Consider the following 113,690-nt stretch of genomic DNA (forward strand, 5'->3'; position numbering starts at 1 on the left):
ACTCGACGAGGCCCGCCCGTACCCCAGGGTGCGCGGGCGGACACCAGAAGGGACCAGCATGACCACGCAGATCGTGATCCTCGCAGCGGGGATGGGCAGCCGTCTCGGCCGCAGCCTGCCGAAGCCGCTCACGGAGCTCAGTGACGGCCGCACCATCATGCAGCAGCAGTTCGACAACATCCGCGCCGCGTTCGGTTCGAGCGCCCGCGTGACGATCGTCGTCGGCTACAAGTCGGAGCACATCGTCGAGGCGTTCCCCGACGCGAACTTCGTCTACAACGAGTCGTACGACTCCACCAACACCTCGAAGAGCCTGCTGCGTGCCCTCAAGGCCACCGGTAAGAGCGGTGTCCTCTGGATGAACGGCGACGTGGTCTTCGACCCGATGGCGCTCGTCCGTGCGGCCGACATGATCGACGAGGGCCGTTCCTTCGTCAGCGTCAACACCGACAAGGTCTCCGACGAAGAGGTCAAGTACACCGTCGACGCCGAGGGCTTCATCCACAAGCTCTCCAAGCAGGTCGTCGGGGGTCTCGGCGAAGCCGTCGGGATCAACTACGTCTCCGCCGCCGACAAGCAGGCCCTCATCCGGCAGCTCGGTCGCGTCGACGACCAGGAGTACTTCGAGGGCGGCATCGAGGCTGCCATCGCCGAGGACGGGCTACGCTGGACGCCGATCGACATCTCCGACCTGTACGCGGTCGAGATCGACTTCGCCGAGGACCTCGAGCGCGCGAACAACCTGTTCGCCTGAACCACCGTCAGGACCCCTCGGCGGTTCCGCCCGAAGGGAAACCGTGACCACAGCGAGTGCGCCGACCGCGCCCGTGGCTCCCGCACCCGCGAAGGCCCGGAGCGCCGGTCGGCGCTATCGTCAGGCCCTCTGGTTGCTGACCGTCCGCGACCTCCGGGTCCGCTACTCGACGTCGGCGCTCGGTTACGTGTGGTCGATCCTCGACCCGCTCGTGATGTCGGGGATCTACTGGTTCGTCTTCACGCAGGTCTTCCACCGCGGCTCGGTCGGTGAAGATCCGTACATCGTGTTCCTGCTGTCCGCGCTGCTGCCGTGGATGTGGTTCACCGGTGGCGTCTCGGACTCCACCCGGGCGTTCATCAAGGAATCGAAGCTCATCCGCTCGACCACCATCCCCCGCACGATCTGGGTGGCACGGATCGACGCGTCGAAGGGCATCGAGTTCCTGCTGAGCCTGCCGGTCCTGGCCGTCTTCGCGATCGCAACGGGTGCCCACCTGCACTGGCAGGTCGTGTTCTTCCCGCTGGCGATCGTGCTGCAGTGCGCGCTGGTCTACGGCCTGGGGCTCATCGTCGCCCCGCTCGTGGTCTTCTTCCGTGACCTCGAGCGCGCCACCAAGCTCGTGCTGCGGTTCCTGTTCTACGCGTCCCCGATCATCTACGGCACGCATGCGCTGCCGCCCGCCCTGCGGGACATCGCCGCGATCAACCCGCTCACCGGCATCTTCGGCATGTACCGTGCGGCGTTCTTCCCCGGCCAGCTCGACTGGCTCGAGGTCGGAGCCTCGGTGGTCGTGACCGGCATCGTCCTGGTGATCGGCTTCGCGGTGTTCCGCCGCAGCGAGCACCGCGTGCTGAAGGAGCTGTGATGACCGCGACCGACCAGACCCGACGCATCGAGACCGTCACCCCGGTCATCTCGGTGCGCGACGCCGGCATCTGCTTCAAACGGAACCGTCGCGCGAGCCGGAACTTCAAGGACCTGTTCGCCGGACGCGGGCGCCGCAAGCGTGCCGATGAGTTCTGGGCGCTCCGCAACGTGTCGTTCGACGTCCGCCCGGGCGAGGCGATCGGGGTCGTGGGGCGGAACGGACAGGGCAAGTCGACCCTGCTGAAGCTCGTGGCCCAGGTCATGCTGCCCGACGAGGGCCGCGTCGACGTGGGTGCCGGCGTCGCCCCGCTCATCGAGATCACGGGAGGTTTCGTCGGTGACCTCACCGTGCGCGACAACGTGTACCTGACGGCGGGCCTGCACGGCATGTCCCGGGCCGAGATCCGCGACGCCTTCGACGAGATCATCGACTTCGCCGAGATCGCCGACTTCGTGGACACCCCCTACAAGCACCTGTCGAGCGGCATGAAGGTCCGCATCGCGTTCGCGGTGATCTCGCGGCTCGACGAGCCGGTCATCCTGGTCGACGAGGTGCTGGCGGTGGGCGACAAGGCCTTCCGCGAGAAGTGCTACAAGCGGATCGAGCAGCTCCTGGCCGGCGGCCGGACGCTGTTCTTCGTCTCCCACAGCGACAAGGACCTGCGCCGCTTCTGCGACCGGGGGCTCTACCTCGACAAGGGTCGTCTGCAGCTCGACGGCACCATCGAGGCCGCGCTGGCCCGGTACGCGGCCGACTACGGCTCCTGACCGGCCGGGGTACTCCCCCTGCACCAACACGGGCGTCAGTGGCTCCCTCCACAGCCCGGGCCCTCGTGGCCGCCCCCGTGGTCCCGCCGTCGGACCCTCCCCCTAGCGTTCCCACCATGCACCACCCACCAACCGCGTACGCCGTCCCGTTCGCCGTCGACCGATCGCACGCACCGCGTCGGTACGACCTCGTCAACACCGGCCCCGAGCCGGTCGACGGGCTCACGCTCACCCACCTGGGCAACGGGTACTGCCCGCCGCTCGCAGTGCGCCGCCTCGACCCCGGCCGATCGCTGTCCCTGGCGGTCTTCGGCGCCGACCCCGAGGACACGGGGGTCGTCATCGTCCGGTGGCGTCGGCCCGACCGGTCCGAGTACCTCTGGCGGATGTCGCTCGTCGGGCCGGGGATGCAGCCGTGACGCGGCACCGGCCTCCGGCACGGAGCCCGCGGGGTGACGATCGCCCGTCAGCGCCCGTCGCGTTCGGCGGCGACGGTCCGCCACCGCTCGAGCAACCACTCCACTGCCGCGTGGAACCGCGCCGTGGCCGCACCCGGGGTCGTGTCGCCGAAGTACCGGGCGACCCAGTGCTGCAGGCGCGCGAGCTCCTCGGCGTCGCTCGCGGCCGCGTCGACCCGGGCGAGCACCGTCGGGGCGTCCGCCGCGGTCAGCCAGTTCGCGTCGCTCAGGTAGCCCCGCTCGTCGACGTCGGCCTCGGGCGACACCGGCCGCGTGACGATGAGCGGCTTGCCCACCGCCAGTCGGTCGTAGATCATCGCGCTGATGTCGGTGATCGCCACGTCCGCGTCCGCCAGCTGCCAGCCGAGGTCACCGCCGTCGTCGTACAGGTGGTGCGCGGCCGGGTCGGCGGCGTTGGCCGCGCTGATCGCCGCGACGATCCGCTCGTGCGCCGCGCGGTAGGCGGGGTCGAGCACACCGCTGCGTGGGTGCGGGCGGTACACCAGACGGTGGCGGGGCGATGCGAGCACCTGCTCGGCGATGACCGTGCCGTGCGACGCGATCGACCCGTACGCCGCGGCACCGCGGTCGCCCTCCCACGTCGGGGCGTAGAGCACGACGGTCCGGTCGTCGTCGGGGTACGGGGCCGCTCCGGCGAAGTGGTCGGCCTGCGGGCGTCCGATCGCGATGGTCCGGGCGTCCAGGTCGTAGTCCCACAGCGCCTCGGCCAGACGGTCGCGTGCCGCGTCCCCCGCGATCAGGGCGTAGTCGTACGCCTTGAACTGGTTCGTCGTCATGTACATCTTGTCGCTCTCGCCGTGGTTGACGAAGACGTGCCACATCCGCCCGTACCGCATCATCTGGAAGTTGCGGGCGTTCTGGTTGACGTACAGCACCACCTTCGGCGCCTGCGTGTCGACGAAGTGTTCGAGGTCGACCACCTGCCGGGCGTAGACCGCGGGCACGGGCGACTCCTCGAGCAGCGTCAGCATGGTGCCCGGGCTCCGCGAGATGATCGCCACCGGGTGCGTCTTCGCGAGTTCGGCCAGCGGCGCGTACCACTGGCGCACCTGGTACATGTTGACCGGACCGTCGGCGAAGTACACGGCGATCTCGACCGAACCGGGCGCCGGCTTCGGCGCGGACGGCAGTCGCCGTGCGAGCTGCTGCCGGCTGCGGCGGGACGTCAGGAGTCGCTCGACGAGCCGCAGCGCGGTCCGCAGGTCGCTGATGATCGACATGGTCCTTCTCCGGGTCTGCTCTGGTGGGACGAGGCGTGCGGGTCAGACGACCGGCGGCCGCCCTGCGATGGTCATCCGTGCGACTGTGATCCAGCCCATCGGGCGGACCGGACCGCAGTCGGTCGTCCATCCTTCACGGATCCCACCGAACCAGGTGGCCAGTCGGCGGGGGTGACGCCACCAGCGCGTGATCTGGATCGCGGCCCACGACCCCACGTACACCGGGCGCAGCACCGCGGGCAGGTTGCGCCGAGCCAGCCACACCCGGTTCCGGGCGTTCAACCGGTAGTACTCGGTGTGCCGCGCCGGGTCGATCGCGGGGTGGTGCGCCACGAGGTCGCCGGCGTACCAGGTCCGACGGCCGGCATCCCACACGCGCCAGGCGAGCTCGATGCCCTCGTGGGCGTAGAAGTACTCGGCCCCCCAGCCGCCGACGGCACGGTAGACGTCCATCGGCAGCACGACGGCGCCTTCCCAGACCGAGAACACCGGCGACGAGTGGTCCGGCTCGCCCTTCCGGATCCGCGGCACCCATCGGCGGGGGTTCGCGGCACCCGTGGGGTCGACGACCCGGGGCTGCACGAGGCCGAGAGACGGATCGTGCTCGAACATCGCGATCACGTCGCGCAGGAACGTCGGCGACGGCACCGACGCATCGTCGTCGAGGAAGAACACGTAGTCACCGTCGACGACCTCGGCCCCGGCGTTCCGACCGGCCGGGATCCCGACGTTCTCGGGCAGGGCCAGGGCTCGCACACCGTCCGGCAGGCCCGTGGGTACCCAGCCGTTGCCGACGCAGACGACGTCGAGCTCCACGTCCTGCTGGGCGAGCACGCTGTCGAGGCCGCGGCGCAGGTCCTCCGGCCGGGTGCCCTGCGACAGGCTCACCACGGCGACGCGCGGTCGTCCGCGGTGCACCACCGCGTGCCGGCGCAGGGTTCCGGGCACGGTCGTGTCCTCGGTCACGCCTTGACCCGCTTCGAGGCGATGATCGCCAGGAAGTGCCCGATCGTCGCGAGCACGGCGAGCGGCAACAGCGCGCCGACCAGGATCCGGCTGGCGAGCGGGTCACCGATCACCAGGGCGAGCAGGGCGAAGACGAACGCGAGCATGCTCAGCTCGACCGAGTGGTACAGGCGGTGGAACGGCAGGAACCGTGCCACGCGGCGGAGCGAGGCGAGCCTGCGGCCGGACGGGGCGGTGGACGCATCCCGTCGGTCGACCAGCTTGTCGAGCCCGGCGTTCGCGCGGGCCACGTGCACCATGTCGTTCAGGGCCTTGTTGAGCACGATGACCAGGCCGAGTGCGCACCCGATCGTGGTCCACATCCAGTCGGCGCCGTGGATGGGCCAGGTTGCCGCGCGGATGCCGAGCGCGACCGGGATCAGTCCCTCGGTCGTGTAGTGCCCCACCTTGTCCAGGAACACCCCGGCGGGCGACTTGGTGCCGCGCCACCGTGCGACCTCGCCGTCGGAGCAGTCGACGAGCATCTGCAGCTGGCCGAGGACCAGTGCCAGGGCGGCGCCCCAGATGCCGGGGATGAGCAGGGCGGCGGCGACGCTCCAGCCGACCAGGATCATCAGGCCGGTGACCTGGTTCGCGCTGACGCGGGTCTTCAGGAGCACCCAGGTCAGGTACGGCGAGACGTCGCGCAGGTACAGCGAGGCCGTCCAGTGCTCGGCGTTGGCGCGCGCACGGACCTCGTCCGGCTGGGCGACGGCCCGGAGTTCGGCGATCGAGGTCGGCCGTGCGGATCCGCGGCCGGTCGTGGGGTGGTCGGTCATTCGGTCACCGTCCCGTGTGGGTGGTCAGCTCGGACGTGCGGGTCAGGAACCCGATGATGAACCCGAGCCCCCAGCCCACGTGGATGCAGGGCAGCACGACGAGCAACCAGAGGAGCGTCGGCAGCCCGGAGCGGCGCGCCACCGCGATCGACCCCAGGACGACGAAGAGCAGGTAGACGACGGGCACGACGAACCCGAGAAGCGCCCAGGCGAGCGGGGTGCCGAGCGCCGCGCCGACGATGCCGACGAGTCCGGCGACGACGCCCAGCGCCATCGCCGCGACCATCGCCGGCGGCACGAAGTAGCGCAGGCCGTTGTTCGCCGGGAACCGACGCGCGAGCTCGCCGCGCCAGAGCCCGGTGGCGACGAACTGCCGCACCAGGCGCTTCAGGCTCGGCCGCGGGCGGTAGGTGACGACGAGTTCCGGCGTGAACCAGACGGTCCCGCCGGTCTGGCGCAGCCGCCGGTTGAGTTCCCAGTCCTGGCCGCGCTTGATGCCCTCGTCGAAGAGGCCGACGTCGAACAGCCGCTCACGTCGGAACACGCCGAGGTAGGCGGTCTCGGCCGGGCCGGCTGTGCCGCCCACGTGGTGCGGCGTGCCGCCGAGGCCGACACGGCTGCCGTAGGCCAGGGCGACGGCCCGCTCGAAGGGGGTCCGGCCCTCGGCGCGCATGATGCCGCCGACGTTGTCCGCTCCGGATTCCAGGAGCGTGCGCACCGCGATGCGCGTGTAGTCGGTGGGCAGGACCGAGTGCGCGTCGACGCGGATGACGACGGGGTGCACGGACGCACGGATCGCGACGTTCAGCCCGGCGGGCGTCGAGCCGACGGGGTTGTCGATCGCGCGGATCCGCGGGTCGGCAGCGCTCATCTCGGCGACGAGTTCGTTCGTGCCGTCGATCGACGGCCCGAGCGCGAGGATGACCTCGAACGGGCCCGCGTAGTCCTGGTCGAGCAGACTGCCGACGGCGGCCCGGACCTCGGTGACCTCGTTCAGCACGGGCATCACGTACGAGACGCCCGGCAGGGGCTGTCCGTCTGACTGCATGCGTACCTCGGGGTGCTGGCTTGGCGGCACGGGACGCACCGGGGCGGTGCCGCCCCGCAGAGCGACCATGAGCCTATCAAGAGGCCGAACCGCCCACCTGCGTCGGCGCGGGACGCGCCCCCGTGACGGACTGGAGGCCCGGCGCACGTCGTGCCCCGGGCCTCCTGTCCGTCGTGTGGTGGCGTCAGCCCTTGCTGTCGTACGTTCCGAGCTTCACGTCGGTCTGGCGGGTCTGGCCGTCGCGCAGGTAGCTGATCGTCGTGGACGCACCACCCGCGAAGAAGCGCACCTGCGCGGTCAGGTCGGTGGCGTCGGAGACCGACGCCGAGCCGATCTTCGTGACGACGTCGCCCTTCTGCAGACCGGCCTTCGCCGCGGCACCGCCGTTGGACACCGACTTGATGAGGGCGCCGACCTGGGTGGCGCTGGCGTCCTCGGTGGCGTCGCCGACCGTTGCGCCGAGGAGCCCGTGGGTCGCCGAGCCGTTGTCCTTGATCTCGTTCGCGACCCGCTTGACCAGGTTGGCCGGGATCGAGAAGCCGACGCCGATGCTACCGGCGGCCGACTCCGACGACGACGAGCTGCCAGCCGAGGCGATGGCCACGTTGATGCCGATCAGTCGGCCCTTCGAGTCGAGCAGCGCACCGCCGGAGTTGCCCGGGTTGATCGAGGCGTCGGTCTGGATGACCGGGAGCGAGACGGTGGTGTTCGCGGACGAGCTGCTGCCGTTGTCCCCGTTGCCCCAGAAGTCGAAGGGACCCGAGCCGCCGTTGCCGCCCTCGTTCGAGTCGCCACCCTCGCTGGGGGCGCTCGAGGTGACCTGGATGCTGCGGTTCAGGGTCGAGACGATGCCGTCGGTGACGGTGTTCGACAGGCCCAGCGGCGCACCGATCGCGACCGCGGTGTCCCCGACGTTGAGCTTGGACGAGTCCGCGAACTCCATCGGCTTGAGGTCGGTCGCATCGATCTTGATGACCGCGAGGTCGACCGTCGGGTCGGTGCCGATGAGCTTGCCCGCGTAGATCTTGCCGTTCGAGGTCGTCACCGTGATCCGGCCGTTCGAACTGTCGCCGTCGAGGGTGACCACGTGGGTGTTCGTGACGATGTAGCCGTCCTTGCTCATCACGACACCGGAACCGGTGCCGGCCTCGTTGCTCGCCGACACGTTGATCGTGACCACGGACGGGGTCGCCTGTGCCGCGACGGCCGTGACGACGGTGGCGGAGTCGTAGTCGTTGACGGTCAGGTTGCCGCCCTGCGACGAACCGGAGGACACCACGCTGCCACCGTCGTTCGCCGCCGACGATGCGAGCCACCCAGCACCGCCACCCACGAGCCCGGCCACGACGAGACCGGCGATGACCGGCAGGAGCAGCTTGTTGCGGCCCGAGCGCTCCTTGGTCGTCGTGGTCGCCGCGGCACCCGAGGCGTCGTCGCTGAAGTAGTGCCCGTTGCGCTGGTTCGCGCCGTCGACGTCGCCGAAGGCGCTCGTGGCGGACTGCGGGGCCTGCGCGGATGCGTTCGCGTACTCGGAGGACGAGCTCGGAGCGGACGAGGACGTCGGCTGGGCGTACTCGCCGTAGCGGGGGCGTTCGGTGCCCGGCTGGCCGTACTGGGACTGCTGGCCGTACGGGTTCTGGGTCTGCTGGCCGTACGGGTTCTGGGCCTGCTGGCCGTACTGCGACTGCTGGCCGTACGGGTTCTGGGCCTGCGGCGCCTGCTGGCCGTACTGCGACTGCTGGCCGTACGGGTTCTGGCTCTGCTGCGGCTGCTGGCCGTACGGGTTCTGGGCCTGCGGCGCCTGCTGGCCGTACGGCGACGTCTGCTGGCCGTAGCCGCCCTGCTGCGCGCGCGGGGAGTCACCGGAGACGGCCGGGTACGGCGCGGTGTAGCGGTCGGTCGGGTGGTCCGTCGACGACGGGATCACGTCCGTGTGGTCCGGGGTCGTCTCGTCGTTCTGGTTCGGGCGAGGAGTCTCGTCCGGCTGGTCGGAGTCGTTCGGCATCGACGTGTTCCCTCTCGTGGCCGCTGCTGCGGCGTCCTCACTGGCGGCAGGCGGAGCCGCATCGTCCGGACGGCGGTCGTCGCCCTGCCCGTCGGGCGTGGTGTCGGTCATGCTGGACGTGCTCCTTTCAAGCTCGTGCAGTCTGTCGCAAGCACCTGAGCGGTCCTTCTGGCGAGGCTGCGAGCCACCCCTGGCGATCTTATGCGTGCGCTGTACACGGTGCCCCCGGTCCGCCGCGGGACGGACAGCTAGGTTGGGGTCCGTTCAGCGCGACACGTCGTCGCCCGCACGGGAGGGAACCACATGCGCCAGGCAGGACCGTGGCTGCGAGCCGCCGACGGAGCGATGCTGCTCGGACCGGACGGAGTCCCCGCACCGACGGTGTTCGCCGAGATGAGCGCCCTCGCCGCCAGCACCGGCGCGGTCAACCTGGGGCAGGGGTTCCCCGACGAGGACGGGCCGGCCGAGGTGCTCGAGGCCGCGGTGCAGGCGATCCGCGACGGCGCGAACCAGTACCCGCCGGGCCGGGGCACCCCCGACCTGCGGGCGGCGATCGCCGAGCACCAGCAGCGGTGGTACGGACTCGACGTCGACCCCGACCGCGAGGTCCTCGTCACCGCCGGTGCCACCGAGGGGCTGGCCGCGACGATCCTCGCGCTGGTCGAACCCGGCGACGAGGTGATCACCTTCGAGCCGTTCTACGACGCCTACGGGGCGCTCATCCGGCTGGCCGGCGGCGTGCACGTCACGGTCCCGCTCACCGCGCCCGACTTCCTGCCCGACGAGCGCACGCTGCGTGCGGCCTTCACCGACCGCACCCGCGCGGTTCTCGTGAACACCCCGCACAACCCGACGGGCCGGGTCCTGCCCACCGAGGTGCTGCAGACGATCGTCGGCCTGGCCACCGAGCGCGATGCGGTGATCATCACGGACGAGGTCTACGAGCACCTGACCTTCGACGTCCCGCACACGCCCATCGCGACCCTCCCGGGTGCCGCGGAGCGGACGGTGTCGGTGTCGAGCGCCGGCAAGACCTTCAACACCACCGGGTGGAAGGTCGGCTGGCTCACCGCTCCCCCGGCGCTCGTCGACGCGATCACGACGGTCAAGCAGTACCTGACGTTCGTGAACGGTGCACCCTTCCAACCGGCCGTCGCCGTGGGACTCCGCCTGCCCGACGCGGTGTTCACCGGCATCGCCGCCGACCTGCGCGCGAAGCACGAACTGCTCGCGAACGGACTGACGGCTGCGGGTTTCGACGTGATGCGCCCCGACGGCGGCTACTTCGTGCTCGCCGACGCCGCGCCGCTCGGGTACGACGACGCCCGCGCGTTCTGCCTCGAACTGCCGGCTCTGGCCGGGGTCGCCGGGGTCCCGGTGTCGGCGTTCGTCCGCCCGGACCGTGTCTCCGGCTACCGGTCCCTGGTGCGCTTCGCGTTCTGCAAGCGCCGGAGCGTCCTGGAGGACGCCGCCGCACGCCTGGCGACCCTCGGAACGCGCCCCCGCGCCTGAGACGCGACCGCGTCGGGGACGCGACGGACGCGTCAGCGCTGCCCCGGGCCTCCAGGCGGGGTGCGCAGTGCGACGTCGTACCGCCGCAGCGACAACGACGGGTTCACCCGACGGACTGCGTCCGTGACGGTGGTGTCGATCGTGGCGGTGAGGGTGCTCGGCGAGGCACCGGCCGAGGCCACAGCGACGCCGGACGGGTCGAGGACGACCGAGCCGCCGATCCCGATGGGCGGCGTCTGGCCGACCCCGACGACCCAGACGGTGTTCTCGATCGCGCGCGCCGTGAGGAGCGTGCGCCAGTGGTGCTCCTTGCCGGGCCCGCGCACCCACTCCGCCGGGAGGACGACGACGTCGACCGCGCCGGTCTCGGGAGCGGCGAGCCGTCGGGTGACCTCGGGGAAGCGCAGGTCGTAGCAGGTCTCGAGCCCGACGCGGACTCCGCCGAACTCGAAGACCGGCAGCTGCTCCGGGTCGCCGGACTCGATGCGGTCCGACTCCCGCGAGCCGAAGGCGTCGTAGAGGTGGACCTTCCGGTACGTCGCCGCCACGTCCCCCGACGGGAGCACCGCGACCAGCGTGTTCCGGAAGCGCTCCGGCGTGTCCGCTGACTCGGCGACCCCGACGACCAGGGCGATGCCGGTCTCGCGAGCGACGTCGCGGAGGCCCGAGACGAACGGACCGTCCAGGGGCTGCGCCGCGGCGACGAACCGATCGTCGATGTCGGCGGTGAAGTACGAGGTGTACTCCGGCGTGACGAGGAGGTCCGCGCCCCGGGCGGCCGCGTCGACGGCGGCGGTGCGCACGGTGTCGAGGTTGGCGACGGGGTCGTCCACGGGGGCGAACTGCGCCGCCGCGATCGTGAGGGTGGCCATGCGGTGAGCGTACCCGGGGGTGTGCGGCGGGCGGGCCTGCGTTCGGTCGTGCTGCGGGCGGTCGTCCTGCGGCCGCGCCTGCGGCCGGTCTTCCTGCGGGCGGGGACACGAAGAAGGCCCCGGTCCTGTTGGACCGGGGCCTTCATGTGACGCTTGGTTGCGGGGGCAGGATTTGAACCTACGACCTCTGGGTTATGAGCCCAGCGAGCTACCGAACTGCTCCACCCCGCGGCACGTTTAGAAGCCTACACGGGGCCGTGGCGGGACACAAATCGAGTGCCCCGCCACGGTGTGTCACTTGCCGTTCTCGGCTGCCGTGGCGGCCTCGATCGCGTCCTGGAGGCGCTGGTCGGCTTCCGCCGCAGCGACCAGGTCGTTGTCGGCGTAGGCCTCCTGGCGGTCCTGCAGGGCTGCCTTGGCGTCGGCCAGGGCCTTCTGCAGGGCGTCGTTGTCAGCCGAGCCGGAACCCGTCGAGCCGGTCGAGCCGGAGCCCGTGTCGGAGCCGGAACCCGTGTCCGAGCCAGAGCCGCTGTCGGAACCGGAACCGGTACCGCTGCCGCTGTCGCCGCCGCTCGCGCCGGAGTCGCCGGCGGCCGCACCGGAGTCCCCGCCGAACAGCGAGTTCAGAGCCTCGTCGAGCGTGTCCTCGAACGCGATCTTGTCGCCGAAGGCCACGAGGACCTTCTGCAGCAGCGGGTACGAACCACTCGAGGTCGACTGGACGTAGACGGGCTGCACGTAGAGGAACCCGCCGCCGACCGGGAGCGTGAGCAGGTTGCCCTGCTTCACGGTCGAGTTGCCCCGCTTCAGGATGTTCAGCTCCTGCGACACGGTCGAGTCACCGTTGAAGAGGCTCTGCACCTGTCCGGGGCCCGGGATGTTGTCGGTCTTCGGCATCGTCAACAGCGTGAGTTTGCCGTAGCCCGACGCCTTCTCGCCCTTACCGGCACCACCCGCGTCGGAGTTCACCGCCAGGTAGCCGGTCAGCACGTTGCGGTTATTCGCCCCGGCCGACTGCTGCGGGATGTAGGTCGTGTACAGCGAGTACGCGGTCCCCTGACCCGGCACCTTCATCGTCAGGTAGTACGGGTCCTGCAGGTTCGCCCTGTTGGCCGTCGTCGTCGTCTGCGCGCCGAGCGCGTTCGTCGACGTCGCCGCGGTGTCGGCGTCACTGTCCGACGTCGCCGTGCTCGTCGGTTCCTGCGGGGTGTTCCACGCGTCGTCACCCGAGTAGAACGAGTTGGCGTTGGTCACGTGGTAGGTGCCCAGGATCGAGCGCTGCACCTTGAACAAGTCCGTCGGGTACCGCACGTGGTCGAGGAGTTCCGCGCTCATGCTCGACACCGGCTTCATCGACGTCGGGAAGATCTTCTGCCACGTCTTCAGGACCGGGTCCTTCGTGTCCCACGTGTACAGCGTCACCTTGCCCGTGTACGCGTCCACCGTGGCCTTCACCGAGTTCCGGATGTAGTTCACCTGGTCGGTGCGGTACGTCGAGGACTCGGCGCCGGCGATGCTGTCCGACAGGCTCTGGCTCTGCGAGTACGGGTACGCGTCGCTCGTGGTGTAGCCGTCCACCACCCACTGGATGCGGTGGTCGACGATCGCCGGGTACGCGTCGCTGTCGACGGTCAGGTACGGCGCGGCCTTCTGCACGCGGGTGATCGGGTCGCGGTCGTAGAGGATCTGCGAGTCCTTGTTCACCGCGTTCGAGAGCAGGATCTGCTCCGACTGGAACTTCGCGGCGTAGACGAGCCGGTTGAAGAAGTTGCCGAGGCTCGGACCGCCGTCGCCGGCGTACGTGGTGGTCGCGTTGCCACCGTTGTCGTCGTCGGAGCCGGACGGGTAGTCGAGCTCGACGTCCTTCGTGCCCTTCGGGGCACCCACGATCGAGTAGGGCGGCGAGGTCTCACCGAAGTACACGCGCTGCTGGAAGTCACCCAGGGCACCGTTCGACGGGATCCCGGACTCGAGGAACACCGGCTTGCCGTCGCTCGCGCGCTGGTTACCGTAGGCCGCGGTGACGCCGTAGCCGTGGGTGTAGACGAACGCCCGGTTGTACTGCGTGTTCGCGGCCGAGCTGAGGCCGGCGAGGTCGATGTCGCGGACCGCGATCACGGTGTCCTCGGTCTCGCCCTTGACGTCGTAGCGGTCGACGTCCAGCTCCTTCGGGAACTGGTAGTACTGCCGGTACTGCTGCAGCTGGCTGAACGTGTCGGAGACGATCTTCGGGTCGATGAGACGGATGTTGGCCGTGGTCTGCGCGTCCTTCGCGAGCGCACCCGAGCTCGTCTCGGTCGTGGCGTCGTAGTTCTGCTCTTCGACGCCGGCGACACCGTAGGCGTCACGCGTGGCCTTGATGTTCCGCTCGATGTAGGCGGACTCGAACGTGCGCTCCGAGGGCTTCACCTGCAGACGCTGGACGACCCACGGGTAGATGCCCCCGACGACGATCGCGGCGACGAGCAGCAGTCCTGTCCCGACGATCGAGATGCGCCAGCGGCCGATGACCGCCGTGACGATGAAGAGCAACGCGACGATCGCCGCGATGCCGGCCATGATCTCGCGGCCCGGGATCACCGCGTTGACGTCGGTGTACTGGGCACCGGTGATGAGCGAGTTCGACTTCGTCAGGGCCGCGTACTGGTCGAGCCAGAGGCTGACGGCCTGCAGCGCGATGTAGAGCGCCGCCGTGACCGCGAGCTGGATGCGCGCGGCGCGGGAGATCCGGACCTCACGACCACCGAAGCGGAGCGCGCCGTAGAGGTAGCTCGCCGCGAGTGCGGCGAGACCGGCGATGAGGACGACGGCCGACGAGTAGGCCACGATCGAGCGCCAGAACGGCAGCTCGAACACGTAGAACCCGATGTCCAGTCCGAACTGCGGGTCGGTCTTGCCGAACGGCGTGCGGTTGAAGTACTCGAGGACCATGCTCCAGCGCCCCGCCGTCGAGAGCCCGGCGAAGATACCGAGGACCACGGGGATGCCGATCATCACGGCGCGCCGCAGGGGCTCGATGACCTGCTGGTAGCGGTCGAGCTGCGAGTTGAGCTTCGCGTAGACGGGCCGGAACCGGAACGCGAGCGCGATGCTCACGAAGACCGGGACCGCCATGCCGAGGAAGCCCGCCAGGAACATCAGCGTCCCGGCGATCCACCGGGTCGTGAGGACCTGCTGGAACCCGAGCTGCGCGAACCACGCGTAGTCGGTGTACAGGCTGGCGAAGATGAAGAAGGCGATCACCAGTGCGGCCAGCACGATGATCGTGACCACGATGGGGACCCGCGGCGAACGCCGCCCCGAGGTGGACGAGGTTGTCGTCACTTGATGTGCTCCAGACGTGTCGGACCGGCGGGCCCGGCTCGCGGCGGGCCGTCAGTGACACTGATCCTATGGGACCAGACCGGACGTGAACCTGTACGGGGACTCAGGACCGGGTCAGGAACCGCAGCGGGCGAGCTTCGCGGTGCTCCCGCCGTCGGCGATCGTCTGCAGGTCGGTGACGGCCTGATCGAGCGTGGAGACGCTGTAGACGTCGAGTCCGTCCGGCACGTGCCCGACGACCTCGTCGCAGTTGTCCGCGGGGGCGAGGAAGACCGTGGCACCCGCGTCCGCCGCTCCGTAGAGCTTCTGCCGGATCCCGCCGATCGGGCCGACCTCGCCGTCTGCCGTGATCGTGCCGGTGCCCGCGACGTGCTTGCCGCCGTTGAGCTTGCCCGGGGTGATCTCGTCGATGATCCCGAGCGCGAACATCATGCCGGCGGACGGACCGCCGACGTCCTGCAGGCGGATCGACACCTTGAAGGGGAACTCGTAGCGCTCGGTGACACCGACCCCGAGCAGCGCCGTGCCCTGCTCGCTGCGCGGCGTCACCCTGACGTCCTTGGTCGCGCCGTCCCGTTCGACGGTGACGGTCGCGGGGCGCGAGGTGCCGTGCTGCGCGACGGCTTCGCGCAGGCTCACTGCATCGGCGTTGGTCGTGAGCGACTTGCCGTCGAACGCCGTGATGACGTCGCCCTTCTCGATCGCGCCGTCGGCCGCCGAGCCCTCCTGCACGGCGCTGACCTCGAGTTCCGTCGGCAGGTCGTTCCCCTGTTGGATGAGCGCGGCGGCGACGGCCGACTGCTGCGATGCCTGCATGTCGGCGGAGTCCCGCTCGTTCACCTGCTCGGTCGTGGTGCCGCTCGGGTAGATCGCCTCGACCGGGATGACCGCCTGTGACCTGGTGAAGATCGCGCGGATGACGCTGGTCCAGGACGGACGGTTCGTGGCGTCGCCCTGGATCCCGACGGTGAGCATGTCGAGGGCACCGGCCGTCGGGTACGTCTCGTGGCCGGACACCTGGATGAGCTTGACGTCCTTCGCGTCCTTGCCCGTCCCCTGCTTCTGCGTGCCGATGGTGTTGTAGACCGGCCCGGGGACCTCGATGAGGTACGGGCTGGGCAGCAGGCTCGCCAACAGGCCCAGGACGACCGCGCCGATCAGGAACGCCCACCCGACGGTCCGGGCACGCGAGCGACGACGGGGCGCGGGGGCGAAGAGGGTCACGCGGGGTCCTTCCGGGGTGGGCACCCGCGCCTGGCGGCAGGGTGGTCGCCCACGTCTCGCGACGGGGCTGTTCGCCCTGGGCGCAGCGCTTCGGGCGTTCCCACGGGGGCATCCCAGGTGCGGCCCCGTGAGCAGCGATTAGCGTAGTCGGCATGCCTGATGAACCGCAGCCGGGGCCGGACGACGACTTCCAGGAGATGCTGCGCAAGCTGCTCTCGGGCGAGGGGCAGATCGACCCGTCGCAGCTCGCCGGTGCCGCCGGTCTGCCGAACGACCCGGCCTCCGTGGCGAACCTGATGAGCCAGCTCCAGCGCGCCGCCCAGTCCGGCGGTGACGGCATCGACTTCTCGGCCACCGCCGAACGCGCCGCCGCGATCGCTCGGGACGGCGGCCACCCCGTCGACCCGGCCACATCGCAGGCGGCCGACCAGGCGTTCCAGGTCGCCGCACTGTGGCTCGACGAGGTGACGACGGTCGCCGAACTGACCGCGACCCCGAGTCTCTACACGCGCGAGCAGTGGGCCAAGGCGACCGTCCCGGTGTGGACGCAGATCGCCGAGCCGGTGGCCTTCAGCATCGCCGATGCCCTGACCGAGGCGATCGACCAGCGTGCTCCCGAGCAGCTCAAGGCGATGCTCGGTGACGTCTCGAAGGCGATGCGCGGCATCGGCGGGGCGTTGTTCGCGATCCAGCTCGGTCAGGTCGTCGGGCAGCTCTCGAAGGAGGTCGTGTCCGGCGGCGACGTCGGCGTGCCGCTCCTCGACGAGCAGGTCGCAGCGCTCCTGCCCCAGAACGTCGCCGAGTTCGCCGAGGGCCTCGACGTCTCCGAGGACGAGGTCCGCATCTACCTCGCGGTCCGCGAACTCGCGCACGCCCGGCTCTTCCGGTCTGCACGGTGGCTGCGGCTGCACATCATCTCGTCGATCACGGACTACGCACGGGGCATCCACATCCCCTTCGACCGCGTCGAGGAACTCGCGGCCGACATCGACCCGACCAACCAGGAGCAGCTGCGCGACGCACTCGCCTCGGGTGCCCTCATCCCGCCGCGCACCGCCGAGCAGGACGCAGCACTCGCCCGGCTCGAGACGATGCTCGCGCTGGTCGAGGGCTGGGTGGACACGGTCACGGCTGCTGCCACCGTCCGTCTCCCCAAAGCCGGGGCGATCGCCGAGATGGTGCGCCGTCGCCGTGCCGCGGGTGGCCCCGCCGAGTCGGCGTTCGCCACACTCGTCGGCCTCGAGCTGCGGCCGCGCCGCCTGCGTGAGGCCGCGGCGATGTGGCAGCGGGTGACTGACGAGCTCGGTGCCGAGCAGCGCGACGCCCTCTGGTCGCACTTCGACCTCGTGCCGACCTCGGACGACGTCGACGCACCCGACGCCCTCGTCGCACGGCTGCGGAACCCGTCCCAGACCGACGAGGACGACGCGTTCGACAAGGCCCTCGAGGACCTGCTGAACGACTCGACCGGCGCGCGCCCGCACGAGGACGAGTCCGGCCGCGTGGCCGACGACCCCGAGGGTGGAGCGGGCGACGAGCCCGGGAACGACACGGGCGACCAGCCCCGCTGAGTTCTCCACAGATCCCTCTTGTGACCCCACGCGTGCCACGCACTCCGGCACCGTGGGGTCATGGGCATCCGCATCGATCCGACGCTCGAGTTCGTCTGGCGTGACCCCGCCACGGTCCAGCTCGGGGTCGACCCCCCGCGCGCGGTCGTCGCGGTGCCCACCACGGGGGAAGAACGGTTCCTCAACGGCCTCCGACGAGAGACCGGGCACGACGTGCTGTCCGGCCTCGCCGCCGCGTCGGGGTGTTCCCCGGAGCGTGCTGCCGGGGTGCTCGGTGCCGCGTCGCCCGCGGTGGTCGAGGTCCTGCCCGAGCCGCTCGAACGTATCGAGGTGCACGGCGCCGGAGTCCTCGCCGACACCGTGGCGACGTTCCTGTCCGGCGAGGGCGTGACGGTGAGCCGCACCGCCGCGCCCGCCGGGGGGCCGATCGTGCTGCCCGAGCCCGAACCGCGCCTCGCCGTGGTGGTGACCGACCACGTCGTCGACCCGGCGCTCCGCGCCGCGTGGACCCGCCGGGGTGTGCCGCACCTGGCCGTCGTCGTCGGGGACGGACGCGTCCGTCTCGGTCCGTTCGTCGTGCCGGGAGCCGGGCCGTGCCTCCAGTGCGCTGAGTACGCACGCGTCGACGACGACCCGGCCTGGCCGGCCATCGCCGCTCAGGTGTGGGGCCGGCACCCGGCACCGCTCTCACCGTGGCGGGTGGCGGCGGTGGCCGCCGCCACGACGCGGATGCTGCTGGAACGGCTCCCGCTCCGGACGCAACGGGCCGAGCCCGACCAGCTCGTCTTCGAGCGCGACGACCTGTCGGTCAGCCGCTCGCCGGTCCGACCCCATCCGCGGTGCGCGTGCCGAGCGCTGCCAGGAACCGACTCGGAGCCCGGGCTCCCCCACGCGTGGAGCCCTGTTGCGACCACGTGATCGTGACGGATCGGCGGGCTCGGGTCAGCCCGACGTAGAACAGGCGTCGTTCCTCGTCCACCTCGGTGTCGGTCGACGCGTGCGAGATCGGCAGGAGCCCCTCGGCGGCGCCGGCGATGACCACGTGGGGCCACTCCAGACCCTTCGACGAGTGCAGCGTCGCGAGCGTGACGGCGTCGACCTCGGGCTCGTGGTGCGTCGCCGCACGGTCCACCAGGTCCTGGGTGAACTGCTGCATCGTCGTGCCGGCGGGGGCGTCCTCGGCCAGGCCCATGATCGCCTGCAGCGCTTCCCACTGCTCGCGCACTGCGCCGGTGCCCTCCGGCGGCGTCTCCGTCCAGCCGCTGACCTGCAGCACCAGCCGGACCCGTCGGGTCAGCTCGTCGTCGGTCTGCCGGATCGCCTCGCCGCGCATGTGGTGGACGGCGAGCTTGACCTCCGGGCGGTTGAAGAAGCGGGTGCCTCCCTGCACGCGGTACGGGATGCCGTTCCGGCCGAGCGCGGACTCGAGCGCTGCGGACTGCGCCCCGACGCGGAAGAGCACGGCGCATTCCCCGTAGGACGCTCCGGCCCCGACGAGCTCGGCGATGCGGCGGGCGATGGTCTGCGCCTCGTCGCCGTCGTGGACACAGGCCAGCACGACCGGTTCCGGGCCCGGCTCCTGGCTCTGGGCCACCAGGTCGAGTGCCCCGGGCTGGCCGCGCATCAGCGTGTTGGCAGCGGACACGACCTCGCGGGTGGAGCGGTAGTTCCGCTCGAGGCGCAGGACCGACCCGCGGGGGAACTCCGACCCGAACCCGAGCAGGTAGTCGCTCGAGGCACCGGCGAACGAGTAGATGGTCTGGCTGGCGTCGCCGACGACGCACAGGTCGTCACGGCCACCCAGCCAAGCACGCAGCAGATCGTGCTGCACCGGCGAGACGTCCTGGTACTCGTCGACCACGAAGAACCGGTACTGCTGCCGCACGTACGACGCCACGCGGGGCTCGGACTCGACCATGCCGAGGGTCGCCAGCAGGACGTCCTCGAAGTCGAGTTGCCGTCGGTCGTCCTTCAGCCGCTCGTACGCCTTCATCAGGTCGATGACCCGGCGCGGTGTGGTGTCCCGCGGCATCACCCGGTCCGCGGCGGCGGCCTCGTACTCGTCGAGCGAGAGCATCTGCACCTTGCGCCACTCGACCTCGGCGGCCAGGTCACGGAGCACCGGGGTGTCGACGTGCATGCCGACGGTGTCCGCGGCGTGGGCGATCATCCGCCCCTTGGACTCGACGATCTTGGGGGCGTGCCCGCCGACGGTGTCCGGCCAGAAGTAGCTGAGCTGCGCCATCGCGGCGGCGTGGAAGGTGCGCGCCTGGACCGTCCCGGCCCCGAGGGCCCGCAGGCGCGACCGCAGTTCGCCGGCGGCACGGGTCGTGAAGGTCAGCGCGAGGACGTGGTTCGGGGCGTAGGTCCCGGTGGCGACCCCGTAGGCGATCCGGTGCGTGATCGCGCGGGTCTTGCCCGTCCCGGCACCGGCCAGCACCGCGACGGGACCGAGCAGGGTGCGGGCGACCGTCCGCTGCTCGGCGTCGAGCGCGGCGAGCAGTTCGTCGGGCGACGGCGGCCGGGGCTCGACTGCCCCTGCGCCCGTTGCGCCGCGCGGACCGGTGACGCTCACGGCAGGTCCAGCGGCCCGCCGTACCACTCCTCGATGATGGCGCGGGCGATCGAGGTGCGTCCCGGCAGCAGCAGGGTGTCGCCGGCGCGCTCGCGGATCTCGTCGCGCGAGAACCACCGGACGTCCAGGATCTCCACGCCGTCGGGGCGTGCGGTCGTCGGGTCACCGCCGGCTGCACGAGCACGGAAGCCCACCATCAGCGACGCGGGGAACGGCCACGGCTGCGAACCGAGGTACTCGGGCTCCTCGACGCGGACGCCGGACTCCTCCCAGACCTCGCGGCGGACAGCGTCCTCCAGCGACTCCCCCGGCTCGACGAACCCGGCCAGCAGCGAGTACCGGTCGGCGTCCCACGCGGCGTTGGAACCGAGCAGGATCCGGTCGTCGGCGTCGACGACCCCGACGATGATCGCCGCGTCTGTGCGCGGGAAGAGGTCGTGTCCCTCGGGGTCGCGGCGGACCCATCCGCCGCTCACGACGGCCGTGGGCGACCCGGTGCGCGGCGAGAAGCCGTGCACGGCGTGCCAGTTGGCCATCGCCACGGCTTCGACCGCCAGTCCCTGGTCGCGCGGCGAGAGCTCGGTGCCGAACATCCGGAGGCTCTGCCAGGCGTCGTCGTCGGGTTCGATGGCGGTGGCCGTCGCGCTGTCGATCAGGGCGGCGACGAAGCGGGTACCCGCCGGCGCGTCCGCGGCGTCCGACACCGCGCGGCCCAGGTACAGGGTCACGGTGTCGACCGGGATCTCCGACGCGGCCACGAAGCGCAGGGTGCCGTCGGCGTTCCGGAGCATCTCAGCACCACGCACCGGTAGGTACCGGGTGTGCTCGTCCTCGCGCAGGACACGCTCGACGTCGTCGGTCGTGCGGAACTCGGCGTCGCGGTCGAGTTCGTTGCGGGAGAGCGGGAGCCGGGCGGCGAACTCGACGGTCACGGCGGGAGAGCTCCTCGGATCGGGTGCGGACGTGCAGGAGACGTGCGGTGGGCGTGCGGGCCGCCGAACAGCGTGGCGTGCAGCCGTGCACGCGTCACGCGCCTACCCTGAGGGGCATGGCGGGATCCCAGTTCACTCTAGCCGCGTTGGCGACGACGGCCGTTCCAGGTCTCCTCGTCACGGGCACGCGCACGCTCGGTTCGGCCGCGGCCGGCGACTACGAGTCGGCGCTCCTCCGCGACGCCGACGGCACCGAGATCGTCATCCGCCGCCCCCGGAACCAGCGCGCCGAGGCCCGGCAGTCAGCCGACCTGGTCGCCATCCGTGCGCTGAGCGCCGGCATCCGCACACGGCTGCCGTTCGGCGTCGCCGAGTACCGCGGCCAGGCCCCGATCGGGTCGACGCGCGCCATCGTCACGACCCGACTGGCCGGGACCCACCCGACCCTCACGTCGCTCGTCGAGCGCCCCGACCTCGCGACCAGCGTCGGCCGTGCCGTCGCCTCGATCCACCAGCTGCCGACGAGCTTCGTCTCCGACGCCGGGCTGCCCTCGCTCACGCCGTTCGAGGTGCTCCGGTCCGCAGTCTCGGTGATGGACCGCGCCGTGGCGACCAAGCTCGTCCCCGCCGCGCTCGTCGAACGCTGGGAGGGTGCCGCTCGCGACCAGCAGCTCTGGCAGTTCACACCGACCGTCGTGCACGGCTCGCTCGGCACCGGCGCCCTGCTCGCCGACGGCGATGCGGTGACGGGGGTCCTCGACTGGGGCGAACTGCGGCTCGGCGACCCGGCGAAGGACCTCGCCTGGGTGCTCGCCGGCCGCCGCGACGCCTTCGACACCGTCCTCAGCGCCTACGAGGCGAACGGCGGCGGACGCGACCGCCAGCTCGCTCAGCGTGCGCGCGTGCACCACGAGCTCGAGACGGCGCACTGGCTGCTGCACGGCGTGCAGGCGAAGAGCACCGAGGTCGTCGACGATGCCGTCTCGATGATGCACCGCCTGGTCGACGCGGTGCACGCCCCGAGTGCGGAACCGCTGCAGTCCGTGTCACCCGAGACGATGGAGATCGGCGAGGTGGAGCAGCTGTTGTCCTCCACCGAACGCCGCCACGGCTGACGCCGCCTCGTTCCGCACCGTCTCGTTCCACACTTCTCGTCAACACCGTCTCGTTCCACACCGCCCCACGGTGGTCACGACTCCCCGCTCAGTTCCGCCGAGCGGTCACGACCTGTCGGTCGCAGCGCGGCCACCCGACGGTCCGTGACCACTCGCTGTGCGTCCTGCGGGGTGTCGTGACCGGTCCCGGCCCGCGTCCAGGCACCTGACGCGACCGCTTGGAGGCCCGGCGCCGGCCCGGCGGACCGGCACCGGGCCTCCAGGGCGGAGCTCCACACGGGCGGAGCCCGACACGGGCTCAGCGCGACAGGGCGCAGCGCGCGACGAGCGCGACGCGCCTTCCGCGGGACGTCAGCTGCCGATGGCCTCGGACCACGCACGCTCGAGTCCGGCGCGGTCGAGCAGCTCGGTCGGACGGACCTCGAGGTCGTCGGCGACGAAGTAGAACACCGCGTCGACCTGGTCGAGCGGCCGCCCGGTGAACTCGGCGTAGGCGACGCGGTACAGCGCGAGCTGCAGCGTGCGTCGGGCCAGGTCGTCCGCGCCGGACGGTGCCTTGCCCGTCTTCCAGTCCACCACCTCGGCACGCCCGCCGATCTCGTACACGGCGTCGAGCTTGCAGACGACGCTGTGCCCGAGGAACGGGATGTGGATCTCGCGCTCGACCTCGATCGGCGTCAGCCCGGCCCAGCGGGAGCGGGCGAACGTCGCCTGGAAGTCCGCCAGTCGACGGGCGTCGTCGTCGGTGACCACGGCGTCCGGCGACGCATCGGCGAGGTCGTCGGTATCGAGGTCGAGCTCCCCGTCCCACACGTCGAGGGTCTCGAGCGCGCCACCGCTCCGCGCACGCTGCTCCACCCACTGGTGGAACAGCGTGCCGAGCCGGGTGGCGCGGTACGGTCGCTCCGGCATCGGCCGGCGGAGCCGCTCGGCGACGGAGTCGGGTTCGGTCAGGTAGTCCTTGAAGCCCGACGCCGGCACCCGGTGCGGGACGGCGACCGCGTGCTTCGCGTTCCGGGTGGCGTGCCGCTCGGCGAGCAGCAGGTCGATGTCGGCGGCGAAGCGCCCCGCCGCTCCGGGGTTCGCGTTCCGCACCCGCTCCGCGGCGGCCAGGACCCTCGGCGCACGCTGCCCGAACGGCACGTGCGGCCAGGTCTGGGTCGCGCCGCTCTCCCCCATCGGGTTCTCGTCGTGCACCGTCGTCTCCGGGATCGCCGCACCGTCGATGACGCCGGCGTCCACCAGGTCGCGCAGGTAGCGGCTCGGCTCGGTGGGTCGGACCCCGCCGGCCCAGAACGAGCCGGACACCAGCAGGTCGTGCTTGGCACGGGTCAGGGCGACGTAGGTGAGCCGGCGTTCCTCGTCCTCGTTGCGGGCCTTCACCTGTTCCTTGAAGGCGTCGATCGCCGTCGTGACGTCCTTCTGGGTCTCCTGCCCGCGCCAGGCGAGTCGTGGCAGCTCGGCGGCGTCCCCCCGGAACTCGTACGGCAGCCGGCCGAACCCCAGCCAGCCGGACGAGCCCTCCTGCGGGCGTGCCGGCAGGCCGCCCTCGACCATCCGGGGCACCGCGACGGCATCCCACTCCAGTCCCTTGGACCCGTGGATCGTCAGGATCTGCACGGTACCGGCCTCGGGCTCCTCGGAACGCGGGCCCATGTCGTCACGCCGGGCTGCGGCGTCGATCCACCCGAGGAACGAACCGAGGTCGGCGCGGTCGTCGGTCGAGACGAAGCCGGCGAGTTCGTCGATGAAGGCGTCGAGGTAGGCGCCGCTCCCCTGTTCGTGGGCGGCGACCTCGATGTCGAGCCGCATCTCCTGCACGACGAGCGTCACGAAGTCGACCAGGTCGCCCCCCGCGCGTGACCGGAGCGTCGCGAGCTGGCCGCCGAGCGCACGCATCCGGCTGCGCCCCGCGGCGGTGATGCCCTCGAGCGCGCCGTGCTCGTCGGGCGCGGTGGCGACGAAGTCGAGCGCATCGACGATCGATCCGTGCTCCCCGGCGGCAACGGAGGCCCGGAACGCCGAGGTCAGGTCGTCATCGAGCCGCTGCTGGGTGTGGTCGCGCTGGAACAGCCACCGGGCGAGCTGGTGCAGGGCGACGATGTCCGCCGCACCGACCCGCCACCGTGCACCCGCGAGCAGCCGGATCAGGTCGTTGCCGGCCGCCGGGTCGTGCAGCACCCGCAGGCACGCCACCAGGTCGACGATCTCCGGGCGCTGGAGCAGTCCGCCGGTGCCGAGCACGTGGTACGGCACCCCGCGGGCACCGAGCGCCGCCGTGAACGCCGCGAGGTCCTTCCGCGCGCGCAGCAGCAGCGCCATCGAGCCCGTCGGGTCCTGACGGCGGTGGTCCTGGAACCACGCCGCGACCTCGTCGGCCTCTTCCGGCAGGGTCTCGGGGAACACCACCCGTACGGTGCCGGCGTCCGCGCCCGGCCGGGGCGAGAGCCGTTCGACGTCGACCTCGGACGCCTCGGACAGCGGTGCCACGATCGCGTTCGCCCCCGCGAGCACGTCCACCGGGTTCCGCCAGCTGGTCGACAGCGCGAAGGTCACGGGTTCGGCCACGCCGGGTTCGTCGCCGCCGAAGTCGTGCGGGAACCGGGCGAGGTTCGCGGCACTCGCACCGCGGAACCCGTAGATCGACTGGTGCGGGTCGCCGACCGCCATCACCGAGTGCCCGCGGAACAGCCGGGCGAGGAACCGGGTCTGCACCACCGAGGTGTCCTGGTACTCGTCGAGGAGCACCACCCCGTACCGGCTCCGCAGGTCCGTGACGACGCGTGGGGCCGACTCGGCCGCGGCGAGCGCGAGGGCGATCTGGTCGGAGAACTCCACGAACCCGCGGTCGACCTTCTGCCGCCGGAACTCGGCGACCAGGTCGGCCAGGGGTTCGAGGGCGCCGATCGCGGCGACCGCGTCGGTGATCGCCTTGTACGGCTTGCCACGGTTGCCGGGGAGTTCGAGCAGCTCGGAGAACTCGATCGCGAACCGGCGGAGGTCCTCCGGCTCGACGAGGTGTTCGGAGGTGGCACCGGCGAGCGCCACCACGGCTGCGGTCAGGGTGTCGACGTCGCGGTCGAGTCCCGCGAGCCGGTCGTCGCGGGCGGCCACCACGACCCGACGGGCGAGCTGCCAGGCCGAGGGTTCGGTCAGCACCTGGGACTCGCCGTCACGCCCGACGAGCAGGGCGTTCTCGCGGAAGACCGCGTTGGCGAAGGCGTTGTACGTCGAGACTGTGGGCGCTTCGAAGGCGTCCCCGGGAGTGATCAGTCCGACGTCCTCGAGCGCGCGGATGCGGTCGTTGATGCGGACCGAGAGTTCACCGGCGGCCTTGCGGGTGAAGGTCAGTCCGAGGACCTCGTCGGGTCGGACGAGTCCGTTGGCCAGCAGCCAGACGACGCGTGAGGCCATCGTCTCGGTCTTCCCGCTGCCGGCACCGGCGACGACCAGCGCCGGCACGAGCGGCGACTCGATGACGGCACGCTGCTGGGCGGTGGGACGGGGGCGACCGAGGGCGTCGGCGATGGCGTCGGCGCCGTGCCGGATGACGGGCGGAGCAGCAGCCGTGTCGGCCGCAGTAGCCGTGTCGGTCGTGTCGGTCGTGTCGGTCGTGTCGGTCGTGTCCGCGGTGTCGCTCACCAGGTCACCTCCGCCACCACGTGGATCCGGCACTCGACCCCGGTCCGGGCCTTCTCGCAGTGGTCGTCCACGTTCGCTACGAACGTCCGGCCGGCCATGCCCCGCGCCACCCCGTGCAGCCGCTCGCGGTAGGCCTCCCGTGCCTCGGCGTCGAACGCGTGCTGCGTCCGCTCGGAGTACGCCTGTCCGCCGCGGGGGTTCTGGACGAACACCAGCCGGGCGTCGGTCATCGGAGACCCCGCCGGCACGCCCTCGACCGCGCCGTCCTCGACCGCGAGTTGGTAGGCGCCGAGCTGCGGGTGTTCCGGCATGTCGTTCTTCTCGCTGGGCATCGAACGGCCCGTCTTCAGGTCGACGACGCTGACACGGCCCTCGGGGTCGACCTCGATGCGGTCGATGCTCCCCCGGATCCGGGCGGGTCCGGTCACGAGCGCGAACGAGGTCTCGGCACCGAGCAGTCGACGGCCGGCGCTGGCGAAGGTGCGGAGGTAGTCGCTCAGCCCCTCGATCATCCGCCGGGTCCGGGCGCGCTCGCGGTCGGCGACCCAGGGCGACTCGAAGGTGAGCTCGTCCCACCGCGCCTCGACCCGCTCCCACAGCGACTCGACGTCGATCTCGGTGGCGTGCTCCATCGCTTCGTGCACGATCGTGCCGATGCCCATCGCCGGGCTCGGGGCACCGCCGCCGAAGGTCTGCGCGAACCAGTGCACCGGGCACTCCTCGAAGGTGCCGATGCGCGACGGCGACACCGACACGGCCGGAGCGACGGGCTCGCCGCCCTCGACCTCGGGCGCGGGCTCGGCGTCGAGGTCGACCAGGGGGTCGTCCGTGGTCGGTTCGGCGAGCCCGTACCACTCGTCCGGAGCCGCCCCGGGTACCTCGGCCTCGGCCAGGCGGGCCAGCGCGGACGCGGCCTCGTGGTCGCCCGAGCCCACCACCCGGCGGCGCAGCGACCCGGCGAGCCCACGCAGGGACAGCGGGTGGACGGTCGGCTGACGGTCCGGCGGCACCGGGACGAGTCGGACGAAGGGTGACGGCGACTCGTCGTCGTTCGCGACCGTGCCGATGACGACCTGGGTGGTGGCGCGCGAGACGGCCCGGGCGAACAGCCGGAGTTCGTCGGCGACCACGGCGGCACGGTCGTCGATGGGCGAACGCTCGACCCCGGCAGCAGCGCGGACCAGTCCGTCCGGGTCGAGCAGACTGCCGCGCACCCGGGTGTTGGGCCAGACGCCGTCCTGCAGACCGAGCACCACGACCACGTCGCACTCGAGTCCGATCGTCGCCGACGGCGTCAGCACCCGCACCCGACCGGCGGTCCGGTCGGGGCCGATCGAGTCCTCTGGCAGGTCGGCGCCGAGCAGGTCGTCGACGAAGACCCGAGCGGGGGCGTCCGGCGTGCGCTCGACGAAGCGCTTGGCGGCGGTGAACAGGCCGACGACGGCGTCCAGGTGCCGGTCGGCCTCCCCGGCGCCGACCCCACCGGCGGCGGACTGGGCACCCCACGACTTCGCGAGACCGCTGCGTTCCCAGAGGCCCCAGAGGATCTCCTCGATGCTCGATCCCGCCTGGGCGTCGGCACGCGCCTGCACCAGGCTCCGGGCCAGCCGGGTCGCTCGTCGCGCGAACCCGGCGTCCACCGTCGCCAGGCGCTCCGGTGCGCCCAGGGCTTCGACCAGCAGTTCGTCGGCGGTGCGGCTGCCGTCGCCCGCGAGCTCCTCGCGCCGCAGGGCGAGCCGGAGCCGACGCATCGCCAGGGTGTCCAGGCCGCCGAGGGGCCCCGTGGCGAACGCGGTGGCCAGGGCGGCGTCGAGCGGCAGGACGTCGAGCGCCACTGCGGCCGCGTCGAGCAGCGCCCGCGCCGCGGAGTCGTCGCGCGGACGGACGGGCGCGGCACCGGCGGTCGCCGGGACCTCGGCCACGGAGAGTGCCCGGACGAGTTCGGGGATGGCAGCACCGCTGCGGGTGACCACGGCCATCCGGTGCCACGGCACACCGTCGAGCAGGCGGTGTTCGCGCAGTCGACGGGCGATCGCCACGACGAGCGCGGACCGGCTGGCGGCCTCGAGGTGCACGACGGCGTCGGACCGAGCATCCTGGTCGCCCGCCGACGCGCTGCGCTGCCGGCCGGCCGCCGCGGTGCCGATGCGACCCGTGACGCCGGTGACCAGGGCGCGGATCGGGGCGGGGTGCCGGTGCACCGCGCCGAGGAACAGTTCGTCGACACGGTCCACCCCGAGTCGCACGGCCAGTCGACCGAGCACGTCCGGTTCGGCGCCGCGGAACGCCGAGGCGGCGATGTCCGGGTCGCCGAAGGCCACCACCTGCACGCCGGAGCGCGCGAGCGCCCCGAGCAGGGCGATCTCGCCCTCCACCAGTTCCTGGGTGTCGTCGACCACGACCAGGCGCAGGGCGGCGATGCCGGCGGGGAGCTCGTGCCGCAGCACCGCGGCGGTGGCGTACGCCACGAGTTCACCGGAGTCGAGCCCGGTCGGCCGGAACGCGGTGACCGATGCCCGGTAGTCGTCCACGAAGTCGCCGACGGCCCGCCACTCGGGCCGTCCGAGCTCGTCGCCGAGTTCCCGCATGTCGTCGGGCTCGACGCCGGCGGCCACCGCACGCATCATGACGTCGCGCAGGGCGGTGCGGAACCCGGCTCGCTCCCGGACCACGGAGGTGATCGGGCCGGGCCAGGCCGGTCCGGCTCCGTCGAGTTCGTGCCCGGCGAGCAGGTCGGCGATGATCCGGTCCTGCTCCCCACCGGTCAGCAGCGTCGGGGGTTCCTGCCCCTGCACCGACGCCGCGTGGGTGACGATCTGGAACGCCAGTGAGTTCACGGTGCGTGCGAGGGCACCCGGCACGACCCGGTCGACCGCCCGCGCGAGCCGGTCACGCAGCGCCGTTGCAGCCGTCCGCGCCGAGGTCAGGGCGAGGACCGTCGCGTGGCCGTCGGGCGTGATCGCGCCGGGTCGGGCCAGCCGGTCGGCGACGAGCCGCGCGAGCGTGGTCGTCTTGCCGCTGCCCGGCGCACCGATCACCGCGGCGTGACGGCCCTCCGGCAGCGCGAGCACCGCAGCCTGCGAGGGGTCGTCGACCAGTGCGCGCGCGAACCCGGTGTCCTCGGGAGCGGGCATCAGCGTGGTCTGCGGCACGCTCGTACGGTACCCAGGACCGCCGACAGCACCGCTGCGGACGCGCGGGGCACCGGTCGTCGCGCCGTCGAGTGCGCCCGCGGCGAACGCCCGATACCGCACGGGACCGCTCGGATACGCTGTGCTCGTGGACATCAAGATCGGCATCATCAACAGCCCCCGCGAGATCGCCTTCGAGACCGCCCAGACCGCGGACCAGGTCGAGAAGGCCGTGTCCGAGGCGCTCACCGCGCAGTCGACGCACCTGTCGCTGCAGGACGACAAGGGCCGTCGCTTCATCGTCCCCGTCTCGGCCCTGGCGTACGTCGAGGTCGGCGCGGAAGAGGCACGGCGCATCGGCTTCGTCGCCTGACGACGTGGAACTGCTCTTCGCCGTCCTCGGCGGCGTCATCATCGGTGCGGTCGCGCACGTGATCGTGCCGTGGCGGTCGAACCGCGGCGTGCTCGTCGGCCCTGCGGTCGGCGGCATCGCCGCAGCCGTCCTCTGGGAGGCGCTGACCTGGGCCGGGTGGCGGTACGACGGCACCTGGATCTGGGTCGTGGCCCTCGTGGGGTCCGGCGTGGTCGTCCTCGTCGTCGAGTGGCTCCTCGGCACGCAGCGCGACAAGCGCGACGCCGAGTACTACGAGCAGCTCAAGACGCGCGGCGCCTGACCCTCGAGCAATCCTGACGCTCGAGCAGCCTGACCGCTCAGGCCGTCAGACCGAGCGCGTCCATCCGTCGGGTGTGCGCGGCGATGAGTTCGGTCCAGACCGGCTCGAGCCGCTCCTGGTCCTCGCGGGCGTGCGACGCCAGCGCCGACCGGGCGACCAGCAGGGTGTCGCCCACCAGGCGCCGTCCCCACATCGCCAGGCGTGAACCGATCCGCGGGTCGTTCTCGATGTGGGCTGTCAGTTCTTCGACGACCGCCGCTTCCTCGCGCGCGTCGAACACCGAACGCAGCCGCTGCCGCACGTCCGTCGGCAGGGAGCGGAGCAGGTTGCCGAACAGGTCGTTCAGGATGCCGGCCGTCACGTAGCCGGTCAGCATCGACTCGTACCAGTCGGCACCGCTGGTCCGTTCGAGGAACAGGTCGATCGCCTCGCGGTGCGGGGCCATCAGCGCCGCCGGGTCTCCGCCGCTGCGTTCGATCTCGGCCACGATCGTGCGGTGCCGCTCGAGCGCCGTGGTCGCGAGGACCCCGGTGACCAGACGGCCGGAGAGCGTCGGTGCCGAAGCACCGGCTCGTCCCATCGTCTCGTAGACGGAGAGCTGCAGGTACGCGGCCTGCCCCAGGTAGACGTCGAGCTCCGGGGTGACGTCGTCGAGCGCGAGCCGCTTGACCTGCGCGGCTCCGCGCGGGTTCCGCGACGCGAGCCATGCTGCAGCGAGCTGCGCCGCGCGCTTCCGGTTCCACCACGAGACCACCCGACAAGCATAGAGGGCGAGTCCCGTGGCACCCGCCGGTCGCCCGCCCGGACGCCCCGACGCACCCCGGAGCGCCCCGGACCACGCGCCCGTCGGTAGACTGGCCGGGACTTCCACCAGAACTAAGGTGATTCTTTGACTTTCTCAGACCTCAACATCGACCAGGACATCGTCGATGCACTGGCCGGCAAGGGCATCATCGAGCCCTTCCCGATCCAGGAACAGACCATCCCGCTCGGCCTGACCGGCCAGGACATCATCGGCCAGGCCAAGACGGGTACCGGCAAGACGCTCGGCTTCGGCCTGCCGCTGATCCAGCGACTCGGTGCCGACCCGGCGCACGGCGTGAAGGCGCTCGTCGTCGTCCCGACCCGTGAACTCGCGGTCCAGGTCACCGAGGACCTCGAGCTCGCGGCCTCGAACCGCCCGACCACGGTCGTCTCGATCTACGGCGGCAAGGCCTACGAGGGCCAGGTCGAGCAGCTCAAGGCCGGTGCCCAGATCGTCGTCGGCACGCCCGGGCGGCTCATCGACCTGCAGCGGCAGCGTCTGCTCGACCTCTCCCACGTGCAAGAGGTGGTGCTCGACGAGGCCGACCGGATGCTCGACCTCGGGTTCCTGTCGGACATCGAGCGCATCTTCCAGGCCGTCCCCGAGGTGCGTCACACGATGCTGTTCTCGGCGACGATGCCCGCGCCGATCGTCGCCCTCGCCCGCCGGTTCATGAGCCGTCCGGTGCACATCCGGGCGACCGACCCGGACGAGGGCCTCATGCAGGCCAACATCAAGCACCTCATCTACCGCGCGCACTCTCTGGACAAGGACGAGGTCATCGCCCGCATCCTCCAGGCCGAGGGTCGCGGCAAGACCGTGATCTTCACCCGCACCAAGCGTGCCGCGGCGAAGCTCGTCGAGGAGCTGAAGGACCGCGGGTTCAACGCCGCAGCGGTGCACGGCGACCTCAACCAGGAGCAGCGCGAGCGCGCGATGGCGGCGTTCAAGGCCGGCAAGCGTGACGTGCTCATCGCCACCGACGTCGCTGCCCGCGGCATCGACGTGGACGACGTCACGCACGTGATCAACCACACGATCCCGGACGACCCGGACACGTACTTGCACCGTGCCGGCCGCACGGGCCGCGCCGGCAAGACCGGCATCGCGGTCACGTTCGTCGACTGGGACGACCTGCACAAGTGGACGCTGATCGACAAGGCCCTCGAGTTCGGCATCCCCGAGCCCGTCGAGACCTACTCGTCGTCGCCCCACCTGTTCGAGGAACTCGACATCCCCAAGGGCACCAAGGGCCGCCTGCCCGGCTCGTCGTCGCACGCCGCCTCGGCCGGCGCTCCCGTCGAGAAGCGCAGCAGCGACCGCCCGGCCTCGGGTTCGCGTGACGCGTCGCGTTCGCGGTCGCGCAGCCGCACCCGGTCAGGAGGCTCGGAGCAGTCCGCCCCGCAGGCTCCGGCCACCGAGTCGGTCGCCCCCACCGCCGCGGCGGGCACCGAGGACGGCTCGGCCGTCGAAGGTGGTTCCACCACCGACGGCGCCGCGAAGCGTCGCCGTCGTCGCCGCCGTCGCGGAGCCGGCACCGGCGATGCCTCGGCGACCGCCTCGGCACCGCAGGGTACGTCGGACGGCGAGTAGCGCCTCCAGACCGAAGGGCCCGTCGCTGACGCGACGGGCCCTTCGTCGTCTCCACCCGGGGACCGGCGTCACGCGCGCAGCGACAGTTCACGCGGACGCCGACGCGTGGACTGTCGGCCAGGCCGAAGACTCAGTGGCCAGCCGTTCGGTCGGCCGTCAGGCCAGACGCGAACCGGGGCCGACGACCGGGGCGCTGCCGGTGGCCTCGGACACGATCGCGTCGAACGAGACGCGTGCGGTGCGGTGCTCCCCCAGCCGGTTCGGCTTGCCGGTGCCGTGGTAGTCGCTCGAACCGGTGACGAACAGGCCGTAGCGCGTCGCCCAGTCGAGCAGGGTGCGCTTGCCGTGTGCCAGGTTCTCGCGGTGGTCGACCTCGAGCCCGCCGAGCCCGGCGTCGACCAGGTCGCGGAGCATCGGCTCGTCGATGACGATCCCGCGCGAGGACGCCGCGGGGTGCGCGATGACGGGCACGCCACCCGCCTGCCGGATGAGTTCAACGCCGCGCAGGGGCGACGGCGCCTCGTGGGGTTCGTAGTAGCCGGATGCCGGGTGCAGGATGCCGCGGAACGCCGCGGACCGGTCGGACTCGAGCCCGCGGGCGACCAGGGCGTCGGCGATGTGCGGACGGCCGATCGTGGCACCGGGGCTGGACTGGGCCAGGACGTCCGCCCAGGTGATCGGGTGGTCCTCGGCGATGCGATCGACCATGCGGTGCGCGCGGGAGAGCCGGCCGTCGCGGATCCGGGTCGTCTCCTCGACCAGTCCGGGGTGCTCGGGGTCCACCAGGTAGCCGAGCACGTGCACGCTGCGGTAGCCGATCCGGGTGCTCAGCTCGAGGCCCGGCAGCAGGGTCAGGGGCAGCTCGTGCGCCGCGGCCGTGGCGTCCGCCCACCCCGCGGTCGTGTCGTGGTCGGTCAGCGCGACGGCGTCGAGTCCGGCGGCCGCGGCCGCTCGGACGAGCTCCGCGGGACGCTCGGTGCCGTCGGAGACACTGGAGTGCGCGTGCAGGTCGATGAACGGGTCTGGCACGTGGCCAATGCTATCCACAGGTGAGCGGCCGCACAGGCCGGGTGTCCCCGGGCGGTGCGATGATGGACGCATGGCCGACACGACTCCCCGCGCGACGAGCAACCGATCCACGACCCCCGGGTCCTCGACCTTCAAGGACTTCATCGGGTCGCAGTGGGCCGAGCGCTCGGAGGCGCAGCCCGAGCCCCGCGAGCAGGCCGCGTTCGCCGCCGAGCGTCGCGCACGCATCTCCGAGCTGCACCCGGGCCGCACGATCGTGGTGCCGGCCGGGCAGGCCAAGGTCCGCTCGAACGACTGCGACTACCCGTTCCGCCCGCACTCCACCTTCGCGCACCTGACCGGTTGGGGCACGGACACCGTCGTCGGCTCCGTGCTCGTGATGACGCCGAACGGCTCCGGGCACGAGGCCACGCTGTACTTCCGTGCCACCGCAGGCCGCGACTCGGAAGAGTTCTACGCCAACCCCGAGATCGGGGAGTTCTGGGTCGGTCCGCGCCCCTCGCTCGACGCCGTCGCAGCCGACCTCGGGCTGGCCACCGCCGACCTCGGGGCGTTCACGGCCGTCGCCGATGCACTCGACGCGTCGGCGCTGCTCGTGCGCGAAGCCGACGACGACCTGACCCGTTCCCTCGACGCCCGCATCGGCGCGGCGATCGGTGGCGCGGACGAGACCGAGGGGTCGCCGGCCACCGACGACCTGCTCTCCCGCGACCTGTCCGAGCTGCGACTCGTCAAGGACGCGTACGAGGTCCGTGAGCTCCGCAAGGCCGTCGACGCCACGAAGCATGGGTTCGACGACGTCATCGGCGACTTCGACGCCGTGCTCGCGCACCCGCGCGGTGAGCGCATCGTCGAGGGCACGTTCAACCGCCGGGCGCGCGCGGACGGCAACACCGTGGGCTACGACACCATCGCCGCCTCGGGCCACCACGCCTGCATCCTGCACTGGACCCGCAACGACGGCGCCGTGCAGCCGGGCGACCTCATCCTCATCGACGCCGGGGTCGAGGTCGACTCGTTCTACACCGCCGACATCACCCGCACGCTCCCGGTGAGCGGCACGTTCTCGCCCGTGCAGCGCATGGTCTACGAAGCCGTGCTCGAAGCCGCCGACGCCGCGTTCGCGATCGTCAAGCCGGGCATCACGTTCCGCCAGGTGCACGCCACCGCGATGGAGGTCATCGCGCGGAAGACCGCCGAGTGGGGCTTCCTGCCGGTCTCGGCCGCCGAGTCGCTCGAGCCGGACAACCAGTTCCACCGCCGCTACATGGTGCACGGCACGAGCCACCACCTCGGGCTCGACGTGCACGACTGCGCGAAGGCCCGCCGCGAGATGTACCTCGACGGCACCGTGCAGGCCGGCATGGTCTTCACGATCGAGCCCGGGCTGTACTTCCAGCAGGACGACCTGACCGTGCCGGAGGAATTCCGCGGCATCGGTGTCCGCATCGAGGACGACATCCTGGTGACCGAGGACGGCGCCGAGAACCTGTCCGTCGGCATCCCCCGGACCCCCTCGGAAGTGGAGGGGTGGATCGCCCGCTCGGGCAGCTAGCCTGATCGGGTGACCATGCCCGAGGCCTCCCCGAACACCTTCGCGATCGAGGTCGAGCACTTCGACTCCCCCGACGCCCAGCGACTCCGCGCCGCCCAGCGGCTGGAGATCGACCGGGCGCACGGCGGCGACACCGAGCCGGGTGAGAAGCCGACCGCCGAGTCGATCGCGGTGTTCTTCGTCGCGCGGGACGAGTCCGGTACTCCCCTGGGCTGCGGGGGCCTGCGCATCGTCGACGACGGCATCGCCGAGATCAAGCGGATGTACGTCCGACCCGAATCCCGCGGGTCCGGCGTCGCGGCCGCGTTGCTGCGACGGCTGGAAGAGGCCGCGCTCGACCTCGGGTCCCCGGCGCTCGTCCTCGAGACGGGCACCGAGCAGCAGCGCGCCGTCGGGTTCTACCAGCGCGAGGGGTTCCGGCGGATCGCGAACTTCGGGCCCTACGTCGGGGCGCCCCTGTCGGTCTGCTACTCGAAGGTCCTCTAGCCGGACCGAGCCTGGCCGGCGATGCCGTCCGGTGCCGCGCGGCGCCGTCCGGTGCGGTGCCGTGCGATGCGGTCCGGTGCGGTGCCGTCCGGTGCGCTACCGGGCGATGCGGTGCCGTGCGATGCCGTCAGGTGCTGTGCCGCGCGATGCCGTCCGCCGCGGTGCCATGCGCTGCCGAGCGATGCCGCGTGGCCCCGGCCGTGCCGTGGCGCCGCGCCCGGGGCCCGCACGGCGCCCGGTCACGACGTGCCGTCTGCCCGAGGCCGAGCGGTCACGAACCGTCGTCTGGGCCAGCGCCGAACGACGATCTCTGACCGCTCGACGCCGTGCGCGCGGGGTGTCGCGACCGCCCGCACCGCCCGCACCGCCCGCACCGCCCGCACTCTGCCGCTGCGGTCGCACGAAGTGCCGCGCGCGGTGATCGGCAGCGACACTTCGTGCGATCTCCACGGACGTGAGCGGCGTGTCGAACGACCCGACGCCCGACCGCATCACCGGCCACCGATCACGCCCGTCGGAGCCCGAGCGCCGCAGCCGGAGCGCGGCTAGCGGCGGTCGCTGTCCCCGTCGCCGTCGCGCTGGGCGTCCGGCGAGGACGAGGGCTCCGGAGGCGTGGCACCGGCGACCCGCTCGCCGTAGCGCGGCGGCTCCTCGGGTCGACGCTCCGGCACCGGCGGGGCCGCTGGGGCGGCGGCCGTTTCGGGGGTCTCCCCGTACCGGGGTCCGTCGTTCGTGCCGTAGCGCGGCGGGCCCGAAGGCGCACCCGTCTGCGTGCCGGGGGCCGACGTGCCGGGGTGTTGCGGGCCTCCCGGCTGCTGGTGCGGCGTGGCGTGCCCGCCGTACGGCGACTGCTGCTGCGGCGGGACCCCACCGGGGCCCGGACGCCACTGCTGCTGCTGCTGCTGCTGCTGCTGGGGAGCGTCGTTCCAGTGCGTGGACGGGGTCGCCCCGTGCTCGCCGAGGATCCGCTGCGCCTGCCCGGTCAGCTGCGGGTTGACGACGATCTGGTAGTTCGTGGCGAGCACCTGGTGCACGCTCGTGAAGTCACGCTGCCGCTTCGTGATCGCGAACGAGACGATGCCGTAGAGCATGCCGAACGCGGCACCGATGATCGCGGCCGCCAGGATCAGGCCGCCGGCGCTCGGTGAGAACAGCGTGAGCACGATGCCGAAGAAGATGCCGAGCCACAGACCGGACAGGGCTCCGGCGATGGCGGCACGGCCGTAGGTCATCTTGCCGGTGACCCGTTCGACCGTCTTCAGGTCGTTGCCGACGATCGAGAGCTGGTTGACGGGGAAGTCGGCCTCGGCCAGCTTCGCCACCACGCGCTGCGCGTCGGGGTAGCTGTCGTACGTTCCCAGGACGTCGCCCTTGGGCAGCGTCGGGAACGCCTGGGCGGTCCTGCCGGCGAAGGGGCTCTGATTGCTCACACAGCCATCATTCACCGCACACCTTGCAATCGCACGTGCACTCTCAGGGAAGCAGCCGATCGGAAGCAGCCGACCGGCGCGCGCGAACGCCCACACCCGAGCGACTACGCTGGGTCGGGTGAGCGCCACGAAGGTCTTCGTCGCCCGCCTCGCCGGGTGCTCCGTCTTCGACCCCGCGGGCGACCGCGTCGGCAGGGTCCGGGACGTCCTGGTCGTCTACCGCCGGGCCGACCCCCCGCACGTCGTCGGGCTCATCGTCGAGGTGCCCGGCAAGCGCCGCATCTTCGTGAGCATCGGCCGCATCACCTCCATCGGTGCCGGGCAGGTCATCACGACCGGCCTGGTGAACATGCGCCGCTTCGAGCAGCGCGGCGGCGAGGTCCGCGTCATCGCCGAGATGCTCGGCCGCAAGGTGCTCATCAAGAACCAGCGGATCCGCGCCACCATCGAGGACGTCGCGATCGAGGACCGCGGGCAGGGCGACTGGGAGGTCGCGCAGCTCTTCCTCCGCAAGCCGAAGACCACGCCGTCGCCGTTCGGCAAGGGTCCGACGACGTTCGCGACGTGGAACGAGGTCACCGAGGACGAGCTCCCCGGCGAGGCCCAGTCCGCCGAGCACGTCATCGCCGCCTACTCCGACCTACTGCCCGCCGACCTCGCGTCGACGCTGCTCGACCTGCCCGCCGAGCGCCGGTTCGAGGTCGCCGAGGAACTTCCGGACGACCGCCTCGCCGACGTGCTCGAGGAGATGCCCGACCAGGAGCGCATCGAGATCCTCACCCGGCTGGTCGACGCCCGCGCCGCCGACGTCCTCGACCAGATGCAGCCGGACGACGCGGCCGACGTCCTCGCCCAGTTCTCCGACGAGCGGAGCGAAGCCCTCCTGCAGCTCATGGAGCCGGAGGAGGCGCAGGACGTCCGCATGCTCCTGGAGTACGAGCCGGACACCGCCGGTGGTCTGATGACCACCGAACCGGTGATCGTCTCGGCAGACGCCACCGTGGCCGAGGGCCTCGCGCTGGTCCGCCGCCACGAGCTCGCGCCGGTGCTCGGCGCCGCCGTCTGCGTCACCCTGCCGCCGTACGAGCCGCCGACCGGTCGGTTCCTCGGGCTCGTGCACTTCCAGCGGATGCTCCGCTACCCGCCGAACGAGCGGCTCGGCACGCTCATCGACCAGCAGACCGAACCGGTCCGGGTCGACGCGAGCGCCGCCGAGGTCACCCGCATCATGGCGACCTACAACCTGCTGTCCGTCCCCGTGGTCGACGACGCCCACCGTCTCGTCGGGGTGGTGACGATCGACGATGTCCTCGACCACGTCCTGCCGGACGACTGGCGAAGTCAGGGCGAGGGGGAACCCTCACCGCTTCCACGCCAACGCCCGCGCAGGACACCCGTGACGACGGGAAGGAGGACCACCCGTGGCCCGAACGGATGACAACCGTCGCGACCGTGACCGGCAAGAGGTCCGGCTCGACTCCCCGAAGGGCATGCGCACGCGTGTGCTCCCCAGCCGCCGCCGTGGTCGCGGGGACACCTTCGGTCGCGCGACCGAGGGCATCGCCCGCGGCATGGGCACGCCCTGGTTCCTCATCGGGCTCACGCTGTTCTGCGTGGTCTGGATGGGCTACAACACCCTCGCGCCGAAGCCGTGGCAGTTCGACTCGGCGGCCATCGGCTTCACGGCTCTGACGCTCGTGCTCTCGCTGCAGGCCTCGTACGCCGCCCCGCTGATCCTGCTCGCGCAGAACCGGCAGGACGACCGCGACCGCGTGCAGTTCGAGCAGGACCGCCAGCGCGCCGAACGCAACCTGGCCGACACCGAGTACCTGGCCCGCGAGGTCGTGGCCCTGCGCCTGGCGATGCGGGACATGGCGTCGAAGGACTTCATCCGCGCCGAGCTCCGTTCCCTGCTCGAGGAGCTCGACCGCCGCGACGCGGACGAGGCCGGCTACGCGGACGAACACGACAGCTCCACCCGTGGCTGACGCCGTCCCCACCGACGAACAGCTCGGCACGGCGGTCCTCGCCGCGCTCGGCCGCGTCATCGACCCCGAGATCCGCCGCCCCGTCACGGAGCTCGACATGATCCGCGGCGTGGACGTGCAGCCAGGAGGCGCGGTGCGCGTCGACCTGCAGCTCACGATCGTGGGGTGCCCCGCCGCCGACACCATCGAGCGCGACGTCCGCGTCGCCGCCGGGTCCGTCCCGGGGGTCGCCGCGGTCGACGTCGACGTGTCCGTGATGGACCCGGCCACGCGCTCCGCGCTGACCGAACGGCTGCGAGCCGGCCGCCCCAAGGGCGTCCAGTTCACCGCGGACTCGCTCACGCGCGTCATCGCCGTCACGAGCGGCAAGGGTGGCGTCGGCAAGTCCACCGTCACCGTGAACCTCGCCGTCGCGCTCGCCCGCCGGGGCTTGCGGGTCGGGGTCGTCGACGTCGACGTGCACGGCTTCAGCGTCCCCGGCTTGATGGGCCTGACCGACGAGCACGGGGTTGCACCCCGCCCGACCCGGGTGGACAGCATGATCCTGCCGCCGGTGGCGCACGACGTGAAGGTCGTCTCGATCGGCATGTTCGTCGACGACGTCTCGACCGCGGTGTCGTGGCGCGGACCGATGCTGCACCGCACCGTGAACCAGTTCCTGACCGACGTGTTCTTCGGCGACCTCGACGTCCTGCTGCTCGACCTGCCCCCGGGCACCGGCGACGTCGCGATCTCGGTGGGGCAGCTGCTGCCGCACGCCGAGGTCCTGGTCGTCACGACCCCGCAGGCCGCCGCGGCCGACGTCGCCGAGCGCAGCGGGATCGTCGCCCGGCAGACCGGGCAGCGGGTCATCGGCGTGGTCGAGAACATGGCCGGGCTCGTGCAGCCCGACGGCTCGGTGCTGCACCTGTTCGGCGAGGGTGGCGGCGCCGAGACCGCCGCACGGCTCTCCCGCGGGCAGGACGCCCCCGTCCCGGTGCTCGGCAGCGTGCCGCTGTCCGTGCCGCTGCGCGAGGGCGGCGACGCAGGTGTCCCGGTGGTGCTCGGCACCCCGGAGGACCCGTCCGCCGTCGCCCTGACGGCGATCGCCGACCGGATCACCACGATGGGACGCGGGCTCGCCGGCCGGAAGCTCGGGTTGTCGCTGTCCTAGGCTCGGGGTCATGAGCACCGATCACGTCGATGTCGACTGGGACCACGCACGCGCCACCAACCGCGCGAACTGGGACGACCGGGTGCCGATCCACGAGGGCGCGTACGCGATCGACGCCCTCGCCGACCCCGGCCACCGCTCCGACGTCGTCCGCGACGACCTGCCGGCCCTGACGCCCTGGTTGCCGAACGGCTCGCTCGCGGGCCTCGACGTCTGCCACCTGCAGTGCCACATCGGCACCGACACGGTGTCGCTCGCCCGCGAGGGTGCCCGGCTGACCGGCGTCGACTTCTCCCCGGCCGCCCTCGCCTCGGCCGCCGGGCTCGCGTCGCGCCTCGGCCTCGACGTCACCTGGGTCGAGACGGACGTCCTCGATGCCCGGGCCGCCGTCACCGGCGACTTCGACGTCGTGTACACGAGCATCGGCACGATCTGCTGGCTCCCCGACCTCGACCGCTGGGCTGCCCAGGTCGCCGGCCTGCTGCGCCCCGGCGGGGTGTTCTTCATCCGCGACGGCCACCCGGCGCTGTACGCCCTCGACGAGGACGCCGACGAGCTCGTCACCCGGTACCGGTACTTCCCGGACGGCACCGCGCAGCAGTGGGACGATGCCGGCACCTACGCCGGTGACGGCACGGTGGCGAACACCCGCACCTTCGAGTGGCCGCACCCGCTGTCCGAGATCGTGAACGCCCTGCTCGGTGCCGGGCTGCGACTCCGACGGCTCGACGAGGGCCGGACCCTGCCCTGGCGCTTCAGCTCCCGCATGGTCGAGACCGACACGGGTTCGTGGGCCTGGCCGGATCACGACCGCGACCGGATGCCGACCACCTACACGATCGTCGCCACCCGCGACTGACCTGACTCCCCTGGTCCGTTCGGCGCATCCTGTGCGTTCGTTCATGGACAGGGCGTTCTACCCCGGCGCATTATGCAAGGGCATTACACAATGCCCTTGCGGAATGTGACGTGAGGGCTCCACCCGCCGGACGACGACGTCCGACCGAGGACAGGAGAACCGTGTGAACCAGAACACCCGCGTGCGATCGGGCCTCGTGGCCACCATCGCCGCCGTCATCGTCGCAGGGGGCTCGCTCACAGCGGCGCCAGCCCTCGCTGCGACGACCTGCGCGACCGCCTGGAGCGCCGGCACCGCCTACAACGGCGGAGCCACCGTCAGCGAGAACGGCTCGAACTACACCGCGAACTGGTGGACCAAGGGCGACGAACCGGCGACCCACTCCGGTGCGACCGGCAGCGGCCAGCCGTGGACGTCGTCCGGCACCTGCACCGGCGGCGGCACCGGCGGCGGGACCACCACCCCTGGCGGCGGTGGGACCACCACGCCCGGCAACGGCAGCACCGGCACCGCGAGCGGTCTGGTCTTCAGCCCGTACAAGGACATCACCGTGAACCTCGACTGGAACACGAACGTCATGAACACCGCGGTCACCGGCACGCGGATCCCGGTCGTCGGGTCGAGCAACAGCCTCGTGTCGACGCGGGAGCCCGGCCTCAAGGCCATCACGCTCGCCTTCGCCACCGGTACCTGCGGCAGCGAGAACTGGGGCGGGGTGGCCGCCGACGCGTTCGCCAGCGCCAACATCGCGAAGCTCGACGCGGCCGGGGTGAACTACATCGTCAGCACCGGTGGCGCCGCAGGCTCGTTCAAGTGCTCCGGCACCGCGCTGCAGTCCTTCATCGCCCGCTACGCCTCGCCGCACATGATCGGCGTCGACTTCGACATCGAGAGCGGGCAGTCCGCCGCGGACGTGCAGAACCTGGTGAGCGCAGCGGCCCTGGCGCAGGCGAAGTACCCCGGCCTGCGCTTCTCGTTCACGCTCGCCACGCTGGCGGCGTCCGACGGTTCGTTCGGCGGGCTGAACAGCACCGGAGACGCCACCGTCAAGGCGATCAAGGCCTCGGCGCTGACGAACTACACGATCAACCTCATGACGATGGACTTCGGACGCGCGACCACGGCCAACTGCGTGATCGTCGGGTCGACGTGTCAGATGGGGCAGTCCACGATCCAGGCGGTCACGAACCTGCAGCACACCTACGGGATCGCCTCGTCGAAGATCGAGGTCACCCCGATGATCGGCGTCAACGACACCGCCGACGAGGTCTTCACCCTCGCGGACGCCGACACCGTCGCCGCCTACGCCAAGTCCCACGGGCTCGCGGGCATGCACACCTGGTCGCTCGACCGCGACACCCCCTGCCCGACGGCGCAGAGCACCGCGTCACCCACCTGCAGTTCGGTGGCCGGCACCGCGGCCCTCGCCTGGACCGACCGCTTCCTGGCGGCCCTGAAGTAGGGAAGGACCGGGCGTCGCGACGCGACCCCGTGACGGACGGGAGGCCCGGTGCCAGCTGGCACCGGGCCTCCAGTCCGTCAGGTGGGGACGTGACGGACGTCAGGTCGCCTCGGCGTCGAAGGGTGCCGGTTCACCGGCGGCCAGGGGCACGACGGGAGGCGTCGCGCGCACCTTCGAGGCCGTGACCTGCGCGGTCTGGACGGCTGCGGCACTCGTGCCGGAGTCGAGCAGGGCGTCGCGGATGATGCGGCGCGGGTCGTACTGACGTGGGTCGAGCTTCTGCCACTCGATGTCGTCGAACTCGGGGCCCATCTCGTCGCGCATCCGCTCCTTGGCGGTGTCGGCGAACCGACGGACGGCCTTGACGAACTCGGCCAGCTTCTGGGCGTACATCGGCAGGCGCTGCGGCCCGAGCAAGAGGACGCCGATGACCCCGATGATCAGGATCTTGTCGAGCGGGATGTCCACGCGAGCGAGCCTAACGCCTGCTGCTGCGTTGCACCTCTAGAGTTGTCTCCCGAACGGAGTGTGCGTGTCAGAGAAAGAGTCGAACTGGAAGTTCGCCGAGGACATCGTCTCGGAGACCGAGGCGATCGCCCGTGCTCGTGAGCACTCCCTGGAGCTCGGGGTCGAAGCGATCACGCCCGCGATCGGTGCGCAGATCGCCGTCATCGCCGCAGCCTCGCGTGCGACGAGCATCATCGAGATCGGCACCGGCCTCGGGGTCTCCGGCCTGTACCTGCTCGCCGGCGCTCCGAACGCGACCCTGACCACGATCGACGTCGAGGTTGACCACCAGCAGTTCGCCCGCGACGCCTACATCAGCGCCGGCACCGCTCCCGCACGGATCCGGCTCATCCCCGGTCGGGCGAACCAGGTACTCCCCCGCATGAACGAGGCCTCGTACGACGTCGTGCTCGTCGATGCCGACCCCGAGCACGTGATCGAGTACGTCGAGCACGGGCTGCGGCTCGCCCGCCTGGGTGGCACCGTCCTGGTGCCGCACGCCCTCTGGCGCGGACGCGTGGCCGACCCGGTGAAGCGCGACCGCGCCACCACGGACTTCCGGCTGCTCCTGACCGAGGTGTCGACCTCGGGTGCAGTGCGCAGCGCGCTGTCGCCCGCCGGCGACGGCCTGCTGCAGCTGACGAAGGTCACCAACTAGCGCTCGACCCGCCGGCGTTCTCGCAGGTCAGTCCAGGTGCCGCAGGTACCGCTCGGGCGACTCGAGGAACGCACGCTCGTTCCGCACCAGGTCGAGGTCGCGCCATCCGGTGCGCCGCAGGCCCCACTCGCCGACCTCGTGGATCTCGGCCCCGGGGAACGCGGCGAGCACGGGTGAGTGGGTCGAGAGCACGACCTGGCCGACACCCGTCTCGATGATGGACTGCAGGAGTCCGATCAGCGCCAGGCACCCCGAGAACGACAGGGCGGACTCCGGCTCGTCCAGGATCCAGAGCCCTGGCCACTGCGACCGGTGGATGACGAAGTCGAGGAACGACTCACCGTGGCTCCGCTCGTGGAACAGCGGCTCGGCTCCCCCGGGGTGCTGTTCGAGGTAGGTGAACACCCCGTGCATGGTCTCCGCGCGCAGGAAGAAGCCGGACCGCACCGCGCCGGGCTCCCGGTGCAGGGCGATGTGCTCCCAGAGCTGCGATTCGCTCGGGCGGGTGCTGTGCCCGGACTTCGTCGAACCGCCCTCGGGCCCCATGCCGAAGGCGAGCGCCATCGCCTCCACCAGGGTGGACTTGCCGGCACCGTTCTCACCGACCAGCACCGTCACCGGAGCGAGGTCGAGCCCGTCGTCGAGCAGCTGCCGCACGGGCGCGAGCGTCGCGGGCCAGACGTCGCGCGGCATCGGGTCGGGCGCGTACTCCTCGACGCGGCGGATCGGCAGTCTCGTCCTCGGCACGGCCCCATCCTGCCGGAGCCGACCGACAGCGCCGCGGATCCCCCAGCCGCGGGATCGGCAGCGCACAGACGGAAGGCCCGGAGCGTACACGCTCCGGGCCTTCCGTTCTGGTGCTTCGACGTACTAGGCCGAGACGACCTCAGCGAGTGCGTCGTGGAGTTCCTTGGCCTCGGCATCGTTGACCGAGACGACCAGGCGGCCTCCACCTTCGAGCGGAACCCGCACGATGATGAGTCGACCCTCCTTAACAGCCTCCATCGGCCCGTCACCGGTCCTCGGCTTCATGGCTGCCATCAGATGTCCCCTTTCGTGCAGTAAATGCAGCCCCATTATCCCGTATGGAGGGGGCAACTGCGAAACCGCCCAGGTTGGGGGTGTCGGATGTGCCGTCCGGATGCTCCGCAGAACGCGGAACCACGGGCCTCCGGAGCCCCGCATCGATCACGGCGGGGTCCAGTCGTAGCCGTCGATCCACCACGTGTAGTACAGCCAGACCCACTGCAGCCCGACGAACGCGACGACGACGGCCACGCGGTACACCCGCGACCGCGGCAGCGCGACGATCCCGAGCAACGGCGCGATCGGCACGAGGATGCGCCAGGTGCTCGACTGCGGGAAGAACACCGCGAGCAGGTACACGAGGTACGCCACGCCCCAGAGTCGGAGCTCGATGCCGATCCGGCGTGCGGCGGGCATGCACACGAACGCCGCGAACCCGACGAGCACGACGACGAGCAGGACCGTGCCGGCCGGCTGCCCGAACCACCACCCGAACCCCTGCACCCACGGCGCGAACGGCACGAGTTCCTTCCACCCGATGTACGACGACCGCCAGGCGAGCTCGGTGTCGGTGTAGGCCTTCGGCACCCCCGTGACCGCCCACGCGATCGCCGGCCACGCCAGACCGACCAGACCCGACACCGTGGCGACCACCGCGGGGGGCACGAGTCGGCGGAGGGTGAGCGGCTCCGACGAGCGCACCCACGCCGGCCGGATCGCCCACGCGGCCACGAAGAGCACCACCAGGAACGCGAAGGCGAGGCCCGTCGGCCGCGTCATGCCGAGCAGCAGCACGACGGGCAGCATCGCCCACCACCGTCGATCAACCATGAGCAGCAGCGCGACGAGCAACAGGAACAGGCCCATCGACTCCGCGTAGGCCACCTGGAACATCGCGGACACCGGTGCGACGCAGAACAGCACCGTGGCGAACGTCGCCCGTGCGGGGTCGAGGAACCGCCCCATGAGCCGGCGGAACACCAGCGCGGCCCCGAGTCCGGCGAGCAACGACACCGAGACCGCGACGAACTCGAACGACGCTCCGGTGAGCAGCATGAGCCCGCGCACCAGGAACGGGTACGCGGGCATGAACGCCCACGCGTTCTCGGTCACGTGCCCGGCGGCGTCGACCGGCAGCGTCGACGGGTACCCGCCCGTGGCGATCACGCGGTACCAGGCGCCGTCCCAGATCGACGCGAACGACAGGTAGCCCGGGCTCTGCACGGTGAACGAGTTCGCCGCTTGCACACCCGCGAACGCGAGCATCATGGCACCGGTGACGAGCCGCGCCAGCACGTAGACGACCGTGATGCGCACCCACCACGGGACGACCCGGTACCGGGCCCGCCAACGGTTCCGAGCAGGGGTCCTCCGGGTGGCCCCCGCCGTCGTCAGGCCGTCAGCCACCGACGCAGCCCGGCCTCGACCGCGGTGATCTGCGCGACCGGGACCTGCTCGTCGTCGTGGTGGGCGAAGACCGGCTCGCCGGGGCCGTAGTTGACCGCGGGGACCCCGAGCGCCGAGAACCGTGCGACGTCGGTCCAGCCGTACTTCGGACGGGGCTCCGGTCCGCCGACGGCCGCGACGAAGTCCTGCGCGAGCGGGGCGTCGAGACCGGGGCGGGCACCGGCGGCGAGGTCGACGATCGTGACCTCGTACCCGTCGAACAGCTCGCGGATGTGGGCGACGGCCTCGTCGGCCGAGCGCGAGGGGGCGAACCGGTAGTTCACGTGCACCATCGCCTCGTCCGGGATGATGTTGCCCGCGATGCCACCGCTGATGCCGACCGCGTTCAGGCCCTCGCGGTACTCGAGCCCGTCGACCGTGACCGTGCGGGGCTCGTACGCGGCCAGGGTGGCCAGGATCGGCGCCGTCTTGTGGATGGCGTTGTCGCCGATCCAGCTCCGGGCGCTGTGCGAGCGCTTGCCGAACGTCCGGATCTCGGCGCGGAGGTTGCCGTTGCACCCGCCCTCGATCTGCGCCCCGGACGGCTCGCCCAGGATCGCGAAGTCGGCGGCGAGGAGTTCGGGTCGTGTCCGGGCCAGGCGGCCGAGGCCGTTGAGGGCGTCGCTCACCTCTTCGTGGTCGTACCAGACCCACGTGACGTCGACCGAGGGGTCGACCAGGTCGTACGCGAGCTTGAGCTGCACCGCGCAGCCCGCCTTCATGTCGACGGTGCCGCGGCCCCAGAGGATCTCGGTGCCGTCCTCGGCGGTCCGGAACTCGGTCGGCAGGTTGTCGTTGAGCGGCACCGTGTCGATGTGACCGGCGATGACGACCCGGCGGTCGCGGCCCAGGTTCGTCCGCGCCACGATCGCGTCGCCGTCACGGATCACCTCGAGGTGCGGCAGCGGTGCGAGCACGGCCTCGATCGCGTCGGCGAGGGCCTGCTCGTTGCCGGACACCGACTCGATGTCGCAGATGGCACGGGTGATGTCGATGGACGAGGCGGTGAGGTCGAGGTGCTCCGGCATGCGGGCAGCCTACCGGCCGCCCCTCGCACCGCCCCGGCAGTCCGGACGGTCGGCGACCCCACCGCCCCGGCAGTCCGGACGGACGGTGCCCGCCGACCGGCGCTCGGTACCCTGGAGCCGTGACCGACACGACTGCCACCGACCGCCCGACCCACGCCTGGGGCCACGGCCTCGCGACGATCGCCGCCGACGGCACGACGCTCGACACCTGGTACCCAGAGACGCACCTCGGCGCGCTGCCCGCCGACGCCGTGTTCCCCGCCGAGCTGCAGGCACACGTCGGTGACGACCCCCGCCGCGAGGTCCGGATCGAGGCCGTCACCACCGAGATCACGATCGACGCCGGCCCGACGAGCACCCCGGACGCGTACCTCCGCCTGCACCTGCTGAGCCACCTGCACGTCCGCCCGAACGAGGTCTCCCTCGACGGCGTCTTCGGCCACCTGCCGATCGTCGCGTGGACGAACGCCGGCCCGGTGCACCCCGAGTCCCTGACGCGCCTGCGCCCGTCCCTGCAGCGCGCCGGCATCGCCGTGCACGCGATCGACAAGTTCCCGCGCCTGGTCGACTACGTCGTGCCGGACCGCGTTCGGATCGGCGACGCGAGCCGGGTCCGCCTCGGCGCACACCTGGCACCGGGCACGACCGTCATGCACGAGGGCTTCGTGAACTTCAACGCCGGCACCCTGGGCGACGCCATGATCGAGGGCCGCGTCTCGCAGGGCGTCGTCGTCGGCAACGGCACCGACATCGGCGGCGGCGCCTCGATCATGGGCACCCTGTCCGGCGGAGGCACGCACCGTGTCTCGCTCGGCGAACGCGCGCTGCTCGGCGCGAACGCGGGCCTCGGCATCTCGCTCGGCGACGACTCCGTCATCGAGGCCGGTCTCTACGTCACGGCCGGCACCAAGGTCGTGCTGGTCGGCGCGGCCCCGAACCCCGACGGCACCCCGAAGACCGTCAAGGCCGCCGAGCTCTCCGGCACCCCGAACATCCTGTTCCGCCGCAACAGCGTCAGCGGCGCCGTCGAGGCGCTGCAGCGCAAGGGCGAGGGCATCCAGCTGAACACCGCGCTGCACGCGTAGCGCACCACGCCGGGCGCGCCGGCCCGGAGGCCCGCCCCGCGAGCGGTCACAACACACCGTCCGCGGGCGCCGAGGGTGCACGAACCGTCGGTTCGACACCCGCCGGACGACAGTTCACGACCACTGGGCGAAGGCGAGCGGCGCGTCCCGCCGCCCCGCGCCCGACGCGCCCGCCTGGAGGCCCGGAGCCAGTCCACGAGACCGGCACCGGGCCTCCAGGCCGTTGCGTCCAGCGCCCCGCCCCGCGAGCGGTCACGACACGTCGTCCGCGGGCGCCGGGGGTGCACGAACCGTCGGTTGGACACCCACCCAACGACAGTTAGCGACCACTCGGCGAAGGCGAGCGGCGCGCCCTGCCGCCCGCGCCCGACACGCCCGCACGGGAGGCCCGTAGCCGGTCCACGAGACCGCCACCGGGCCTCCAGACCGTCGCGTCCAGTGCCCCACCCCGCGAGCGGTCACGACACGTCGTCCGCGGGCGCCGAGGGCACACGAACCGTCGGTTCGACACCCGCCCAACGACAGTTCACGACCACTCGGCGAAGGCGAGCGGCGCGCCCCGCCGCCCCGCGCCCGAAACGCCCGCCTGGAGGCCCGGAGCCGGTCCGCGGGACCGCCACCGGGCCTCCAGGCCGTCGCGTCCAAAGCCCCACCCGCGAGCGGTCACGACACACCGTCCGCGGGCGCCGAGGACGCACGAACCGTCGGTTCGACACCCGCCCGACGACAGTTCACGACCACTCGGCGGAGGCGAGCGGCGCGTCCCGCCGCCCCACCGCCCCGCGAGCGGGCGGAATGCCACGCGGCGCACACGCACGAGCGCCCCGCGCCACGGAACCGTGGGGCGGGGCGCTCGGAGTCGGTCAGCGCGAGGGGACGTCCCGCTCGGGCGCACCCACGTAGAGCTGCTGCGGGCGACCGATCTTGTTCAGTGGGTCGTTGTTCAGCTCGCGCCACTGGGCGATCCAGCCCGGCAGACGACCGATCGCGAACAGGACGGTGAACATCCGCGGCGGGAAGCCCATCGCCTTGTAGATGATGCCGGTGTAGAAGTCGACGTTCGGGTAGAGCTTGCGGCTGACGAAGTACTCGTCCTCGAGCGCGATCTGCTCGAGTTCCATCGCGATGTCGAGCAGGTCGTCCTGCACACCGAGGGACTCGAGGACCTCGTGCGCGGACTCCTTGACGAGCTTCGCGCGCGGGTCGTAGTTCTTGTAGACGCGGTGTCCGAAGCCCATGAGCTTGACGCCCTGCTCCTTGTTCTTCACCCGCTCGACGAAGCGCGTCACGGGCTCGCCGGAGTCCTTGATCTGCTGGAGCATCTCGAGCACGGCCTCGTTCGCGCCGCCGTGCAGCGGGCCGTACAGGGCGTTGATGCCGGCCGAGATCGAGGCGAACATGTTCGCCTTCGTCGAGCCGACCATGCGCACTGTCGAGGTCGAGGCATTCTGCTCGTGGTCCTCGTGCAGGATGAGGAGCCGCTCGAGCGCCTTCGAGAGCACCGGGTTGGGCTTGTAGGTCTCGGCCATGGTGCCGAAGTTCAGCCGCAGGAAGTTGTCGACGAACGACAGCGAGTTGTCCGGGTACAGGAACGCCTGCCCGATGGCCTTCTTGTGGGCGTAGGCCGCGATCACCGGGAGCTTGGCGAGGAGCCGGACGGTCTGCAGCTCGACCTTCTCGGGGTCGTCGACGTCCATGTCGTCCTCGTAGTACGTGGACAGGGCGCTCACGGCGCTCGAGAGCACGGACATCGGGTGCGCCGAGTGCGGCAGGGCGTCGAACAGGCGGCGGAGGTCTTCGTGCAGCAGCGTGTGCCGACGGATGCGGGCGTCGAACTGCTCGAGCTCGGTGGGGGTCGGCAGCTCGCCGTAGATCAGGAGCCACGCGACCTCGAGGAAGGTGCAGTTGCCGGCGATCTGGTCGATCGGGTACCCGCGGTAGCGCAGGATGCCCTGGTCGCCGTCGATGTAGGTGATCGCGCTCTTCGTCGCACCGGTGTTCACGAACCCGTAGTCGAGCGTGTTCATCCCGGTCTGCTTCTTGAACGTCGAGATGTCGATCGCGGACGCGCCGTCGACGCTCTGCAGGATCGGGAACTCCGCCGTGCCGCCCGGGAACGTCAGCGTCGCGGTCGCGCCCTGCTGTTCGGCGGCGGGACTCACGGGGACGGGCGTGGTGGGCGGTGTGGCCGTCTTCTGAGCGTCATTGGCAGTGTCAGTCACGAGGACAGCCTAATCGCGGCACCTGTCGGTCGTGCACACATCCCAGGTGACGATTTGGTGGTCCTCACGGATTGCGGGGCCCGCCCGGAGTACTCGTGTCCGTGCTACGCGGTACCGAGGCGACGGCTGCTCGCCAGTCGCTGCGCCGCCGCGGCGATGCGTTCGTCGGTCGCCGTCAGGGCCACGCGGACGTGCTCGCCCCCTGCTGCGCCGTAGAACGTTCCCGGTGCGACGAGGATCCCGCGGTCGGCGAGCCAGGCCACGGTGTCGAGTGCGGGTTCGCCACGGGTGGCCCAGAGGTAGAGCCCGGCCTCGCTGTGGTCGATCCGGAACCCGGCGTCCTCGAGTGCTCGCCGGAGCATGTTCCGGCGAGCTCGGTAGCGGGCTTTCTGCTGCTGCACGTGGGTCTCGTCCTGCAGCGCGACGACCATGGCCTGCTGGACGGGCAGCGGCGGCATGAGCCCGGCGTGCTTCCGGACGGCCAGGACGTCGGCCAGGATCGCGGCGTCACCGGCGACGAAGGCCGCACGGTAGCCGGCGAGGTTCGACTGCTTCGACAACGAGTACACGCTCAGCACGCCGTCGAGCGAGTCGCCGACGACCCGCGGGTCGAGGATCGTGGGCGTCGGGGTGGTGGCGTAGTCCGGGTCCCACCCGAGCTCGGCGTAGCACTCGTCGCCGACGATGACGGCTCCGAGCTCGCGGGCGCGGACCACGGCGGCACGGAGTTCGTCGAGGGTCAGCACGTGGCCGTCGGGGTTGCCCGGGGAGTTCAGCCACACGAGCTTCGTGGTGGACGGCCACGCCGCGGGGTCGTCCGAGGCCAGGGCATCGGCGCGGACCAGTGCGGCGCCGAGCTCGTACGTCGGGTACGCGGCGGCCGGGAACACCACGGTGTCACCGGGGCCGATGCCGAGCCAGAGCGCGAGGCCCGCGATGAACTCCTTCGAGCCGATCGTCGGCAGCGCGTTCGCCTCGGTCAGGGCGACGCCGTGCCGACGGCCGTACCAGTCGGCGATGGCCTGCCGCAGCGCCGGGGTGCCGGCGACCTGCGGGTAGGCGTGCGCGTCGGTCGCGGTGGCCAGGGCGGTGCGGACGACCTCGGGCGTGGGGTCGACGGGCGATCCGACGCTGAGGTCGACGATGCCGCCCTCGTACGCCGCGGCGCGCTGCTTGAACGGGACGAGCTGGTCCCAGGGGAAGTCGGGGAGGTCGAGCGCCACGAGAGGGCCGGTCAGCCGCGGACGGGCTCGGCTGCGACGACGGGGTGGTCCTTGTGGATCACACCGACCTTCGCGGCACCACCGGGCGACCCGACCTCGTCGAAGAACTCGACGTTGGCCTTGTAGTAGTCGGCCCACTGGTCGGGCAGGTCGTCCTCGTAGTAGATGGCCTCGACGGGGCAGACCGGCTCACACGCACCACAGTCGACGCACTCGTCGGGGTGGATGTAGAGCGAGCGGTCACCCTCGTAGATGCAGTCGACCGGGCATTCGTCGATGCAGGCGCGGTCCTTGACGTCGACACAGGGCTGGGCGATCACGTAGGTCACGGTTCGGGTGCTCCCTTCGACGAGCGGGTTCGAGTCTACTCGCGGCCCGGGGCCGTCCGGGACCGCAGCCCCGACAGGTCCGGCCACGCGAGGACCAGGGCGGCGATGACCGCGGGGGCGAACGTCCACACGTACCCGGCCGCGTTGGCGAGGACGAGCGGCGAGCTCTCCCCGCCGACCGACACGAGCACCTGCGTCGCGACGAGGATCCCGATGCCGATCGCGGCGACCATCGCACGCGAGCGGTAGACGAGCCGCACGCCCACGGTCAGGCCGAGCACGATGAGGGTGGTGACGACGAGTCCGACGGGGAACGCGCCGATCGTCTGCTGGTGCGTGACCGTCCCGAGGCCGCCGGCGAGCAGCCCGAGCAGCAGCGAGACCACGACCGCCGCGGCCTTGCCCTGGCCGGACATCTCGGCGTAGGTCTGCGGAGCCGCCGGCTGCGGGGCCGCGTCGTGCCGGAACGCCTCGACCGCCGGGGCGTACTGCCGGACGCCGTGCGGCATCACCCACGACAGGGCCGCTGGGTCGGCGGGGTCCACGGGGTCGACGGCGACCTGGGAGCGGTACTGCTCGACCGCCGCACGCACCTTGGCCCGGACCGGCAGGACGTCGACCGTGACGTCGGCCTGACCGCTGTCGGGGTCGACGATCATCGAGAACGGGACTTCCTCGGCTCGGGCCGCGTACTGCGCCGCGTGGTGCATCCGCACGTGGTCGGGGTGCCCGTAGCCGCCGTCGTCGGCGTAGCTGATCACGGCGTCGGCACCGGTGGAGCGGATCGCGGCGCGGACGTCGTCCACGACCTCGCCCAGGTCGGCCGCGGTCAGTGAGTCGGCCGGGGCGTCGTCCGCGGCGGTGGCCCGCCCGTCCGGGCCCCACTGCATGCCGGAGTCGACGTAGCGACGCTCCGGCAGGTCGGTCGGCCGGGCACCGCGCCCGCCGAGCCACAGGTGCTGCGGCCCGCCGAGGGCGGCGAGGGCCGCGGCGATCTCGGTCTCCCGGTGCCGTGCCACCCGCGCGGGGTCGCCCGCCAGCGGGGCCAACCGCTCCGTGAGCATCTCGCCGCGCTCGCCCCGGGTCGCGGTGAGCACGGTCACCTCGGCGCCGCGCTCGAGCAGGGTCGCGATGGTCCCGCCCGACGAGAGCGTCTCGTCGTCGGGGTGGGCGTGCACGATCAGGACGCGCTCGGGGCGCGTGGCAGGGGCCTTCGACATCGTCCCCAAGGGTACGGGACTAGCGGGGCGTGACGATGTAGGTCGCGGTGACGCCGCCGCTGTCCTTGGTCTCCGAGAAGGTCAGGACGACGCGGTAGGCGTCGCTCCGGAACATGCCGAACGCGCTCGACGAGTCCGCACGCTTCGCCGACTCTGTGTACCCGGCGTCGGTGAGCTGCTGCACGGCGGCCTGGAAGTCGTCGACCGAGGCCGCCCGGACCTGCGCGACCCACCCCGAGCCGTTCGGTCCGGCTCCCCCGCCGAGCACGGTGCCGTCGACGAGCGGGACGTCGGCCGACGGGAACCCGTCCGGCACCTTGCCGTCGGAGGTGACGTCCGCGCCCTTGAGCGCTGTGTCGAGCGCACCGTCGATGCCCCCGGCGACCGAGGACATGCCGTCCTGGATCGCCTTGCCGTCGATGCCCGCGACCCCGTCGGCGACGTTCGACGCGACGGAGGACCCGAGGTCGGTGGCCTGCTGCACGGCCTGGGTCGAGCAGCCGGTGAGTCCGGCCAGGGCGATGCCGGCAGCGACGGCGGCGATCAGCGGGGTACGGAGGGAGCGCATGGCGCGACCGTAACGGACGAGCCGGGAGGCCCGGCGCGAGTTGGCTGTGAACGTGCCGTCCCCGGGGCGGTCACGTGCGCGGCGGGGCCGCCCCGGGCCTCCTTCCCGAAGAACGCGTCAGGCGACGTAGGCGCGCGTCGCCGCGACCAGGGCGTCGACGCCGACCGGGATCGCGGTCTCGGCCTGCGGCGCGTAGAACGGCGAGTGGTTGCTCGGGATCTCCTCGCCGCGGCGGAAGCGCTCCGGGTCGGTGATGCCGGTGAACCAGTACACGAGCGGCGCTCCGGCTGCGGTGGCGAGCTGGCCGACGTCCTCCGACGCCATGGCGAGCCCGATCTCCAGGTCGCGGGCTCCCGGCACCTCGGCGCGGATGGCCTCGAGCACGGTGGCGGCGGCCTCGGCGTCGTTCACGGTGACCTCGGCGCCCGGTGCACGCACGATCGTCGGCTCGGACAGGCCACCGGCCGTGCTCTCGGCACGGACGATGCGCTCGATCGACGCGATGATGCGCTGGCGGGTCTCCTCGTTGCGGGCCCGGGTCGAGATCTCGATGACGGCCTCGTCGGGGATGATGTTCGCCCGCGTGCCGGCGTGGAAGCTGCCGACGGTGACGACCCCCGCGTCGCTCGGCGAGACCTCGCGGGCGACGACGGTCTGCAGCCGCACGACGGCCGAGGCCGCGGTGACGACCGGGTCGAGCGAGGCCTGCGGCGCCGAACCGTGCGCCCCACGACCGTTGAAGGTCACCGTCAGCCGGTCGCTCGACGCCATCACGGGGCCGGTGCCGACGGCGACGATGCCGACCGGTGCGGGCGCGGAGTGCTGCCCGAGCACGACGTCCGGCTTCGGGAACCGCTCGACCAGGCCGTCCTCGACCATCGCGCGGGCGCCGGAGATGACCTCTTCAGCAGGCTGGAAGACGGCGACGACCGTGCCGCGCCAGTCCCCCGTGGTCGCGACCAGGCGCTCGAGCGTGCCGAGCAGCCACGTGACGTGGATGTCGTGGCCGCAGGCGTGCATGGTCGGGACCTCGCGGCCCTCGTCGTCGGTGCCGACGTGCTCGCTGGCGTAGGACAGCCCGGTCCGCTCCTGCACGGGCAGGCCGTCCATGTCGGCGCGGAGCCAGACCACGGGGCCCTCGCCGTTCGACACGACACCGACGACGCCGGTGCCGCCGACGCCCGTCGTCACCTCGATCCCACCGATCTCGGCGAGCTTCGCAGTGATGACACCGGCGGTGCGGTGTTCCTGGAAGCCGAGCTCCGGGTGGGCGTGCAGGTCCTGGTAGATCGAGAGCAGGTCGAGAGTCACGCTGACCACGGTACAACCGCGAACGGCCCGGCCACCTGTTGCAGGTGACCGGGCCGTCGGACGGAGGACGGGCCTCCGCGGGTGTTGCTGCTGGTGCTTACGCGTCCTGGCGCTTGAGACGCGCGTAGGAGCGCTGGCGAGCCGACGCGTCCAGCTCGACCTTGCGGATGCGCACGGCGGCGGGGGTGACCTCGACGCACTCGTCCTCACGGGCGAACTCGAGGCACTCCTCCAACGAGAGCTGACGCGACGGCGTCATCGACTCGAACGTGTCGGCGTTCGCCGACCGCATGTTGGTGAGCTTCTTCTCCTTGGTGATGTTCACGTCCATGTCGTCGGCGCGCGAGTTCTCGCCGATGACCATGCCCTCGTAGACCTCTTCGGTCGGGTTGACGAAGAACGACATCCGCTCCTGGAGGTTCGTGATGGCGAACGGCGTCACCACACCGGAGCGGTCGGAGACGATCGAGCCGTTGATGCGGGTCTGGATCGCGCCGGCCCACTCGTCGTAGCCGTGGAAGATCGCGTTGGCGATGCCGGTACCGCGGGTCTCGGTCAGGAACGACGTGCGGAAGCCGATCAGACCGCGCGACGGGACGATGAACTCCATGCGCACCCAGCCGGTGCCGTGGTTCGTCATGTTCTCCATGCGGCCCTTGCGAGCGGCCATGAGCTGCGTGATCGCGCCGAGGTACTCCTCCGGCGTGTCGATCGTCATGTGCTCGTACGGCTCCTGCAGCTTGCCGTTCTCGTCACGCTTCGTGACCACCTGCGGCTTGCCGACGGTGAGCTCGAAGCCCTCGCGACGCATCTGCTCGACCAGGATGGCGAGTGCGAGCTCACCACGACCCTGGACCTCCCACGCGTCGGGGCGGCCGATGTCGAGGACCTTGAGCGAGACGTTGCCGACGAGCTCGCGGTCGAGGCGCTCCTTGACCATGCGGGCGGTCAGCTTGTGGCCCTTGACCTTGCCGACGAGCGGGCTGGTGTTCGTGCCGATCGTCATCGAGATCGCCGGGTCGTCGACCGTGATGGTCGGCAGCGGGCGGACGTCCTCGGGGTCGGTCAGGGTCTCGCCGATGGTGATCGTGTCGAATCCGGCGACGGCGACGATGTCACCGGGGCCAGCCGACTCGGCCGGGTAGCGGTCGAGCGCCTTCGTGATGAGGAGCTCGGTGATGCGGGCGTTGACGACGGTTCCGTCGTGCTTGACCCACGCGACCGTCTGGCCCTTCTTCATGGTGCCGTGGAAGATGCGCAGGAGCGCGAGGCGACCGAGGAACGGGGAGGCGTCGAGGTTCGTGACGTGCGCCTGCAGCGGGTGCTCGTCGTCGTACTTCGGGGCCGGGACGTGCTGGAGGATCGCTTCGAACAGCGGCTCGAGGTCGTCGTTGTCGGGCAGCTCGCCGTCGTTCGGCTTGTTGCGCGACGCGGCGCCGTTGCGACCCGAGGCGTAGACCACCGGGACGTCGAGGATCGCGTCAAGGTCGAGGTCGTCGACCTCGTCCGACAGGTCCGAGGCCAGGCCGAGGAGCAGGTCCTGCGACTCGGAGACGACCTCGTCGATGCGGGAGTCGGGCCGGTCCGTCTTGTTGACGAGCAGGATCACCGGGAGCTTCGCGGCGAGCGCCTTGCGCAGCACGAAGCGGGTCTGGGGCAGGGGACCCTCGGAGGCGTCGACGAGCAGCACGACACCGTCGACCATGGAGAGGCCGCGCTCGACCTCACCACCGAAGTCGGCGTGGCCGGGCGTGTCGATCACGTTGATGGTGATGGGGCCGTCCGCGCCGAACTCGGTCGCGTGCTTGCCGTTGTAGAGCACCGACGTGTTCTTCGCGAGGATCGTGATGCCCTTCTCGCGCTCGAGGTCGTTCGAGTCCATCATGCGGTCTTCGCCCTCGAAGTGGGCGTCGAACGAGTTGGTCTGCGTGAGCATCGCGTCGACGAGGGTGGTCTTGCCGTGGTCGACGTGTGCCACGATGGCGACGTTGCGCAGGTCGGACCGGGTGGCGAGCGCCATACAGGACATCCTTCAATTTCTGGGAGAGTGTCGGGCCAGTGTTTTCACAGCACCGCACCCGTGGGCAGAACGCCCGACACGCCAGTCTACCGGTAGTTCGCAAGCGACAGGAGTACAGCGCATGAGCCGTCGGCGAACGTGGGTCGAGATCACCATCGTCCTGCTGCTCTCGCTCGGTGCCAGCGCCCTCTACTCGATCCTGCAGATCATCGACGACCTGTCGCAGACGACCCCGCTCGGCGAGCAGTCGACGGCCCTGAACACCTCGTCGACGACGGTGCAGTACGTCGACCTCGCCCGGCAGCTCCTCGGCATCGCGGTGGACCTGGCCCCGGTCGCGCTCGTCTGCTATCTGCTGTGGAGCACGTCGCGGCCGCACCTCGGCCGACTCGGGATCGACCGGTTCCGGGCGAAGCCGGACCTGGGTGGCCCGGCGCTCATCGCCCTGTGCATCGGGATCCCGGGGCTCGCGCTGTACTTCGCGGGGCGGGCGCTCGGCATCACGGTCGCGGTCGACCCCGCCGCGCTCAACTCGTACTGGTGGACGGTCCCGGTCCTGCTGCTGTCCGCGATCCGCTCGGGTCTGCAGGAAGAGGTGATCGTGATCGGGTACCTGTACGCCCGACTCGGCGACCTGGGCTGGGGCCGCTGGCAGATGATCCTGTCGACCGCCCTGCTGCGCGGCAGCTACCACCTGTACCAGGGGTTCGGGGCGTTCGTCGGCAACGCGGTGATGGGCGTCGTGTTCGGCTGGATCTACACGAGGTGGGGCCGGCTCCTGCCGCTCGTCATCACGCACGCGCTGCTCGACGCGGTGGTCTTCGTCGGGTACCCCTGGGTGGCGCACGCGTTCCCGCAGTTGTTCTCGTAGGCCGCGGAGCGCATCCACAGCCCCCGCACAGCGCGCCGAGGGCCAACCCCCGCCGGGTCGCCCTACCGTGAGACCCATGAGCATCCCCGCGATCGGCGAGTCCGCCCCGTCGTTCACCCTGCCGGGGATGGTCGTGCGCGGCGGCGTCCGCACCGACGACGAGTACGACCTGTCCGCCGAGATCGGCCGCACCGTGGTGCTGGCCTTCTACCCGGGCGACGCGACGGCGGTCTGCACGGCCCAGCTCTGCAGCTACCAGGCCGAGCTCGACGAGTTCACCGACCTCGGCGCCACCGTGTGGGGCATCAGCCCGCAGGCACTCGACTCGCACGAGGGGTTCGCCCGCGGCTCCTCGCTCGCGTTCCCGCTGCTCAGTGACACCGCCGGCTCGGTGATCCGCGCCTACGGGGTGCAGGCCCCGGGCATCGGCCTGCGTCGGTCGGTCTTCGTGATCGGCCCCGACGGTGTGGTCCGGTGGCGGCACATCGGCCTGGTCGGCCTGCGGTTCCCGAAGGCCGAGACCATCCGCGAACAGATCGAACTGCTCGTTTCGTAGCCCCCGGCGTGGGAGTCCGCTGAGTGCGCCGAGATGGGGTATTGACACCCCAACTGGGGGCGACGACCATGGACGGCACGAGGGTCCGTCCAGGATCTGCCTCCCCGGGGAATCGGGTCGTCCGGAGATACGCGCCGGTGTGTCACACCCGCTCCCCGGGCGTCTCCGGGGAGGCATCTCGTACCCTCGTCCGGTGCCCACCACCATCGTCGCCCCCGGCCTGCGCGCCCTCGCCGTCGTCCTCTGGGTCGTGGCCGTCGCGCTCGTCCCACTGGCCCTGCTCGGCGGCGGCGCCCCCTGGCTCGTGCCGATCCCGAGCATCGCCGTCGCGTTCGTCGCGTGGGCGGCGCTGTGGCGGCCCCGGATCGAGCTGACGCCGGAGCACCTGCGCATCGTGGACGTCCGGCGGACCAGCACCTACACCTGGTCACGCATCGGCGAGGTGCGCACGAAGTACGGCATCGAGGTGGTCACCAGCGAGGGCGTCCGTCGCGTCTGGATCGCGACCCGCCCGACGGCGCGTCTCGCAGCGCACACCGGTGACCGGCCGGGAGGCCCGGATCGCCTGGACGTCGACGCTGCGGCCGCGCGGATGCTGGCTCACGTGCCCGCCCCGGCCGTGCAGGACGGGCCGCCCCCGTCGAGCGTGACGGCTGCGCCGATCACGCACCGCACCCACGGCTGGACGATCCTGGCGATGGTCGTCCTCGGGGTCGCGGCGTCGCTGGCGGCGGCTCGGTTCTAGCGGTCGCGCAGTCGTCGCGGCCGGTCCGGTCGGCCGTCAGCCCGACGCAGAACGACACCCCCGACGTCGTGCGACGTCGGGGGTGTCGTTCGTGAACGCGGGCCGACTACTTCGTGTAGCCGACGTCCTGCCACTTGACCGAGGACTGCTGGAACTGCGCCGGACCGTAGTTCACCAGGTCCTTGCGCACGCCCCAGGCGTACGGCTCGGCGAACAGCGGGATGGTGCCGGCGACCGCGACGATCTTCTTGTCGATGGCCTGCGCGTCCTTGATGCGGGCCTCCGGGTCGAGTTCGCCGTTCGCCTTGTCCCAGGCGGCACCGAGCGAGTCGTCCGTCACGCCGGTGTAGTTCTGGCCGGCGTCGGCGGGGTAGTAGATCGACTTCAGCGACGAGATCGGGAACGGGGTGCCCTGCCACGCGAAGTACGTGGCGTCGAAGTCACGGGTCGTCGTGGTGATGTACTTCGTGAAGAAGTCGTCGGTGGGCACGGTGTCGATGGTCACCTTGAAGCCGGCGAGCTTGGTCTGCTGCTGCACGAGCTGCGCGACGTTCGCCGAGTTCGGGTTGTCCGACGGGATCACGAAGCGGACGTCGAGTTCCTTGCCGCCCTTGGTCGCGTAGCCGTCCGAGCCGATCTTCCAGCCCGCGTCCTCGAGCTTCGACTTCGCCTTGTCGGTGCTGTAGCCGTAGACGCTCGACACGTCGTCCTTGTAGCCCTCCTGGCCGGGCAGGTACGTGAGGTTGTTGAGCACGTCACCCGGGCTCTTCACCGGCGACAGGATCGCCTGGGCGAGCACCTTGCGGTTGATCGCCTGCGCGAACGCCTGGCGCACGTCCTGGTCCTTGAAGACGTCCGAGGTGCCGTTCAGCGTGATCTGGCGCTGCGTGGTGCCGAGCGACCGCTCGATCTTCGAGTCGGAGCGCGAGTTCGCCGTCTTGAGGTTGTCGGCGCTGCCGTTCAGGTTGAAGGCGTCGAGCTCCTTGTTGCCGTACGCCTGGGCGACACCGTCACGGGACACCGTCTTGAAGACGATCGTGTCGAGCTTGCCCTCGTCGCCCCACCACTTGGGGTTCTTCTCGAAGGTCACGACGCCACCGTTGGCGTCGAAGGACTTCAGGATGTACGGGCCACCGGAGACGTAGGTCTTGCCGTCGGCCGCGTACGGACCCTTGGCCCAGGCCTTGTTGAAGTGGTCCGGGGTGTCGACGGCCCAGTACGGGTAGATCGCGCCGAGGACGCTCGCCCAGTCGGCGTTGGTCTTCGAGAACGTCATGATGACGTCACGCTCGTCGGAGCCCTGCTTGACCGAGTCCACGTCCTCCCACACGTTGGTGGCGAGGGGCGCGAAGGCCTTGTTCGTGCCGTTCAGCGCCTTCCAGTTCGCGATGACGTCCTTCGCGCTGATCGGGGTGCCGTCCGACCACACGGCCTTCGGGTTGATCTTGATCTCGACGGTCTGGGGCGAGTCCTTGGTCAGCTCGACGGAGGTCGCGTAGTCCTTGTTCGCCTCCCACTCGCCGTTCTCCTTGAACTGGATGAAGCCCGGCAGGTAGGTCTGCGAGATCGTCGTGTCGTCGACGGTCCCCGAGTCCAGGTTGGCCAGCTGCCAGTTCGCCGGAGCCGTGTCGATCGGCAGGGTGATCGACCCGCCGTCCTTGACGTCGGCGCGGTCCGCGACGGTCCAGCCGGTCGACTTCAGCGACGACTCGGCGACCGCGGAGTTGTCGCCGCCCGCTTCTCCGCCGCCGGAGCAGCCGGCCAGCACGACGGCAGCTGCCGCAGCGGTGGCCAGGACGGCGATGCCCTTGATCCTCTTTCGCATGGCGAGGATTCCCTTTCGTTGTGGTTCGCGCAGATCGCGCTGGACCGCGGCGGCCCCCGCCGTCGCGCCTGTTGGTTGAGAACCCTAGCCACATCCGAAGGCGGCACAAGGGTCTGTGCGATGAATCGAAACACGCTCGTAACGAATGTTGCATAGCGTCACTTCCGTTGTCCCACCCAGTCGCTCGAACGGCTAGCCTGTCGCCACCGACAACGCCGTCCGGTCGGACGGCCGCACCCAGAGGTCACGAACCACATGCTCGCCTTCATCGCAAAGCGGATCGTCAACTACATCGTCCTGACGATCGTGGCGACCACGCTCGGGTACATCCTCGCCAGCACGACGCTCAACCCGGCCGCCCGGTTCCTGGGGCGCAACCCGGCCGTGCCGCCGGGCACCATCCAGGCGTCGCTCCGCAAGCTCGGCGCCGATCCGGACACCCCGCTCCTCGTCCGCACCTGGGACTGGTGGGTCGGTCTGGTGACGCACGGCTCGCTCGGCATGAGCACCCGCGGCACCGAGGTGACGGCCGACATCATCGCCCGCTCCGGCACGAGCCTGCGGCTGCTCGTGATCGGCACACTGCTCGGCGCGATCCTCGGGGTGCTGCTCGGCGTCTGGAACGCGGTCCGGCAGTACCGCACGTCCGACCAGGTGTCGACCTACCTGTCGTTCGCGGTGCTCGCCACCCCGACCTTCGTCATCGCGGTCGTGCTGATGATCCTCGCGACCACGCTCAACCAGGGCGTCGGGACGCAGGTGATCCGGTTCACCGGCGAGTACACACCGGGGGTGACCGGGTTCTTCCCGGTGCTCGGCGACCGGCTCGGGCACCTGCTGTTACCGACGATCTCGCTCACCATCGGCGCCGTCGCCACGTACTCGCGCTACCAGCGCTCGGCGATGCTCGACGTGCTGTCGAACGACTTCATCCGCACCGCACGGTCGAAGGGCCGCACCCGCGGGTCGGCGATCATGCGCCACGGTGTGCGGGTCGCCCTCATCCCGATGTCGACCTTCTTCGCGTACTCGTTCGGACTCATCCTGACCGGCGCGAGCATCACCGAGCTGGTCTTCAGCTGGCACGGCATGGGCGAGTACTTCGTCCAGAGCATCAGCAACAACGACATCAACGCGGCGTCGGGCACGATCCTCTTCACGGCGATCCTCGTGCTCATCGCAGGGACCCTCGCGGACCTGCTGTACGCCGCGCTCGACCCGCGAGTGAGGGTGTGACCCGTGTCTGTTCTCGACCCCACGACCACGACCACCGCCGGTGACCCCGGCGACGGCAACGCCGGTACGCCGGCGCACGTCATCGAGGTGAAGGGCGGCCGCACCCCGCTCTGGCGCAAGGTGTTCGGCACCTGGCGCGCGCGCATCGGCGGCAGCGCCCTGCTCCTCATCATCCTCTGGGCGTTCCTCGGCCCGTACCTGTACCACTGGAACGCCGTCGACTCGGACGGACTGGCGTTCGGCATGCCGCCGAGCGCCGCGCACTGGTTCGGCACGAACGACATCGGCCAGGACATCTACGCGCAGACCCTGGTCGGCCTGCAGAAGTCGCTGCTCATCGGCCTGATCGCCGGTCCGGCAGCGACCCTGATCGCCGGCATCGTCGGCGCGATCGCCGGGTACTTCGGCGGCGTCACCGACCGGCTGCTCGTGTGGGTCATCGACCTGCTGCTCGTGATCCCGTCGTTCTACGCGCTCGTGCTGCTCAGCCCGGTGTTCAAGAACCTGACGTGGGTGGCCCTCATCGTCGGCCTCGCGGTGTTCAGCTGGATGGTGATGGCCCGGGTGATCCGCGGTCAGACGATGTCCCTGCGCGAACGCGACTACGTCAAGGCCGCCCGGTTCATGGGTGTCCCGGCGTTCACGATCATCCGGCGGCACATCCTGCCGAACGTGGCGTCGCTGCTCATCATCGACGCCACGCTCGGCGTCGGTGCCGCGATCCTGGCGGAGAGCTCGCTGAGCTTCTTCGGTTTCGGCATCCAGATCCCCGACGTCTCGCTCGGTACCCTGCTCGCCGCCGGCAGCCAGTCCGCCGTCACCCGCCCGTGGCTCTTCGTCCTGCCCGCCGCGACGCTCGTCGCGACCGTGCTCTCGACCAGCCTGCTCGGCGACGCCCTGCGCGACGCCATCGACCCCACCTCCGGAGCCAACCGTGACTGAGCCGCTGCTCACCGTGTCCGACCTGTCGGTCACGTTCAACCCGAAGACCAAGCCCGTCTACGCGGTCCGGGGTGTCGACTACTCGGTGGCTCCCGGCGAGTTCCTCGGCATCGTCGGCGAGTCGGGTTCCGGCAAGTCGGTGTCCTCGATGGCCGTGATGGGGCTGTTGCCGTCGTCCGCCCAGGTGCAGGGCAGCATCCGGTTCGACGGACAGGAGCTCGTCGGCAGGAACGACCGCGAGATGTCGGCGCTGCGCGGTCGTGACATCGCGATGGTGTTCCAGGACCCGCTGTCCGCCCTGACGCCGGTGTACACGATCGGCCAGCAGATCATCGAGGGCCTGCGCCTGCACGACCGCTCCCTCACCCAGCACGCCGCACGCACCCGCGCCGAGGAACTCCTGCGCATCGTCGGCATCCCGAACCCGGCTCGACGACTCGACGCGTTCCCGCACGAGTTCTCCGGCGGCATGCGCCAGCGCGCGATGATCGCCATCGCCATCGCGAACGACCCGAAGCTGATCATCGCGGACGAGCCCACCACGGCGCTCGACGTGACGATCCAGGCGCAGATCCTCGACGTGCTGCAGACCGCCAAGGACATGACCGGTGCGGCCGTCGTGCTCATCACCCACGACCTCGGCGTCGTCGCCGGCAACGCCGACCGCGTCGCCGTGATGTACGCCGGCCGGATCGTCGAGACGGCGCCGGTGCTCCCCCTGTTCCGCGAGCCGGTGATGCCGTACACGATCGGGCTGCTCCGCTCGATGCCGAACATGACGTCCGCCCGCACCGAGCGACTCGTCCCGCTCGACGGCCGCCCGCCCCTGCTCACGCAGAAGCCGACAGGCTGCCCGTTCGCCGACCGCTGCCCCGCCGTCATCGACGCCTGCCGCGACGGCGAACCCGCCCTCGTCGCACCGTCGGTGCCGCAGAGCGCCGACAACCCGGTCCTGACCGGTGCCGTCACGACGATCGGCAACGGAACCCTGCTCGACGACCACACCGCCGCGTGCATCCGTCGCGACGAGATCGCCGCGGGCACCCTCGAGCGCTCGGAGATCTTCCCCCGCCCCGAGGACGTCCCCGAGGCGGCCGTCGACCACGGCGACGACGTCGTGCTCGAGCTGCAGGACGTGGTCAAGACGTTCCCGCTCACCAAGGGTGCGCTGTTCCGCAGGCAGATCGGCGAGGTGCACGCCGTCGACGGCATCTCCCTGACGCTCAAGCGCGGGCAGGTGCTCGGTCTGGTCGGCGAGTCCGGCTGCGGCAAGACGACCACCATCATGGAGATCCTCGAGCTCGCCGGGGCCCAGCACGGCACCATCCGGGTGAACGGCGTCGACACCGCCTCGCTGTCCAAGAAGGACCGTCTGGCACTGCGCCGTGACATCCAGGTCGTGTTCCAGGACCCGATGGCGTCGATCGACCCCCGGCTCGACATCGGCTCGGTGATCGGTGAACCCCTCACCGTGCACGGCGTCGCGAAGGACGAGATCCGCCGGCGGGTGCGCGAGGTGCTCGAGCTGGTCGGGCTCGAGCCGAGCTACATCGACCGGTACCCGCACGAGTTCTCGGGCGGCCAGCGGCAGCGCATCGGCATCGCTCGTGCGCTCATCGTCGAGCCGAAGATCCTGGTGCTCGACGAGCCGGTCTCCGCGCTCGACGTGTCGGTGCAGGCCGGTGTGATCAACCTGCTCGAGGACCTCAAGCACCGCCTCGGGCTGTCGTACCTGTTCGTGGCGCACGACCTGTCCGTGGTCCGGCACATCGCCGACGACGTCGCGGTCATGTACCTCGGCCGAATCGTCGAGTACGGCGATGGCGACGCGGTGTTCTCGGACCCCCAGCACCCGTACACCCGGGCCCTGCTGTCGGCCGTGCCGGTGCCGGACCCCATGGCCGAGGCCGCCCGCGGGCGCATCCTGCTCGACGGCGACCTGCCCTCCCCCACGGAACGCATCGACGGGTGCCGGTTCCGCACGCGCTGCCCGCTCTACCAGCTCCTCGACGAGGGCCGCCAGGAGCAGTGCCGCACGATCGACCCGGGTCTCGAGCCCGTGCACGGCCGCGGTGTCGCCTGCATCCAGACCGACCAGGAGCACCTGCTCACCGAGCGGGTCGGCGCGGTCGTCTGACGACGCTGGTCACGTCGTGGACGTGACCAGCAGACGGACGGGAGGCCCGGAGCACGTCGTGCGCCGGGCCTCCCGTCCGTCCTGTGGTCGCGATCGCGAGCCGCGTCAGGCTCCCAGCCACAGGCTGAGCAGCGAAGCGGCGAGCAGCACCAGCGCGGCTGCGCCGACCGTCAGGGCCGGCACGTCCCAGCCGCGCACGGCGTCGCCGGCACCGGCGCGCTCGCGGTGCTCGGACCAGCGGTCGAGCAGCACGGTCATCTCGTCGGGCTGTCGCAGGACCGCCCGCTCACCCCGCCGGGCCGGCTTCGGCCGTGGCAGCGACGGGCCGCCCCAGCACTGGACCTTCCGGCCGGCGACCGTCTCGATCACGATCTGCCAGCGGAGCCGGACGTCGGCGACGGCCTGCCACGGCACCACGGTGCGGCGGAGCGGGTTCACCACGGTGACCGCGCGCTCGTCGATGACGATGCACGGGCGGTAGGTCAGGACCCAGAGCGCCCAGACGAGCACGGCGATCGGGCCGGCGGCGCGGAGGACGACGTCCCAGCTCCCCCGGAACGCCGCATCGCCGAGCAGGAACAGGCCCAGGACGGCGACGAGGCCGGACGCCACCGCGCCCCCGCGACCAGCGCGGAGGACGACGGGGCGTCCGGCCTCGTTCGTGTCCAGGTGGATCAGCGTCCGAACTCGAACCCGGCGCCGGGGATGGCGGCCAGGAGGTCCTTCGTGTACTGCTCCTTCGGGGCGGCGAAGACCTCGTCGGTCGTCGCCTTCTCGACGATCTGCCCACGGCGCATGACGCAGACGTTGTCCGCGACGAGGCGGACGACCGCGAGGTCGTGCGTGATGAACAGGTACGTCAGGCCGAGCTCGGTCTGCAGCTCGGTGAGCAGGTCGAGGATCTGGCCCTGCACGAGCACGTCGAGCGCGGAGACGGCCTCGTCGAGGACGATGACCTCCGGCTTGAGCGCCAGCGCACGAGCGACGGCGATGCGCTGTCGCTGGCCGCCGGACAGCTCGTTCGGGTAGCGGTTCACCATCGACTTCGGCAGCGCGACCTGGTCGAGCAGCTCGAGCACCCGGGCGCGACGCGAGGCCTTGTCGCCCACCTTGTGCGTGGCGAGCGGCTCGGCGATCGTGTTCCCGACGTTGTACATCGGGTCCAGGGAGCCGTACGGGTCCTGGAACACCGGCTGCACGCGGCGGCGGAAGTCGAAGAGGTCCTTGCCCTTCAGCGCGCCGATGTCGGTGCCGTCGAACTGCACGGTGCCGCTCGTGATGCTCTCGAGCTGCAGGACGAGCTTCGCGACGGTCGACTTGCCCGAACCGGACTCGCCGACGAGCGCCGTGGTGGTGCCCTTCTGGATCGAGAACGACACGTCGTCGACGGCCTTGAGCTCGCGGGTGGCGAGGCTCTTGCCGCGCAGCTTGTAGACCTTCTCGAGGTTCTTCACCACGATGAGGTCCTCGGCCGGACGGTGCTCGCGTTCCTGGGCCCGGGCGATCAGCTCGGCGTCGTCGTTGCCGGCGTCGGAGATGTCGACCCGCTGGTGCTGCACCTTCGACTGGATGCGACGGCTGGCCAGCGACGGGGCCGCCGCGACGAGACGCTGCGTGTACGGGTGCTGCGGGTTGGCCAGGATCTCCTTCGAGGGACCGGCCTCGACGACCTGGCCCTTGTACATCACGACGAGCTTCTCGGCGCGCTCGGCGGCGAGCCCGAGGTCGTGCGTGATGAACAGCACCGAGGTGCCGAAGTCGCGGGTCAGGCTCTCGAGGTGGTCGAGGATGACGCGCTGGACGGTGACGTCGAGCGCACTCGTCGGCTCGTCGGCGATGAGCAGCTGCGGGCGGCTCGACAGACCGATGCCGATGAGCACGCGCTGGCGCATGCCGCCGGAGAACTCGTGCGGGTACTGCTTCAGGCGGGTCGACGCGTCGCCGAGACCGGCTTCCTGCAGGACCTCGACGGCACGGTCACGGACGGCCTTCTTGCCGGTCGCCATGCCGTTCGCGCGGATCGCCTCTTCGACCTGGAAGCCGATCGACCACAGCGGGTTGAGGTTCGACATCGGGTCCTGGGGGACGTAGCCGATCTCCTTCCCGCGGATCTCCGACATCTCCTTGTCGCTCAGCCCGACGAGCTCACGCCCGTTGAACTTGATCGAACCGCCGGTGACCTCACCGGTACCGGGGAGCAGCTTGATGATCGCCTGGGCGCTCGTCGACTTGCCCGAACCGGACTCGCCGACGATGGCCAGGCGCTCGCCCTGCTCGAGGGTGAGGTTGACGCCGCGGACGGCCTGCACGAGGCCGCTCTGCGTCTTGAAGCCGACCTGCAGGTCGGTGATCTCGAGCAGCGGCGCGCCGGAGCCCCCGGTGCGGCTGCTGTTCGTCTGGGTCAGCGTCTCGCTCATCGGCGGGCCCTCGCCTTCGGGTCGAGCGCGTCGCGCACCACGTCACCGAGGAGCAGGAACGCGAGCACGGTGATGGACAGGGCAGCCGACGGCCAGAAGATCGTCGACGGGTTCGTGCGGATCGACGTCTGGGCGGTGCCGATGTCGAGGCCCCAGCTCAGGGCCGACGGCGGCAGACCGATGCCGAGGAACGACAGCGTGGCTTCGGCGACGATGAACGTGCCGAGCGACACGGTCGCGACCACGATGACCGGAGCCAGCGAGTTCGGGATGACGTGGCGCAGGAGCGTCCGGAACCGGCTGACGCCCAGGGCCGCCGACGCCATGACGTAGTCGGCCTGCTTGGCGCTCAGCACGGCGCCACGCATGATGCGGGCGATCTGCGGCCACGCGAACGCCGCGAGGACGAGCGCGACGGTGATCGCGTTCCGCGCCGGGATCACCGACATGATCACGATCGCACCGAGGACGGTGGGGATCGAGAAGAAGATGTCACCGATGCGGGACACGATCGTGTCGAGCCAGCCGCCGTAGAAGCCGGCCAGGGAACCGATCACGATGCCGACGATCGACACCAGGATCGTCGCGACGATGCCGACGATGAGCGAGTTCTGGGCACCCCAGATCACGCGGGCGTAGACGTCCGAGCCCTGACGGGTGAAGCCGAGGATGTGCCCGGCCTCGGGTCCGCCGTCGCTGTTGTCCAGGTTCGACGCCCTCGGGTCGACGTGGGCGAAGAGCCCCGGGAAGACCGCGACGACGATGATCAGCAGGATCAGGACCGAGGAGATCCAGAACGTCGGGCGGGTCCGCATCGACTCCCAGGCGTCGGTCCACAGGGAACGGGTCTTCTCGTCCTCGTTGACCTGGTCGACCGCCTGCAGGGGGGTTTCTTCGAGCGGGGCGACGTAGTGCGTCGCCGAGCGGGGTGCGGCGTTACTTGGCATAGCGGATCCTCGGGTCCAGGACGGCGTAGAGCAGGTCCACCAGGAGGTTGGCGAGCATGAAGATGATGACCATCACGGCGACGAAGGAGACCACCGTCGGGCCCTCGCCGAGCTTGACGGCACGGAACACCGTGCCGCCGACACCGTTGATGTTGAAGATGCCCTCGGTGACGATCGCGCCGACCATCAGGTTGCCGATGTCGACGCCCAGGTAGGTCACCACGGGGATGAGCGAGTTCCGGAAGATGTGCACGCCGACGACACGACGACGGGGCAGGCCCTTGGCCGTGGCGGTGCGCACGAAGTCGGCGCTCATGTTCTCGGCGACGCTGGCCCGGGTCAGACGCACGATGTACGCGAACGACACCGACGCGAGCACGATCGCCGGCAGGACGAGTTCGCTCCAAGGGGCCTCGCCCGAGACGGTGACCCGGAACAGTCCGAGCTTGATGCCGAAGACGTACTGCAGCACGAACCCGACGACGAAGGTCGGCACCGAGATGAGCAGGAGCGACACGACGAGCGCCGTGGCGTCGAACAGCTTGCCCTTGCGCAGACCCGCGATGACGCCGACGACGATGCCGGCGACGGCCTCGAACACGAGCGCGAGGATCGCCAGGCGCGCGGTGATCGGGAAGGCCGACGCGAGCTGCTGGCTGACCGGCAGACCGGAGTAGGTCACGCCGAGGTCGCCGCGGAACACGCCGCCGATCCAGAGCAGGTACTGCACGATGAACGGCTTGTCGAGGTTGTACTGCTGACGCAGCGTCTCGATGACCTGCGGCGACGGCTGCCGGTCGCCGAACAGCGCGGCGATCGGGTCGCCGGGCAGCGAGAAGACCAGGAAGTAGATGAGGAACGTGGCCCCGAAGAACACGGGGATGAGTTGCAGGAGGCGCTTGCCGAGGTACCAGAGCATCAGATCACTGCCCGGTCCGGAGCGATGTCGATCAGGTTCATTGTGGTGAGGGGTGGACGGTCCGAGGGTCGGCACGGATGTCCGGTGCGGGAGGGCGCCCGCTGTGTGGGGGTGTTGTCACCGTGGTACGGGGGTCGCGAGGCAGGATACCTGCTCGCGCCTTGGTCTCGAGGAGACCGGTGTTACTTCTTGACCTCGATGTCGTAGTACAGCGGCACCGAGTTCCAGCCGAACTTGACGTTCGACACGTTGTCCGCGTTCCAGACACCGGTCACGTTGGAGTACCAGAGCGGGATCTCGGGCAGGTCCTGGAACAGGAGTTCCTGTGCCTGGTCGAAGGACTTGTTGCCCTCTTCGACCGTCGCAGCCGAACGGCCCTTGGCGAGCAGCTCGTTGTACTCCTTGGAGTCGTACCGCGAGTAGTTGTTCGACGAGCCCTCACCCATGGTCGGGCCGAGGAAGTTGTACAGCGACGGGTAGTCGGCCTGCCAACCGGTGCGGCTGCCGCCCGTGAGCTTGTCGTTCGTCTGGAGGTCCAGGGCTTCCTGGAACGTCGGGATCGCGTTGCCCTCGGCCTTGATGCCGAGCGTGTTCGAGATCGAGTTCGTGACCGCGGTCACCCAGGCCTCGTGTCCACCATCGGCGTTGTACGTGATGGTGAGCGTGTCGTCGTACTTCGAGATCTTGTCGGCCTCGGCCCAGAGCTTCTTGGCCTCGGACTCGTTGTAGTCCAGGACGTCCGAACCCTCGAGGTCGTCGTTCCAGCCGGCGATCACCGGGGAGGTGAAGTCCTTGGCCGGGGTGCGGGTGCCGTCGAAGATCTTGTCGGTGATCTGCTTGCGGTTGATCGCCATCGAGACGGCCTCGCGACGCAGCTTGCCCTCTTCACCCTTCCAGTGGTCGAGGTAGTAGGGCAGGTAGATCGCCTGGAAGATCGCGGCGGCCTGGTTGACGTTCGAGTCCGGGAAGTCGGACTTGTAGGTCTTGAACGCGCTGTCCGGCACGGCGTCGAGGACGTCGAGGTTGCCACCCTGGGCGTCGGAGTACGCGGTGTCCTGCGAGGCGTAGATCGTGATCGTGAGACCACCGTTCTTCGGCTTGCGCTTGCCCTCGTAGTCCTTGTTGGCGACGAGCTTGATGGACTGGTTGTGCGTCCAGGCCTTCTTGCCGTCGAGCTTGTACGGACCGTTGCCGATCGGGTTCTCACCGAACGCCTTGGTGTCGTCGTAGAACGCCGACGGGAGCGGCACGAACGCCGAGTAGCCGAGCGACAGCGGGAAGTCGGACTGCGCCGACTTCAGCGTGACGGTGAACTCGTCGTCGTCCACGACCTTGAGGCCGGTGAGCTCGGAGTCCTTGTCGGCGTCGTAGCCCTCGATGTTCTCGAAGAAGTAGCTGGCGCCCTGGGCGTTCGACTTCTGGGCTGCCCAGTTCCACGCCTTGGTGAACGACTCGGCCGTGACCTTCTCGCCGTTGGTGAAGGTGTAGTTCGTGTTGAGCGTGATGTCGAAGGTCTTCGAGTCATCGGTCTTGATGCTCTTCGCGACCTCGTTGACCGGCTTGCCGTCGGCGTCGTACGAGACGAGGCCTTCGAAGAGCGAGTCGATGATCTTGCCGCCACCGGTCTCGGTGGTGTTCGACGGGATCAGCGGGTTCTGCGGCTCGCTGCCGTTCGTGGTGACGATCCCGGACGCGTTCGCCGAGCCCGAGTCACCGCCGTTCGACGAGCTGTTGCTGGAGCAGGCGGTCAGGGCGAGTGCTGTGGCCCCGAGCACGGCGAGGGCTGAGAGCCCGGCGCGCTTCTTGATCAAGGTTCCTCCTGGTGCATGGGACGCGCAAGGGCACAGCGGTGTCACCCGGGCGCGTTTGACCTTTGCAGCGTAGGCAAGGTGAACAGCGGCGTCCAAACCCAGGGGCGAACGGTTACACGCCGGTAACCAAGTTGCACGATCCTTGCGAGAAGATGCAACATTCGCGCGCGTGCCGGTGAAGGGTGCGTTTTTGTTGCATCCGCATGAAATCCATTGCACTCCGTCACACTTCTGTGCAAGTCGGGCGACGGGCGAGCATCGCTCAGGGGTACGGCTGAGGGGGCGCGTCGAGCGGTCAGGACCCGCCGTGGGTGGCGCGCCGAGTGGTCACGAACTGTCGGTGGGAGCGGGTCCGGACGACGGTTCGTGACCGCTCGGCGGAACTGAGCGGGGTGTCGTGACCGCCCGGCCGGACGCCCGGACGCCCGGACCCGAGGACGCCCGGACGCGACCGTGCCCCGCCCGGCGGACCGGACGGGGCACGAGGCGCTCGGCGACCGAGCGGGCAGCGACGACGGGACGTCGGCGCCGGTCGGATCAGGCGAACGCCTCGATCGGCGGGCAGGCGCACACCAGGTTGCGGTCCCCGTACGCCTGGTCGATGCGACGCACCGGCGGCCAGTACTTCCGGCCGCTGATGCCCGGCAGCGGGTAGACGGCCTGCTCGCGGGTGTAGGCGTGCGCCCACTCCCCCGAGATCACCGACGAAGCGGTGTGCGGCGCGTGCACCAGCGGGTTGTCGTCCGCCGGCCACTCCCCGCGCTCCACCGCTGCGGCCTCGGCCCGGATCGCGAGCATGGCGTCGACGAAGCGGTCGAGCTCGGCGAGGTCCTCGCTCTCGGTCGGCTCGACCATGAGCGTGCCCGCCACCGGGAACGACATCGTCGGCGCGTGGAACCCGTAGTCGACCAGGCGCTTCGCGACGTCGTCGACCGTGATGCCGGTGGTGTCGCGCAGCGGGCGGAGGTCGAGGATGCACTCGTGCGCGACCAGTCCGTCGTCGCCCGTGTAGAGCACGGGGAAGGCGTCACGCAGACGAGCCGCGATGTAGTTCGCCCCGAGGACCGCGGCCTCGGTCGCACGGGTGAGGCCCTCGAGCCCCATCATCCGGACGTACGTCCACGTGATGGGCAGGATGCTCGGGCTGCCGTACGGAGCAGCACTGACCGGGCCGCCGGCGTGCGCCAGGCGGTCGTCCGCCTCGGCGACGGTCGCACCGGAGCGTCGGTCGGCCTGCTGCGCGAACGGGTGCCCGGGCAGGAACGGTGCCAGGTGCGCCTTCGCGGCGACGGGTCCCACGCCGGGGCCGCCACCTCCGTGGGGGATGCAGAAGGTCTTGTGCAGGTTGAGGTGCGACACGTCGCCGCCGAAGTCACCGAAGCGGGCGTGGCCGAGCAGCGCGTTGAGGTTCGCACCGTCGACGTAGACCTGGCCGCCGGCGTCGTGCACGGCGTCGCAGATCTCGCGGATGTCGTGCTCGTAGACGCCGTGCGTGGACGGGTACGTGATCATCAGGGCCGCGAGGGTGTCGGCGTGGGCGACGACGCGGGCGCGGAGGTCCTCGAGGTCGACGTTGCCGTTCTCGTCGCAGGCCACGACGACGACCTTCATGCCGGCGAGCACCGCGGACGCCGCGTTCGTGCCGTGGGCGCTCGACGGGATCAGGCAGACCGTGCGCTCGCTGTCGCCGTTGGCCTGGTGGTACCCGCGGATGGCCAGCAGGCCGGCGAGTTCGCCCTGGCTGCCGGCGTTCGGCTGCAGGGAGACGGTGTCGTAGCCGGTGACCTCGGCGAGCCACGACTCGAGGTCGCCGATCATGTCGACGTACCCCTCGACGTCCTCGCGCGGTGCGAACGGGTGGATGTTCGCGAACTCCGGCCAGGTCACGGCGGCCATCTCGGTCGCCGCGTTGAGCTTCATCGTGCAGCTGCCGAGCGGGATCATGCCGCGGTCGAGCGCGTAGTCCTTGTCGGACAGGTGCTTGAGGTACCGCATCATGCGGGTCTCGCTGCGGTGTGCGCTGAACACGGGGTGCGTCAGGTAGTCGCTCTCACGCTGCAGGGCGGCCGGGAGGCCCGTGGCCGCGTCGCGCACGGCGGTCTCGGTCGCGGGGACGGTGACGTCCACCGCCCCGAGCACGCCCGCCAGCGCCACGACGTCGTCGGGCGTGGTCGTCTCGTCGACGGACAGCTGGAACGTGTCGGCGTCCACGACGTGCAGCAGGTAGCCGGCGTCCTGCGCTGCCGCGACGATCGCCCCGGCGCGACCGACGGCCCGCAGGGTGAGCGTGTCGAAGAAGGCGTCGTGCACGACCTCGACCCCGGCGTCACGCGCCACGGCGGCGAGTGCACCGGTGGTCCGGGCGACCCGTCCGGCGATGAACCGCAGGCCCTCGGGCCCGTGGTAGACCGCGTACATCGAGGCCATCACGGCGAGCAGGACCTGCGCGGTGCAGATGTTGCTCGTCGCCTTCTCGCGGCGGATGTGCTGCTCGCGGGTCTGCAGGCTGAGGCGGTAGGCCATCTGGCCGTCGGCGTCGAAGGACACCCCGACCAGGCGACCGGGGAGCTGGCGCTCGAGGCCGGCGCGCACCGCGAGGTAGCCGGCGTGCGGGCCACCGAAGCCGAGCGGGACGCCGAAGCGCTGGCTCGTCCCGACGGCCACGTCGGCACCCAGGTCGCCGGGGCTGGCGAGCAGGGTCATCGCGAGCAGGTCGGCCGCGACGACGGCGATGCCGCCACCGGCGTGGACCCGCTCGATGACGTACGACGGGTCGACGATGCGGCCCGAGGCGCCCGGGTACTGCAGGATGACGCCGAACGCACCGTCGAGCTGGTCGTCGCTCGGGCCGTCGGCAGCGTCGAACGCGCGCAGCGTGATGCCCACGGCGTCGGCACGGTGGTCGAGCAGCGCACGGGTCTGCGGCAGCAGGTCGGCGTCGACGAGGAACGCGTCACCCTTGACCTTGGACGCGCGGCGGGCGAGGAGCATGCCCTCGACCACGGCGGTGCCCTCGTCGAGCATCGAGGCGCCGGCGGTGGCCATGCCGGTCAGGTCGGACACCATCGTCTGGAAGTTGATGAGTGCTTCGAGGCGGCCCTGCGAGATCTCCGGCTGGTAGGGCGTGTACGCCGTGTACCAGCTCGGGTTCTCGAGCACGTTCCGCTGGATCACCGCGGGCGTGTGGGTGCCGTGGTAGCCCAGGCCGATCATGGCGCGGCGGACGGTGTTGCGGCCGGCCTTGGCGCGGAGCTCGGCGAGCGCCTCGGTCTCGCCGACGGCAGCCGGGATCACCGAGTCGGCGACGGGGCCGACGTGGATGGACTCCGGGATCGCCGCACGGACCAGGGCGTCGAGCGACGGCTGCCCGACGACGTCGAGCATGGCCTGCTGGTCGGCCGGGGTGGTGCCGATGTGGCGGTCGGCGAAGGACGTCTGGAGGTTCTCGAACGCGGTCATGCGATGGAGGCCCGGTACGCGTCGTGGTCCATCAGGTCCTCGGGGAACGAGGTGCCGTCGACCTTGATCTTCACGAGCCAGCCGGCACCGAACGGGTCCTGGTTGACGGTGTCGGGGGTGTCGACGACGGCGTCGTTGACCTCGACGACCTCGCCCTCGATCGGGGCGAAGAGCTCGCCGACGCTCTTGGTCGACTCGATCTCGCCGATCTGCGCACCGGCGGTGGTGGCGGTGCCGACGGCGGGGAGCTCGACGTAGACGACGTCACCGAGCTGCTCGGCGGCGTGGTCGGTGATGCCGACGGTGACGGTGTCGCCCTCGACGAGCAGCCACTCGTGGTCGGCCGTGTACTGGAGTGCGGTCTGGTCGGTCATGGGGTCAGCCTTTCGAGGCGCGGCGGTAGAAGGGGAACGCGGAGACCGTGCTGGGGACGGCAGTCCCGCGGACGTCGATGTGGAGGACCTGTGCCCCGTCCGACACGGCGGCGAGCGCGGCCGGGTCGACGAAGGCCATCGCGACCGGGTGGCCGAGCGTCGGCGAGAGCGCGCCCGAGGTCACGGTGCCGACGACCGTACCGTCGAGCACGACGTCGTAGCCGGCTCGGGGAGCACGGCGGCCCTCGGTCACCAGGCCGACGAGCACGCGGGCGTCCGCGGACGGGGTGACGCCGGCCACACCGACGAAGTCGCCGTCCTTGGCGACGACACGGCCGAGGCCCGCCTGGGCCGGGCGGACGTCGGTGCCGAGCTCGTGCCCGTACAGGGGCATACCGGCCTCGAGCCGCAGGGTGTCGCGTGCGGCGAGGCCTGCGGGGACGACCCCGCGGTCGGCGCCGGCCTCGAGCAGGGCGTCCCAGAGCACCGGGGCGGTGTCCGGGTCGGTGTAGACCTCGAAGCCGTCCTCGCCGGTGTACCCGGTGCGCGCGACGAGCACGTCGGCACCGTCGAACAGCGCGTGCAGCACCCGGTAGTAGCCGAGTTCGTCGAGCGGGGTCTCCGGCTGCAGGCGGTCGGCGACCACGAGGGCGTCGAGCGTGCCGGCCGCCGCAGGGCCCTGCACGGCGACGAGGGCCGTGGTGTCGGAGTCGTCGGAGACCTCGATGTCGAACCCGTCGGCCCGTGCGGTGAGCGCGCTGACGGCGACATCGCGGTTGGAGGCGTTCGCGACGACGAGGAAGACGTCGTCGTCGGTCCGGTACACGACGAGGTCGTCGAGGATCCCGCCGTCCTCGGCGAGCAGCAGCGAGTACTTGGCGCGGCCGATCGGCATCGCGCCGAAGGACCCGGCGAGCGCGTGGTCGAGGAAGGCGACGGCGTCGGTGCCGGTCACCCCGATCTCGGCCATGTGCGACAGGTCGAAGACCCCGGCGGCCTCGCGCACGGCGTGGTGCTCGGCGAGGTCCGACGAGTAGCGCACGGGCATGCGGTACCCGGCGAAGTCGGTGAAGGTCGCACCGGCGGCTTCGTGCACGGCTTCGAGCGGCGACGAACGCTGACCCGGCGTGGGCAGTGGGGACGGACTCATGGCGGAGTTCTCCTGGCATCGGCAGGGCCCGGCGACGATCGCCGGGTGGAACTCCCCCTCTGTCATGGGCCTGAGAGTTTCACCGCGGCCCGTGAGGTCCGGCGGCTTTCACCGTGGGCGAGACGACCGAGCGTCTGCTTTTCAGAGTGGCCTGTCCGCTGCGGTGTGGGACCTGAGAGATTGACGGGGGGATTGCTCCTTCGGTGCCGTGCGTGCGCCCGAGGGCACGACGTACCCGGAGGTACGTGCACGGCGTCTCCCGCGACGGATGAGCGGCCGGTGTGTTCAGTTGTCCGCCCAGAGCATACCGAGACCGCGTTACGAGCGTGTGTCGTGGCCCGGCCTTCGACATCTCGTAGAATGCGGGGATGGCCGGACAACGATCGCGCCCCCGCGGGCAGCTGGAGCAGGCGGTGCTCGACGCACTCCGCTCCGCCGACGCAGGTCTCACCGCACGCCAGGTGCTCGACGCGTTCCCGGAGCCCCGCCCCGCGCTGACGACCGTCCTCACCGTACTCGACCGGCTCGGCCGCAAGGGCCAGGTGGAACGGGAACAACACGACGACGCTCCCCTGACGTTCCGCGCCGTGCACAGTCGCGACGAGCAGACCGCGTCGCTGATGTCGAGCGCGCTCGCCGCGTCCTCCGACCGCGAGGCCGCACTGCTGCAGTTCACCGGCTCGCTCGCCTCGGACGACCTCGAGGCCCTGCGCCGCGCCCTCGACGCCCGCGCCCGCTCCTGACCGGCTGCGCACCGTGGTCGTCGCCGGCATCGCGCTCATCGTCCTCGCACTCGCGGTGGTGGTGTTCGCACCCCGGGTCCTGACCCGCTCAGCCTGGACGATCGACCTGCCCCGCACCGCGCTGGTCTGCTGGTCGGTCGCGGTCCTGCTCGGCGTCGTCGGCTTCGTGGTCGGCATCACCCTCGTGGTGCTCGCGGACCGTCCGGTCACCGAGCTGTTCGGCGGGGACGACTCCCCCACACACGGCTTCAACGTCGGCGTCGCGCTGCTCGGGGTCGTCGCGTTCGTCGTCGCGGTCCGGGTGCGCCCCGGCCCGGAACACGAGGCCGTCCGGCAGGCGATGCGTTCCGGCGTCGCCCCGCACCGCGAGATCGACGGCACCCCCGTCGCCGTCGTCGAGGCCGACCACGCACTGGCGTGCGCCGTCCCGGGGCGCAGCGGTGGCGTCCTCGTCAGCACCGGCTTGGCAGACCGGTTGCGCACCGACGAACTGGAGGCCGTGGTCGCCCACGAACGCGCCCACCTGACCCAGCACCACGCGGCTGCGGTCGCGGTCGCCGAATCGATCGAACGTGCGGTCCCGTGGGTGCCCGGTGCGCGCGCCATGGCGCGGTCGACGCGTGTGCTCGTGGAGTTCGCCGCGGACGACGCGGCGGCCCGTCGCGTCGGACGCGACGCCCTGCGCCGGGCGGTGCTGGTGGCGGACGGGAGCAGCGCGCTCGGCGCGATCCGTGCCTCCAGGCTGTCCTGAACGGGACGATCCGAGACTGCGCCGTCGCCCACACGGCTGTCGTGACGCACCACGTGTCGGGGGCGAGGCATATGGTGATCGGACCGTGAAGCCTTTGACCGAAGCCGACATCCGATCGTCGTTCGTGAACGCCACCCCCGACGAACTCGCACAGCTGCCCATCCCGGGCCTGCACGAGACACTCTGGGACGAACGCGAGTTCCTGGGCTGGCGCGACCCGCAGGCCGCCCGCCGCGGGTACATCGTGTCCTGGATCGACGAGCGCCCCGTGGGCATCGTCGTCCGGTCCGCCGGTGGCTCGCTGCGCCCCGGCATCGCCGCGATGTGCTCGTTCTGCCACTCGCCGCAGCCCGCGACCCAGGTCCGGCTGTTCTCCGCCGCGCGCGCCGGCGAGTCCGGGCGCAACGGCAACACGATCGGCACCTACATCTGCGAAGACCTCGGGTGCCCGATGCTGATCCGCACCGCGCCCCCGCACCTGAACCCGCCGGCGACCATCGCGATGCGTGGTGCCTCCCTGCTGCAGCGCGTGCAGAACTTCACCGCGGACATCACCAAGACGGCGTGAGCCGGTTCGGCACCGCCCGCTGGGCCGTGGTCGAGGAACTCGGCGACGGCCGGTGGCGGCTGACCCTGCGGGACGAGGCCGACGACGAACTCGGCGCGTTCGGCCTGGGCGTCGAGGGGCCGTGGGACCCCGACGTCGAGCCGCACGTCGGGTTCGTGCTGGTCCAGCTCGGCTTGACGCTGCGCGGCGCTCGGCCGTGGCGCATCGACGAACTCGGTGACCACCGGGCGCCCGTCCTGTCGCTCGGCTGAGCGAGGATGCCCGATGGGCGTCCGCTCGCGCAGCCGGTCCGCTCGGTCAGTCCGGGGCGACGAAGTTGCGCAGGATCTCGCGGTCGTCGTCGGCGCGCATCGCCCAGGCGAGCTCGCTGCGGTGGTCGCTGCCCTCGAGGGGCAGGAGCGCCACGGTGTCGGGTGCGGCGAGCGCGGCACTCTCCGGCACCACCGTGACACCGAGGCCCACCCCGACCAGGTGGAGCACGGTCGCCCAGGTCGTGGCCTCCTGCACGACGACGGGACGGCGGCCACCGGCGGTGACCGGTGCGAGGTTGCGCTCGGTCGCCAGGGCCCCCGCGACCGCCGGGAAGAAGACGAACGGCTCGTCGACCAGTTCGGTGCCGCGGATGCGACCCCGATCCGCCAACCGGTGGCCGCGCGGGACAGCGGCGACGAAGGCCTCGGAACGGAACGGCAGCAGCCGCACGGCGGGGTCCGGGTCGGCATCGCGGACGACGGCGAGGTCGAGTTCGCCGCGGACGATCCGGGCGAGCAGGGTCGACGAGTACCCCTCGGTCAGTTCCACCCGGACCAGCGGGTAGCGCTTCCGGAACGCCTGCACGCGTTCGATCGGACCGAGGGGCAGCGCGGAGACGACGAACCCGACGTCGAGCCGACCGACCTCGCCCCGACCGACCCGCTCCGTCTCGTCGAGGTCCCGTCGCACCTGCCCGAGCAGCGATCGCGCACGCCCCTGCAGCACCCGGCCGGCTGCGGTCAGGGCCACACTGCGGCTGGTCCGGACGAACAGGTCGACCCCGAGCGCGCGTTCGGTCCGCCGGATCTGCTGGGACAGCGCGGGCTGGGCGATCCGCAGCTGCTCGGCAGCACGGCCGAAGTGCAGCTCGTCGGCGACGGCCAGGAACGCCCGCAGCTGCCGGAGGTCGACGTCCGGTTCGCGATCCATGCACACAGCGTATCGATCAGCGCGAACGAGTATTGGACGTGACTGCATCGCCGCCAGAGGATGGTTGCATGCCCGAAGCGACCTCCACCGTCACCATCGCCGACCTCGCCACCGCCGCGGACGCCGAGGCGTTCCGCACGCTCAACGAGGCGTGGATCACCCGGTACTTCACCCTCGAGGACGAGGACCGCGTGTTCCTCTCCGATCCCGTCGGCCGCGTCGTGGAGCGGGGCGGGTCCGTCCTGGTCGCCCGTCTCGACGACCAGGTCGTCGGGTGCATCGGGGTCGTCCCCACCACCTCCGGAGTGTTCGAGCTCGTGAAGATGGCCGTCTCCCCCGACCACCAGGGGCACGGCACCGGGCGGAAGCTCATCACCGCGGCGCTCGACCGGGCACGCGAACTCGGTGCACACCGCATCGACCTGGAGAGCAACGCGCGGCTCGCCAGCGCCGTGCACCTGTACGAGGCGTTCGGCTTCCGGCACCTGCGCGAGGACGAGGTCGCCCCGAGCCCGTACGTCCGGGCCGACGTGCACATGACCCTCGACCTGCAGTGACGTTCGACCTGCGCTGACGGCGGCCCGGTCCCGGTACGCTCGCGGCATGGCGACGTACGAGGTGCAGGCGGTCCGCGAGGCCGGCGCGTGGCAGGTCTTCATCGACGGCTTCATGGTGACCGAGGTGTCCCGGTGGCCGTCCGTCGGGTTCGTGGCCCGCGAGCTCCTCGCGATGGACCGTGACGACGACCTGCGCATCCGCGTCGTCGGCCGCAACCAGTACGTGGCCTGATCCCGGCGGAGCTCGATGACCCGGGCGGTCAGCGAGCAGCGGCGACCAGCTGTTGTGCTCGCTGGTGCGAGACGTGCAGCAGCGGTCCGATCTCACGCACCGTGAGCCCGCACTCGTGCAGGACCAGCGCCGCGGCGGCCGTCTCCTTCGCTGCCTCGACGCGTGCGCGCTCGGACTCCTCGCGGAGCGCGACCGCCCGGTCCAGGTGCGCCTGCGCCGCTTCGGGCATCGCCACCTCGACGACGAGTTCGAAGGACTTCGGATCGCGGTCGTCGTTCATCAGCAAGAGCCAGTCGCGAGCCATCAGCTCGATCTCTCGTTCGCGCTTCGCCTGCGTCCGGATGACGCCGTCGATCCAGATCACCCAGTACTTCTTGCCGCGCTCCGCGCGCACCGTGTGTCGGCTCATCGTCGCCCATCTCCTCGTCGGTCGCAGTCACGGAGGATGCCGCGCGCCGTCATCTCCTCCACCTCTCGGTGCCTCGGAACGACGACCGTGTTCCGACCGAAGCGGAACAGGTCGTGTCTCCCGCCGTGGCGGTGGAACACGAACTCGACGTCGTTCTCGTCAGCCTTCCGAGCGAGCCGGCGGAGCAACTCCGTGCGCTTCACCGTAGCTGGCCAACTGTGACTAGGCAATCCTGCCTATCTCGATTGGACACTGTCGGATCGGATCTCTGCATGCACCGACCGTGGCGGTCCGCGGAGCGCGATCCAGGAGACTCAACGCGATCTGTGAACAGATTTCAGCCAGGGCGAGTTGTGGAGGACGAGCCTTCCAGCCGCGTCGCCGGCACGCGCCGGTCAGGCGCGGGTCAGGAGCAGGTCAGGCGACGTGCCAGACCAGCCCCTCCTGCGCGCTCGACGGGTACGCCGCGGCGATCCGGAACACTGCCTCGCGCAGGGTTTCCGGTGAGCACGCCAGGTTGAGCCGGACGAACCCGCGCCCCTCGGACCCGAACCCCAGCCCGGAGTTGAGCGCGACGTACGCGTGCTCCCGCAGCGGCACCGCGGGGTCGTCGCCGAGGCCGATGCCGCGGAAGTCGAGCCACGCCAGGTACCCGGCGCGCGGCCGCGTGTAGACGACCCCGGGCAGGTGCTCGGCGAGCAGCTTGGCGAGCAGTTGGTCGTTCGCCACGATGCGCGCCACGACGTCGTCGAGCCAGTCCGTCGCCAGGGTGAACGCCGCCAGGTTCGCGTGCAGCCCGAGGATGCTTGTGCGGCAGGCGACCTCCTCCCACAGGGTGTCGAGGAGCGCGGCGGTCCGGGGATCGCCGGCGACGATGACCGAGCACTTCACACCGGCGAGGTTCCACCCCTTGCTCGCCGAGGTCACGCACACGCTGCGGGCTCCGAGCGGCTCGGCGACGGCGGCGAACGGGGTGAACTGCACGCCGGGGTGGGTCAGGGGCGCGTGGATCTCGTCGCTGATGACGAGGACGTCGTACTTCGCGGCCAGTTCGGCGATCGCCACGAGGTCGGCCCGGTCGTGCACGAGTCCGACGGGGTTGTGCGGGTTGCAGAGCAGGAAGACGCCGACCCCGTCGGCGAACGCCCGCTCGAGGCCCTCGAGGTCGAGCCGGTACTGCCCCCACTGCTCGAGCAGCGGGACCTCCTCGACCTGACATCGGGCCTCTTCGACGAGCTCGAAGAACGGCGGGTACACCGGCGGCGTGATCGCGACGCGCCCGCCGTCGGGCAGCGCGAGCCGCAGCGACTCGACGATCCCGACGCTGACGTCGGTGGCCAGGTGGATCCGCGACGGGTCGATCTCCCAGCCCCAGCGGTCCAGCGCGAACTGCGCGAAGGCGGGAGCGAGCGGCCCGGGGCCGTCGAGGTACCCGAGGTCGGACTGCGAGACCCGCTCGATCAGGGCCTGCCGGATCGCCGGCGCGACGTCGTGGTCCATCTCGGCGACGAACAGGGGCAGCACGTCGGGCGCGTACCGCGTCCACTTGATGCTCGTCCGGACCCCGCGGAGCGTGCCGACCGGGTCCTGCTCGTCGCTCGCCATGCGTCCCAGCATGCCCCTGCCAGGAGGCCCGGCGCGACTCCCGACGTCATCCCACGTCGTCTTCGGGTGGGCTCGCGGCCGGGGGCCGCCCCGTCGGCCTACTGTCGGCAGCATGAGCACGAGCACCGCCGACAAGGCCGTCACCCTCAAGCAGCTGCACGAAGCCCCCGAGATCCTGCGCGTCGTGAACGTGTGGGACGCGATCACCGCCAAGGTCGTCAGCGACCTGCCCGGCACGAAGGCGATCGCCACCGCCGGGCACTCGATCGCCGCGTCGTACGGGTACGAGGACGGCGGCATGCCCCTCGAACTCGCCCTGTCCGGGGCGGCGATCGTCGCGGCCGCCACGGACCTGCCGGTCACCGCGGACCTGGACGACGGCTACGAGGACCCCGCCGAGACGATCCGCCGCGCCATCGGCTCGGGCATCGTGGGCGCCAACGTCGAGGACCGGCTGCGTCCCTTCGACGAGGCGGTCGCCCGCGTCGCCGCGATCACCGCTGCGGCACAGGCCGAGGGCGTCGACTTCCAGCTGAACGCCCGCACCGACGCGATCGCCCGCGGCGGCGACCGTCCGATCGACGAGAGCATCGCAGACGCCATCGCACGCGGCAAGGCGTTCCTCGACAACGGCGCCGCGCTCGTCTTCGTGCCCGGCGCGATCGAGCGTTCCGTGGTCGAGCGACTCGTCGCCGGTCTGGGCCGCGGCAAGCTCTCGGTCATCGGCCTGCCCGGTGCCCTGCCCGCCGCGGAGTACGAGGCGCTCGGCGTCGCCCGCATCTCCTACGGCCCGCTCACGCAGCGGGTCGCGCTGCGCGCGCTCCGTGACCTGGCGACCGACCTGTACGCCGACGGCGTCGTGCCGGAGGACACCCCGACCCTGAACTGACGGAGCGGACGGACGGGAGGCCCGGTGCCAGCTGGCACCGGGCCTCCCGTCCATCCCGTGGTCGCGTCACGCGACCCGCTCAGCTCAACCGAGCGCCGGGTACAGCGCGGGCGCGGTGCGCGCGTGCGTCTCCTGCTCGAAGGCGTAACCGAGGCCGATGACCGTGCTCTCGTCGAACGAGCGGCCGAGGAACTCCAGGTTCACGCCGGCACCGGTGATCGTGTTGTCGGCAGCGGTCGCCTGGCCCATCGGGACGGTGATCGCCGGCATGCCGGTGTTCGGGCTGAGGCGCATGTTCGTCGACTGCGTGCCGTACGGCGTGCCCGACGGGTAGACGAGCGCGTCGAGGTCCTGGTCGTCGAGCATCTGCGTCACGAGCTGCTTGCCGGTGGCGAGCTGCGTCGTGTGCGACCCCGTCGGACCGGCCCACGCCTGGTACTGCGTGTCGGTGATCAGGTCGCGCGACTGGTAGGTGCTCTTGCGGCTCGGCACGTACTCACCCGAGGCCAGGATGCCCTGCAGCGAGCGAGCGGCGACGTCGGGGTCGAGGTGCTTCGCCACGTACTCGTCCAGGTCGTGCTTGAACTCGTTCGTGCTGCCGCTGCCCTCGGACAGGACCCGGTTGAAGGCCGTCGTCGCCGTGATCGGGACGACGGTGGCACCAGCGGCCTCGAGCTTCGCGACGGAGGCGTCGAACAGGCGCTTCGTCGTGGCGTTCGTGCCGACCATGCTCGTCACGTAGCCGATGCGGGCGCCCTGCAGGGAGTCGGCGTCGAGCGACGACGTGTACGACGTGGGCACCTTGCCGGCCTGTGCACTCGTCGCCGGGTCCGCCGCGTCCACGCCGGTGACGGCGTCGAGCGCGACCGCGGCGTCGGTCACCGAGCGCGTGATCGGGCCGCCAGTGTCCTGGGACAGGGCGAGCGGGATGATCCCGTCGCGGCTGGTCAGGCCGACCGTGGGCCGGATGCCGACGAGCTGGTTGTACGTCGACGGCACACGGATCGACCCGCCCGTGTCCGTGCCGAAGCCGATCCCGGCGAGGTTCGCGGAGATCGCCGCGCCGGTGCCGCCACTCGAGCCACCGGCCGTCTGCGCCGTGTTGTACGGGCTGGCGACCAGGAGCGACGAGCCGGCGGGCTGGTTCGACGAGAACTCGGAGACGAAGCCGAAGGCGAACTCGTCGAGGCTGGCCTTCGCCAGGATCACGGCGCCGGCGTCGCGGAGGCCGGTGACCATGGCGGCGTCGGTGTCGGTCTGGTTGTCGTCCCAGCAGCCGCAGCCACCGGTGGTGGGCATGTCCTTCGTGTCGTAGTTGTCCTTCACCGCGATCGGCACGCCGAGCAGCATGCTCGTCATCCCGTGCTCGGCGCGCTCGGCGTCCGCGGTCTTCGCGGCGGCCAGGGCGTCGGCGTTTGTGGTGACGATCGAGTTGAGCGGGCGCCCGGTCGACGCGGTGTCGACCTTCGCGCGGTCGTAGGCGGCGATGCGGTCGAGGTAGTCCTCGGTGATCGCGACCGACGTGGTGACCCCGGCGTTCATCGCGGCCTGCATGTCGATGGTCGACGCCTCGACGAGCTGGAAGGGGCCGTCGTCGTAGATCATCCGCTGGGACAACCCGGCCAGGTCGGCGACGCTGATGGTGCCGTCGGCGTCGGTGTCCGCGGCGCTGACCGTCGCCCAGTCGGTGCTCGCGGTCGTCGCACCGAGGTGGTCGGTGAGCACGGCGAGGTCGGCCCGGGTGACCTGGTCGTCGCCGGTCAGGTCGAGGTCCGTGTAGTACGGCGCGAGCATGGCGGCGGGGCTGGCGTCGACGGCCGCGGGTGCTGCGGCGGCGGTGATCGCGGGGGTCGCGGCGAGGACGGTGCCGACGAGGGCGATGAGTGCGGCGCCGGCGACGGCGGTGCGCTTCTTGCTGGCGTCCTGCTTGCTGGCGGCCTGCTTCGTGGCGGTCATGCGGAGGCTCCGGTGCGGTCGCGGCGGGCACGACGGGCCCGCAGGGTGATCAGGGTGCCGCCGGCTGCGAGCAGGGCGATGGACGCGGCGATCCACGGCGCGACGTCGGCGCCGGTCCAGGCGAGGTCGCCTCCGGTCGGACGGTCGTCCCCGCCGGCTCCTGCCCCGGCGGTGGCGCCGTCGGTCGGATCGGCGCCCGGTGCCGTCGGGTCGCCCGGGCCGGCGGGGGCACCCGTGCCGCCACCGGCGCCGGGCTGCATGGTCGCACCCGGCGTCGGCGTGGCCGTCGGGGCGGTGGTCGCGGCCGCGGCGACCACGACGGTGGTGCTCGCCGGGGCGTCGAGGGTCGTCGACGTGCCGTCGGAGCCGACGAGGGTGATGCTCGTGACGTCGAGGTCGACGCTGCCGACCGCCGTCGGGGTCAGCGAGATCGAGCTGGCCAGGTCGCCGTCGAGCGCCGGTGAGGTGCCGAGACGGGTGTGCACGATCGTCAGGGCGTCCCCGTCCTGCTCGACGCTGTCGAAGCCACCGTCCGGGCCGGTGACGCTGTCGTCCCGGTACTGCACCGAGTCGGCCTCGAGCGTGATCTCGTACGCGTAGACGTCGGCCGTGTCCGGGATCGTCAGGTCGACGTCCAACGCGGTGCCGACGGTCACGGTGGCCGGGGCGTCGATGGTGGCGGTGGTCGCGGTGGGTGCTGCCTGGGCCGGAGCGGCCGTCAGGACGGCGAGGCCGAACGCCCCGGCGGCGACGAGCGTCGAGGAGACGATCGTCGCGCGGGGGCGCAGCCGTGGTCGGTGCTGCATGGGCGCAGTTCCTTCGGGTGGGGTGGAGGGGTGCTGAGCGGGTACTCAGTGAACCGAAAGCTAACGGGGTGCTGTTTCCGGTTCTGGCCCGGCACGTTTCCGCCCCGTTACGGCTCGTTCCTGCCGCTACTGTCGTGCCATGTCGGTCGACGTCGAAGCCCTGCTCACCCCGCCCTCCCCCGTTGCTGCGCGCGCACTAGAGGTCGTGCGGGCATGGTCCGAACCCGCCCTCGTGCACCACTGCCTGCGCTCGTGGGCCTGGGCCGTCCTGCTCGCCCCGACGGTCGACCTCGAACCGGACCCCGAGCTGCTCTTCGTGGCGACGATGCTCCACGACCTCGGCGTGACCCCGTCGTTCGACGCCCACGGGGTGCCCTTCGAGGACGCCGGCGGCGCGGTCGGCTCGGTCTTCGCGCTCGGTGCCGGGTGGGACGCCGTGCGAGCCCGTCGGGTCGGCGAGATCATCGAGCGGCACATGTGGCGGTCCGTCGAACCGGAGCTCGACGCCGAGGGGCACCTGCTCGAGGTCGCGACCTCGCTCGACGTCTCCGGTGTGGGCTTCGACAGGTGGTCGTCGGACGACCTGCGGGACGTCACGGCCGCGGTGCCCCGTCTGGACTTCTCGGCGACGTTTGACGGGCTGATCCACGAGCAGGCTTCGCGCAAGCCGTCGTCCGCGGCCGCCCGCCTCGACGGCTCGGGCAACGTGGCCGCCGGCGGGGACCGCTGGGCGGCCTTCCTGGCCTCCTGACGCTCGGTCCGGTCGCTCGCTGGACTTCTCGGCGGGGTGGGCGTATAGTCTCTGGTTGGTGCACTGCAGCGAACCCATCTGACTCGCGCACACCAACCTCTCGACACCGACTCACCCGAGTCGCATTCCACTCGAGACACCGCTCGATCCGAACGGACGAGCTGCACGTTGAAACTCGACGTGCGCGCCCCGCACTCGATGCGTCGCGCTGGACTGAGACGTCCGCCGACACCGAGTCGCCCTGGCGCCGAATGACCAGGAAGTACAGCACCATGACCAGCAACGAACGAATCACCGTGTTCGGGACCGCACTCGCGGCCCCGACGATCACCCCCGACCGCATCGCCGAGTTCCCGGTGCGCGACGACCGCTCGCAGCGCGAGTACCTCGTGCGCATCGCGGCCGACGACCTGGGGACCTTCGTCACCCGGGGCACCCGGCTCGACGCCGTCGGCGAGGCCGGCTGGACCGTCCCGGGCCGCTCCTGGGCGGGCGAGGCCAGCCGCACCCTGCTGCAGGCACAGTCCGTGCAGGCCGGCGAGATGGCCCTCGCGGCCTAGGTCCACCAGCACCACCACGAAGCGCCGCCGAGTTCGCTCGGCGGCGCTTCGTCGTTCCGGGGGCAGCCCCGGTGCGGCACGTCAGTACTCGCCCTTGATCACGAAGAACGAGCCGCGGATCGTGCCCGCGAGCTTCGACCGCTGCCGGGCGAACTTGAACTTGTCGGCGAGTTCCTCCGGCACTTCCATGCCGTCGGAGAGCTTGAACCCGACCGCTCGCTTGCCGCCCGGTTCGAGTGTGTAGAGAACGTTGATCGCCAGGCCGGACTCGTAGAAGACGTAGGTCCAGCGGACGCCGTCGACCACTGCTTCGGTGGCCTCGAGTGGCGGGGACGCGATCACGAGACCCCGCTCCTCCACGAGTACGCGGGCGACGTACTCGACCAGCTCGGGAGCCTCGGCGGCAGGACGTGTGGTGAGGTCGTGGTCGTACTTGTTCTTGAAGTAACGGGCTTCGTTCGCACGGAGGCCGGCGAGCGCATCCACCACCGGTGATGTCTCGAGCCCCACCGTGGAGACGTTCACGAAGTCGACGACGTACGGCATGGGGCCTCCTCGGGCGCTCGGACGAGCCGAATCTAGTCCCCCATGCCACTTCACCAGCCAGGGCGAGTCCTTTATAGTCGAGAGCTATAGGGGGGGTCGCCATGCGGGTCGAACGTGCTGCGGAGCTGATCCGCGCTGCCCGCGAAGACCTCGGTCTCTCGCAGACCGGTCTCGCTGCCGCCGCCGGCATGCAGCAGCCCACCATCTCGGCGTACGAGAGCGGACGGAAGCGGCCGCGCCCGGAGTCGCTCCGGCGAATCCTCGAAGCGGCCCACACCCGCCCGAGCATCCCGCTCGCCATCTACGCCGACGCGATCCTCGACGAGGCGAAGCGCTTCCATCTCGACGACGTCCGCGTCTTCGGCTCCGCGGTGCGCGGGCAGGACACCGAACACAGTGACATCGACCTGCTGGTCCACCTGACCCCCGCGGCATCGCTGTTCGATCTCGGTGGGTTCGCGCACGAGGTCGAGCGCATCACCGGTTTCGAGGTCGACGTCCTCACCGACGACCTCGAGGACGATGAGCACTTCGCCCACGTCCTCGACGAAGCCGTGCCGCTGTGACGCCGGCTCCCCGGTTCACGCCTCGGCCCCGCAGCGACCGTGACCCTGCTGCCCTCGAAGAGCGGTGGCCGTCGCTGCAGGCCAGCTTCCTCGACCTGCTCGCCGAGTGCTCCATGATCGTCGAGCACGGGCGGAGCGAGTTCGACGCGGCACGCAGCCTCACCTACCGAGCAGCCGAAGCGGTCATCATCCACTTCGACGACCTGCTCGGTCGCATCCCCCAGGACCGGGAGGCACGACTCCCGTCGGACCTGTCACTCGCGGCGGTCCGGAAGACCCGCAACCTCCTGTCGCACGACTACCGGAAGGCGCGGAAGGAGATCGTCTGGGACGCGATCGAGCACCGCATCCCCGCGGTGATCCTGGCGCTCGTCGACTGACCACGCCGGGCGGCCCGACGACTCGGACCGCTCGCCTCAGTTCAGGCGTTCGAAGACCATCGTGGCCTGCACCCGGTCGCCGCCGCCGAAACCCGTGCTCCCCGAGGAAGCCGTCGTGATCGTGTGCAGCCGGTACCCGAGCGCAGCCTGCGCGTTGATCGCCTTCTCGAGCTCGGTGAGGTTGCCCGAACCCGTCCCGAAGAACTTCTCCTTGAGCACCACCTGCAGCACGACGTAGCTCATGCCGTTCTGTGCCGGACGCGGCTGACCGCCCGAAGCCGCTTCCGCCTGGATCCGGCCGATCACTCCACCGACCCCCGACGCCGTGGGCGCCTGCTGCTGCACCTGCTCCGTCCACGCGGAACCGTCCCACCACCGCATGGTGCCGGAGCCGTCGTCGTACCACCCTGCCTGTGCATTCGTCATGCGCTCATCCTGGCGCACGACGAACCACGTGGGCAGATCAGTTGTTGAAGCGGAACTCCACCACGTCGCCGTCCTGCATGACGTAGTCCTTGCCCTCGATGCGGGCCTTGCCTGCAGCGCGGGCCTCGGCGATCGAGCCGGCTTCCATCAGGTCGTCGAACGAGATGACCTCGGCCTTGATGAAGCCCTTCTCGAAGTCGGTGTGGATGACGCCGGCAGCCTGGGGAGCCTTCCACCCCTTGCCGATCGTCCACGCACGGGCTTCCTTCGGACCGGCCGTCAGGTAGGTCTGCAGCCCGAGGGTGTCGAACCCGATGCGGGCGAGCTGGTCGAGTCCCGACTCGGTCTGACCGGTCGACTCGAGCAGTTCGGCGGCGTCCGCCGGGTCGAGGTCGATGAGCTCAGACTCGACCTGGGCGTCGAGGAACACGGCCTGTGCCGGTGCGACGAGCGCGGCCAGTTCGGCCTTGCGGGACTCGTCGGTCAGGATCGCCTCGTCGACGTTGAAGACGAAGATGAAGGGCTTGGCGCTGAGCAGGCCGAGCTCGGCGATCGGCGACAGGTCGATCTTGGTGGCGGACAGCAGGGTGCCCTGCTCGAGCGCGGCACGGGCCTCGCGAGCGGTCTCGAGCACGATCGGCTCGGTCTGCTTGAGCTTCACGGTCTTCTCGTACCGCGGGAGCGCCTTGTCGATGGTCTCCATGTCGGCGAGGATCAGCTCGGTGTTGATGACCTCGAGGTCGTCCTTCGGGGAGACCTTGTTCGCGACGTGCACGACGTCGTCGTCGGTGAAGCCGCGGACGACCTGCGCGATGGCGTCGGCCTCGCGGATGTTGGCGAGGAACTTGTTGCCCAGGCCTTCGCCCTCGCTCGCGCCCTTGACGATGCCCGCGATGTCGACGAACGACACCGGCGCCGGCACGGTCTTCTCCGAGTGGAAGAGCTCAGCGAGCTGGTCGAGCCGCGAGTCGGGCAGGTTCACCACCCCGACGTTCGGCTCGATCGTCGCGAACGGGTAGTTCGCGGCGAGGACCTGGTTCTTGGTCAGGGCGTTGAACAGGGTCGACTTGCCGACGTTCGGGAGACCGACGATTCCGATGGTGAGAGCCACGGAAGAACAGCCTACCGGCGGCGGCCTGTCGGAGCCGACCCGGGCCTCCAGTCCGTCGTCAGTACAGCGGGCGCGACGCGCCCAGCGGGGGCCGCAGCAGGGCAGTGATGCGCCGCTCGACGACGTCGAAGACGTCGACCTGCAGCCGCTGTGATCGCCGCCAGTCCCCCGGCACCTGGAGCGAGTGGTCGGCACGGTCGACGGTCCGGAGGCGCGCAGCAGTCCCCTAGACCCGCTCGGGCCGCCACATGGTGTCGTCGCCACCCCCGATCGCCTCGTGCGCGTCGGCGGTCGGCCTCGTTGCCTGTGCGCCGAGGCTAGCCACACGCAACGCCGACGGGAACGGAGGGCGATGTCGGCACCCCGTGCGACGATCGGGACCGTGCCGTTGAACTTCACCGCGATCGACTTCGAGACCGCCAACAGCTCGCCCGCCAGCGCCTGCTCCGTCGGGCTCGTGAAGGTCCGCGCCGGCCGGGTCGTCGATCGGGCGTCGTGGTTCATCCGCCCGCCGTTCGGGCACGACGCGTTCCTCGAGTGGAACACTCGGATCCACGGCATCGTCGCCGAGGACGTCACGCACGCCAAGACGTGGGAGCAGCAGTACCCCGACCTGGTGGCCTTCGCCGAGGGTGACGTCCTGGTGGCGCACAACGCCCGCTTCGACATGGGCGTCATCGCCGGTGGGTGCTCCGCGACGGGGATCGACCTGGCCGAGCACCACTCGCTGTGCTCCCTGGCGGTGGCTCGCAAGACCTACGCGCTCGACTCGTACCGCCTGCCGGTCGCCGCGATGGCCGCCGGGTTCGAGGGCTTCCAGCACCACGACGCCGCCGCCGACGCCGAGGCCTGCGCCGCGATCGTCGTGCACGCCGCCGCGCACCACGGGGTCGAGACGGTCGAGGCGCTCGGCGCGGTGACCCGGGTGACGATCGCCCCGGTCCGCGCGCGTGCCGAGAAGCCGAAGGCCGCGAACCAGCCGCGTCTGTCGAACCGGCCGATGGTGTTCGCCGACTGACGGTCTGCGCTGACTGACGGTCTGCGCCGACTGACGCAACGCCCGCTGCGCCCGGCCGGGGCGCCACATCCCCGGTGGTATTGTCACGACAATGCCGTCGGCACCGACGCCGGCATCTCCGCACGTGTGAAGGACCGCGATGACCAACGAAGGCCAGCTGCCGTCCGACCTGTTCATGGACCTGGACCGGTCGGGTCCCATGCCCCTCTACTTCCAGGTCGCCTCGCGCATCGAGGAGTCGATCCGCTCCGGGGCGATGCCACCAGGGGCCCGGCTCGAGAACGAGATCGCCCTCGGTGAGCGTCTCGGTCTGTCGCGGCCGACGATCCGACGGGCGATCCAGGACCTCGTGGACAAGGGTCTGCTGGTGCGCCGCCGCGGTATCGGGACCCAGGTCGTGCACGGGCCGGTGACCCGCAAGGTCGAATTGACGAGCCTGTACGACGACCTGGCGCAGGGCGCACAGGCTCCGGCGACGAAGCTCCTGCAGCGCAACGACGTCCCCGCGTCCGACGAGGTCGCCGCGGCACTGAGCATCGAGCCCGGCACGACCGTCGCGCACATCCGGCGGGTGCGGTTCGCCGAGGACGTCCCGATGGCGATCCTCGAGAACTACCTGCCGCCGGAGTTCCTCGACCTGACCGACGAGGACCTGCAGGCGTACGGGCTGTACCAGCTGCTGCGCGGCCGAGGTGTCACGATGCGGGTGGCGAAGCAGCGGATCGGGGCCCGTGCGGTCACCGACGAAGAGGCCGGCCTGCTCGAGATCGAGGACGGCGACCCGGTGCTCACGATGAGCCGCACCGCGTACGACGCCTCGGGCCGTGCGGTCGAGTACGGCGTGCACTGCTACCGCCCGGACCGGTACTCGTTCGAGGTCACGCTCGTCGACAAGTAGGCCGAGCGGTCACGTGGCCGAACGGTCACGTTCCGTCGCCCGGGGCTGCTCGGCGAGAGGTCACGACGTGCTGTCGGCGATGCGCCGAGTGGTCACGAACTGTCGCCCGGAGGCCCGGCAACCGACAGTTCGTGACCGCACGCCGGAACTGAGCGGGGTGTCGAGACCACCCCGCACCCGCACCCGCACCCGCACCCGCACCCGCTCACCCGAGCGCGGGCACCCCGAGCTCACCCGTGACGTACTGGGCACGCCCGAAGCCGAACGACCAGTCCTGCGGCCCGTTCTCGACGTAGCCGATGAAGACGTCCTCGGACGCGACACCGATCGCCGCGAGGGCGTCGTGGATCGCCCGGTACAGCGCCGCCTTCGCCTCGTCGGTCCGCCCGCGCTGCGTGAACACCTGGATGACGATGACACCCTCGGTGCGCTCGAACCCCAGGCCGGCGTCCTCGGCGATGATCTGCTGCGCGGGGTGCTCGGTGATCACCTGGAACCGGTCCCGCACCGGGATCCCGTACACGTCGACGATGGCCTGGTGGATGGCGTCGGCGATGCCACGGACGGCCTCCGGCGTGCGGCCGGTGGCGAGGTCGATACGGACGAGCGGCATGGTGCCTCCTGATTGCTCGGACTTTGTCCTTACATACTAACAAGCAAGGACGACCAGGTGTCTAGAACCTCGGCGTCGGTGCCCCGTACGTCAGCGGCCCGTCGACACGAGCGACGTCGTGCCACGAGCCGTCGACCAGCGAGGCCTCCGCCGCCTCGACGATCGACGCGGCAGCCAGCCCGTCGGCGACCGAGGGCGCGAGCTGCTCCCCGCGCTGCACGCTCGCGATGAACTGCGCCGCCTCGATCGTCTTCAGGTCGTCGTACCCCATCGCCGTGCCGGCACCCGGCTGGAACCGGGCGAACTCGCCGTCCCCGGGAGCGACGTAGTGCGTCGCGTACCCGTCGGCCTCTTGCCCGTCCAGGTACACCTCGAGCTCGTTGAGGCGCTGGAAGTCCCAACGGACCGAACCGCGGGTGCCGTAGATCTCGAGCGTGTACTCGGCGTGCGGCCCACGCATGACCCGACTCGAGTCCATCGTGCCGACCGCACCGTCCTCGAAGCGGAACAGCAGCGCGGCGTAGTCCTCGTTCTCGACCGCACCGAGCTCGCCGGTCGCCGCGGCGCTGCGGTCGACGATGCCGGCAGCCGGGCGGGGCCGCGACTCGATGAACGTCTCGGCGAGCGCACTGACCGACGCGATGCGTCCGACCACGTACTGCGCCAGGTCGAGTCCGTGCGACAGCAGGTCGCCGAGCACACCCGATCCGGCACGTTCACGCTCGAAGCGCCAGGTCAGCGGGGCTGCCGGGTCGGACGAGTAGTCGGCGAGCAACGAGCCGCGCACGTTCGTGATCCGGCCGAGCCGTCCACTCCGGACGAGTTCACGGGCACGCTCGATCGCCGGGGCGTGCCGGTAGTTGAAACCGACACTCGTGATGACTCCGGCGCGCTGCACCGCCTGGTGGATGGAGCGCGAGTCGCTGGCGTACCGCCCCATCGGCTTCTCGATCCAGAACGGCTTGCCCGCCTCGGCCACGGCGACGGCCATCTCGCGGTGCAGGAAGTTCGGCGAACAGATCGACACGACGTCGACCGCCGGGTCGGCGAGGACCTCGTGGTAGTCGGCGACGGCCCGCTCGTACCCGAGCCGCGTCACCGCCTGGTCACGGGCCGCCTCGATCGGGTCGGCCGCGACCACGAGCCGCGGCTGGACGCCGAGCTCCGGGAAGTGGTCCGGCAACGCTCGGTAGGCACGCGAGTGCAACCGCCCCATCCAGCCGACCGAGATCAGCCCGACGCCGATGCTGTCCATGGAGAACTCCTTCGTTCAGGTGGCGCGCATTGGAGCGCGACAACGAGCGTAGCCGATGCGGCGGACTTTGTCAGCACATGACGCAACCGCCTGGAGGCCCGGTGCCGGTCTCGGGGACCGGCACCGGGCCTCCAGGCTGGTGCGTCAGCGCGCGGGGCGCGACCCGTGGTTCCGACCGCGGATCGCGCCGCGCATCAGATCGCGTCGCAGATCGCGTTTCAGATCGCGGGGACGATGATGTCGCGGACCAGGGCGTCGAGCTTCGCGTCGGCGTCCAGGAACTGCCGGAGCGTCGTCACGGTCGCACCGAAGCGGTCGAACTCGTCGATCGTCATGCCGTCCACGTCGTAGCCGCGGGCGAACTCCGGCGTCGCGGCCCGGAGCGCCTCGATCACGTGCACGGGGACCTCGTCGTCGATGGCGTGCGGACGGAACGGGAACGCGTTGTCGTTGATGTCCTTCGTCCACTGGAACGGCGGCGACACCACCAGGTCACCGCCCTGGAACTCCGACCACTGCAGTGCGTTGCGGAACGCGGCGACCAGCACGCGTGAGCGGAACCCACGCTCCTGGAAGACGCGGTAGGCGTTCTTCACCGCGGCGACACCGGCCCACTCGAGGATGCCCGGGTCCACCATCGCGTGGTCGCGCTTGACGACGGTCTTCAGCCAGTCGTCGAAGCGGCCGGCCATCAGGGTGACGACGTGGCCGAACTCCTGCTCGGGCAGGCCCTCGGCAGCACGCCGGTCGAGTGCCCGTTCGATGGCCTCGCCCACGGCGACGACCTGCGGCACGGTGAAGGACACCGTGGCGTTGATCGAGACCCCGCGGTAGGCGGCTTCCTCGATCGCGGCGATGCCGACCTTGGTGGCGGGGATCTTCACGATGATGTTCGGCGCGAGCTGCGAGAACCGGACGGCCTGCTCGACGAGCGCATCGGCGTCGCGGTGGAACCGGGGGTCGGTCTGCATGGACAGTCGACCGTTCCGGCCGCCGGACGCCTCGAACGCGGGCAGCAGCTGCGCCGCGGCGGCGATGGAGAGCTCCTCGACGGCCTTCCAGCCGATCCAGGACTCCCCCGCTGTCGGGTGCTCCTCGGCGATCTCGCGGATGCGCGGGACCCAGGTCTCCGGGTCCTGCTGGATGCAGGTGTACGCGATCACCGGGTTGCAGGTCGCACCGACGGCACCGTACTCGTGGATGGCGGTCGACAGTTCGCGCGGGTCGGCGGAGTCGTTCCACAGGGCGGTGGGGGTCTGCTCCGCGGCCTGCAGGGTGACGGGACGGGAATCGGCGTCGGTGGACGCCTGCGTCTCGAGGGTGGTGGTCATCGGTGGAGTCCCTTCGTGATCGTGTCGAGTTGGAACCGCGACACCGCGTCGGCGTTCTCGTCCTCGGCGAAGACGCTCGAGACCGCGACGGTGTCCTCGCGCGCCGAGAAACCGACCCGGTCGAGCGCCGCCCAGAAGACGTCGAAGTCGACGTCCGCCTGGCCGACCGGCAGGTGCTGGTGCACCCGGACCGGGTTGCCGGGCGGGTTCGTGATGTAGCGCAGGCCGTGCGAGCGACGGTGGTCGTACGCGTCGGCGACGTGGACCAGCTGCAGCGAGTCGCCGGCGGCGTCGATGATCTCGTCCATGTTGCCGCCGTAGTGGAACGTGTGACAGGCGACGTAGACGAAGCCGACGTGCTTCGAGTTCAGGCCGCGGATCACCCGGAGCGCCTCGAGGCCGTCCTCGACGAAGTCGTCGGGGTGCGGGTCGATGAGCACACGGATGCCGGCGTCCTCGATGATCGGCAGCAGTTCCTCCATCGACCGGTAGAACTGGTCCTCGGACTCCTCGGCACGCTCGGGGCGGCCGGAGAACTCCGTGTTGATGGTGTCCACGCCGAGGCGCTTCGTGATCTCGATGACCCGCTTCCACTTCCGGACCGCAGCCTGACGGGCGTCCTCGTCCGGGCCCGACCAGCGCAGCACGGGCAGCACGCTCGCCACCTGGACACCGGCGTCACGGCAGGCCGCGGCGAACGCGTCGACCAGGTCGTCGTCGGCCTTCGGGTGCCGGTAGAAGGGGATGAAGTCCTTGTGCGGCGTGAGCTGCAGGTACTCGTAGCCGAGCTCCGCGACCTTGCGCGGGAACTCGAGCAGCGACAGGTCGTGGTGGAACGGGGTCGGGTCGAGCGCGATCTTCGGCATCGATCAGGCCCCGGCGAGCGCGGCGGTCGCTTCGCTCGTCTCGTCGTAGAACGATGGCTTGGTGACCGCGTACTCGACCACTTCGTGCGCGCCGGACTGCTGGGCCCGGACCGCGACCTCGGCGACCACGGAGGCGGTGTAGCCGTCCCAGGCACTCGGCCCGTCGATGCCGCCGGTCCGGGCAGCGTCGACCCAGCGCTGCACCTCTTCGTCGTAGGCGGCACCGAAGCGCTCCTTGAAGGACGGCGTGATGCCCTGCGAGGTCGCTCCGGCTGCGACGAGCGAGAGTGACGTGTCGCGGCCGATGTAGGCGACGCCGGACTCGAACACGGCGTCGGTGGTGACCTGGTAGCCGAACTGGGCGTTGACGTTGATCTCGACGATCGCCATCGTGCCGGACTCGGTGGTGAACAGGACGAACTGCGGCTCGGGCAGGTCGGCCGGCGCGAGGGAGTTCTTGCGCGGCTTCTTCACCTCGACGCTCGTGATGGCTTCGCCGGTCAGGAACGGGATGATGTCGATCTCGTGGATCACCGAGTCGTGGATGAGCATCGACTCGCTGAAGTTGGGCGGCGTCGTCGGGTTGCGGTGCGCGTGGTGCAGGGCGAGCAGGGCGCCGTTCGCCCCCGACTCGCGCAGCGCCTTGAGCTCCTGGTACCCGGCGTCGAAGCGGCGCATGAAGCCGACCTGGATGACCGGTCGGGCGGCGTGCTGCTGCTCGAGCTCGACGATGCGCAGCGAGTCCTCGGCGCTGGTCGTCAGCGGCTTCTCGCACAGGACGGTGAGCCCGCGCTCGAGCGCCGTCACCAGGATCGGCTCGTGCAGGAAGCCCGGCGTCGCGATGATGACGGCGTCGATCTCGGTCTGCTCGAGCGCCTCGTCGAAGGACGCGGCGGTGATCGCGCCGGGCGCCAGGGCCGCCGCCGCGGCGGCACGGGCCTGGTCGGGCTCGACGACGGCGACGACGTCGGCGTTCGAGATCTTGGCGGTGATGCGGCGGACGTGGTCGGCGCCCATCATGCCGGCGCCGACGACGGCGACGCGGAGGTTCTGCGTGGTGGTCATGGTGGTGTTCTCCTGGTGGTTGTTGACGCTGCGTGGACGGCGCGTCAGGAGGCGCGGGCGGCCGAGGTCGAGCCGAAGATGTGCTGGAAGGTGCGCTCGGCGATCGGGCCGGGGGCGTCGACGGAGCAGCCGTACATGTCCTGCTCGACGATGCCGAAGACGTCCGGGTTGATCGCGGCGACGGCCTCGATGATCGGGGCGAGCTCCGGGGTGCCGTGCGGCGGCTCGGTCATGATGCCCTGCGACACGGCGGTGGCGAACGGCACGTCGTTCTTGAGCACGTCGAACAGCAGGTCGGTGTCGACCTGCTTGAGGTGCAGGTAGCCGATGCGCTCCGGGTGGGCGGCGATGAGCTTGAGGTTGTCGCCGCCGTAGTAGGCGAAGTGGCCGGTGTCGAGGCAGAGATTGGTGTACTCGGGGTTCGTGACCTCGAGGAACCGCACGGTCTCCTTGTAGGTGCCGACGTGGCTGTCCGCGTGGGTGTGGAACTGCTGGTGGACGCCGTACTCCTCGAGCAGCGCCTTGCCGAGTTGGTCGTGTCCCTTGCCGAGACGCTCCCACTGCTCGTCGGTGAGCGTGCGCGACTCGAGCACCTCTTCGGTGGCGTCCGAGCGCCACAGGTCCGGGATCGTCACCAGGTGCTCGGCGCCGAGCTTCGCTGCCAGACCGGCGACCGCGACGGCCTGGTCCCACGCACGCTGGAACTGGTCCTCGCCCTTGTGGAACCCGGTGAAGACCGTGCCCGCCGACAGCTTGAGCCCGCGGGACTCGAGCTCGTCGGACAGCTGGGACGGGTCGGTCGGCAGGTACCCGTACGGGCCGAGCTCGATCCACTCGTACCCGGCGGCGGACGCCTCGTCGAGGAAGCGCTGCCACGGCACCTGCTTCGGGTCGTCCGGGAACCAGACGCCCCACGAGTCCGGGGCGGTGCCGATGCGGATCGATGCGGGCGCCGCGTCGGTCGCGGGGCTGCCGATGGGGGTGGCGGTGTCGGTCATGACGTCGCTGTCGCTTTCTGTCTCGTGAACGGTTCAGCCGAGCAGCGGACGCTGCGTGGCGACCTGCTGCTCGTACTCGGCGCGGGCGGCCTGGGTGCTGGGGAGGGTGGAGGTCTGCGCGACCGGCACGTCCCACCAGCCGTCGCCCTCGGGGGCGTAGACCAGCGGGTCGGAGTTGATGTGCACCAGGGTGGTGTGGTCGTTCGCCTTCGCCTGACGCAGCGCGGCCTTCAGGTCCTCGATGCTGTCCGGACCGGGCTGCACCTCGATGACGTCGACGCCGTACGAGCGGGCGTTGGCGGCGAGGTCGACGGGCAGGGGCTCGCCGTTCTCGAACGACTCGGTCTCGTCGAGGTAGCGGTACTTCGTGCCGAAGCGCTCGGAGCCGACGGTCTCGGACAGGTGCCCGATCGACGCGTACCCGTGGTTCTGGATGAGCACGACGATGATCTTGATGCCCTCGGCCACGGCGGTGACGAGCTCGGTGTGCAGCATGAGGTAGCTGCCGTCACCGACCATCACGATGGCGTCGCGGTCCGGTGCCCCGCGGCGGACCCCGATGCCACCGGCGATCTCGTAGCCCATGCACGAGAACGCGTACTCGACGTGGTACCCGAGCTCGTCCCGCACCCGCCAGAGCTTGTGCAGGTCGCCGGGCAGCGAGCCCGCCGCCTGGATCACGACGTCGCGCGGGTCGGAGACCGACTGCACGGCCCCGATGATCTCGGGCTGACCGGGCAGGTCTGCACCGGACGGGGCGAAGGCGCCGTCGACGGCGGCGTCCCATGCCGCCTTCAGCGAGGCGATCTCGGAGGCGTAGCCGGGGTCGACGACGTACGCCGTGTCCGAGGTGAGCGACTCCGTCAGGGCGACCAGCGCCTCCCGGGCGTCCGCGATCAGCGGCAGCTGCGAACCGTGCTTGTAGGCGTCGAACGCGGCCACGTTGACGTTGACGAACGTGACGTCCGGGTTCTGGAACGCCGTGCGCGACGCCGTGGTGAAGTCGCTGTAGCGGGTGCCGATCCCGATGACGACGTCGGCCTGGGCGGCGATCGCGTTGGCGGCCGCGGTGCCGGTCGCGCCGATCCCGCCGAGGTACTGCGGGTGGTCCCAGACCAGGGCCCCGCCGCCGGCCTGCGACGTGCCGACCGGGATCCCGGTGGCCTCGACGAAGGCGCGGAGCTCGTCGGCGGCGTCGGAGTACAGCACCCCGCCGCCGGCCACGATGACCGGACGCCGGCCGGCACGGATCGCGGCCACGGCACGCTCGAGCGGGCCACGCTCGGGCAGCGGGCGGCGGATGTGCCACTCGCGCGGCTGCAGGAAGGCGACGGGCACGTCGAACTCCTCGGCCTGGACGTCCTCGGGCAGCGCGATCGTCACCGCACCGGTCTCGGCCGGATCGGTCAGCACCCGCATCGCGGCGAGGGCGATCGAGAACAGCTGCTCCGGACGCTCCACACGGTCGAAGTAGCGCGACAGCGGACGGAAGGCGTCGGTGACCTGCAACGACGTGTCGTGCGGCAGCTCGATCTGCTGGAGCACCGGGTCCGTGGTGCGCGTGGCGAAGGTGTCCGACGGCAGCAGCAGTGCCGGCAGCCGGTTCGTGGTGGCGAGTGCCGCGGCGGTCAGCATGTTGGCGGCGCCCGGGCCGACCGACGCCGTCGATGCGTAGGTCGCGCGGCGGCGGTGCATGCGGGCGAAGCCGACGGCCTCGTGCACCATCGCCTGCTCGTTGCGGGCCTGGTGGTACGGCAGCAGACCGGGCTGCTCGACGTGGAGCTGCTTGATGGCCTGACCGACCCCGGCGACGTTGCCGTGCCCGAAGATGCCGAAGATCCCCGGGATGGTGCGTTCGCGGACGTCGCCGTCGACGGTCCACTGGTTGGCCAGGAACTCGACGAGTGCCTGGCCGACCGTCATCTTCCGCGTGGTGGTGGTCACGCCTGCTTCCTTTCGTAGGGCAGTCGTGGGTCGATCGATTCCGATGCCCACGCCTGCCGGACCCACCCGTGGGCGGGGTCGTCGGTGATGTTCCAGACGCGCTCCGGGTCGGGCCCGGCCATCACGTTCAGGTAGTACATGTCGTAGCCCGGCGCGGCGACCGCCGGACCGTGCCAGCCGTACGGCACCAGGGCGACGTCGCCGGTCCGGACCTGCCGGAACTCGTCGATGGCGCGGTCGTCCGAGGCGTACGTGCGGTGCAGGGCGAACGGGTCGGCGGCCTCGGGCGCGATCGACTCGAGCCCACGGGACACCGCGGCCTCGTAGTAGTAGATCTCCTCGAGGTTCGACTCTGAACCGGGCACGTTCGTGTCGTGCTTGTGGGGCGGGTACGACGACCAGTTGCCGGCCGGCGTGATCACTTCGCACACGATGAACTTGACGGCGTCGAGCGCTGCCGGGGTGCCGAAGTTGTGCACCTGACGGCTCGACTGCCCGGCGCCGCGGAGCTCCACCGGCACGTCCGTCCGGGCCACGTAGGTGGTCGGCTTGACGGTGTCGGTGGGTGCCTCGGCCACGGCGAACCGGCCGCTGCCGGTGATGGTGGCCGCGGAGCCCGAGCCCAGGTACAGGACGTCGGTGGGGCCCTCGAAGACGCTCCCCCGACCCTGCAGGGTCTGCTCGCCGTCACCGGCAGCGCCCGAGTGGGTCACGTGGAACGACCCGGCGAGCGGCACGACGATGCGCTCCACGGCGTCGGCCGGGAGGCGCAGCTCGCCCCCGTCGGTCAGCGCGCCGGTCCGGAGCCCGGTGTGCGCCCACCCCTCGATGCGACCGTCGACCACGTCGGTCCAGCCCGCCTCGGGCCGGGAGCCCGCCGGGATGAACCACTGGTCGTGCTGGTGCTGTTCGTTCGCCATGCTGCGGGTCAGTTGTTCGACGGGAAGCCGAGGTTGATGCCGCCGTGCGACGGGTCGAGCCACCGGCTCGTGATCGCCTTCTGACGGGTGAAGAAGCTCACGCCGTCGGCGCCGTACGCCTTGTGGTCGCCGAACAGCGAGTTCTTCCAGCCGCCGAACGAGTAGTAGGCGACGGGCACCGGGATCGGGACGTTGATGCCGATCATGCCGACCTGCACATCGCGCTGGAACCGTCGGGCGGCGCCACCGTCGTTCGTGAAGATGGCGGTGCCGTTACCGTACGCGCCGGAGTTGATGAGCTCGAGGCCCTCTTCGTAGGTGGCGACCCGCACGACGCTCAGCACCGGACCGAAGATCTCCTCGGTGTAGACGCGGCTGGTGGTGGGCACCTGGTCGATCAGCGTCGGACCCAGCCAGAAGCCGTTCTCGTCGCCGTCGGGTCGGACGGTGCGGCCGTCCACCACAACCACCGCACCGTCCTGCTCTGCGACCTCGATGTACGAGGCGACCTTGTCACGGTGCTGCTTCGTGACGAGCGGCCCCATGTCGCACCCGCGACGACCGTCGCCGATGCGCAGGGTCGCCGCGCGGTCCTTGATCTTCTGGATGAGCTCGTCCGCCACCGGCTCGACGGCGACGACGACCGAGATCGCCATGCAGCGTTCACCGGCCGAACCGAAGCCTGCGTTGATCGCGTTGTCGGCGACCAGGTCGAGGTCGGCGTCGGGCAGGACGAGCATGTGGTTCTTCGCGCCGCCGAGGGCCTGCACGCGCTTGCCGTGCTTCGTGCCGGTCTCGTAGACGTACTGCGCGATGGGCGTGGAGCCGACGAACGAGATCGACTCGACGTCGTCGCTGGTGAGCAGGCCGTCGACGGACAGCTTGTCGCCGTTGAGCACGTTGAAGACGCCGTCGGGCAGTCCGGCCTCCTTGAACTTCTCGGCGAGCCAGATGGCGGCCGACGGGTCCTTCTCGCTCGGCTTCAGCACGACGGTGTTGCCCGCGGCGATCGCGATCGGCAGGAACCAGAGCGGCACCATCGCCGGGAAGTTGAAGGGGCTGATGATGCCCACGACGCCGAGCGGCTGGCGGATCGAGTAGACGTCGATGCCGGTCGAGACCTGGTCGGAGAACTCGCCCTTCATCAGGCTCGGGATGTTGGTGGCGAGCTCCACGACCTCTTGCCCACGGGCGATCTCGCCCAGAGCGTCGTCGATGACCTTGCCGTGCTCGCTCGTGATGATCTCGGCCAGCTCGGCCTTGTCGCGGTTCAGGATCTCGCGGAACGAGAACAGGATCGCCTGGCGCTTGGCCAGTGACAGGTTGCTCCAGCCGGGGAACGCCGCCTTGGCGCTGCCGATGGCCGCCTGGATCTCGGACTCGTCGGCCAGCGCGACCTGCTTGGTCGCGACGCCGAGCGCCGGGTCGTACACGGGGGCGGTGTTGCCCGACGCGGATTCGACGCGCTTGCCGTCGATCCAGTGCCCGACGGTGGTGGTGGTCGTGTCGGTGAGCGTCATGCGTTGCTTCCTTCCGAGATGGACGAGTCCATGGTGGTGGCGCCCGCGAGCCGAGCGGCTGGGTCGTGGGCATCTGTGGAGAACCCGCCCCGGGCCTCCTGGCTGTGGACGAGACCGGCGGCGACGTCCACGGCGGCGGCGACGTCGCCGTCCGAGGGGTAGAGCAGGGTGCGTCCGACGACCAGGCCGCGGACGCCGGGCAGGGCCAGGGCGTCCGCCCACTTGGCGTACGTCTCCAGCGGGCGCGAAGCCGGGTCGCCGCCGAGGAGCAGCGTCGGCAGCGTCGTCGCGGCCATCACGCGCTCCATGTCGTCGACCACGGGGATCTTGAGCCAGCTGTAGGCGCTGGACTCGCCGAGTCCCGCGGCGATCGCCATCGAGGTGATCACGGCGTCGGCCGACAGGTCGTTGACGACCCGGCCGTCCCGCCACTCGGACATGAACGGCTCGAGCATGATCGGCAGCTGGAGCGCAGCAGCCTCGCTGACGGCGCGGGCCGTGGCCTCGAGCGTCGGCGCGGTGCCCGAGTCCTCCAGGGCGATGCGCACCAGCAGCTTGGCGAAGTCGAGCCCGGAGTCCTTGATCGCCCGCGCCGAGTACGCCGTGTACCGGTCGTCCATCTCGAAGGTCGCGCCGCGGAGTCCACCGCGGTTCATCGACCCGACGACGACCTTGCCGTCGAGGGCGCCGAGCAGCGCGAGGTCCTCGAGGATGTCGGGGGTACCGAGCACCCCGTCGACCCCCGGACGGCCGAGGGCCGTGACGAGCCGCTCGAGCAGGTCGTAGCGGTCCGCCATCGCGGACTCGTCGTCGCGCACGGCCAGCGCACCGCGTGCGGGGTGGTCGGCGGCGACGATGAAGAGCTTGCCGTCGTCGGCGAGCAGGGAGCGCTTGCGGCGGGCGTCGAGCGTGGCACGCACCAGGTCGGGCTGGCCGGCACGGATGTCGCGGAGGCGCTGGAAGTCAGCGGGGCTGAGCTCAGGCATGGGTCTTCTCCTCGGTGTTCGTCTCACCCGTGTACGTCTCACCCGTGTGGTTCGTGCCCTCGGCCGGGTTGTCGGTCAGGAACTGCTCGATCTCGTCGCTCGTCGGCATCGCCGTCGAGCACTCGAACCGCGTCGCGACGATCGCGCCGGCTGCGTTGCAGAACGCCAGGATCCGCTCGAGGCTCCAGCCCTGCAGCAGTCCGTGGGTCAGCGCGCCGCCGAAGCCGTCGCCCGAGCCGAGCCCGTTCACGACGTCGATGTGGTGCGGACGGAACTCGACGAACTCGTCGCGGGTCTTCGCCAGCACGCCCTTCGGCCCCTGCTTGACGATCGCGATCTCGACACCGCGGTCGAGCAGGGCGTCGGCGGCGCGGACCGGATCGGTCTCCCCCACCGCCACCTCGCACTCCTCGCGGTTGCCGACGGCGACGGTGGCGTGCTCGAGGGCGATCGCGACCTCGCGCGTCGCGGCCTCGGGGCTCGACCAGAACATCGACCGGTAGTCCAGGTCCAAGACGGTGTGGGTCTTCGTGCTGTTCTGCGCGGCGGACCGGGCTTCGTACGCCACGTGGTGCGCCTGTCGGCTCGGCTCCTCGCTGAGGCCGGTCACCGTGGTCCAGAAGATCTTCGCGCGCTCGATCTCGTGCAGCGGCAGGGACTTCGCCGTGATCATCAGGTCCGGCGCCTTCGGGGCCCGGTAGAAGTAGAGCGGGAAGTCGTCCGGCGGGAAGATCTCGCAGAAGGCGACGGGGGTGTTCAGCCCCTCGACCGTCTCGACGAAGGCGTTCGCGACGCCGTACTCGGGCAGCGTGCGGGCGATGTACCGGCCGAAGGGGTCATTGCCCGTCCGGGTGATGACGGCGGCGTCCGCGCCGTGGCGAGCAGCGGCGATGGCGACGTTCGTGGCGCTGCCGCCGACGGACTTCGAGAAGGTCGAGACGTCCTCGAGGGGGCCGGTCTGCTGCGGGTAGATGTCGACGCTGACGCGTCCCATCGTGATCACGTCGTAGGCGTGGGGAGCTTGGTTCGTCATGCGACGCGGTGGACCTTCCGTGCGGCTTCATCGGCGGACGATCACGACTGTACACCCTGTTTGCCCTAATGTCATGACATGGATTCCGAGGTTCGTCACGCGGGTCGCGTGGCGCCGGTCGGGCCGGTTCTGCGGGGCGCGTCGGTGTGCCGGGAGGCGCGGTGTCGGTGGGTTCTGCCAGGGTCGCGACATGCAGATCCTCGCCCTGGTCATCGGTCTCGTGATCGGCATCGCCGTCGGTGCGGTCGTCGCCTGGTCGCTCGCCCGCTCGCGCGCAGGCGTCGACGCCGCGTCGGCCCGCGCGACGGCCGAGGCCCTGCGCGGCCAGCTCGAGGCGGTGCGGCGCGACGCCGAGGAACGCCTCGACGCCCAGGACACGCAGTACCGCCGCCAGGTCGACTCGCTCGAACGGCGCTCCGCCGAACTCGAGCACCTGGTGCAGCGCATGCACGGCGTCGACGCGGCGCGCAACCAGAACGAGTCGAAGGTGCTCTCCGCGCTCAGCCCCGTGGCGCAGACGCTCGACGTGATGCGCACGAAGATCGCCGAGCTCGAGCAGTCGCGGAGCGAGCAGTACGGCGCGCTGTCGGCGCAGCTCCGGTCGGCCGCCGAGTCCGAAGAGCGCCTCCGTGCCACCGCCGACACCCTGGCCAGCGCCCTGTCGTCGAACAGCACGCGCGGTGTCTGGGGCGAGACGCAGCTGCGCAACGTGGTCGAGGCCGCCGGGCTGCTCGAACGGGTCGACTTCGACGTGCAGTCCTCCGTCACCACGGCCGTCGGCTCCGCCCGGCCGGACATGGTCGTGCACCTGCCCGGCGGCAAGACCATCGCCGTCGACGCCAAGGTGCCGTTCAGCGCCTACCTGCAGGCCGCCGAGATCCCGGCGACCGCCACCGGCGCCGAGGCAGCACGACGCGACCAGCTCATCGCCCAGCACGTCAAGGCGCTCCGCGCGCACGTCGACGCCCTCGCCGCGCGGGAGTACTGGACCGGCTACGACGCCTCCCCCGAGCTCACCGTCGCCTTCATCCCGTCCGAGTCGCTCATCTCGAGCGCCCTCGCCGCCGACCCCGGGCTGCTCGACCACGCCTTCCGCAAGCGCATCGCCCTCGCCTCACCCGTGACCCTGTGGTCCGTGCTCAAGACCGTGGCGTTCTCGTGGCAGCAGGACGTGGTGTCGCAAGAGGCGCACGAGCTCTTCAAGGTCTCCCGCGAGCTCTACGGCCGGCTCTCCACGATGGCCGGGCACGTCGACAAGCTCGGCCGCTCGATCCGGGGCTCGGTCGTCGACTACAACCGCTTCGTCGGGTCCCTCGAACGCCAGGTGCTGCCGAGCGCCCGTCGGCTGTCGCTGCTCGACGAGTCGAAGGTCATCGCGGACCCGTCGTCGATCGAGGACGAGCCGCGGCTGCTCACGGCCCCGGAGCTCGTCGGCGCCGTCGACGAGGACTGACGGCGCCGCAGCGCACGGCGCAGCGCCGCACCGCACAACGGAAACCCGTCCGAACCACGGGATCGCGTGGTTCGGACGGGTTGCAGTGGTTCAGCGCGGATCCGCGCCGATCAGGACCGCGTGCGGATCAGAACCACTTCTCCGCACGGTGGTCCGCCTGGATGCGGCGGATCGTGTTCGAGCGCGAGCGGAGCACGAGCGAGTCGGTGTGGATGACGCCGCGCGAACGACGCACGCCGTCGACCAGGACGCCGTCGGTGACGCCGGTGGCGACGAAGAACGTGTTGTCCCCCGTGACCAGGTCGTCCTGGTCGAGGACCTTGTCCAGGTCGTGGCCGGCGGCGATGGCGCGCTCGCGCTCCTCGTCGTCCTTCGGCTGGAGCTTGCCGAGGATCACGCCGCCGAGCGCCTTGATCGCGCACGCCGTGATGATGCCCTCGGGGGTGCCGCCGACACCGACGCACATGTCGATCGTCGAGCCGGGCAGGGCGGCGGCGATGCCACCGGCGACGTCACCGTCGAGCAGCAGTCGCGTGCCGGCACCGGTCGCGCGGATGGCGCGGATCAGCTCGTCGTGGCGCGGACGGTCGAGCACGGCGACGACCATGTCCTCGAGGTCCTTGCCCTTGGCCTTCGCCAGCGCGCGGATGTTGTCACCGATCGGCTTCTCGAGGTCCAGGACACCGCGACCCTCGGGGCCGGCGGCGATCTTGTCCATGTAGAAGACGGCGGAGGGGTCGTACATCGAGCCGCGGTCCGAGACGGCCATCACGGAGATGGCGTTCTGGCGGCCGGCGGCGGTGAGCGAGGTGCCGTCGATCGGGTCGACCGCGATGTCGCAGGCCGGGCCGTGACCGTTGCCGACGTGCTCGCCGTTGTAGAGCATCGGGGCGTTGTCCTTCTCGCCCTCACCGATGACGACGACGCCGTCGAAGTTCACCGTGCCGAGGAACTTGCGCATCGCGTCGACCGCGGCGCCGTCGGCGAGGTTCTTCTCACCACGCCCGACCCACGGCTGCGCACGGATCGCGGCGGCCTCCGTCGCACGCACGAGCTCGAGCGCGAGGTTGCGGTCGGGCTGGAGGAACAGGGAGCCGGTTTCCGTAGTGGGAGTCACGACCCGAGCCTACCGACCGGCGGCCGACCCGCGGTCCGGACACCGGGCCCGTGCACGCATGTGCACGCCGGACGCGAGCCGACCGCGTAACCCGGACCGCGCCTCCAGAGCTTCTGACTACGATCGGCGGGGACATCACCGAAGTCGAAGGAGATCCACGTGCCCATCGCAACGCCGGAACAGTACGCCGAGATGATCGAACGCGCGAAGGCGGGCAAGTTCGCGTACCCCGCGGTCAACGTCTCCTCCTCGCAGACCATCAACGCGGTCCTCCAGGGCCTGCAGGAGGCCGGTTCCGACGGCATCCTCCAGGTCACGACGGGCGGTGCCGACTACTTCGCCGGCCACACCATCAAGAACCGCGCAGCCGGTGCCCTCGCGATGGCGAAGTTCGCCCACGAGGTCGCCAAGAACTACGACATCACGGTCGCGCTGCACACCGACCACTGCCCGAAGGACGCCCTCGACGGCTTCGTCCTGCCGCTCATCGCGGCGAGCGAGGAAGAGGTCCGGCAGGGTCGCAACCCGATTTTCCAGTCGCACATGTGGGACGGTTCGGCCGTGCCGCTCGACGAGAACATCGAGATCGCGAAGACCATGATCGAGAAGACGCGGAACATCAACGCGATCCTCGAGGTCGAGATCGGTGTCGTCGGCGGCGAAGAGGACGGCGTCCAGCACGAGGGCACGAACGACGCGCTCTACACCACCCCGAACGACGTCGAGAAGGTCGTCGACGCACTCGGGCTGGGTGACAAGGGCCGCTGGATCGCGGCGCTCACCTTCGGCAACGTGCACGGCGTCTACAAGCCGGGCAACGTCAAGCTCCGCCCCGAGCTCCTCGGCGAGATCCAGGCGTCGGTCGCCTCGAAGCACGGCACGGGCGAGAACCCCCTCGACCTCGTGTTCCACGGTGGCTCCGGTTCGACCGACGACGAGATCCACGAGGCCGTCCGCAACGGCGTCATCAAGATGAACATCGACACGGACACGCAGTACGCGTTCACGCGCTCGATCGCGGACTCGATGTTCCGCAACTACGAGGGCGTCCTGAAGATCGACGGCGAGGTCGGCAACAAGAAGCAGTACGACCCCCGCGCGTGGGGCAAGGTCGCCGAGACCGCCATGGCGGCCCGCGTCGTCGAGGCCGCGAAGGTCCTCGGCTCGGCCGGTCACGCCAAGGGCTGAGCAGGTCCGTCCGGTCTGGTTCACCGGCCTGGAGGAACGGGGTGCGTCCGACGGACGCGCCCCGTTCTGCGTCGGGTCGCCTCCACCGCGTGCCACGATGGGCGGGTGACCGTCGACGCCATCGCCTCCGAGTTCGCCCAGTTCGTCACCGAGTCGCCCACCGCGTTCCACGCGGCGGCGGCGACCCGGGACCGTCTCGTCGCTGCCGGGTTCACCGAGCTGTCCGAGCTCGACGCCTGGCCGACCGAAGCCGGTGCGTACGTGGTGGTCCGCGACGGCGCCGTCATCGCGTGGCGCCTGCCCGACGGTGCCGGCCCGACGACGCCGTTCCGGATCCTCGGCGCCCACACCGACTCCCCCGGCTTCCGCGTGAAGCCGAACCCCGGCGTGCGTACGGGCGGCTGGGAACAGCTCAACGTTGAAGTCTACGGCGGCGCGCTCCTGTCGACCTGGTTCGACCGCGACCTGCGGATCGCCGGCCGGGTCGTCGACACCGACGGCAGCGTGCGGCTCGTCAGCACCGACGCCGTCGCCCGGATCCCCAACCTGGCGATCCACCTGGACCGCGGGGTCAACGACGGCAAGGAGATCGACCGCCAGCGCCACACCCTGCCGATCGTCGGGGTCGACGGCGACGCCGGTGGGACCTCCGTTGTGGAATGGCTGCTCGCCCGACTCGGCGAGGGTGCGGTGTCGTGGGACCTGTTCCTCGCCGACACCCAGGCGCCGGCCCGGATCGGCATCGAGCGGGAGTTCCTGGCGTCCGGCCGGATGGACAACCTGACGAGCGTGCACGCCGGGCTCCGGGGCATCGTGGACGCTCCGACCGACGGTGACCACATCCCGGTGTTCGCGGCGTTCGACCACGAGGAGATCGGGTCGTCGACGCCGTCCGGTGCCGGTGGTCCGTTCCTCGAGGACGTCCTCGGCCGTGTGCAGGAGGGCCTCGGCGCCACCCGCTCCGAGGCCGCCCGGGCGTTCCGTGCGTCGTGGCTGCTGTCGAGCGACGCCGGGCACCTGGTGCACCCGAACCAGCCGGAGAAGCACGACCCGACGAACCGTCCGCGCCCAGGGGCCGGACCGCTGCTGAAGATCAGCGCGAACCAGCGCTACATGACCGAGGCGAAGGGCGAGGCCGTCTGGGCAGCGGCGTGCGAGACCGCCGGTGTGCCGTGGCAGCCGTTCGTCAACGTGAACACGATCCCCGGCGGCTCGACCATCGGCCCGATCGCGGCGACCCGGCTCGGGATCCCGACGATCGACATCGGCGTCGGGCTGCTGTCGATGCACTCGATCCGGGAGCTCGTGCACGTCGACGACCTGGCTGCCCTGCACGGAGCGGTCGCCGCCTTCCTGGCCGGCTGACCTCCGGGCGGCGTCGGCTGCTGGGTGGTCGCGACTCCCCGCGCGCATCGGGCCGAGAGGTCACGAACTGTCGCTCGCGCCGGTGCCGAACGACACGTTCTGACCACTCGACGGCGGGCCCGCGGCGCGTTGCGACCACACGGCATCGGGTGCTGCGCGCGCCCGCGAGGCCGACGACGCTCGCCGGAACGGCACCGCGCCGCCACTGGCCGACGGACGGGCTGCCGAGAGGTCACGACTCCCCGCGCGCCCGGGGCCGAGAGGTCACGAACTGTCGGTCGAGCCGGTGCCGAACGACACGTTCTGACCACTCGACGGCGGGCCCGCGGCGCGTTGCGACCACACGGCATCGGGTGCTGCGCGCGCCCGCGAGGCCGACGACGCTCGCCGGAACGGCACCGCGCCGCCACTGGCCGACGGACGGGCTGCCGAGAGGTCACGACTCCCCGCGCGCCCGGGGCCGAGAGGTCACGAACTGTCGGTCGAGCCGGTGCCGAACGACACTTCCTGACCGCTCGACGGCGGGCCCGCGGTGTGTTGCGACCACCCGGCGCGCGGAGGCCGGCACCGCGAGCAACCCGGCGGTCAGGCGGTCAGGCGGTCAGGCGCCGCCGGACTGCCGCAGCATGAAGTTGACGAAGGCCTGGTCCTGCATGACCACGACGACGAACGCGATCACGCTGATCGCCGTGGCGACGACGGCTCCGACCAGCGGCACCCAGAACGTCCGCTTCCGTGCTCGGAGCCGACGGATGGACCACCAGGCGACCAGGGCGAAGACCAACACGTTGGTGATGGCGGCGATGGCGGCGGCCGTGCTGAGGGCACTCGGGTCGTTCAGGGCCGTGTACTGGGCCTCGAGGGTGCGCCGCACGGTCGAGGCGACCTTGCCGACCGACAGCGACTGCACGACGGAGACGAGCCCGAAGGCGAGCAGCCCGACGGTGAGCACGAAGTCGGCGGGCGTGCGGCCGAACCGGCTGCGGGCCATCGACCCCTGTGCCCCGGCAGGGACCGCCCCGGAGCGGACATCCGTGCCGGCGCGGTCGCCGTGGACGCCGTCGCTCGGAGCAGCGTCACGCGCGCCGGCGGCGGAGGCCTGGTCCTGCCGTTCCCGTGCCTGACGCTCACGCTCCTGGCGTTCCTGCTCGACGAGGACCGGGTTGACCCACCCCTCTGGCGCGTACTCGCCGTACCCGGGTGCGGGACGGCCCTGGGGCCGGTCGTCCACGGAACCGGCGGCCGACGTCGGGGACGCACGCCGGGCCTCCTGGCCGGCACCGGAACCGGCGTCGACCTGGTTCGCCGGGTCGCGACGCGGGACCGAGGACCAGCCGTCCGCGCCGCTCATGCCCGACGCCCGCCGAGGGCGCGCGTCGGGTTGCCCGAGGCGTCGGTGCGGAGCTCCTTGGGGAGCGAGAACATCAGGTCTTCGTGCGCGGTGACGACCTCTTCGACGGCGGCGTACCCGGCATCGGCGAGCTGCTCGAGCACCTCGGCCACGAGTTCTTCCGGCACGGACGCACCGCTGGTCACGCCGACCGTCTCGACACCGTCGAGCCACTCCTGCTGGATCTCTTCCGCGTAGTCGACACGGTGGGCGGCCCGCGCACCGTGTTCGAGCGCGACCTCGACCAGACGGACGCTGTTCGACGAGTTCGCGGAGCCGACCACGATCACCAGGTCGGCACCGGGCGCGACCTTCTTGATCGCGACCTGGCGGTTCTGGGTGGCATAGCAGATGTCGTCCGACGGGGGGTCCTGGATGGCCGGGAACTTCTCGCGCAGCAGCCGCACGGTCTCCATCGTCTCGTCGACGCTGAGCGTGGTCTGCGACAGCCAGACGAGGTTGTCCGGGTCGGGGACCGACAGGGCGGCGACGTCGTCGGGGCCGTTCACCAGGATCGTGCGGTCCGGGGCGTGCCCCATCGTGCCCTCGACCTCTTCGTGGCCGGCGTGCCCGATCAGGATGATGGTGCGCTCGGCCTTGGCGAACCGGGTGGCTTCGCGGTGGACCTTGGTGACGAGGGGGCAGGTGGCATCGATGGCGTGCAGGTCGCGCTCGGCGGCACCCGCGACGACGGCCGGCGACACACCGTGCGCGCTGAAGACGACGTGCGAACCCCGGGGGACCTCGGCCACGTCGTCGACGAAGACGGCACCGCGCTGCTCGAGCGTCGACACCACGTGCACGTTGTGGACGATCTGCTTGCGGACGTAGACGGGCTCGCCGTACTGCTCCAACGCCTTCTCGACCGCGACGACCGCGCGGTCCACCCCGGCGCAGTAGCCACGGGGCGCCGCGAGCAGCACCTTCTTGGGGCCGGCGACCGGTTCGTCACGCAGTCGACCCCGTGCCGCGTGCACACGCGGCGGGGCGAGCGGGACCGTGTGGCCGTTGGTGATCGTCACGTCCCCGATGATAGGTGAGCAGCACGCACGCGACCTGGGCGCGCGGGGCGCCTGTGGAGAACACGACGGCCGTCCCCTGTCACCGGTCTCGGGCACGATGGACGTCCCAGCAGGACAAGGAGCGACATGGCGATCGAACAGGGCCCGCCGACGGCCGACAACCCGTGGCCGGTCGCGCTCCTCGGCGCGAAGCTCCGCGACTGGATCGACCGGCTCGGCACCGCGTGGGTCGAGGGCGAGATCACGCAGTGGAACGTCGCCGGCGGCAACGTGTACGGCAAGCTCAAGGACGTCGAGGTCGACGCCACCGTGTCGTTCTCCATCTGGTCGAGCGTGCGCTCCCGGGTGCCGGCGGACATCAAGCAGGGCGACCGTGTCGTCGCCGCACTCAAGCCGAACTACTGGGTCAAGGGCGGCTCGCTGACCATGCAGGTCGTCGAGATGAAGCACGTCGGCCTCGGTGACCTGCTCGAACGCCTCGAGCGCCTCCGTCGCACCCTCGCCGAGGAAGGGCTGTTCGACCCGTCCCGCAAGCGGCGTCTGCCGTTCCTGCCGCACCGCATCGGCCTGATCACCGGCAAGGACTCCGACGCCGAGAAGGACGTCAAGCGGAACGCGCAGCTGCGGTGGCCCCAGGTGGAGTTCCGCACCGTGCACACCGCCGTGCAGGGCGAACGGACCGTGGGCGAGGTCACGGCGGCGATCCTCGAGCTCGACGCCGACCCCGAGGTCGACGTCATCATCATCGCCCGCGGCGGCGGTGACTTCCAGAACCTGCTCGGCTTCAGCGACGAAGGACTCGTCCGTGCCGCGGCCTCGGCGTCGACCCCGATCGTCTCGGCGATCGGGCACGAGGCCGACCGCCCGATCCTCGACGAGGTCGCCGACCTGCGCGCCTCGACCCCGACCGACGCCGCCAAGCGCGTCGTGCCCGACGTCGCCGAGGAACTCGCCAACGTCCGGGCGGCCCGCGCCCGGCTCGGGCTGCGTCTCTCGCACACGCTGTCGGTCGAGGCCGACCGGCTCGCCGCGCTGCGGTCGCGGCCGGCCCTGGCGTCGACCGCGTGGCTCGTCGACACCCGTGCGGAAGAGGTCGCGCGAGACCTGTCCCGTGCCCGAGAACTGCTCGACCGCAGGCTCGAACGCGGGCACTCCGAGGTCGGCCACCTGACCGCCCGCCTCCGCGCGCTCTCGCCCCGTGACACCCTGCGCCGCGGGTACGCCATCGTGCAGCGTGCCGACGGGGGTGTCGTCCGCGGTACCGACGACCTGTCCGGAGCGACGCCGGTGCACGTCACGCTCGGTGCCGGCACGGCCACGGGCACGCTCGAACCGGACGGCCCCGGCCCGGACGGCTCCTGACCACCACGGGTGTTCTCCACAGCCTGGGACCGGGCGTCGGATCGTCGGTGGACGCTCGGTAGGATCGTCCCGTGTCATCCCAGCAGGAACCCGAGCAGACCGACGTCCAGTCGCTGAGCTACGAAGCGGCCCGCGACGAACTCGTGCGCGTCGTGAGCGAGCTCGAACAGGGCTCCGCGACCCTCGAGCGTTCGCTGGCGCTGTGGGAGCGGGGCGAAGCCCTCGCCGCCCGGTGCGAAGAGTGGCTCGTCGGCGCTCGTGCACGGCTCGACGCGGCCCGTGCCGCCAGCGACGCCCAGGACGGCTCCGGCCGATGACCGACCCCGACGGCCGCCCGATCGTCGCCGAGCTCGGTCGCCCCGAGACGGCCGAGGAGACCTGGGCCCGCAAGGACGCTGCCCGGACCGCCCGCCGGC

General features: G+C 70.9%; 104 protein-coding genes, 1 tRNA gene and 1 riboswitch (1 of these 106 cut by a window edge). Of the genes, 46 read left to right on the forward strand and 59 right to left on the reverse strand.

Annotated elements, in window-relative coordinates:
- Positions 1 to 58 precede the first annotated feature (58 nt).
- From HQQ79_RS16635 to HQQ79_RS16650, 4 genes are all read left to right on the forward strand, one after another.
- The gene (locus HQQ79_RS16635; protein WP_110862735.1) at positions 59 to 754 is read left to right on the forward strand and encodes an NTP transferase domain-containing protein; all 696 of its coding nucleotides are present in this window, start codon (positions 59 to 61) and stop codon (positions 752 to 754) included.
- Between the two features lie 43 nt (positions 755 to 797).
- Positions 798 to 1,622, forward strand: a complete 825-nt coding sequence (locus tag HQQ79_RS16640) for an ABC transporter permease (protein ID WP_081827172.1) — start codon at positions 798 to 800, stop codon at positions 1,620 to 1,622.
- Positions 1,622 to 2,392: an ABC transporter ATP-binding protein gene (locus HQQ79_RS16645; protein WP_051596509.1), complete on the forward strand. Its 771-nt coding sequence runs from the start codon at positions 1,622 to 1,624 to the stop codon at positions 2,390 to 2,392. Before HQQ79_RS16640 ends, HQQ79_RS16645 begins: the two co-directional genes overlap by 1 nt.
- Positions 2,393 to 2,508: 116 nt before the next feature.
- Positions 2,509 to 2,811, forward strand: a complete 303-nt coding sequence (locus tag HQQ79_RS16650) for a hypothetical protein (protein ID WP_027464593.1) — start codon at positions 2,509 to 2,511, stop codon at positions 2,809 to 2,811.
- A 47-nt stretch (positions 2,812 to 2,858) separates the two neighbouring features.
- Here the strand turns inward: HQQ79_RS16650 and HQQ79_RS16655 are convergent, their stop codons facing one another.
- The 5 genes from HQQ79_RS16655 to HQQ79_RS16675 all read right to left on the reverse strand — a co-directional run bounded on the left by HQQ79_RS16655 (position 2,859) and on the right by HQQ79_RS16675 (position 9,039).
- Positions 2,859 to 4,091 carry a CDP-glycerol glycerophosphotransferase family protein gene (locus tag HQQ79_RS16655; protein WP_173035744.1) on the reverse strand — a complete coding sequence of 411 codons (1,233 nt, stop codon included), beginning with the start codon at positions 4,089 to 4,091 and terminating at the stop codon, positions 2,859 to 2,861.
- 42 nt (positions 4,092 to 4,133) lie between these two features.
- The gene (locus HQQ79_RS16660) at positions 4,134 to 5,009 is read right to left on the reverse strand and encodes a glycosyltransferase family 2 protein (protein WP_173036007.1); all 876 of its coding nucleotides are present in this window, start codon (positions 5,007 to 5,009) and stop codon (positions 4,134 to 4,136) included.
- Between the two features lie 44 nt (positions 5,010 to 5,053).
- On the reverse strand, positions 5,054 to 5,875 hold the full coding sequence (locus tag HQQ79_RS16665; RefSeq protein ID WP_027464591.1) for a CDP-alcohol phosphatidyltransferase family protein: 822 nt from the start codon (positions 5,873 to 5,875) through the stop codon (positions 5,054 to 5,056).
- Between the two features lie 4 nt (positions 5,876 to 5,879).
- Positions 5,880 to 6,923 carry a glycosyltransferase family 2 protein gene (locus HQQ79_RS16670; protein WP_027464590.1) on the reverse strand — a complete coding sequence of 348 codons (1,044 nt, stop codon included), beginning with the start codon at positions 6,921 to 6,923 and terminating at the stop codon, positions 5,880 to 5,882.
- A 184-nt stretch (positions 6,924 to 7,107) separates the two neighbouring features.
- Entirely contained in the window at positions 7,108 to 9,039 is a 1,932-nt protein-coding gene (locus HQQ79_RS16675) for a S1C family serine protease (RefSeq protein WP_254066334.1), read from the reverse strand.
- A 192-nt stretch (positions 9,040 to 9,231) separates the two neighbouring features.
- On the opposite strand from HQQ79_RS16675, the gene HQQ79_RS16680 reads away from it, so the two are divergent.
- Entirely contained in the window at positions 9,232 to 10,440 is a 1,209-nt protein-coding gene (locus tag HQQ79_RS16680) for an aminotransferase class I/II-fold pyridoxal phosphate-dependent enzyme (RefSeq protein WP_173035746.1), read from the forward strand.
- Between the two features lie 32 nt (positions 10,441 to 10,472).
- Here HQQ79_RS16680 and HQQ79_RS16685 read toward each other — a convergent pair whose 3' ends face one another.
- The 4 genes from HQQ79_RS16685 to HQQ79_RS16700 all read right to left on the reverse strand — a co-directional run bounded on the left by HQQ79_RS16685 (position 10,473) and on the right by HQQ79_RS16700 (position 15,860).
- A complete protein-coding gene (locus HQQ79_RS16685) occupies positions 10,473 to 11,312 on the reverse strand; it encodes a carbon-nitrogen hydrolase family protein (protein ID WP_173035748.1) in 840 nt (279 codons plus the stop codon).
- A 154-nt stretch (positions 11,313 to 11,466) separates the two neighbouring features.
- Positions 11,467 to 11,543, reverse strand: a tRNA-Met gene (locus tag HQQ79_RS16690).
- A 63-nt stretch (positions 11,544 to 11,606) separates the two neighbouring features.
- On the reverse strand, positions 11,607 to 14,585 hold the full coding sequence (locus tag HQQ79_RS16695; protein ID WP_173035750.1) for a UPF0182 family protein: 2,979 nt from the start codon (positions 14,583 to 14,585) through the stop codon (positions 11,607 to 11,609).
- 165 nt (positions 14,586 to 14,750) lie between these two features.
- Positions 14,751 to 15,860 carry a S16 family serine protease gene (locus HQQ79_RS16700; protein WP_173035752.1) on the reverse strand — a complete coding sequence of 370 codons (1,110 nt, stop codon included), beginning with the start codon at positions 15,858 to 15,860 and terminating at the stop codon, positions 14,751 to 14,753.
- Positions 15,861 to 16,012: 152 nt separating this feature from the next.
- Between HQQ79_RS16700 and HQQ79_RS16705 the strand changes: the two genes are divergently transcribed.
- On the forward strand, positions 16,013 to 17,431 hold the full coding sequence (locus HQQ79_RS16705) for a zinc-dependent metalloprotease (protein ID WP_173035754.1): 1,419 nt from the start codon (positions 16,013 to 16,015) through the stop codon (positions 17,429 to 17,431).
- A gap of 60 nt (positions 17,432 to 17,491) precedes the next feature.
- On the forward strand, positions 17,492 to 18,349 hold the full coding sequence (locus tag HQQ79_RS16710) for a TOMM precursor leader peptide-binding protein (RefSeq protein WP_173035756.1): 858 nt from the start codon (positions 17,492 to 17,494) through the stop codon (positions 18,347 to 18,349).
- Here HQQ79_RS16710 and HQQ79_RS16715 read toward each other — a convergent pair.
- Entirely contained in the window at positions 18,240 to 20,006 is a 1,767-nt protein-coding gene (locus tag HQQ79_RS16715; RefSeq protein WP_173035758.1) for an ATP-dependent helicase, read from the reverse strand. The two genes, HQQ79_RS16710 and HQQ79_RS16715, sit on opposite strands and share 110 nt — an antisense overlap.
- On the reverse strand, positions 20,003 to 20,938 hold the full coding sequence (gene nudC / locus HQQ79_RS16720) for an NAD(+) diphosphatase (RefSeq protein WP_173035761.1): 936 nt from the start codon (positions 20,936 to 20,938) through the stop codon (positions 20,003 to 20,005). Before nudC ends, HQQ79_RS16715 begins: the two co-directional genes overlap by 4 nt.
- Positions 20,939 to 21,054: 116 nt before the next feature.
- Here nudC and HQQ79_RS16725 point away from each other — a divergent pair, with 116 nt between their 5' ends.
- Positions 21,055 to 22,053, forward strand: a complete 999-nt coding sequence (locus HQQ79_RS16725; protein WP_173035763.1) for a phosphotransferase — start codon at positions 21,055 to 21,057, stop codon at positions 22,051 to 22,053.
- Positions 22,054 to 22,404: 351 nt separating this feature from the next.
- On the opposite strand, the gene HQQ79_RS16730 is transcribed toward HQQ79_RS16725, so the two are convergent.
- Complete coding sequence (locus HQQ79_RS16730; RefSeq protein ID WP_173035765.1) at positions 22,405 to 25,695, reverse strand: ATP-dependent DNA helicase; 3,291 nt, start codon at positions 25,693 to 25,695, stop codon at positions 22,405 to 22,407.
- A complete protein-coding gene (locus HQQ79_RS16735) occupies positions 25,692 to 28,847 on the reverse strand; it encodes a UrvD/REP family ATP-dependent DNA helicase (RefSeq protein ID WP_173035767.1) in 3,156 nt (1,051 codons plus the stop codon). Before HQQ79_RS16735 ends, HQQ79_RS16730 begins: the two co-directional genes overlap by 4 nt.
- A gap of 127 nt (positions 28,848 to 28,974) precedes the next feature.
- Between HQQ79_RS16735 and HQQ79_RS16740 the strand changes: the two genes are divergently transcribed.
- Positions 28,975 to 29,199: a DUF3107 domain-containing protein gene (locus HQQ79_RS16740; protein WP_027464581.1), complete on the forward strand. Its 225-nt coding sequence runs from the start codon at positions 28,975 to 28,977 to the stop codon at positions 29,197 to 29,199.
- A gap of 4 nt (positions 29,200 to 29,203) precedes the next feature.
- On the forward strand, positions 29,204 to 29,500 hold the full coding sequence (locus HQQ79_RS16745; RefSeq protein ID WP_173035769.1) for a hypothetical protein: 297 nt from the start codon (positions 29,204 to 29,206) through the stop codon (positions 29,498 to 29,500).
- Between the two features lie 37 nt (positions 29,501 to 29,537).
- Here HQQ79_RS16745 and HQQ79_RS16750 read toward each other — a convergent pair whose 3' ends face one another.
- Positions 29,538 to 30,254, reverse strand: coding sequence for a ferritin-like fold-containing protein (locus HQQ79_RS16750; RefSeq protein WP_027464579.1), 717 nt, complete (start codon positions 30,252 to 30,254; stop codon positions 29,538 to 29,540).
- A 135-nt stretch (positions 30,255 to 30,389) separates the two neighbouring features.
- Here HQQ79_RS16750 and HQQ79_RS16755 point away from each other — a divergent pair, with 135 nt between their 5' ends.
- Positions 30,390 to 31,898, forward strand: a complete 1,509-nt coding sequence (locus HQQ79_RS16755) for a DEAD/DEAH box helicase (protein WP_071246524.1) — start codon at positions 30,390 to 30,392, stop codon at positions 31,896 to 31,898.
- Between the two features lie 156 nt (positions 31,899 to 32,054).
- Here HQQ79_RS16755 and HQQ79_RS16760 read toward each other — a convergent pair whose 3' ends face one another.
- Positions 32,055 to 32,927: a PHP domain-containing protein gene (locus tag HQQ79_RS16760; protein WP_027464577.1), complete on the reverse strand. Its 873-nt coding sequence runs from the start codon at positions 32,925 to 32,927 to the stop codon at positions 32,055 to 32,057.
- A gap of 70 nt (positions 32,928 to 32,997) precedes the next feature.
- Here HQQ79_RS16760 and HQQ79_RS16765 point away from each other — a divergent pair, with 70 nt between their 5' ends.
- Complete coding sequence (locus tag HQQ79_RS16765; protein ID WP_173035772.1) at positions 32,998 to 34,482, forward strand: aminopeptidase P family protein; 1,485 nt, start codon at positions 32,998 to 33,000, stop codon at positions 34,480 to 34,482.
- A gap of 15 nt (positions 34,483 to 34,497) precedes the next feature.
- Positions 34,498 to 34,968 (forward strand): GNAT family N-acetyltransferase, encoded by a 471-nt coding sequence (locus HQQ79_RS16770; protein WP_173036011.1) that lies wholly within the window; start codon positions 34,498 to 34,500, stop codon positions 34,966 to 34,968.
- Positions 34,969 to 35,513: 545 nt separating this feature from the next.
- Here the strand turns inward: HQQ79_RS16770 and HQQ79_RS16775 are convergent.
- Positions 35,514 to 36,398, reverse strand: coding sequence for a general stress protein (locus HQQ79_RS16775; protein WP_173035774.1), 885 nt, complete (start codon positions 36,396 to 36,398; stop codon positions 35,514 to 35,516).
- 118 nt (positions 36,399 to 36,516) lie between these two features.
- Here HQQ79_RS16775 and HQQ79_RS16780 point away from each other — a divergent pair, with 118 nt between their 5' ends.
- The 5 genes from HQQ79_RS16780 to HQQ79_RS16800 all read left to right on the forward strand — a co-directional run bounded on the left by HQQ79_RS16780 (position 36,517) and on the right by HQQ79_RS16800 (position 41,860).
- Positions 36,517 to 37,836, forward strand: coding sequence for a CBS domain-containing protein (locus tag HQQ79_RS16780; protein ID WP_027464574.1), 1,320 nt, complete (start codon positions 36,517 to 36,519; stop codon positions 37,834 to 37,836).
- Positions 37,837 to 37,888: 52 nt separating this feature from the next.
- On the forward strand, positions 37,889 to 38,386 hold the full coding sequence (locus HQQ79_RS16785; protein WP_042539423.1) for a DUF1003 domain-containing protein: 498 nt from the start codon (positions 37,889 to 37,891) through the stop codon (positions 38,384 to 38,386).
- Complete coding sequence (locus tag HQQ79_RS16790) at positions 38,379 to 39,539, forward strand: P-loop NTPase (RefSeq protein ID WP_173035777.1); 1,161 nt, start codon at positions 38,379 to 38,381, stop codon at positions 39,537 to 39,539. The genes HQQ79_RS16785 and HQQ79_RS16790 overlap by 8 nt, the downstream gene beginning before the upstream one ends.
- Positions 39,540 to 39,549: 10 nt before the next feature.
- Positions 39,550 to 40,398 (forward strand): bifunctional 2-polyprenyl-6-hydroxyphenol methylase/3-demethylubiquinol 3-O-methyltransferase UbiG, encoded by an 849-nt coding sequence (locus HQQ79_RS16795; protein WP_173035779.1) that lies wholly within the window; start codon positions 39,550 to 39,552, stop codon positions 40,396 to 40,398.
- A 163-nt stretch (positions 40,399 to 40,561) separates the two neighbouring features.
- Positions 40,562 to 41,860: a carbohydrate-binding protein gene (locus HQQ79_RS16800; RefSeq protein WP_216852642.1), complete on the forward strand. Its 1,299-nt coding sequence runs from the start codon at positions 40,562 to 40,564 to the stop codon at positions 41,858 to 41,860.
- A gap of 99 nt (positions 41,861 to 41,959) precedes the next feature.
- Here the strand turns inward: HQQ79_RS16800 and HQQ79_RS16805 are convergent, their stop codons facing one another.
- Positions 41,960 to 42,328: a twin-arginine translocase TatA/TatE family subunit gene (locus tag HQQ79_RS16805; RefSeq protein WP_173035782.1), complete on the reverse strand. Its 369-nt coding sequence runs from the start codon at positions 42,326 to 42,328 to the stop codon at positions 41,960 to 41,962.
- A 64-nt stretch (positions 42,329 to 42,392) separates the two neighbouring features.
- Here HQQ79_RS16805 and HQQ79_RS16810 point away from each other — a divergent pair, with 64 nt between their 5' ends.
- The gene (locus HQQ79_RS16810) at positions 42,393 to 43,025 is read left to right on the forward strand and encodes a class I SAM-dependent methyltransferase (protein ID WP_173035784.1); all 633 of its coding nucleotides are present in this window, start codon (positions 42,393 to 42,395) and stop codon (positions 43,023 to 43,025) included.
- Between the two features lie 27 nt (positions 43,026 to 43,052).
- Here the strand turns inward: HQQ79_RS16810 and HQQ79_RS16815 are convergent, their stop codons facing one another.
- From HQQ79_RS16815 to dapE, 4 genes are all read right to left on the reverse strand, one after another.
- On the reverse strand, positions 43,053 to 43,772 hold the full coding sequence (locus HQQ79_RS16815) for an AAA family ATPase (protein WP_367948120.1): 720 nt from the start codon (positions 43,770 to 43,772) through the stop codon (positions 43,053 to 43,055).
- A 123-nt stretch (positions 43,773 to 43,895) separates the two neighbouring features.
- A complete protein-coding gene (locus HQQ79_RS16820; RefSeq protein WP_017887054.1) occupies positions 43,896 to 44,066 on the reverse strand; it encodes a DUF3117 domain-containing protein in 171 nt (56 codons plus the stop codon).
- 147 nt (positions 44,067 to 44,213) lie between these two features.
- On the reverse strand, positions 44,214 to 45,458 hold the full coding sequence (locus HQQ79_RS16825) for a hypothetical protein (protein ID WP_071244937.1): 1,245 nt from the start codon (positions 45,456 to 45,458) through the stop codon (positions 44,214 to 44,216).
- Positions 45,443 to 46,525 (reverse strand): succinyl-diaminopimelate desuccinylase, encoded by a 1,083-nt coding sequence (gene dapE, locus HQQ79_RS16830; protein ID WP_027464567.1) that lies wholly within the window; start codon positions 46,523 to 46,525, stop codon positions 45,443 to 45,445. Before dapE ends, HQQ79_RS16825 begins: the two co-directional genes overlap by 16 nt.
- A gap of 119 nt (positions 46,526 to 46,644) precedes the next feature.
- On the opposite strand from dapE, the gene dapD reads away from it, so the two are divergent.
- Positions 46,645 to 47,610, forward strand: a complete 966-nt coding sequence (dapD, locus tag HQQ79_RS16835) for a 2,3,4,5-tetrahydropyridine-2,6-dicarboxylate N-succinyltransferase (protein ID WP_173035786.1) — start codon at positions 46,645 to 46,647, stop codon at positions 47,608 to 47,610.
- A gap of 863 nt (positions 47,611 to 48,473) precedes the next feature.
- On the opposite strand, the gene HQQ79_RS16840 is transcribed toward dapD, so the two are convergent.
- The 7 genes from HQQ79_RS16840 to typA all read right to left on the reverse strand — a co-directional run bounded on the left by HQQ79_RS16840 (position 48,474) and on the right by typA (position 56,503).
- Complete coding sequence (locus HQQ79_RS16840) at positions 48,474 to 49,772, reverse strand: citrate synthase (RefSeq protein ID WP_081827170.1); 1,299 nt, start codon at positions 49,770 to 49,772, stop codon at positions 48,474 to 48,476.
- A 164-nt stretch (positions 49,773 to 49,936) separates the two neighbouring features.
- Positions 49,937 to 51,055: a succinyldiaminopimelate transaminase gene (gene dapC, locus HQQ79_RS16845; protein WP_173035788.1), complete on the reverse strand. Its 1,119-nt coding sequence runs from the start codon at positions 51,053 to 51,055 to the stop codon at positions 49,937 to 49,939.
- 11 nt (positions 51,056 to 51,066) lie between these two features.
- Positions 51,067 to 51,384: a ferredoxin gene (gene fdxA / locus HQQ79_RS16850; RefSeq protein WP_017887060.1), complete on the reverse strand. Its 318-nt coding sequence runs from the start codon at positions 51,382 to 51,384 to the stop codon at positions 51,067 to 51,069.
- 35 nt (positions 51,385 to 51,419) lie between these two features.
- Positions 51,420 to 52,604 carry a PIG-L family deacetylase gene (locus tag HQQ79_RS16855; RefSeq protein ID WP_111056999.1) on the reverse strand — a complete coding sequence of 395 codons (1,185 nt, stop codon included), beginning with the start codon at positions 52,602 to 52,604 and terminating at the stop codon, positions 51,420 to 51,422.
- Positions 52,605 to 52,623: 19 nt separating this feature from the next.
- Positions 52,624 to 53,172, reverse strand: a complete 549-nt coding sequence (locus tag HQQ79_RS16860; protein WP_071404165.1) for a hypothetical protein — start codon at positions 53,170 to 53,172, stop codon at positions 52,624 to 52,626.
- A gap of 117 nt (positions 53,173 to 53,289) precedes the next feature.
- Entirely contained in the window at positions 53,290 to 54,483 is a 1,194-nt protein-coding gene (locus HQQ79_RS16865; protein WP_027464563.1) for an amidohydrolase, read from the reverse strand.
- A gap of 97 nt (positions 54,484 to 54,580) precedes the next feature.
- Complete coding sequence (gene typA / locus HQQ79_RS16870; protein ID WP_027464562.1) at positions 54,581 to 56,503, reverse strand: translational GTPase TypA; 1,923 nt, start codon at positions 56,501 to 56,503, stop codon at positions 54,581 to 54,583.
- A gap of 121 nt (positions 56,504 to 56,624) precedes the next feature.
- Here typA and HQQ79_RS16875 point away from each other — a divergent pair, with 121 nt between their 5' ends.
- The 3 genes from HQQ79_RS16875 to HQQ79_RS16885 all read left to right on the forward strand — a co-directional run bounded on the left by HQQ79_RS16875 (position 56,625) and on the right by HQQ79_RS16885 (position 58,675).
- Positions 56,625 to 57,374 (forward strand): CPBP family intramembrane glutamic endopeptidase, encoded by a 750-nt coding sequence (locus HQQ79_RS16875; RefSeq protein ID WP_173035790.1) that lies wholly within the window; start codon positions 56,625 to 56,627, stop codon positions 57,372 to 57,374.
- 76 nt (positions 57,375 to 57,450) lie between these two features.
- On the forward strand, positions 57,451 to 57,930 hold the full coding sequence (locus tag HQQ79_RS16880; protein ID WP_111094745.1) for a peroxiredoxin: 480 nt from the start codon (positions 57,451 to 57,453) through the stop codon (positions 57,928 to 57,930).
- 193 nt (positions 57,931 to 58,123) lie between these two features.
- On the forward strand, positions 58,124 to 58,675 hold the full coding sequence (locus HQQ79_RS16885) for a PH domain-containing protein (RefSeq protein ID WP_173035792.1): 552 nt from the start codon (positions 58,124 to 58,126) through the stop codon (positions 58,673 to 58,675).
- Positions 58,676 to 58,781: 106 nt separating this feature from the next.
- On the opposite strand, the gene HQQ79_RS16890 is transcribed toward HQQ79_RS16885, so the two are convergent.
- Positions 58,782 to 60,500: an ABC transporter family substrate-binding protein gene (locus tag HQQ79_RS16890; protein ID WP_111056994.1), complete on the reverse strand. Its 1,719-nt coding sequence runs from the start codon at positions 60,498 to 60,500 to the stop codon at positions 58,782 to 58,784.
- Positions 60,501 to 60,755: 255 nt separating this feature from the next.
- Here HQQ79_RS16890 and HQQ79_RS16895 point away from each other — a divergent pair, with 255 nt between their 5' ends.
- The 3 genes from HQQ79_RS16895 to HQQ79_RS16905 are packed head-to-tail and all read left to right on the forward strand — an operon-like array spanning position 60,756 to position 64,815.
- Positions 60,756 to 61,736, forward strand: coding sequence for an ABC transporter permease (locus HQQ79_RS16895; RefSeq protein WP_027464558.1), 981 nt, complete (start codon positions 60,756 to 60,758; stop codon positions 61,734 to 61,736).
- A gap of 3 nt (positions 61,737 to 61,739) precedes the next feature.
- Entirely contained in the window at positions 61,740 to 62,678 is a 939-nt protein-coding gene (locus tag HQQ79_RS16900) for an ABC transporter permease (RefSeq protein WP_083404166.1), read from the forward strand.
- Positions 62,671 to 64,815 (forward strand): dipeptide ABC transporter ATP-binding protein, encoded by a 2,145-nt coding sequence (locus tag HQQ79_RS16905; RefSeq protein WP_173035794.1) that lies wholly within the window; start codon positions 62,671 to 62,673, stop codon positions 64,813 to 64,815. The genes HQQ79_RS16900 and HQQ79_RS16905 overlap by 8 nt, the downstream gene beginning before the upstream one ends.
- A 105-nt stretch (positions 64,816 to 64,920) precedes the next feature.
- Here HQQ79_RS16905 and HQQ79_RS16910 read toward each other — a convergent pair whose 3' ends face one another.
- The 8 genes from HQQ79_RS16910 to gcvT form a co-directional block, all read right to left on the reverse strand.
- The gene (locus HQQ79_RS16910) at positions 64,921 to 65,427 is read right to left on the reverse strand and encodes a PH domain-containing protein (protein WP_173035796.1); all 507 of its coding nucleotides are present in this window, start codon (positions 65,425 to 65,427) and stop codon (positions 64,921 to 64,923) included.
- A 62-nt stretch (positions 65,428 to 65,489) separates the two neighbouring features.
- Positions 65,490 to 67,232 carry an ABC transporter ATP-binding protein gene (locus HQQ79_RS16915; RefSeq protein ID WP_027464555.1) on the reverse strand — a complete coding sequence of 581 codons (1,743 nt, stop codon included), beginning with the start codon at positions 67,230 to 67,232 and terminating at the stop codon, positions 65,490 to 65,492.
- Positions 67,229 to 68,179 carry an ABC transporter permease gene (locus HQQ79_RS16920; RefSeq protein ID WP_027464554.1) on the reverse strand — a complete coding sequence of 317 codons (951 nt, stop codon included), beginning with the start codon at positions 68,177 to 68,179 and terminating at the stop codon, positions 67,229 to 67,231. Before HQQ79_RS16920 ends, HQQ79_RS16915 begins: the two co-directional genes overlap by 4 nt.
- Positions 68,169 to 69,098, reverse strand: coding sequence for an ABC transporter permease (locus tag HQQ79_RS16925; protein ID WP_027464553.1), 930 nt, complete (start codon positions 69,096 to 69,098; stop codon positions 68,169 to 68,171). Before HQQ79_RS16925 ends, HQQ79_RS16920 begins: the two co-directional genes overlap by 11 nt.
- A 182-nt stretch (positions 69,099 to 69,280) precedes the next feature.
- Positions 69,281 to 70,909 (reverse strand): ABC transporter substrate-binding protein, encoded by a 1,629-nt coding sequence (locus HQQ79_RS16930; RefSeq protein ID WP_173035798.1) that lies wholly within the window; start codon positions 70,907 to 70,909, stop codon positions 69,281 to 69,283.
- A 537-nt stretch (positions 70,910 to 71,446) separates the two neighbouring features.
- A complete protein-coding gene (gene gcvP / locus HQQ79_RS16935; RefSeq protein ID WP_173035800.1) occupies positions 71,447 to 74,368 on the reverse strand; it encodes an aminomethyl-transferring glycine dehydrogenase in 2,922 nt (973 codons plus the stop codon).
- On the reverse strand, positions 74,365 to 74,742 hold the full coding sequence (gene gcvH, locus HQQ79_RS16940; RefSeq protein WP_027464550.1) for a glycine cleavage system protein GcvH: 378 nt from the start codon (positions 74,740 to 74,742) through the stop codon (positions 74,365 to 74,367). The genes gcvP and gcvH overlap by 4 nt, the downstream gene beginning before the upstream one ends.
- A gap of 4 nt (positions 74,743 to 74,746) precedes the next feature.
- Entirely contained in the window at positions 74,747 to 75,892 is a 1,146-nt protein-coding gene (gcvT, locus tag HQQ79_RS16945) for a glycine cleavage system aminomethyltransferase GcvT (protein WP_173035802.1), read from the reverse strand.
- Positions 75,893 to 76,043: 151 nt separating this feature from the next.
- A riboswitch (glycine riboswitch) is annotated at positions 76,044 to 76,164 on the reverse strand.
- A 96-nt stretch (positions 76,165 to 76,260) separates the two neighbouring features.
- Here gcvT and HQQ79_RS16950 point away from each other — a divergent pair.
- The 4 genes from HQQ79_RS16950 to HQQ79_RS16965 all read left to right on the forward strand — a co-directional run bounded on the left by HQQ79_RS16950 (position 76,261) and on the right by HQQ79_RS16965 (position 78,205).
- A complete protein-coding gene (locus tag HQQ79_RS16950) occupies positions 76,261 to 76,635 on the forward strand; it encodes a BlaI/MecI/CopY family transcriptional regulator (protein WP_027464548.1) in 375 nt (124 codons plus the stop codon).
- A 13-nt stretch (positions 76,636 to 76,648) separates the two neighbouring features.
- Complete coding sequence (locus HQQ79_RS19230) at positions 76,649 to 77,386, forward strand: M48 family metalloprotease (protein ID WP_111056990.1); 738 nt, start codon at positions 76,649 to 76,651, stop codon at positions 77,384 to 77,386.
- An 85-nt stretch (positions 77,387 to 77,471) separates the two neighbouring features.
- Entirely contained in the window at positions 77,472 to 77,954 is a 483-nt protein-coding gene (locus tag HQQ79_RS16960; RefSeq protein WP_027464546.1) for an FBP domain-containing protein, read from the forward strand.
- Positions 77,951 to 78,205: a hypothetical protein gene (locus tag HQQ79_RS16965; RefSeq protein WP_017887084.1), complete on the forward strand. Its 255-nt coding sequence runs from the start codon at positions 77,951 to 77,953 to the stop codon at positions 78,203 to 78,205. The genes HQQ79_RS16960 and HQQ79_RS16965 overlap by 4 nt, the downstream gene beginning before the upstream one ends.
- A 46-nt stretch (positions 78,206 to 78,251) precedes the next feature.
- On the opposite strand, the gene HQQ79_RS16970 is transcribed toward HQQ79_RS16965, so the two are convergent.
- Positions 78,252 to 79,136 (reverse strand): LysR substrate-binding domain-containing protein, encoded by an 885-nt coding sequence (locus tag HQQ79_RS16970; protein WP_173035804.1) that lies wholly within the window; start codon positions 79,134 to 79,136, stop codon positions 78,252 to 78,254.
- 68 nt (positions 79,137 to 79,204) lie between these two features.
- Here HQQ79_RS16970 and HQQ79_RS16975 point away from each other — a divergent pair, with 68 nt between their 5' ends.
- Positions 79,205 to 79,693, forward strand: a complete 489-nt coding sequence (locus HQQ79_RS16975; protein ID WP_173035807.1) for a GNAT family N-acetyltransferase — start codon at positions 79,205 to 79,207, stop codon at positions 79,691 to 79,693.
- A 46-nt stretch (positions 79,694 to 79,739) separates the two neighbouring features.
- A complete protein-coding gene (locus HQQ79_RS16980) occupies positions 79,740 to 79,925 on the forward strand; it encodes a hypothetical protein (protein ID WP_017887087.1) in 186 nt (61 codons plus the stop codon).
- Between the two features lie 28 nt (positions 79,926 to 79,953).
- On the opposite strand, the gene HQQ79_RS16985 is transcribed toward HQQ79_RS16980, so the two are convergent.
- Positions 79,954 to 80,334: a hypothetical protein gene (locus HQQ79_RS16985; RefSeq protein ID WP_173035809.1), complete on the reverse strand. Its 381-nt coding sequence runs from the start codon at positions 80,332 to 80,334 to the stop codon at positions 79,954 to 79,956.
- Between the two features lie 417 nt (positions 80,335 to 80,751).
- Positions 80,752 to 81,939 carry a MalY/PatB family protein gene (locus HQQ79_RS16995; protein ID WP_254066335.1) on the reverse strand — a complete coding sequence of 396 codons (1,188 nt, stop codon included), beginning with the start codon at positions 81,937 to 81,939 and terminating at the stop codon, positions 80,752 to 80,754.
- A gap of 112 nt (positions 81,940 to 82,051) precedes the next feature.
- Between HQQ79_RS16995 and HQQ79_RS17000 the strand changes: the two genes are divergently transcribed.
- A complete protein-coding gene (locus HQQ79_RS17000; RefSeq protein ID WP_173035813.1) occupies positions 82,052 to 82,828 on the forward strand; it encodes an isocitrate lyase/phosphoenolpyruvate mutase family protein in 777 nt (258 codons plus the stop codon).
- Positions 82,829 to 82,912: 84 nt separating this feature from the next.
- Here the strand turns inward: HQQ79_RS17000 and HQQ79_RS17005 are convergent, their stop codons facing one another.
- The gene (locus tag HQQ79_RS17005; protein ID WP_173035815.1) at positions 82,913 to 84,784 is read right to left on the reverse strand and encodes an amidase family protein; all 1,872 of its coding nucleotides are present in this window, start codon (positions 84,782 to 84,784) and stop codon (positions 82,913 to 82,915) included.
- Positions 84,781 to 85,590, reverse strand: a complete 810-nt coding sequence (locus tag HQQ79_RS17010; protein ID WP_173035372.1) for a hypothetical protein — start codon at positions 85,588 to 85,590, stop codon at positions 84,781 to 84,783. Before HQQ79_RS17010 ends, HQQ79_RS17005 begins: the two co-directional genes overlap by 4 nt.
- Positions 85,591 to 85,729: 139 nt before the next feature.
- On the opposite strand from HQQ79_RS17010, the gene HQQ79_RS17015 reads away from it, so the two are divergent.
- Both HQQ79_RS17015 and HQQ79_RS17020 read left to right on the forward strand, forming a co-directional pair.
- Positions 85,730 to 86,341, forward strand: coding sequence for an HD domain-containing protein (locus tag HQQ79_RS17015; protein WP_173035818.1), 612 nt, complete (start codon positions 85,730 to 85,732; stop codon positions 86,339 to 86,341).
- 272 nt (positions 86,342 to 86,613) lie between these two features.
- Entirely contained in the window at positions 86,614 to 86,901 is a 288-nt protein-coding gene (locus HQQ79_RS17020; RefSeq protein WP_017887091.1) for a hypothetical protein, read from the forward strand.
- An 81-nt stretch (positions 86,902 to 86,982) separates the two neighbouring features.
- Here HQQ79_RS17020 and HQQ79_RS17025 read toward each other — a convergent pair whose 3' ends face one another.
- Positions 86,983 to 87,447, reverse strand: a complete 465-nt coding sequence (locus HQQ79_RS17025; protein WP_173035820.1) for a phage tail protein — start codon at positions 87,445 to 87,447, stop codon at positions 86,983 to 86,985.
- 101 nt (positions 87,448 to 87,548) lie between these two features.
- Here HQQ79_RS17025 and HQQ79_RS17030 point away from each other — a divergent pair, with 101 nt between their 5' ends.
- Both HQQ79_RS17030 and HQQ79_RS17035 read left to right on the forward strand, forming a co-directional pair.
- A complete protein-coding gene (locus tag HQQ79_RS17030) occupies positions 87,549 to 88,013 on the forward strand; it encodes a helix-turn-helix domain-containing protein (RefSeq protein WP_173035822.1) in 465 nt (154 codons plus the stop codon).
- Positions 88,010 to 88,393, forward strand: coding sequence for a HepT-like ribonuclease domain-containing protein (locus HQQ79_RS17035; RefSeq protein WP_173035824.1), 384 nt, complete (start codon positions 88,010 to 88,012; stop codon positions 88,391 to 88,393). The genes HQQ79_RS17030 and HQQ79_RS17035 overlap by 4 nt, the downstream gene beginning before the upstream one ends.
- Positions 88,394 to 88,429: 36 nt before the next feature.
- Here HQQ79_RS17035 and HQQ79_RS17040 read toward each other — a convergent pair whose 3' ends face one another.
- Entirely contained in the window at positions 88,430 to 88,819 is a 390-nt protein-coding gene (locus HQQ79_RS17040) for a DUF2510 domain-containing protein (protein WP_173035826.1), read from the reverse strand.
- Positions 88,820 to 88,856: 37 nt separating this feature from the next.
- On the reverse strand, positions 88,857 to 89,930 hold the full coding sequence (gene ychF, locus HQQ79_RS17045) for a redox-regulated ATPase YchF (RefSeq protein ID WP_027464533.1): 1,074 nt from the start codon (positions 89,928 to 89,930) through the stop codon (positions 88,857 to 88,859).
- Between ychF and HQQ79_RS17050 the strand changes: the two genes are divergently transcribed.
- The 3 genes from HQQ79_RS17050 (at position 89,917) to HQQ79_RS17060 (ending at position 91,846) form a co-directional block, all read left to right on the forward strand.
- Positions 89,917 to 90,084 (forward strand): hypothetical protein, encoded by a 168-nt coding sequence (locus HQQ79_RS17050; RefSeq protein WP_173035828.1) that lies wholly within the window; start codon positions 89,917 to 89,919, stop codon positions 90,082 to 90,084. The two genes, ychF and HQQ79_RS17050, sit on opposite strands and share 14 nt — an antisense overlap.
- A 198-nt stretch (positions 90,085 to 90,282) precedes the next feature.
- Entirely contained in the window at positions 90,283 to 90,948 is a 666-nt protein-coding gene (locus HQQ79_RS17055; protein ID WP_173035830.1) for an exonuclease domain-containing protein, read from the forward strand.
- A gap of 139 nt (positions 90,949 to 91,087) precedes the next feature.
- Positions 91,088 to 91,846, forward strand: coding sequence for a GntR family transcriptional regulator (locus HQQ79_RS17060; RefSeq protein WP_071405736.1), 759 nt, complete (start codon positions 91,088 to 91,090; stop codon positions 91,844 to 91,846).
- Between the two features lie 205 nt (positions 91,847 to 92,051).
- Here the strand turns inward: HQQ79_RS17060 and HQQ79_RS17065 are convergent, their stop codons facing one another.
- The 11 genes from HQQ79_RS17065 to iolC form a co-directional block, all read right to left on the reverse strand.
- Positions 92,052 to 92,459 (reverse strand): tautomerase family protein, encoded by a 408-nt coding sequence (locus tag HQQ79_RS17065; protein WP_071405737.1) that lies wholly within the window; start codon positions 92,457 to 92,459, stop codon positions 92,052 to 92,054.
- Between the two features lie 61 nt (positions 92,460 to 92,520).
- Positions 92,521 to 93,714 (reverse strand): Gfo/Idh/MocA family protein, encoded by a 1,194-nt coding sequence (locus HQQ79_RS17070; protein WP_173035832.1) that lies wholly within the window; start codon positions 93,712 to 93,714, stop codon positions 92,521 to 92,523.
- A gap of 218 nt (positions 93,715 to 93,932) precedes the next feature.
- Entirely contained in the window at positions 93,933 to 95,045 is a 1,113-nt protein-coding gene (locus HQQ79_RS17075; RefSeq protein WP_173035834.1) for a transaldolase family protein, read from the reverse strand.
- Complete coding sequence (locus HQQ79_RS17080) at positions 95,042 to 95,911, reverse strand: sugar phosphate isomerase/epimerase family protein (protein WP_173035836.1); 870 nt, start codon at positions 95,909 to 95,911, stop codon at positions 95,042 to 95,044. Before HQQ79_RS17080 ends, HQQ79_RS17075 begins: the two co-directional genes overlap by 4 nt.
- Positions 95,912 to 95,914: 3 nt before the next feature.
- Positions 95,915 to 96,976, reverse strand: a complete 1,062-nt coding sequence (locus HQQ79_RS17085) for a Gfo/Idh/MocA family protein (protein WP_173035838.1) — start codon at positions 96,974 to 96,976, stop codon at positions 95,915 to 95,917.
- 44 nt (positions 96,977 to 97,020) lie between these two features.
- Positions 97,021 to 97,974 carry a sugar phosphate isomerase/epimerase gene (locus HQQ79_RS17090; protein WP_027464524.1) on the reverse strand — a complete coding sequence of 318 codons (954 nt, stop codon included), beginning with the start codon at positions 97,972 to 97,974 and terminating at the stop codon, positions 97,021 to 97,023.
- A gap of 33 nt (positions 97,975 to 98,007) precedes the next feature.
- Complete coding sequence (gene iolD / locus HQQ79_RS17095) at positions 98,008 to 99,897, reverse strand: 3D-(3,5/4)-trihydroxycyclohexane-1,2-dione acylhydrolase (decyclizing) (protein WP_173036017.1); 1,890 nt, start codon at positions 99,895 to 99,897, stop codon at positions 98,008 to 98,010.
- Positions 99,898 to 99,914: 17 nt separating this feature from the next.
- Positions 99,915 to 100,838: a 5-deoxy-glucuronate isomerase gene (gene iolB / locus HQQ79_RS17100; protein WP_173035840.1), complete on the reverse strand. Its 924-nt coding sequence runs from the start codon at positions 100,836 to 100,838 to the stop codon at positions 99,915 to 99,917.
- Positions 100,839 to 100,846: 8 nt separating this feature from the next.
- Positions 100,847 to 102,358 (reverse strand): CoA-acylating methylmalonate-semialdehyde dehydrogenase, encoded by a 1,512-nt coding sequence (locus HQQ79_RS17105; RefSeq protein ID WP_027464521.1) that lies wholly within the window; start codon positions 102,356 to 102,358, stop codon positions 100,847 to 100,849.
- Positions 102,355 to 103,344, reverse strand: coding sequence for a class I fructose-bisphosphate aldolase (locus HQQ79_RS17110; RefSeq protein ID WP_111235411.1), 990 nt, complete (start codon positions 103,342 to 103,344; stop codon positions 102,355 to 102,357). The genes HQQ79_RS17105 and HQQ79_RS17110 overlap by 4 nt, the downstream gene beginning before the upstream one ends.
- Positions 103,337 to 104,377 carry a 5-dehydro-2-deoxygluconokinase gene (iolC, locus tag HQQ79_RS17115; RefSeq protein WP_027464520.1) on the reverse strand — a complete coding sequence of 347 codons (1,041 nt, stop codon included), beginning with the start codon at positions 104,375 to 104,377 and terminating at the stop codon, positions 103,337 to 103,339. The genes HQQ79_RS17110 and iolC overlap by 8 nt, the downstream gene beginning before the upstream one ends.
- 190 nt (positions 104,378 to 104,567) lie before the next feature.
- Here iolC and HQQ79_RS17120 point away from each other — a divergent pair, with 190 nt between their 5' ends.
- Entirely contained in the window at positions 104,568 to 105,830 is a 1,263-nt protein-coding gene (locus HQQ79_RS17120; protein ID WP_111056968.1) for a DNA recombination protein RmuC, read from the forward strand.
- A 127-nt stretch (positions 105,831 to 105,957) separates the two neighbouring features.
- On the opposite strand, the gene glpX is transcribed toward HQQ79_RS17120, so the two are convergent.
- Positions 105,958 to 106,947: a class II fructose-bisphosphatase gene (glpX, locus tag HQQ79_RS17125; RefSeq protein WP_017886722.1), complete on the reverse strand. Its 990-nt coding sequence runs from the start codon at positions 106,945 to 106,947 to the stop codon at positions 105,958 to 105,960.
- 159 nt (positions 106,948 to 107,106) lie between these two features.
- Between glpX and fbaA the strand changes: the two genes are divergently transcribed.
- Entirely contained in the window at positions 107,107 to 108,135 is a 1,029-nt protein-coding gene (fbaA, locus tag HQQ79_RS17130) for a class II fructose-bisphosphate aldolase (RefSeq protein WP_110860683.1), read from the forward strand.
- Positions 108,136 to 108,240: 105 nt separating this feature from the next.
- Positions 108,241 to 109,500, forward strand: coding sequence for a M18 family aminopeptidase (locus HQQ79_RS17135; protein ID WP_173035843.1), 1,260 nt, complete (start codon positions 108,241 to 108,243; stop codon positions 109,498 to 109,500).
- Positions 109,501 to 110,101: 601 nt separating this feature from the next.
- Here HQQ79_RS17135 and HQQ79_RS17140 read toward each other — a convergent pair.
- Both HQQ79_RS17140 and HQQ79_RS17145 read right to left on the reverse strand, forming a co-directional pair.
- Positions 110,102 to 110,851 (reverse strand): DUF6264 family protein, encoded by a 750-nt coding sequence (locus HQQ79_RS17140; protein ID WP_173035845.1) that lies wholly within the window; start codon positions 110,849 to 110,851, stop codon positions 110,102 to 110,104.
- A complete protein-coding gene (locus HQQ79_RS17145) occupies positions 110,848 to 111,906 on the reverse strand; it encodes a 4-hydroxy-3-methylbut-2-enyl diphosphate reductase (protein WP_027464514.1) in 1,059 nt (352 codons plus the stop codon). The genes HQQ79_RS17140 and HQQ79_RS17145 overlap by 4 nt, the downstream gene beginning before the upstream one ends.
- Positions 111,907 to 112,038: 132 nt before the next feature.
- Here HQQ79_RS17145 and xseA point away from each other — a divergent pair, with 132 nt between their 5' ends.
- The 3 genes from xseA to HQQ79_RS17160 all read left to right on the forward strand — a co-directional run.
- Entirely contained in the window at positions 112,039 to 113,274 is a 1,236-nt protein-coding gene (gene xseA / locus HQQ79_RS17150; protein WP_111056965.1) for an exodeoxyribonuclease VII large subunit, read from the forward strand.
- A gap of 71 nt (positions 113,275 to 113,345) precedes the next feature.
- Positions 113,346 to 113,591, forward strand: a complete 246-nt coding sequence (locus tag HQQ79_RS17155; RefSeq protein WP_027464512.1) for an exodeoxyribonuclease VII small subunit — start codon at positions 113,346 to 113,348, stop codon at positions 113,589 to 113,591.
- A protein-coding gene (locus tag HQQ79_RS17160; protein ID WP_173035847.1) for a DUF4245 domain-containing protein crosses the window boundary here: on the forward strand, positions 113,588 to 113,690 show its 5' portion. It continues 533 nt past the right edge of the window; only the first 103 of its 636 coding nucleotides appear in the window; it begins with the start codon at positions 113,588 to 113,590; its stop codon lies off the right edge, out of view. Before HQQ79_RS17155 ends, HQQ79_RS17160 begins: the two co-directional genes overlap by 4 nt.

It is taken from the genome of Curtobacterium sp. VKM Ac-2852 (assembly GCF_013205045.1).
Taxonomy (GTDB): domain Bacteria; phylum Actinomycetota; class Actinomycetes; order Actinomycetales; family Microbacteriaceae; genus Curtobacterium; species Curtobacterium flaccumfaciens.

Excerpts from the sequence above, each read along its gene's own strand:
- HQQ79_RS16635 (WP_110862735.1), top strand. The coding sequence starts at position 59 with ATGACCACGCAGATCGTGATCCTCGCAGCGGGGATGGGCAGCCGTCTC.
- HQQ79_RS16645 (WP_051596509.1), top strand. The coding sequence starts at position 1,622 with ATGACCGCGACCGACCAGACCCGACGCATCGAGACCGTCACCCCGGTC.
- HQQ79_RS16650 (WP_027464593.1), top strand. The coding sequence starts at position 2,509 with ATGCACCACCCACCAACCGCGTACGCCGTCCCGTTCGCCGTCGACCGA.
- HQQ79_RS16655 (WP_173035744.1), bottom strand. The coding sequence starts at position 4,091 with ATGTCGATCATCAGCGACCTGCGGACCGCGCTGCGGCTCGTCGAGCGA.
- HQQ79_RS16665 (WP_027464591.1), bottom strand. The coding sequence starts at position 5,875 with ATGACCGACCACCCCACGACCGGCCGCGGATCCGCACGGCCGACCTCG.
- HQQ79_RS16670 (WP_027464590.1), bottom strand. The coding sequence starts at position 6,923 with ATGCAGTCAGACGGACAGCCCCTGCCGGGCGTCTCGTACGTGATGCCC.
- HQQ79_RS16675 (WP_254066334.1), bottom strand. The coding sequence starts at position 9,039 with ATGACCGACACCACGCCCGACGGGCAGGGCGACGACCGCCGTCCGGAC.
- HQQ79_RS16680 (WP_173035746.1), top strand. The coding sequence starts at position 9,232 with ATGCGCCAGGCAGGACCGTGGCTGCGAGCCGCCGACGGAGCGATGCTG.
- HQQ79_RS16685 (WP_173035748.1), bottom strand. The coding sequence starts at position 11,312 with ATGGCCACCCTCACGATCGCGGCGGCGCAGTTCGCCCCCGTGGACGAC.
- HQQ79_RS16705 (WP_173035754.1), top strand. The coding sequence starts at position 16,013 with ATGCCTGATGAACCGCAGCCGGGGCCGGACGACGACTTCCAGGAGATG.
- HQQ79_RS16710 (WP_173035756.1), top strand. The coding sequence starts at position 17,492 with ATGGGCATCCGCATCGATCCGACGCTCGAGTTCGTCTGGCGTGACCCC.
- HQQ79_RS16725 (WP_173035763.1), top strand. The coding sequence starts at position 21,055 with ATGGCGGGATCCCAGTTCACTCTAGCCGCGTTGGCGACGACGGCCGTT.
- HQQ79_RS16765 (WP_173035772.1), top strand. The coding sequence starts at position 32,998 with ATGGCCGACACGACTCCCCGCGCGACGAGCAACCGATCCACGACCCCC.
- HQQ79_RS16770 (WP_173036011.1), top strand. The coding sequence starts at position 34,498 with ATGCCCGAGGCCTCCCCGAACACCTTCGCGATCGAGGTCGAGCACTTC.
- HQQ79_RS16785 (WP_042539423.1), top strand. The coding sequence starts at position 37,889 with ATGCGCACGCGTGTGCTCCCCAGCCGCCGCCGTGGTCGCGGGGACACC.
- HQQ79_RS16795 (WP_173035779.1), top strand. The coding sequence starts at position 39,550 with ATGAGCACCGATCACGTCGATGTCGACTGGGACCACGCACGCGCCACC.
- HQQ79_RS16820 (WP_017887054.1), bottom strand. The coding sequence starts at position 44,066 with ATGGCAGCCATGAAGCCGAGGACCGGTGACGGGCCGATGGAGGCTGTT.
- dapE (WP_027464567.1), bottom strand. The coding sequence starts at position 46,525 with ATGCCGGAGCACCTCGACCTCACCGCCTCGTCCATCGACATCACCCGT.
- HQQ79_RS16855 (WP_111056999.1), bottom strand. The coding sequence starts at position 52,604 with ATGTCGAAGGCCCCTGCCACGCGCCCCGAGCGCGTCCTGATCGTGCAC.
- HQQ79_RS16860 (WP_071404165.1), bottom strand. The coding sequence starts at position 53,172 with ATGCGCTCCCTCCGTACCCCGCTGATCGCCGCCGTCGCTGCCGGCATC.
- typA (WP_027464562.1), bottom strand. The coding sequence starts at position 56,503 with ATGGCGCTCGCCACCCGGTCCGACCTGCGCAACGTCGCCATCGTGGCA.
- HQQ79_RS16875 (WP_173035790.1), top strand. The coding sequence starts at position 56,625 with ATGAGCCGTCGGCGAACGTGGGTCGAGATCACCATCGTCCTGCTGCTC.
- HQQ79_RS16880 (WP_111094745.1), top strand. The coding sequence starts at position 57,451 with ATGAGCATCCCCGCGATCGGCGAGTCCGCCCCGTCGTTCACCCTGCCG.
- HQQ79_RS16890 (WP_111056994.1), bottom strand. The coding sequence starts at position 60,500 with ATGCGAAAGAGGATCAAGGGCATCGCCGTCCTGGCCACCGCTGCGGCA.
- HQQ79_RS16895 (WP_027464558.1), top strand. The coding sequence starts at position 60,756 with ATGCTCGCCTTCATCGCAAAGCGGATCGTCAACTACATCGTCCTGACG.
- HQQ79_RS16915 (WP_027464555.1), bottom strand. The coding sequence starts at position 67,232 with ATGAGCGAGACGCTGACCCAGACGAACAGCAGCCGCACCGGGGGCTCC.
- HQQ79_RS16920 (WP_027464554.1), bottom strand. The coding sequence starts at position 68,179 with ATGCCAAGTAACGCCGCACCCCGCTCGGCGACGCACTACGTCGCCCCG.
- HQQ79_RS16925 (WP_027464553.1), bottom strand. The coding sequence starts at position 69,098 with ATGCTCTGGTACCTCGGCAAGCGCCTCCTGCAACTCATCCCCGTGTTC.
- gcvP (WP_173035800.1), bottom strand. The coding sequence starts at position 74,368 with ATGACCGCGTTCGAGAACCTCCAGACGTCCTTCGCCGACCGCCACATC.
- gcvH (WP_027464550.1), bottom strand. The coding sequence starts at position 74,742 with ATGACCGACCAGACCGCACTCCAGTACACGGCCGACCACGAGTGGCTG.
- gcvT (WP_173035802.1), bottom strand. The coding sequence starts at position 75,892 with ATGAGTCCGTCCCCACTGCCCACGCCGGGTCAGCGTTCGTCGCCGCTC.
- HQQ79_RS16950 (WP_027464548.1), top strand. The coding sequence starts at position 76,261 with ATGGCCGGACAACGATCGCGCCCCCGCGGGCAGCTGGAGCAGGCGGTG.
- HQQ79_RS16970 (WP_173035804.1), bottom strand. The coding sequence starts at position 79,136 with ATGGATCGCGAACCGGACGTCGACCTCCGGCAGCTGCGGGCGTTCCTG.
- HQQ79_RS16975 (WP_173035807.1), top strand. The coding sequence starts at position 79,205 with ATGCCCGAAGCGACCTCCACCGTCACCATCGCCGACCTCGCCACCGCC.
- HQQ79_RS16980 (WP_017887087.1), top strand. The coding sequence starts at position 79,740 with ATGGCGACGTACGAGGTGCAGGCGGTCCGCGAGGCCGGCGCGTGGCAG.
- HQQ79_RS16985 (WP_173035809.1), bottom strand. The coding sequence starts at position 80,334 with ATGAGCCGACACACGGTGCGCGCGGAGCGCGGCAAGAAGTACTGGGTG.
- HQQ79_RS16995 (WP_254066335.1), bottom strand. The coding sequence starts at position 81,939 with ATGGCGAGCGACGAGCAGGACCCGGTCGGCACGCTCCGCGGGGTCCGG.
- HQQ79_RS17000 (WP_173035813.1), top strand. The coding sequence starts at position 82,052 with ATGAGCACGAGCACCGCCGACAAGGCCGTCACCCTCAAGCAGCTGCAC.
- HQQ79_RS17005 (WP_173035815.1), bottom strand. The coding sequence starts at position 84,784 with ATGACCGCCACGAAGCAGGCCGCCAGCAAGCAGGACGCCAGCAAGAAG.
- HQQ79_RS17010 (WP_173035372.1), bottom strand. The coding sequence starts at position 85,590 with ATGCAGCACCGACCACGGCTGCGCCCCCGCGCGACGATCGTCTCCTCG.
- HQQ79_RS17015 (WP_173035818.1), top strand. The coding sequence starts at position 85,730 with ATGTCGGTCGACGTCGAAGCCCTGCTCACCCCGCCCTCCCCCGTTGCT.
- HQQ79_RS17020 (WP_017887091.1), top strand. The coding sequence starts at position 86,614 with ATGACCAGCAACGAACGAATCACCGTGTTCGGGACCGCACTCGCGGCC.
- HQQ79_RS17025 (WP_173035820.1), bottom strand. The coding sequence starts at position 87,447 with ATGCCGTACGTCGTCGACTTCGTGAACGTCTCCACGGTGGGGCTCGAG.
- HQQ79_RS17030 (WP_173035822.1), top strand. The coding sequence starts at position 87,549 with ATGCGGGTCGAACGTGCTGCGGAGCTGATCCGCGCTGCCCGCGAAGAC.
- HQQ79_RS17040 (WP_173035826.1), bottom strand. The coding sequence starts at position 88,819 with ATGACGAATGCACAGGCAGGGTGGTACGACGACGGCTCCGGCACCATG.
- HQQ79_RS17050 (WP_173035828.1), top strand. The coding sequence starts at position 89,917 with ATGGTGAGAGCCACGGAAGAACAGCCTACCGGCGGCGGCCTGTCGGAG.
- HQQ79_RS17055 (WP_173035830.1), top strand. The coding sequence starts at position 90,283 with ATGTCGGCACCCCGTGCGACGATCGGGACCGTGCCGTTGAACTTCACC.
- HQQ79_RS17060 (WP_071405736.1), top strand. The coding sequence starts at position 91,088 with ATGACCAACGAAGGCCAGCTGCCGTCCGACCTGTTCATGGACCTGGAC.
- HQQ79_RS17065 (WP_071405737.1), bottom strand. The coding sequence starts at position 92,459 with ATGCCGCTCGTCCGTATCGACCTCGCCACCGGCCGCACGCCGGAGGCC.
- HQQ79_RS17070 (WP_173035832.1), bottom strand. The coding sequence starts at position 93,714 with ATGGACAGCATCGGCGTCGGGCTGATCTCGGTCGGCTGGATGGGGCGG.
- HQQ79_RS17075 (WP_173035834.1), bottom strand. The coding sequence starts at position 95,045 with ATGACCACCACCCTCGAGACGCAGGCGTCCACCGACGCCGATTCCCGT.
- HQQ79_RS17080 (WP_173035836.1), bottom strand. The coding sequence starts at position 95,911 with ATGCCGAAGATCGCGCTCGACCCGACCCCGTTCCACCACGACCTGTCG.
- HQQ79_RS17085 (WP_173035838.1), bottom strand. The coding sequence starts at position 96,976 with ATGACCACCACGCAGAACCTCCGCGTCGCCGTCGTCGGCGCCGGCATG.
- HQQ79_RS17090 (WP_027464524.1), bottom strand. The coding sequence starts at position 97,974 with ATGACCGACACCGCCACCCCCATCGGCAGCCCCGCGACCGACGCGGCG.
- iolD (WP_173036017.1), bottom strand. The coding sequence starts at position 99,897 with ATGACGGTCGGCCAGGCACTCGTCGAGTTCCTGGCCAACCAGTGGACC.
- iolB (WP_173035840.1), bottom strand. The coding sequence starts at position 100,838 with ATGGCGAACGAACAGCACCAGCACGACCAGTGGTTCATCCCGGCGGGC.
- HQQ79_RS17105 (WP_027464521.1), bottom strand. The coding sequence starts at position 102,358 with ATGACGCTCACCGACACGACCACCACCACCGTCGGGCACTGGATCGAC.
- HQQ79_RS17110 (WP_111235411.1), bottom strand. The coding sequence starts at position 103,344 with ATGCCTGAGCTCAGCCCCGCTGACTTCCAGCGCCTCCGCGACATCCGT.
- iolC (WP_027464520.1), bottom strand. The coding sequence starts at position 104,377 with ATGACGAACCAAGCTCCCCACGCCTACGACGTGATCACGATGGGACGC.
- HQQ79_RS17120 (WP_111056968.1), top strand. The coding sequence starts at position 104,568 with ATGCAGATCCTCGCCCTGGTCATCGGTCTCGTGATCGGCATCGCCGTC.
- HQQ79_RS17140 (WP_173035845.1), bottom strand. The coding sequence starts at position 110,851 with ATGAGCGGCGCGGACGGCTGGTCCTCGGTCCCGCGTCGCGACCCGGCG.
- xseA (WP_111056965.1), top strand. The coding sequence starts at position 112,039 with ATGGCGATCGAACAGGGCCCGCCGACGGCCGACAACCCGTGGCCGGTC.